This is a genomic window from Nocardioides sp. GCM10028917 (genome assembly GCF_042666175.1).
Taxonomy (GTDB): Bacteria; Actinomycetota; Actinomycetes; order Propionibacteriales; family Nocardioidaceae; genus Nocardioides.
On the sequence record NZ_JBHTFL010000007.1, the window covers coordinates 802,949 to 918,291 of the forward strand.

Genomic DNA, 115,343 nt, shown 5'->3' on the forward strand with positions numbered 1-115,343 from the left:
CCCTGCCGGCTCCTCGACGACTGGCTCGGCCCCGGCGCCATGCAGGCGCTGCGCTCGCCACGCGGCGGCACGGTGTTCCGGCTGCTGGGCTCGGGCACGATCCGCGTGGGCGACGAGGCGGAGGCGGGCCGCGTCGCGGGCTAGGGGTTCTGCACGAGTCGGAGCAGGTTGCCGTCGGCGTCCACGAGGTAGCCGATCCTCATCCCGGAGTCCTCGACGCGCGGCGGGTGGAGCCGCGGCCACCCGACGTGGGTCTCGGGCAGGCCGGCCGCCACGCACACGTCGTACAGCGCATCGACGTCGTCGACCCGCAGGCAGCAGCTCGAGGCGGTCGAGGCCGGGTCCATGCCGGGGTCCGGGAAGAACTCGAGCACCAGCGTGCCGCGTTCGAGGATCAGCCAGCCCGGGTCGTGGTACGCCGTCGCGAACCCGAGCGCGGCGTAGAAGGCAGCCGTCGCGTCGAGGTCGCGCGAGGGGAGGTTGGGCGTGGCGTGGTCGACCATCCGCCCACGGTAGTGCCGGATCCGGACGTCAGAGCGGGCCGAGCACGTCGGCGACCTCGGCGCGCAGGTCGAGCCGGTCGAGGATGCCCAGCAGGGTCCGCTCCTCGAAGCGGAAGTGCGACTCCATGATCGCGCCGATGCCGTCGAGATGCCGCCCCAGCACGTCGGGGTCGGCGGAGGCGGTGACGTCGGCCTGCAGCGCCCCGACGAGGTGGCCGATCATCGCGTGGTCCTGCTCGAGCTTGCGCAGCGGCTCGGCGAGGTCGGGGTGCTCGGCCGCGACCGCCGGGAACAGGAGCGCGTCCTCGCCGCGGTGGTGGCGGTCGAGCGCGGTGCAGAAGCCGTGGCAGAAGAGCAGCAGGTCCCGGCTCGCGGACGGCGTCCGCCCTGCGGCAGCCTCGTCCAGCGCCACGCGGTGGGCGGCGCGCAACCGGTCGTGGACCTCGCGCATCTCCCGACCCCAGGCCACCAGCCGGGTCTTCTCCCGCTCGCTCACGTCGCGCCCACCCTAGCCGCCACGAGCAGCGGCCCGGACCCCCCGCGAGGGGAGTCCGGGCCGCCGGCCGAGCAGGGTCAGCGCAGGATCAGCGCAGGTCGAACCGGTCGTTGTCCATGACCTTCACCCAGGCGTCGACGAAGTCCCGCACGAACTTCTCGCGGGCGTCCTCGCTGGCGTAGACCTCGGCCAGGGCCCGCAGCTGCGAGTTGGAGCCGAAGATCAGGTCGACGGCGGTGGCCGTCCACCTCAGGTCGCCGGTGGCGGCGTCGCGGATCTCGTAGACGTTCTCCTCCGACTCCGAGGCCTTCCACTGCGCGCCGGGGGCCAGCAGGTTGGCGAAGAAGTCGTTGGTGAGCACGCCCGGGCGGTCGGTGAGGACCCCGTGCTCGGAGCCGCCGACGTTGCCGCCGAGGGCCCGCATGCCGCCGACGAGGGCCGTCATCTGCGGCGCGGTCAGGCCGAGCAGGTAGGACCGCTCCACCAGCAGGGTCTCCGGCTGGAGCTTCTCGCCCTGTCGCAGGTAGTTGCGGAAGCCGTCGGCACGGGGCTCGAGGACGCGGAAGGAGTCGACGTCGGTCTGCTCCTGGGTGGCGTCGGTGCGTCCGGCGTGGAACGGCACCGTGACCTCGACGCCCGCGTCGCGGGCGGCCTTCTCGACCGCGGCCGACCCGGCGAGCACGATGAGGTCTGCGAGCGACACCTGCGCACCACCGCGGCCGTTGAACTCGCTGCGCACGGCCTCGAGCTTGTCGAGCACCGTCGCGAGCTGCTCGGGCTGGTTGACCGCCCAGCCGCGCTGCGGCTCGAGGCGGATGCGCGCTCCGTTGGCGCCGCCGCGCTTGTCGGTCGAGCGGAACGACGCGGCCGAGGCCCACGCCGTCGAGACGAGCTCGGCGACGCTGAGGCCGGAGTCGAGGACCGCGGTCTTGAGCGCGGCGACGTCGGCGTCGCCGATGAGCTCGCCCTCGTGGGCCGGCACCGGGTCCTGCCAGATCTGGGTCTCCGGCACCCACGGCCCGAGGTAGCGCGCCACCGGTCCCATGTCACGGTGCAGCAGCTTGTACCAGGCCTTGGCGAAGGCCTTCGCGAACTCGTTGGGGTTCTCCAGGAAGCGGCGCGAGATCTTCTCGTAGGCCGGGTCGAAGCGCAGCGCGAGGTCGGAGGTCAGCATCGTGGGTCGGCGCGGCGGCGAGTCCGGCGTCGGACCGGGGACGATCGCCTCGGCGTCCTTGGCGACCCACTGGTGGGCGCCCGCCGGGCTCTTCTCCAGCTCCCACTCGTAGGCGAAGAGGAACTTGAAGTAGTCGTTGCTCCATCGCGTCGGCGTGGAGGTCCAGGTGACCTCGAGGCCCGAGGTGATGGCGTCCTTGCCCTTGCCCGAGCCCCACGAGCTCTTCCAGCCCAGGCCCTGCTCCTCCAGCGGAGCGGCCTCCGGCTCGGGGCCCACCAGGTCGGCGTCGCCCGCGCCGTGGGTCTTGCCGAAGGTGTGGCCACCGGCGATGAGGGCGACCGTCTCCTCGTCGTTCATCGCCATCCGCGCGAACGTGTCGCGGATGTCGCGAGCGGACGCGACCGGGTCGGGGTTGCCGTTGGGCCCCTCGGGGTTGACGTAGATCAGGCCCATCTGGACCGCGCCGAGCGTCTCCTCGAGCTCGCGCTCGCCGCCGTACCGCTCGTCGCCGAGCCAGGTGTCCTCCGGGCCCCAGATGATCTCCTCGGGCTCCCAGATGTCCTCACGCCCGAAGCCGAAGCCGAAGGTCTGGAAGCCCATGTCCTCCATCGCCACGGTGCCGGCGTACACCAGCAGGTCGGCCCACGAGATCTTCTGGCCGTGCTTCTGCTTGACCGGCCAGAGCAGGCGGCGGGCCTTGTCGAGGTTGGCGTTGTCGGGCCAGCTGTTGAGCGGGGCGAAGCGCTGCGAGCCCTCGCCCGCGCCACCGCGGCCGTCGAAGATCCGGTAGGTGCCGGCCGCGTGCCAGCTCATCCGGATGAACAGGCCGCCGTAGTGGCCGAAGTCCGCGGGCCACCAGTCCTGGGAGGTGTTGAGGACCTCGACGACGTCGCGGCGCAGCTCGGCGAGGTCGAGCTTCTTGAACTCCTCGGAGTAGTCGAAGTCCGGCCCGAGCGGGTTGGTCTTGGAGGAGTGCGTGCGCAGCGGCGACAGGTCGAGGCTGTTGGGCCACCAGTCCTGGTTGGTGTGCGGGCGGCGGTTCGTCGCCGGCTGCGGCGAGTCGATGACGGGGTTCTCGCTCTCGCTGCCCTGGGCGGTGGCGGAGTCGTGCATGACCGGGCAGCCGGCCTCGGCCTTGCGGTCGACCCCCTGGGGGCTCTCGGGGGTGGTGTCCTGGCTGTCGGTCATGGCGAACCTTTCATCGATGCGGTCGGTCTCACGAGATGCGGGTCGGGAGGTGGAGCGGGTCACGGGGTGACGGCGGAGCTGGTGGAGCAGGCGGGGCACAGGCCCCAGTAGGTGACCTCGGCCTCGTCGATGATGAAGCCGTGGGTGTCGGAGGCGTGGAGGCACGGGCGTACGCCGACGGCGCAGTCGACGTCGGCGACGACGCCGCACGAGCGGCAGACCGCGTGGTGGTGGTTGTCGCCGACGCGCAGCTCGTAGCGCGCGACCGAGCCGGCAGGCTGGATCCGGCGGACCAGCCCGGAGTCGGTGAGCGCGCCGAGGACGTCGTAGACCGCCTGGTGGGAGACGGTCGGCTCCTCGGTGCGCACCGCGGCGAGGACGCTGCCAGTGTCGGCGTGCGGCTGGCGGCGTACGGCCCTCAGCACGGCGAGCCGCGGCCGGGTGACCCGCAGGTCAGCGCTGCGGAGCAGGTGCTCGAAGTCGTGGTCCTCCATCACGGACCACCCTGCCCCCTATTCTTGAACCAGTCAAGTCTTTGCCCCGGGCCGGACCACTCGCGGGCCAGCAGCGACCAGACCTCGAGGTCCTGCCGCTCCTCGCGGACGGGGAACACCTCGCGCAGCGTGCCCTCGTGGGTGAAGCCGAGCCGCTCGGCGACGCGCCGGCTCGGGTGGTTGCCCGGAGCACAGCGCCACTCGACGCGGTGCAGCCCGCGCTCGACGAACGCCCAGTCGAGCATCGCGGCCACGGCCCGGGTGACGATGCCGCGCCCGCGGGCGGAGGCCGCGAGGAAGACGCCCACCTCCGCGGTCCGCGAGCGGGCGTTGATGCTCGGGAAGAGCGTGCCGCCGACCAGCTCGTCGTCGATCCAGATGCCGTAGAGCCGCCGGCTTCCCTCTCCGCGGCCCTTGGCGAAGGACTCCAGGAAGCCGCGTGCTCCCTCGACGTCCTCGAAGCCCTCCCACGGCAGCCAGTCGTAGAAGTCGGAGCCGTGCGCCCGGAAGAGGCCGGCGAGCTGCTCGGCGTGCCAGGGTTCGAGGTCGGACAGGCGGGCGTCGTCGATCTGCAGGCTCAGCACCCGCGCCACCCTAGGGTGCGGCGGCGTCCAGCCCGGCCGCCTCGCGGAGCCAGTCCCACGCGCGGGCCCGGTCGCGGTCGCTCCCGCGGGTCGTCGGCAGCAGGTGGGTCGGGCGCTCGACCCGGTCGTGCCAGAAGCGACCTGTCGGCGGAGCGGGCTCCACCGCCGCCAGCCACACGCTCGTGTCGGCACCCTGCGCGTCGTCGCGCAGCACCGGCCGGGTGATCCGGCGGAAGGTCGGCAGCGACTCCCGCACGCCGGGGGTGTCGGCCCAGCCGGGGTGCATGGTCGCGACGGTGGTGCCGTCGGCGCCCCACCGGTCGGCGAGCAGCGGGGCGAGCTCGACCTGCCAGCGCTTCGAGCGGGCGTACGACGTCGTGGGCGAGTAGTCGCCGGTGGTGCAGCCCGGGTCGTCCGCGTGGAGCGGCTGGGCGTACATGCCCCCGCTGCTGACCAGCACCACGCGACCGCCGGCTGCGCCGCTGGAGAGGGGACCGCGCAGCGCCTCGGTCATCACCACCGGCCCGACGAGGTGCACCGCCATGCTGAGCTCGAGGCCCTGCGGCGACTCGGTGCGCTCGGGCGGCATCACGCCCGCGTTGTGCACCACCGCGTGGAGGTGGGGGACCTCGGCGGCGAAGCCGGTCGCGAACCGTCGTACGTCGTCGAGGTCGGCGACGTCGCACCGCCACAGCCGCAGCTCCGCGCCGGGGTGCGTGGCGCGGATCCGGTCGGCGACCAGGGTCCCCTTGGCCTCGTCGCGCACGAGGAGGTGCACGACCGCGCCGAGGCCGGACACCCCCGCGACCGTCGCCGCGCCCAGCCCGGAGCTCGCTCCGGTCACGAGGACGTGACGTCCCTCCAGCGCCTGCGGCAGCGGGTCGGCCGGCCAGCCCGGCATCGCCCGCCGCACCGCGAGCCCGATCGTCGTGTAGCCGAGGACCACCGAGCGGTCCATCACCGTGTCGACCGCGCGGGCGAGGGTCGGGCGGGGCATCGCGGAGGTCCTGGGCTCAGCTCGCGTCGAGGCGCGCCAGCTCGTCGGCGGTGAGCTCGATCTCGGCAGCCGCGGCCGAGTCGGTGATCGAGGTGGGCCGCTTGGCGCCCGGGATCGGGATGACGACCGGCGACTGGGCCAGCTCCCAGGCCAGCGCCACCTGCTGTGCGCTGACGCCGCGATCCTGGGCGATCTCGGCGAAGGCGGGGTGCTTGTCGGCGAGCTCCTTGGCGTCGGAGAGGCCGCCGAGCGGGCTCCACGGCAGGAAGGCCAGGCCGAGCTCCTCGCACACGTCGATCTCGGGCCGGCTCGAGCGGAACTTGGGGCTGAACTGGTTCTGCACGCTGACGAGCGCCTCGCCGAGGACGGCGTGAGCGTCGCGGATCTGCTGCGGGTCGGCGTTGGAGAGCCCGACGTGGGCGACCTTGCCGCTGTCGGCGATCTCCTTCAGCGTGCCGATGACGTCGTCGTAGGGGACCTTCGGGTCGGGCCGGTGGTGCTGCCAGAGCGCGATCTGCTCCACGCCGAGGCGCTGCAGGCTGGCGTCGACGGCCTCCCGGAGGTGGGCGGCCGAGCTGTCGGTGTCCCAGCCACCGCCGTCGGTGCGGACGTGGCCGCCCTTGGTGGCGAGCACGACCCGGTCACGGGCGCCGAGCTCGTCGAGGATCGAGGCGATGAGCCGCTCGTTCTCGCCCTGCGCGCCGGCACCCTTCTCGTCGCCGGGGCCGTAGGCGTCGGCGGTGTCGAAGAGCGTGACGCCGGCGTCGAGGGCCGCCGACACGGTGTCGAGGAGCTGCTGGCGGGGCTGGCTGCCGGTTTGGTCGAAGGTCATGAGGCCGAGGCCGATGGCGCCGACCTGGTGCTGTCCGAGAGTGCGCGTCTGCATGTCCTCGACACTACGGCCCGGGAGGTCAGGCGTTCAGCCCCCGAAGGGCGAGGACGTCGTCGGGACCTCCGAGGTCGGGGGTCGCGATGAAGATCGTCGACACCCCCAGCCCCGCGAGCCGGGCCCACCGGTCGCGGTGACCGGCGACGGTCGCGGCGTGCGTGCGGGCGGCGTACGTCGCTGCCGGCGTGCGCCCGCGGAGCGTCTCGACGCGCGCCCACACGTCGTCACGGTCGGCACCCACGACCGGCAGGTCGAGCACGGTCACGGCCACCTCGGACCTGTCCCGACCGACCTCGTCGCAGTGGGCGTGGAGGACGCCCACCAGCCGCGCGAGCTCGGCCTCGTCGGTCGTGCGGAGGTTGCAGGCGTCGCCGTGCTCCGCCGCGACGCGCAGGGTGCGGCGCTCACCCGAGCCGCCGACCACCACCGGGATCGGCCGCGACGGACGGGGGTAGGAGGTCGTCTCGGGCAGCACGACGCCGTGGTCGTCGTACGCCTTGGTGCCGGCCGCCCAGAGCGCCTTCATCGTCACCACGGCCCGCTCGAGGTCGTCGAGGCGCTCGCGGGCCGGCGGGAACGGGATGCCGTAGGCCGCGTGCTCGCGCTCGAACCACCCGGCGCCGACGCCGACGAAGGCGCGGCCCCCGGTCAGCGCCGACAGCGTTGCGGCGGCCTTCGCCGTGACGCCCGCCGGACGGAAGGTCACGGGCGTGCAGAGGGTGCCGAGCTCGAGCCCGGTGCCGGCGGCGGCGATGGCGCCGAGGGCGACCCACGGCTCGGGGACCGGGTCCCAGGCCCGACCGACCTGGGGCACCTGGATGAGGTGGTCCATCAGCGCCAGTCCGGCGAAGCCCGCCTCGTCCGCGGCGCGGGCGACGTCGGTCAGCCAGGCCAGCGGGTCCTCGCCCCACGGGAAGCGGGACACCTGCAGGACGGACCGCAGGCCGAGGCTCGACGTCCGGTCGGCGCGGGACCGGGGAGCAGCCTCGGGGACGGGTGGGGCGGTCACGTCGCCCGCAGCGACCGCGACCACGAGGTCCCATCCCTCGGCGTCGAGCAGGGGGCGTACGTCGCGCACCGAGCGCAGCTGGCCGGCGAGCACCGGCGCCGGGACCGGACGGTCGCGGGTGGCGTTGCGGCGCCGACACTCCGCGTCCGGGGTGTCGAGGAGGACGGCGACGGCCGGCAGGCCGCACGCACGGGCCGCGTCCAGCCAGGCGCGTCGCTTCGTCGCGTCGATCCCGAGGGTGTCGACCACGGTGGTCAGACGACGGCCGAGCCGCGCGGCGACGATGGTCTCGAGGACGGCGAACGCGTCGGTCGAGGCGTCGAGGTCGTGCGGACCGCTGCCCAGGACGCCGCGGAGGGCGTCGGAGGAGACGACCTCCTCGGCGCGGTAGCGGGCCGCTGCCCAGGTCGACTTGCCGGCCCCCGAGGCGCCGACGAGCACCACAAGGGCTGGATCGGGAAGTCGCACCCGCCCAGTCTGGCCCAGCGGTGGCCTCAGTCCAGGTCGATCGTGCCGACCCAGCGCTCGCCGGGGTCACCGCCCCAGGCGTCCCACGCGACGCGGCCCGGGGACGGGAAACCGTCCCCGCCCCGCGTGAAGCCCTCGGCGTCCTTGTCGACGGTGTGCCGGGCGAAGTACGCCTGCATCTTCTTCACGTCGCCGTCGCTCACGTCCTTGCCGTCGGCGAGCTGGTGGGCGCGGTGGCGCCCCACGTCGGTGAAGCCCTTGCCCGCCCTGCCCTCCTCGATCCAGCGGACGGCACGCTGGGCCGCCTCCTGCACGTCCTTCGGTGGCTGGTGTCCCATGCCCTCGACGCTAGGCAGGTCGTGGCGCTGCCGCCTCACCCCGTCGACGGGTCCGCCGAGGATCGATACTGGCGGCATGGCCGTGGTCGACGACGTGCTCCCGTTGGGGTCCAGCCTGGACCGGTCCTACGTGGTGACCGTCCGGGGTCGTCTGAAGTTCCGGGTGGGCGCGATCGTCTACACGGCGTTCTCCCAGGACGAGTCGGTGATGGGGTTCGCCTTCCCCAGGGAGGAACGGGCCGCCCTCGTGGACAGCGATCCACGCTTCCACCTGCCGAGCGAGGCGGACATGCGGTTCAGCTGGGTCCATGCGACGCTCGCCGACCTCGACCCCGCGGAGGCACGCGAGCTGGTCGTCGACGCCTGGCGGATGGTCGTCCCGCAGAAGGTGACGCGCGCCTGGGACGACGCCCACCCCGACGGACCCGGCTGACCGAGCCGTCGCGGCAGGCGCCGACGCCGGGTCAGGTCGGGTCAGGCCGGGGCGCGCAGGGTCCGCGCGACGACCGGGACCACCACCGCGGCGGCGAGCAGGTGGAGCGCGACGAGCGTCGCCGCCGTGGCTGCGTCGGCCGCGGCCAGGAAGGGCGGCACGAGAGACAGCGCCGTCAGCACCGCGGTCGTCCGCAGCCACCACTGCACCGGGCTGCCGCTCCACCGCGACAGGGCCGCGGCGATGAGCACCCCGAGGACCGAGAAGACCACGGTGACGAAGGCGATGCCGGCCACCGGGATCGCCTCGCCCCCCGTGACCTCGAGGTCGACGCCGGCAGCCCGGGCGAGGGCCGCGACGACGGCGTTGAGCGCCGCAGCCGCGGCCGCGGCACCCAGCCCGGTGGCCGCGAGGCGCCGGCCGCGGCTCATCGCTCGCCGCCCTCGGCCGGCAGGCGTTCGGGCAGGCCCAGCGAGTCGAACCGTTCGGCGCCGAAGATGGTGACCTCGGTGACCTGGTCGCCGGTGACCCGCAGCACGTCGATCGTGAGGGGGAGGTGCGCCCCCTGCTCGTCGTTCCAGAGGTAGTAGGCGACCGCGGGCTGGCGGTTGACCGACGTCGGGACCGCCCGCAGGCCGGTCATCTCCGGGTAGCCGTTGGCGGTCCAGTCCGCGACGACCGCGTCCCGGCCGACGAGGAGGCCCTCCCACGGCGGCATCGAGTAGCGCACGTCGTGCCGCAGCATGGTGGCCACCGTGTCGATGTCGGCGGAGACGCTGGCGTCGGTGAAGCGGCGCACGAGGTCGCGGTTCTCCACGTCACCGTCGTCACCGGTCCACTCCTGCCGCTCGTGGGGCAGGTGCTCGCGCATCCCCGCGCGGGCCCGCTGGAGCGCGCTGTTGACCGAGTTCACCGAGTCGCCGAGCAGGGCCGCGACCTCCTTGGCCGGCCAGCCCATCACGTCGCGCAGGATCAGCGCGGCGCGCGGACGTGGGGCGAGGTGCTGCACCGCGACGACGTACGCGAGCTCGATGGTCTCCCGCGCGAGCGCCTTGCTCTCCGGGCCGTCGGCACCGTCGGCGGGCAGCTCGTCGAGGAGGCTGTCGGGGTAGGGCTGCAGCCACCTCACCTCACCGCCGCGCGCCGGCTCGGGCCGCCGCTGCGCGATCAGGTCGAGGCACGTGTTGGTGGCGATGCGGTAGAGCCACGCCCGCACCGTCGAGCGCCCCTCGTACGTCTCCCGGGCGCGCCAGGCCTTGAGGAACGTCTCCTGAACCGCGTCCTCGGCGTCCTGGAACGACCCGAGCATCCGGTAGCAGTGGACGTGCAGCTCCCGCCGGTGCCGCTCGGTCAGCTCCGCGAACGCGCTCTCGTCCATGTCCGCCAGGTCGCTCACGTGGACCTCCTCCACCCTCATCTCGACCGTCATGGCCCATCCTCCTCGTCGTGGTGTCCTGTCACACGTATGACGGAGGCGGGCGCCGGAACTCATCAGTCAGGACCCGGACGCCTCGGTTCTCCGGTTGAACGGCCCGCGCCGGGGGGCGCACATCACCCCCCTGGGGGTAATCCCCCCACTCCCCGGTTCGGCTTACGGTCGAGCCCCGTCCAGCCGTGAGATCAGAGGCACGCATGTCCCGTCCGCTGCGCTACCTGTCCCTGCTCGTCTCCGCCGTCGTCGCCCTCGCGGGCCTGCAGGCACTGGCGCTGTCCGGCACGGCCGCCCCACCCGACGACGGCTACTGGACGGCCACCGACCAACGGCCCGGCGGCGACCGGGGTGCCAACGAGCGACGGGTGGAGCCGCGGCGCTACGCGGCCTTCACCCTTGACCGCGCCGGTCTCCGCGCGGCCCTGGACCGGGCTCCCGCAGAGGACGCCGCCCGCGACGGGGGTGCGGTCGTGACCGTGCCCGCACCCAACGGCGACCTCATCGACTTCCGGGTCGTAGAGGTGGCCGTGATGGAGCAGGGCCTCGCCGCGCGCCACCCGGAGCTGACGACGTACGCCGGCCGCGCAGTCGCCGACCCCACCGCCACCATCAGGCTCGACCTCACGCCGATGGGCTTCCACGCCTCTGTCCGCGGTGACGGCAACCGCGCCGCGTGGTACGTCGACCCGGCGTGGAACGGCGATGACAGCATCTACCTCTCCTACCGGCACGGTGACCTGCCGCGCAGCGACCGCGGCCTGGTCGAGCCCGAGATCGACGCGGACACCGTCAAGCACCTCGGCACCAGCCTGGCCGAGACACCCGGCACCGAGGTGAGCCTGCGGACCTACCGCCTCGCGCTCGTGACCGACCCGTCCTACGCCGGCCACTTCGGCACGCAGAACGTGCTCGCGGAGAAGGTCACCCTGATGAACAGGGTCAACCACATCTACAACGACGACCTCGCGGTCCGGATGCTCCTGATCGACGACACCGACAAGCTCAACCTCGACACTGCCGCGAAGGCCACCGAGGCGAACGGTCCGTGCGGCTCGGCCCCCTGCTTCCCTCCGGCCACGCTGAGCGGAGGCTGCACCGGTGCCTTGCTCAACCGCAACCGCATCGTGCTCGGCCAGCTCGTCGGGGCATCGAACTACGACGTGGGCCACATCGGGCTCGGCATCAACGGGGGCGGCGTCGCCGGCTTGGGCGTGATCGGTGGCGACGGGAAGGCCCGCGGCTGCACCGGCCTCCCCAACCCCGAGGGCGACTACTTCGCGGTCGACTACGTCGCGCACGAGATCGGCCACCAGTTCGGCGGCCCGCACACCTTCAACGGCACCGAGTACAACTGCTCCGGCAACCGTGGCGGCTCGCCGTACGAGCCCGGCTCGGGCAGCTCCATCATGGCCTACGCCGGCATCTGCCAGCAGGACAACCTGCAGCCGCACAGCGACCCGTACTTCTCGCAGCGGAGCATCACCGACATCAGCAACACCGTGACCGCTTCTCGTGCGCCGATCAATGACGTCCAGACGGTGTCGCTGCGTGACTTCGACACCGACGGCGAGTCGTTCACGCTGAGCTTCAACGGCACGCAGACCGCGCCGATCGTGCGTGGCACCAGCTACTCCCTCGCCGGCATCGACGCGGCCATCGAGGCCGTGACGGGCGTCGGGAGCGTGGAGGTGCGCGGGTTCGGTGACCTGAGGGTGACCGCGCCTCCGCCCGGCAACGTCCCGACGCTGGATGACACCGGTTTCGAGGTGCGCTTCACCGGCGCGCCGTACGCCGGCACCGACGTCGCCGCGCTCGGCTTCACGACGGCCTCGGGCGACGTCACGGGCTTCGTGGGCGAGACGGCCCAAGGCGGTCCGCAGCGCAACGGCGGCTACACCGTCACCCCCACGCGCAACCGCGCCCCCGTCGCCACCGCGCCGGTGACGAAGACGATCCCGATCCGGACACCGTTCGCCCTCACCGGTCAGGCGACCGACCCTGACGGTGACGCGCTCGTCTACATCTGGGAGCAGAACGACCGCGGCGGCGCCGCTGGCACGACGCTCGGCAGCCAGACCAAGATCAACGGCCCTCTGTTCCGGATCTTCGGACAGTACGCCCCGGTGACTCCCGCCGGCACGCTGCAGATCGAGTCCCCGGGCGAGAACCTCGCGACGTCCGACCCGACGCGCGTCTTCCCGGACATGGCGCAGATCCTGGCCAACAACACCAACGCCAACACGGGCACCTGCCCACCGATGCCGCCCAAGCCGGCCACCGGCGGCGCCACCAACGTGCCGGTCCCGGTGGTCGAGTGCTTCGCGGAGTGGCTGCCGACGGCCGACTACGTCGGGGCCCCCGCGAACCCGGCCGTCGGGTGGGCCGGCAACACCGAGCCGTCGCTCAACTTCCGGTTCACCGCCCGTGACCTCGCTCCCGAGGGCGGTGGCTACGCCTACGGCGACGTCAAGCTGCTGCTCGACACGAACAGGGACAGGAGCGCGTTCCGGGTGACGTCGAAGGACGCCACGCCGGCAACTGCGGTCGGCGGCCGCACCGAGACGATCTCCTGGACCGCCGGCTTCGCGGACCTGTCGCCCCACGTGAGGATCAGCCTGTCGACGGACGGCGGGCTGACCTACCCGCGGGTCCTCGTGGCGAGCACCCCGAACGACGGCACCGCCGAGGTCACCTGGCCGGACGTGGCCACGACGACCGCCCGGATCAAGGTCGAGGCGGTGGAGAACTACTTCTTCGACGTCAACGACGCCGACATCACGATCGTGCCCGACGGGACCACCCCCGCCCCGACCCCGGCCACCACCCCGACCACCACCCCGACCCCTACCCCGACCACGCCGCCGGCCGCCAAGGTCGCGCCGCGCATCTCGACCAAGATGGTCAAGCCGGTCGAGGTCGACACCCGCGTCAAGCTGCGGGTGACCGTGCGTGCCAAGGGCGTCGTGCCGTCCGGCAAGGTCAAGATCGCGATGAAGGGCGCAGGGAAGTCACGGTCGTGGACCAAGATGCTCAGCGTCCGCGGTCGCACGAGCGTCCTGCTCCCGCGCTTCGCCCGCACCGGAAAGGCCAAGGTCGTGGTCCGCTACCGCGGTGACGACCGGGTCCAGGCCGGCAAGAAGAGGATCAGGTTCGCGGTGGTCGACCGCCGCACCGTGCGCTGAGCGGCACGAGCCGGGTGAGGGGCCGTCGGTGGCGACACCGGCGGCCCCTCGTACGTCACGAGCCGTCACCGCGTCCTTCCGGGACGTGTCGCCCGGTCCGGGTGATCCACTCGGCCCGCCCGACCGCGACGATCGCTCGATGGAAGCACCGGTGCTGGTCATCGTCGGGGTGGTGCTGGCGGTCGGAGGCATCTGGTCGGCCCGCCTGGTGCTGGTGTGCGCAGGGGCGGGGGCAGCCTGGCTGGTGGCAGACGCCTTCGGGGCGAGTCTGGGCACGTCGGCGCTGGTCGCGGCCGCCAGCGGCCTGCTCGCCCTGCTCGTCGGAGTGCTCGCCTCGCGCGTGCTGTTCTTCGTCGTCGGGCTGGTGGGGGGCACGTCTCTTCACCATCCTCGACACCGGTGATGCGAGCATCCTGCTCGCCGTCGTCTTCGTGCCCGCTGTCGCCGTCGTAGGCGGGGTGGCGCTCGAACGCTGGCGGGACCGGTTGATCGGATGGGCGACCGCGATCGGTGGCTCCGCCCTCGTGCTGGCCGGACTCGGCCGCACCGACTCCGGCGCCCGGGTCGTCGGCGATCCGGGGGACTACGGGGAGCAGGCGATCTCCGTCGCGGCCTGGGTCCTCCTGGCGGTCCTGGCCCGCGTCGTCCAGCGACGGGTCGCCGGGTCACGTGGCGGCCGGTCGTCGTGACCCCGGACGGGTCGACGGCCGGCAGGGCGTCACCCGGTGCACACGCCGGCGATCACGAGCGACCCCGCCCGCCGTGGCTCCGGCCGCTGGTCATCGTGGTCATCGTCCTGGTGTGCGGGTGGCTGGCGACGACGTTCCTGGGCGCCATCGACTGGTCGTCCGTCGGGGAGGCGCTCAGCAGGCTGACCGCGTGGCAGGTGCTGGTGCTGCTGCTGGTGCTACTCGTCCGGCAGACGCTCAACGCGCTCCCGCTCTCCCTGTTCATCCGCGGTCTCAGCGCGGCGCGCGCGTTGCTCAACGACCTCGTGGCGTCCCTGACGGCCGTCGTCGCCCCTCCTCCGGGCGACCTCGTCGCACGGGTGGCGATGTTCCGCGCCTGGGGGATCGACCCCGTGCGCGGGCTCGCCGGGGCCACGATGAACATGGTCGTCTTCTACGTGAACCGCTTCGCCGCCCCGCTCGTCGGCCTTCCGGTCCTCATGGTCCTGGGCAGCGGCACCCCGCCGGTGGCCGGCGCCGTGGTGAGCATCGCGATCGCGGTCGCGCTCGCCGTTCTCGTCTCGCTGGCGGTCCGTCGTGAGGAGCACGCCGCCCGGCTGGGGAGGACGGCCGCTGGCATCGTGGGGCGGGTGCGCTCCTCGGTGGACCCGGACGCGTGGGTCCGCTCGTCGACCGGGTTCCAGCAGCACATCGTGGCCGACTACCGCCGCGCCTTCCCACGGTCGCTGCTCGCGCTGAGCGCCATGGTCCTCGCGGATGCCTGCATCCTGCTGCTGGCCATCCGGTTCGTGGGCGTCACCGCGGAGGCGGTGCCGGCGTACGAGGTGATCGGCATCTTCTTCCTCGCCTACCCCCTGACCCTGCCGCCGATGATGGGACTGGGCATCTACGACGTCGTCCTGCTCGCGGCGTTCATGGAGGTCGGCGGCGACGCGCTCGAGCCCGAGCTGGTGGCGGCGCTCACGGTGTGGCGAGCCGTGACGATCCTCGGCCCGGTCATGCTCGGTGGGGTCGTGGCCCTCGTGTGGCGACGACGCCTGGGCGAGGCGAGCGGGGACACACCGTGACCGGGTCAGCGAACCTCGAAGAAGAGCCCCTCGCCGCCCCGGGTGACGACCAGGAGGTGGTCGTGGAGCTCGGCGTTGTCGCTCGCGCCGTCGAGCAGCGCCAGCACGGCCCGCTCGGTCTGACCGGCCGGACCGGTGCAGCGCCCTCGCTGGAGCGTCACGTTGGAGAAGACCAGTGCCTGATCCTCGACCTGCACGGTGACGCGTCCACTCCGGCACCCGGTGAAGAGGCGGGACAGTCCGTCCGCTCCGACGTCGAGCCGCGGGCGTCTGGTGTCGACCGGCAGTCGGGACACGGCGCCGTCGGACACGGTGCCGATGGCGGTCCAGGTGCGCCCGAGCAGGCTGTCGAGGTCGTCGGAGGTGTCGGTCTCCAGCTCGATCGTGACCCCGTCGGCCTGCAGCGTCAGGGCGTCGCCCTCGACCGTCGCGTCGACGCCGGACCGGAACAGGTCGGTGAGCCAGCGGTCCTGCTCGAGGAAGTCGGGATCGCACATCATCATCGTGGCGGCCGGCTCGGACGTCCACGCGAGGGTCGTGCCGTCGACCTCGAACGGTCCGAACGCGGTGTTGCACCCTGTCCAGACCGACATGGTGTCGCCGTCGAACCCGACCTCGATGGTCGTCCCCTCCGCCAGCTCGGCGCCCTCGACGGACGTCGAGGCGTACGACCGTCCGTCCAACGCAGCCGGATCGAGGGTGGAGGTCGAGGCGTCCGTCGTGGACGGGGACGGCGAGGAGGACGAGTCGGAGCTGTCGGCGCACGCTGCGGTCAGCGTGACGACGAGCAGCGCGGCCGCAGCACCACGTCCGCCCATGCGCGTCCCCGTTCCCCGGCTCGGACGCACCAGTCTGGTGAGGTCCCGGCGTGGGGTCCTCCCCCGTCCCGGGTGAGCCCTCCAGCCGCGCCGGGCCAACACGATGGGCCCATGCGTCCAGGCAACGCGGTGCCGCGGCAGCCGTCGTTGAGCGATGCCCTGATCCCGCTGGCGACCCTGGCGCTGCTCATCGGCGGGTCGCTCGCGCTGTTCGGCCTCGACGCCCTGGACGGCCCCATCCAGGTGGCACTCGTGCTGTGCGCGGGCGTCGCGGCGCTCGTCGCCGTCAAGAACGGTCATGAGTGGGCGGAGGTCCAGACGGCCGGGCAGGGGGCGATGGCGTCGGTCACCAGTGCTGTGTTCATCCTGCTGGCGGTGGGTGCGCTCATCGGGACCTGGAACCTGTCGGGCACGATCCCCACGCTCGTCTACTACGGGATCCAGGTGCTCGCGCCGGGTTGGTACTACGCCGCGACCGCGCTCATCTGTGCCGTCGTGGCACTGAGCATCGGCAGCTCGTGGACGACGGCCGGCACGATCGGCGTCGGCCTCGTCGGCATCGCGACGATGCTCGGCGTCTCGCCGGCGATCACCGCCGGTGCAGTCATCTCGGGTGCGTACCTGGGCGACAAGACGTCCCCACTGTCGGAGACCACGATCCTGACCGCGCAGATGGTGAAGGTGGACGTCTATGCCCACATCCGGCGTCAGGTCTGGACGTCCGTGCCGGCGTTCCTCGTCGCGCTCGCCGTGTTCTTCGTGCTGGGGCTCGCCCACGTCGGCGAGACTGAGGACACCGTGTCGACGACGACCGAGCTCGACGCACTGTCCGACGTCTTCTGGATCAGCCCGGTCAACCTGCTGCCGCTGGTCCTGCTCGCCTACCTGTCGATCCGGAAGGTGCCGGCGTCGCTCGCGCTGATCGCCTCTGCCCTGTTCGCGGGCGCGCTCGCCGCGTTCACCCAGCCCGAGGTGGTGGCCGCCTTCGTCAGCGGCACCGGGAACGTCGTGGTGGAGTCGATCAAGGCCGTGTGGCAGGCGATGGCGACGGGGTTCGACATCGACACCGGACTCACCGAGGTGGACCAGCTGGTGTCCCGCGGTGGCATGGACTCCATGCTGCTCACCCTCTGGCTGATCTTCGGGGCAGTGACCTTCGGCGCCTTGCTGGAGCACTTCGGCCTGATCGCGCGCCTGGTCGACCCGATGATCGCCTCGGCCACCAGCACCGGGCGGCTGTTCCTGACGGTCTTCGCGTGCGGGTTCGGCCTCAACGTCGTCGCCGGGGACCAGTACATCGCGCTGGTGCTCCCGTCCCGCGTGTTCCGCCTCGAGTTCGCCCAGCGGGGCCTCGCCCCGACCAACCTGTCGCGGCTGGCCGCCGACAGCGGCACCGTCACCTCGCCCCTCGTGCCGTGGAACTCGTGCGGGGCCTTCATGGGAGCCACCCTCGGCGTCTCCACCCTCCTCTACGCCCCCTACGCCATCTTCTGCTACGCCAGTCCGCTGCTGAGCGTCGTGTACGGCTACACGGGGTTCCGCATCGAGAAGACCGAGCCGCTCGACGCGGCGAAGGAGCGCACATGACCGCAAGCGAGCAGAGGACCGCGGCGGAGCCGCACGCAGTCCAGAAGATGACGCTGCCGACCCTCACCGCCATGGTCATCGGCGGCATGGTGGGTGCGGGGGTGTTCTCGCTGCCGGCCCGGTTCGGCGTCGCCACCGGGATCCTCGGCTCGCTGATCGCCTGGGCGATCGCCGGCGCCGGCATGCTCATGCTGGCCTTCGTCTTCCAGAACCTCGCGCTCCGCAAGCCCGAGCTGGACTCGGGTGTCTTCATCTACGCCAAGGCAGGCTTCGGTGACTACGCCGGCTTCAACTCCGCCATCGGCTTCTGGGCGAGCACCGTGGCGGGCAACGCCTTCTACTGGGTGTTCATCACCGCGACGCTGGGCGCCTTCTTCGACAGCTTCGGGGACGGTGACACCGTCCTGGCGCTCGTGCTCTCGACGGTGGGGGTCTGGTCCTTCCACGTCCTCATCGCCCGCGGGGTGAGGGACGCGGCGGTGATCAACCGCATCGTCACGATCTTCAAGATCATCCCGATCCTCGTGTTCATCGTGGTGCTGCTCGTGAACCTCGACGCCGGCGTGTTCGCCGACAACTGGACCGCCTACGGCTACGGCGACCTCGGCTCGCTGGACGAGCAGGTGCGCAACACGATGATCATCACGACGTTCGTGTTCATCGGGATCGAAGGGGCGAGCGTGTACTCGCGCTACGCCCAGAAGCGCGAGGACGTCGGCCGCGCCACCGTGATGGGTTTCCTCAGCGTGCTGTCGATCTTCTCGCTCGTGACGCTCTCGAGCTATGCCGTCCTTCCCCAGCCCGAGATCGCCGACACCCGGCAGCCGTCGATGGTCGGCCTGTTCGCGTACGTCGTCGGCGACTGGGGCGAGACGTTCATCAGCATCGCGGTGATCGTCTCGGTGCTGGGTGCCTACCTCGCCTGGACGCTGATGGCGGCCGAGGTGATGTACATCCCCGCGCGCAACGACGACCTTCCCGCGTTCCTGGGCCGCGAGAACGACCACGGCACCCCGATCACGGCCCTCGTCGTCACCTCGATCGCCGTGCAGTCCGTGCTGCTGCTGACCCTGGTGGTGACCGACGCGCTCAACTTCCTCCTCGACCTGTCCACCAGCCTGGCCCTGCTGCCCTACCTGCTCGCTGCCGCCTACTCGCTGAAGCTCGCCCTGACCGGGGAGTCGTACGAGGACGAGACGCCCCGCGTCAAGCTCCGGGAGGGGATCGTCGCCGGAGCAGCCACGGTCTACACGCTGTTCCTCTTCGATGCCGCCGGCCTGAAGTTCCTGCTGCTGTCCGCGGTGCTCCTGGCACCGGCGTCGCTCCTCTACGTCAAGGCGCGCAGCGAGCGCGGGCGTCGCATCTTCACCCCGACCGAGGTCGGGCTCTTCCTCATCATCGTGGCCGCCGGCGTCGTCGGCGTCGTCGGCCTGTGGACCGGCCGGATCACCCTGTGACCAACCGCACGGAAGGAACGACACATGACCAGTGACCAGAACCCGGGACCCGAGGACGCCGGCGGCGGCGCCGTGTCGACGTACGGCGTGCACTCCGAGGTCGGCCGGTTGCGCAAGGTCCTGGTGTGCTCACCCGGCCTCGCGCACCGCCGGCTCACGCCGACGAACTCCGACTCGCTGCTCTTCGACGACGTGATGTGGGTCGACAACGCCGAGAAGGACCATGCGGCCTTCGTGTCGGCGCTCGAGGAGCGCGGGGTGGAGGTGGTCGAGCTCCACGACGTCCTGGCGCAGACGATGGCCGTGCCGGGGGCCAAGGACTGGCTGCTGGAGCGGAAGATCAACCTCAACCAGGTGGGCTACGGGCTCGTGGACGAGACCCGGTCGTTCCTGCGCACGCTGGACGACACCAGGTTGGCCGAGCTGCTGATCGGCGGGATGGCCACCAACGACCTCCCGGACGACTTCCGGTCCGGCTTCGTCGCCCTGGCCAGGGAGTCCACCGGCGCGCGGGACTACCTCATGCAGCCGCTGCCCAACACGCTCTACACCCGCGACACCACGTGCTGGCTCTACGGCGGCCTCACCATGAACCCGCTCTACTGGCCGGCCCGCCACGACGAGACGCTGCTCTACAAGGCGATCTACGAGTTCCATCCCGACTACGCCGGGTCGACCGTGTGGTGGGGCGACCCCGAGCTCGACTGGGGGCTCGCCACGATCGAGGGTGGGGACGTGATGCCGATCGGCAACGCCACGGTCCTGATCGGGATGAGCGAGCGGACGTCACGCCAGGCCATCACCCAGGTCGCTCGGGCCCTCTTCGAGCAAGGAGCCGCCGAGCGCGTGGTCGTCGCGGGAATGCCCAAGCTGCGCGCAGCGATGCACCTCGACACCGTGTTCACCTTCGCCGACCGCGACGTCGTCACCTACTTCCCCACCATCGTGGACGGCATCCACTCGTTCTCCCTGCGTCCCGGGGACAACGTGCACGGGATCGACGTCACCGACGAGGGCGACCGCGCGTTCGTCGACGTCGTGGCCGAGTCCCTGGGCCTCTCCGAGCTGCGCGCGCTGGAGACGGGTGGCGACGTCTATGCGTCCGAGCGCCAGCAGTGGGACAGCGGGAACAACGCCGTCGCGGTGGAGCCCGGAGTGGTGTTCACCTACGACCGCAACACCTACACCAACGCGCTGCTGTGCGACGCAGGCGTCGAGGTGATCCCGATCGTCGGCGCCGAGCTCGGCCGCGGCCGAGGCGGCGGGCACTGCATGACCTGCCCCATCGCCCGCGACCCGGTCGACTACTGAGCTCGGGAGGCGGTGCGGTGCCCGGGTGGCTCGAGCGAGCGGTGGAGCTGGTCCGGCGCTCCCGCCTGCTCCCGGCCGGGCTGGCGTTCGCGATCGGCTTCGCCTGCCTCTCCCTGACCCCGTCGCTGCTGCCCCGGTCCCCGCTGGCCCAGGGCGTGGTGAGCGGTGCCGCAGCAGCCTCGGGGTACGGCGCCGGGGTCTTCCTCGCGTGGTGCTGGCGCGGGCTGCGCGACCGGCCCCGCGAACCCTGGCCCGACCTGGCTCGATCGGTCCTCCTCGTGGGAGGGGTCGCGGCACTGCTCACGAGCCTCGCCGTGGGCGTGAGGTGGCAGGCCGAGGCCCACGACCTGGCCGGGACGGAGGCGACGCCCGTCGCGTTCCTGCTCCTCGTGCCACCGGTGGCGATCCTCGTCGCCGCGCTCTTCCTCGGCCTGGCGCGCGGCGCACGAGCCGCCTCGCGACGGGTGGCGCGACTGCTCGAGCGTCGCCTCAGGCCCTCGGTGGCACGGGTCCTGGGAGTCGTGTCGGTGGGCTTCGTGGCATGGGCGCTGCTCAGCGGGGTGGCCGCTGACGCCGGGTTGCGCGCGCTCGACGCGTCGTTCGCCCTCGGCGACCTCGAGACGCCGGAAGGGGTCCGACGACCGTCGACGCCGCTGCGCTCGGGCAGCGTCGAGTCGCTGGTCGACTGGGACGGCCTGGGCGTGGAAGGGCGCACCTTCGTGGGCACCGGTCCGACGGCCGAGGAGATCGGCGCGCTGACGGATCGCCCCTCGATCGAGCCGATCCGCGTCTTCGCGGGGCTGGGCAACGCCGACGACACGGAGCAGCAGGCCGCGCTCGCGGTGGCCGACCTCGAGCGGGCCGGCGGCTTCGAGCGGCAGCACCTGCTGGTGGTCACCACCACCGGGACGGGCTGGGTGGAGCCGAGCGCGGCGAGCGGCTTCGAGTACGTCACCGGCGGGGACTCCGCGATCGTCGGCATGCAGTACTCGCACCTCCCCTCGTGGCTGTCCTTCGTCGTCGACTCGGCCCGGGCCCGCGACGCCGGGAGGGCGTTGTTCGACGCCGTCTACGCGCGCTGGTCCAGCCTTCCTCTCGACGAGCGGCCGGAGCTCCACGTCTTCGGCGAGAGCCTCGGGTCGTTCGGCGCCGAGGCCGCCTTCAGCGGCGAGTTCGACCTCGACAACCGGACGTCGGGGGCACTCCTCGTGGGGCCGCCCAACTTCAACCCGCTCTACCGCAGCTTCATCGAGGACCGCGACGCCGGGTCGCGCGAGGTCGAGCCGGTCTACCGGGAGGGCCGGATCATCCGCTTCACCACGAAGGCCGAGCGCCCCCAGCCCGAGGACGAGCCCTGGCCGGGGAGCCGGGTGCTGTACCTGCAGCACGCGTCCGACCCGGTCACCTGGTGGAGCCCCGACCTGCTGCTGACCCGACCCGACTGGCTCGAGGAGAGGCACGGCGACGACGTGCCTGGCGCCATGGTGTGGATCCCCTGGATCACCTTCCTGCAGGTGTCGGCGGACCTCGCCGCGGCCTTCTCCACCCAACCGGCCCACGGGCACAACTTCTCGGGCGAGCACGCCGCCGGCTGGGTCAACGTGCTGCAGCCGGAGGGCTGGACGCCGGACATCACCGAGCGGCTGCGGCAGGAGCTCGCGCGCTACCCGTGAACCGCTCGAGAGCTGGCGGTGCCCGGTCGGGCACCACCAGCTCCTCACCGATCGGCTGTCGCCGGACCTAGGCGGCCCGGGCCAGCTCGCGCTCGCGCACGTCCACCGTGGCCGGTCGGGTCCGCCACACCCTGGCCCGGGCCAGGAAGATCGCCCCCACCAGGGCCACGGCTGCGAAGGTCGCGACACCGCTCTCGCCGGCGACGTAGGCCAGGTCGGCCTCCGACGTCGCCACCACGGCCGCCGCGCCGATGGTGAACGCGGTGTTGACCGCACCGTGCGCCATCGCGACGGGCCAGACGCTGTGGGTCCGGTCCCACACGTAGGCATAGAAGACACCGCCCATGGTGATCGTGGCGACCACGGCGGGCGCGACCAGCCACCGGCTGCCGTGCTGGTCGTACGTCGTGGCGACGAGGATCAGCGGCAGGTGGAAGCAGCCGTGGATGAAGCCGGTCACAAGGGCAGCCCGGCGTCGGCTGGTGAGCTGCTGGATCCTCGGCAGGAGGTAGCCCCGCCAGCCGATCTCCTCGGCTAGGAAGAGGACGGTCATGAACGCCAGCGTGACCACCAGGTTCAGGCTCCAGGACGCGACACCCGTCGAGGTCAGGTCGATCGGGCGCAGGTCCGCGACGTCGAGCGCCAGCGCAGCGCCGTACGCACTGCCGGCCAGGAGCATGGGCACGAGCACCGCGAACGGCCAGAGCCGCTTGCCCGAGCGGTTCAGCCCGAACTCGCCCCACAGAGCGCGGCGCCTGCCGCGGGGGATGACGGTGAACGTCATGATGACCAGCGCCGCGATGGGGGCGAAGGCACTGAGCAGCACGTTGATGCCGGCGTGGGGCAGCGCGATGGCGATGCCGATGGCCAGGGAGAAGGCGAGCACGAGGTAGGTCGTGGCCTCGCGAAGTGGTCGTGACATGTGGACCTCCGGTGACTGGGCCGGCCTGTCTGGCCGCTCCACCAATCTCGCCGCCGGGGAGGGTGCCGCACATCTGTCCGAGGTCCTTCCGGGTCGAGACCCGAGGCAGACGTCAGCTGCTCCCGGGGACGGTGAGCCCCGACTCGTACGCGTGCATCACCAGCTGCGCCCGGTCGCGGCACGCAAGCTTGGTGAGGAGGTGGCTCACGTGGGTCTTCACGGTGCCGTAGCCCATGTGCAGCGTGTCGGCGATCTCCTGGTTGGACAAGCCACGCGAGACAGCGACCAGCACCTCGCGCTCACGATCGGTCAGGCCGTCGTCGGCGCGGGAAACCGGTCGGGTCGGCAGGGTCGCGAACTGCTCGATCAGCCGACGGGTGACTGACGGTGCGAGCAACGCGTCGCCGGCGGCCACCACGGAGATGGCGTCCAGCAGGTGGGTCGGCCTGGTGTCCTTGAGCAGGAACCCGCTCGCGCCGGCGCGCAGGGCCCCGTGGACGAGCTCGTCGTCGTCGAACGTGGTCAGCACGAGCACGTGCGTGCCGGCACATCGCGGGTCGGCGATGATCCGGCGCGTGGCCTCCAGCCCGTCCATCCGGGGCATCCGGACGTCCATCAGGACCACGTCGGGGTTGGCGCGGCGGCAGAGCTCCCAGGCCTCGGCGCCGTCACCCGCCTGGCCGACGACCTCGATGTCGGGGCTGGAGCCCAGCAGCACGACGAACCCGGAGCGGACCAGCTCCTCGTCGTCCACGACCGCCACCCGGATCACGACGCCACCGCCATCGACGAGGGCAGGTGTGCCGCCACCCTGAACCCGGCTCCGTCGAGCGAGCCGTACTCGAGGGTGCCTCCCAGCAGTCGCGCGCGCTCGCGCAGGCCCACGAGCCCGTGCCCGCCGGGGATCCCGACCTGCGCCGGAGCCCGCGACCCACCACGCCCGTGGTCCGTGACCTCGACGTCGACGCCGTCGCGCACATAGGTCACCGTCACCTGCGCCTGCCTCGCGCCGGAGTGCTTGAGCACGTTGGTCAGCGACTCCTGGACGATGCGGTAGGCGGTGAGCTCGATCGCGGTGTCGAGCGTCTGCACGGGCCCGGAGACGGTCAGGGAGACCTCGATGCCGGCGGCCTCGCGCATCCCGTGGACGAGGTCGCCCAGGTCATCGATGCTCTGCAGCGGGGAGCCTGCCGGGTCCGCGTCTTCGGCCCGCAGCAGTCCCAGCATCGAGCGGGTCTGGGTCAGCGCCCTGCGGCTGGTCTCGGCGATGATCTCGAGGGCGCGCTCGGCAGCAGCGACGTCGGTGCGGATGACGTGCCCGCCGACGCCGGCCTGCACGGCGATCAGCGACATGCTGTGGGCGACGACGTCGTGCAGCTCCCGTGCGATCCGCAGCCGCTCCTCGACGACGGCGCGCGCCGCCAGCTCCCGGGCCGCGGCCGCCTCCTGCTCGGCGATCCGCAGCCGCTCCGCCTGGTGCATGCGTCGCGAGCGGATCGCATCGCCGAGGGCCCATGCGGTGAGCAGGAGGGCGCAGGCCTGCAGCAGGTCGGAGGTGCCCAGGTCGGGGACGTCGAGCACTGCGAGGCCGATGAAGACGAGCAGGCAGAGGACCAGGCCGGCCACGCCGTTCCGTCGTCGGCTGTGCGCCGCAAGGGAGTAGAGGCTGAGCAGCAGCAGCACCGAGAGCAGGCCGATGTAGTGATCGGTCAGGGTCACGAGGAGGCAGCACGTGACGAACACGGCGAACGCTGCCACGGGACGGCGACGACGCCAGACGAGGGACAGGCCCGCCACGATCGTGGCGGCCACCGACAACGGGTCGGCGGGCTCGAGCCGGGGGTCGATGCCGGACACGTCGGTGCTCAGCAACGACGCCACGGAGGCGGCTGCTGCGGCGAGCCCGATCGCAAGGTCCAGGTAGGGCGACAGCCGTCGGGCCAGCATCGCCCATGCTTCGTGGTCGTGCGCCTGCTCGGCCTCGCGACCCGTCATCCCCGCAGGCTACGCCCGACCGACGACCCTGACCTCTGTCTGCAGACGCACCCGCCTCTGTCCTCCGGCAGAGGGCGCGGTGCGGCGTCGCTTGCCGATCAGCCCTGCGCCATGTCCACGAAGCGGGAGTAGTGGCCCTGGAAGGCGACGGTGAGGTCGCGGGTGGGGCCGTTGCGGTGCTTGGCGACGATGAGGTCGGCCTCGCCGGGGCGGGTCGACTCCTTCTCGTAGACGTCGTCGCGGTGGAGCAGGATCACCATGTCGGCGTCCTGCTCGAGCGAGCCGGACTCACGCAGGTCGCTCATCATCGGGCGCTTGTCGCCACGCTGCTCGGGACCACGGTTGAGCTGGGAGAGCGCGATGATCGGGCACTCGAGCTCCTTGGCGAGCAGCTTGATGTTGCGGGAGAACTCCGAGACCTCGAGCTGGCGGGACTCGACCTTCTTGCCCGAGCTCATCAGCTGCATGTAGTCGATGACGATGAGCTTGAGGTCGTGGCGCTGCTTGAGCCGACGGGCCTTGGCGCGGATCTCCATCATCGTCATGTTGGGACTGTCGTCGATGAACATCGGCGCTCCCGAGACCTGCCCCATCTTGCGGGCGAGCTTCTCCCAGTCGTCGTCGCGCATCGTGCCGTTGCGGATGTGGTTGAGCGGCACCTTCGCCTCTGCGGAGAGCAGACGCATCATGATCTCCGAGCGCGTCATCTCGAGGCTGAAGAAGACGCTGGTGAGGTTGTTGTGGATCGACGCCGCGCGGCAGAAGTCGAGGGCGAGCGTCGACTTCCCCATGGCAGGACGCGCCGCCACGATGATCATCTGGCCCGAGTGGAGCCCGTTGGTCAGGTCGTCGAGGTCGGCGAAGCCCGTCGGCACGCCGTAGAGGCCGGCCTCGCGGTTGCCGATCGCCTCGATCTCGTCGAGGACGCCGCTCATGATGTCGCTCAGCGGCGCGTAGTCGACGGCCGCGCGACGGTCGGTGACCTTGTAGACCTCGGCCTGCGCGTGGTCGACGACGTCGTCGATCTCGCCCTCACCGGCGTAGCCGAGGGCGGCGATGCGGGTGCCGGCCTCGACCAGGCGCCGCAGGATCGCCTTGTCGCGCACGATCTCGGCGTAGTAGCCGGCGTTGGCCGCGATGGGCACGTTGGCCGAGAGGGTGTGGAGGTAGGGAGCGCCACCGATGCGCACCAGCTCGCCGCGCTTCTGCAGCTCGGCGGCCACCGTGATCGGGTCGGCCGGCTCGCCGCGGCCGTAGAGGTCGATGATCGCGTCGTGGATGACCTCGTGAGCCGGGCGGTAGTAGTCGACGCCCTTGATCACGTCGACGACGTCGGCGATCGCGTCCTTCGACAGCAGCATCGAGCCGAGCACGCTCTGCTCCGCCGCGTTGTCCTGCGGAGGCGTGCGGTCACCCGGGGATCGGGGCGAGCTGCCGGGCTCGTAGGCCGCCGGTCCGTCGCCCCAGGCCTCGTCGGTGTCCCCCTCGAAGGTGACGCTCACCGGTGCTCCCTCCATCTCGCTCGGGTCCACTGACCACGACGTTAGGGACGACCACTGACATCAAGCCGACATCGCTGCCGGCTTCGCTCGCACCCGAGTCCACCAGCCATTTCCATCACTGGTTCGCGCAGGACCGTACGTGCTCACGAGCCCTCCTGGGAAGCCAGCGTGGCCGAGTTGTCCACAGGGTCTGTGGAGAAGCTGGGCACTCAGGTGGACGACACGCTGGCGCCGGTGCACATGCCGTGGACGAGCCTGTGGAAGGAGCGGGATCATCTGCGCCGATCACGCCGCTGACCTGCACAAACACATCCCACACCCTGTGGACGAAAAATACTCAGCCCGGCGGTCCGTTCACCTGTCCGCCATCTGGCGGATGCCCGCCGCTCGCCGCCTCCGCTGCCTCGACCGGCGCTCGCGGCGCGTCATCCACACGGCCATGCACAGGTAGTCCCATCGGGCTATGTACGTCGAGGCACAAGCGTCGCTATGTCGCCCCGGAATCGACGAAGACTGCGGGGTTCCTAGGGTGAACCTGTGAAGGCCGACCACCATGGGACAGACCGCGGGACAGACCGTGAGACAGACCGCGAGATCCTGCGCCTGGCCGTCCCGGCCTTCCTCGCGCTCGTCGCCGAGCCGCTCTTCCTGCTGTCCGACGCCGCCATCGTCGGCCACCTCGGCACGCCCGAGCTCGCCGGGCTCGGCGTCGCCGCCGTCGTGCTCCAGACGGTCGTCGGGCTGTGCGTCTTCCTCGCCTACGGCACCACCGCCAGCGTCGCCCGGCACCTCGGCGCGGGCGACCTGCGGGCCGCTCTCGCCCAAGGGGTCGACGGCGTGTGGCTCGCCGTCATCATCGGGGTGGTCGCCACCCTCGGTGGCATCGCCCTCACCCCGGCGCTGGTCGGGGTCTTCGACACCGGGGCCGAGGTCGCCGACCACGCCGAGACCTATCTCGGCATCGCCTTCCTCGGCACCACCCCGCTGCTGGTGATGATGGCGGCGACCGGGGTGCTGCGCGGGCTGCAGGACACGCGTACGCCGCTGCTGGTCGCGGTCGTCGGCAACGGCCTCAACATCCTCTTCAACGTCGTGCTCGTGTACGGCCTCGACCTCGGGATCGCCGGGTCCGCCATCGGCTCGGTCCTCGCCCAGGTGATCAGCGCGGTGTGGTTCCTCGTCGTCGTGGTGCGCGCCGCCCGCGAGCACGACGCTCCGCTGAGCCCCGACCGCGCGGGCATCACGGCGGCCGCGCACGCCGCCGTCGCGCTCGTCGTCCGCACCCTCGCGCTGCGGGCCTGCCTGCTCGTCGGGACGTACGCCGTGACGCGCGTGGGCACCGGAGCCAGCGACGTCAACGTGGCCACCCACCAGATCGCGATCACCCTCTGGAGCTTCCTCGCCTTCGCGCTCGACGCGATCGCGATCGCGGCCCAGGCCCTCACCGGACGGGCGCTGGGCAGCAGCGACGTCGAGGGCACCCGTCGCCTCACCCGCCGGATGGTGCGCTGGGGGTGGGGCAGCGGGATCGTCGCCGGGCTCGTCCTGGCCGCGGTGTCGCCGTTCATCGGCGCGCTCTTCACCACCGACCCCGCGGTGCGTGACCTGCTCGTGCCGGTGCTGCTCGTCGCCGCGATCGGGCAACCGGTCGCCGGGATGGTCTTCGTCCTCGACGGCGTGCTGATCGGCGCCGGCGACGGCGCCTACCTTGCGTGGGCCGGCCTGGTCGTGCTGGCGGCGTACGCGCCGGCCGCGCTCTGGGCGGCCACGCTCCCCCACGGGCTGGTCGCGGTCTGGGTCGCGATGACCGTCGTGTTCATGGGTGCCCGCGGCGTCCTGCTCTCGTGGCGCGCACGCGGCGACCGGTGGCTCGTGACCGGAGCCGCCGCCGCTCGTTGAGCCCCGTGAGGACGCCCGGGAGCGCCGGACACGAGGGAGGACCCATGCTTCGACACCGCACCGCGAGCCGGCTGGCCGTGCTGGTACTGCTGGGCAGCGGCCTCGTGCCGCTGGCCGCGGCACCGGCGGGCGCCACCCCGGGCTGCGTCGACGAGACCGCCCCGAGCGTCCTGCAGAACGGCTGCGACGACAGCACGCCGCCCGAGACCACGCTCACGGCATCGACCGCGCCGAACCCCGCCGGGCTGGTGACCGTGTCCTCGATGACCTTCACCCTCGGGTGGCAGGTCGTCGACGGCGACCAGGGGCCCTTCGGCCTCGAGTGCCGGCTGACCGGCGGGCCGCAGGCCCACGACTGGCGCGCCTGCACCAGCCCGGTGACGTACGCCGACCTGCCCGACGCCGCAGCCGGCAGCTACGTCCTCGAGGCGCGCGCCGTCGACGCCGGCGACCGCGCCACCACCCCTGACACCGCCCCGCTGCTGCCCCCCACCGTGGCGGACACCCCCGACGAGGACCCCACGCCGGCGACCTTCACGTGGGGACAGGACACCCGCGCGCCGTTCGTCTTCGTCACCGGCACCTCCTACGACGAGATCACCCCGACCCAGCCGGTCGTCACCGGCGCGGGCGCGCCGATCCGGCTCAACAGCAGCGAGCCCGGCTCGGGCTTCGAGTGCACCGACAACGACCAGCCCGTCGCGTGCACGGGCGGTCGGTGGGAGCTGCCCGACCCCGCCGCCGGCCGGCACCGCTTCTCCGCACGCACCATCGACGCCGCCGGCAACGCGAGCGCCTGGTCCGAGCCGATCGAGTTCTTCGTGCCGCGCAACCTCACCCGGCAGCGCGGGTGGGCGAAGGTGACCGACCCCGGCTACTTCCGCGGCGACGCGATCAAGGCCTCCCGCCGCGGCGCCCGCCTCGTGCTGCCCCGGACGACGGTCGGCGAGCTCCGGCTGCTCGCCGCCACCGGCCGTGGCCACGGCAAGGTGCGGGTGCGGGTCGGCAGGCGTGACTGGCACGTCGTGGACCTCGCCGGCCCCAGGACCTCGATGAAGCAGCTCGTCGTCATCGACCGCTACTCCGGCATCCGCGCCGGACGGATCGTCATCGAGTCGCTGAGTGCCAGGCCGGTCGTCCTCGACGCCGTGGTCGCACGGCCCAACCGGTTCCCCGCCGCGAGCCGCGCCAGTCGACGCTGACCCTCGGAGACGTGCCGTCACACTTGCCATGATGACCATGAGCCGTCGCCTCGCCCTGCTGCTCGCCTCGAGCACCCTGCTCGCGTCGTGCGGCGCACCGGACGAGGGTGCCGACCGGCCGACGACCGACCCGCCAATCGCCGAGGAGACGACCGTGGACCCCACCCCCAGCCCGTCGGGCGCCCCCGCCCCTCGCGACGTCGTACGCGCGGTCGACGACCTGGCTGCCAGCCTCGGCGTCGACGCCGGCGAGGTCGAGGTCGTCTCCGTCGAGGAGGTCACCTGGCGCGACGGCAGCCGCGGCTGCGCCGAGCCCGGGATGGCCTACACGCAGGCGCTGGTCGACGGATCGCGGATCACCCTGCGTGCCGCGGGGCGGACCTACGAGTACCACTCCGGCGGGAGCCGACCACCCGCTCGCTGCGACGAGCCGACCCAGTAGACGCACCACGGCCCGCCACCCCTCAGGGGCGGCGGGCCGTGGTGTCGTACGTCGGGTTGCGTCAGGCGGGGACGACGTTGAGGGCCACCGTGGCGGACACCTCGTCGTGCAGCTTGACGGCCACCTCGTGGGAGCCGAGCGACTTGATCGGGTTGACCACCACGATGGTGCGGCGGTCGACCTTCTCGCCGGAGACGGCCGTGATCGCGTCGGCGATCTCGGTGGTGGTGACGGCGCCGAACAGGCGACCGCCCTCACCGGCACGGACCTTCACGTTGACCGCGTTGGCCTCGAGCTTGGCCTTGACGTCCTTGGCGTGGTCCTCGTCGCGCACCGCGCGAGCGGTGCGGGCGGCCTTGATCGACTCGATGGTCTTCTCGCCGCCGCGGCTCCAGCGGATGCCGAGGCCACGCGGGACGAGGTAGTTGCGGCCGTAGCCGTCCTTGACCTCGACCACGTCACCGGGGGCACCGAGGCCGTCGACCTCCTGAGTGAGGATGAGCTTCATGTCCCGTGCTCCTCTCAGCGACCGGTGGACGTGTAGGGCAGCAGGGCGAGCTCGCGCGCGTTCTTGACGGCGATGGCCACGTCGCGCTGGTGCTGGACGCAGTTGCCGGTCACGCGACGGGCGCGGATCTTGCCGCGGTCGGAGATGAACTTGCGGAGCAGGGTGGTGTCCTTGTAGTCGACACCGGTCGCCTTCTCCTTGCAGAACTGGCAGACCTTCTTCTTGGGCTTGCGCAGAATTGCCTTGGCCATTGTGGTGCTCCCTTTCAGTGAGCCCGGCCCTGAAGGCAATCAGGGACGGAATGGAATGAGTGGTACTTGTCTGATCTCCCGGATCAGGTGGTCTCGATACGCCCGGTCACGGCTTCGCGAGCTCAGCCGTGAGAGCAGCTCGACCTGGCGACCCGTCACTGCCTCGCTTCGCTCGGCAGTGGGTCGCTCATCAGAACGGAGGCTCGTCGTTCCCGCCGTTGACCCCGGGCGTGGCCCACGGGTCGTTGGCCGGCGCGGACTGACCGCCACCCTGGGGCTGGCCGCCCTGGGACTGACCGCCCCAGGCGCCGCCGGCCTGGCCACCCTGAGAGGGAGCCGGGCTGGCCCACGGGTCGTCGGCCGGCGCGGACTGCTGCCCGCCACCGCCCGAGTAGCCGCCGCCACCGCTGCCACCGGAGTAGCCGCCACCGCCGCCGGACCGGGTCGTCTTGGTGACCTTGGCCGATGCGGAGCGCAGCGACGGGCCGACCTCCTCGACGTCGATCTCGAAGACGGTGCGCTTCTCACCCTCGCGGGTCTCGTACTGGCGGGACTTCAGGCGACCCTGGACGATCACGCGCATGCCCCGCTGGAGGGACTCGGCGACGTTCTCCGCGGCCTGGCGCCAGACAGCGCAGGAGAGGAACAGCGTGTCGCCGTCCTTCCACTCGTTGCTCTGGCGGTCGAAGGTGCGCGGCGTCGACGCGATCCGGAAGTTGGCCACGGGGGCCCCCGAGGGGGTGAACCGCAGCTCCGGGTCGTCGACGAGGTTGCCGATCACGGTGATGGTGGTCTCGCCTGCCATGAGGTCTCCTCAGAAAGTCCTGCTGCTGTGCCGGTTGATCCGGGGTGCTCCCGGTGATGCGCCCATCAAACAGGCACTCACCGACAGCGGGAAGGGTGTTTCCACAGATGCCCGGGAGGGCGATCAGTGGGCGTCGGGACGCATGACCTTCGTGCGCAGGATCGACTCGTTCAGCGTGAGCTGGCGGTCGAACTCCTTGACCGTCGCGGGCTCGGCCGTCAGCGTGATGACGGCGTAGATGCCCTCGGCGTTCTTCTTGATCTCGTACGCCATCCGGCGACGACCCCACACGTCGAGCGACTCGATCGAGCCACCGTCCTTGCGGATCACGTTGAGGTACTTGTCGAGCGACGGCTCGATGGTGCGCTCGTCGAGACTGGGGTCGAGGATGACCATCACTTCATAGGCACGCATAGCGGTCTCCACCTCCTCTGGGCTAGAGCGGCCACGGGCTTTCCGTGGCAGGAGGGACTGTGCGTTCGCGGCGCGTGTACGACGTGGGTCGTGCACCGCGGTCACCCGGGGGCAACCGCAGAAGATTATCAGCGGCGGCCCCCGCGGCTGGAATCGTCGTGGTCCGCCTGTGGAGGAGCGTCCCGCGACCGCCCGGGCCGGTCTAGCGTCGAGGGGTGCGAACCACCTCCTCGCGCACCTCCTCGCGCACCTCCGCCCGGACCGCCGCCGGGGCCGACCTGGTGGTGGCGGGCCGCTACCGGCTGCTCGACCAGGTCGGCTCCGGCGGGATGGGTTCGGTGTGGCGCGCGCACGACCTGCGCACCGGTCAGGACGTCGCGCTCAAGGTGCTCGGGCGCCACAGCTCGAGGCTGCTGGCCCGGTTCGTGCGCGAGCAGGCCGTCCGGGTGAGGCACCCGCACGTGGTCGCGCCGCACGGCTGGGCCGCGGAGGACGACCTCGTCGTGCTCGCCATGGAGCTCGTGGCCGGCGGGTCGGTGGCCGACCTGCTGCGCGAGCACGGGCCGCTCGACGCCGGCACCTGCGCCCTGCTGGTCGAGCAGCTGCTGCTGGGCCTCGCGGCCGTCCACGGCGCCGGGCTGGTGCACCGCGACGTCAAGCCGGCCAACCTCCTGCTCGAGGCGACGGGAGACGGCCCGCCCCACCTGCGCCTCGGCGACTTCGGGGTGGCGGCCCCGGTCGCCGACCGCCGCTTCACCACGGTGCCCGGCGCGATCGGCACCGACGGCTACATGGCGCCCGAGCAGGCGCGGGGTGCGCCGCCGCAGCCGACCCAGGACCTCTACGCGGTGGGTCGGGTGGCGCTCGAGCTCGTCACCGGTCGGCCGCCTGCCCGCCAGGGCGTCGTCGTCCCGTCCCACCCGCTGCGCCCGCTCGTCGAGCGGCTGCTGGTCGCCGACCCCGAGCAGCGCATCGCGACAGCCGAGGCGGCGCTGCGACTGCTCCGTCGGTTGCCGGTGCCCGCACCTGCGGGGCCAGCGGTGCCCGACCGGCTGGGGCCGCGCCCGCGTGGACGGCGTACGACGGCGGGGACGGACATCGACTGGCTGGGCTGGGCAGCGGTCGCAGGCCTGGCCGGCGTGGTCGTCGGGTGTCTGTGGGTGCTCCTAGGCTGGACGGCATGAGCACCCTCTCCATCGGCGCACACGTCGAGCAGACCGACCCGATCGCCGAAGCGGTGGCGCGGGAGACGTCGCTCGTGCAGTTCTTCCTCGGTGACCCGCAGGGCTACAAGGGACCGGAGATCCGCTTCGCCGGCGGGGCGGAGGCGCTACGGGCCGCGGCCGAGGACGCCGGGGTCGATCTCTACGTCCACGCTCCCTACGTGGTCAACGTCGCCACCACCAACAACCGCATCCGGATCCCGAGCCGCAAGCTGCTCCAGCAGCACATGGACGCCGCGGCGGAGATCGGGGCGAAGGGTCTCATCGTGCACGGCGGCCACGTCAACAAGACCGACGACCCGACCGTCGGGTTCGACAACTGGCGCAAGGCCGTCGAGGCGACGGACATCAAGATCCCGCTGCTCATCGAGAACACGGCGGGCGGTGACAACGCCATGGCGCGTCACCTTGACCGCATCGCCGGGGTGTGGGACGCGATCTCCGCCGCCGAGGGCGCCGACGACATCGGGTTCTGCCTCGACACCTGCCACGCCTGGGCCGGTGGCATCGAGCTCGGCGACGCGGTGGAGAAGGTCCGGGGCATCACCGGCCGCATCGACCTCGTCCACGCCAACGACTCCCGCGACACGTTCGGTTCCGGCGCCGACCGCCACGCCAACTTCGGGCAGGGCCACCTGCCCGCCGACGAGTTCGCCGGCGTGGTGCGCGAGGCCGGCGCCCCCGTCATCTGCGAGACGCCGGGCGGTGCGACGGAGCACCAGGCCGACTTCGCCTGGCTCCGCGAGCACCTGTGATCAGTCGACCGGCTCGGCCGTGACCACCACGTTGCTGCGGTAGGCGGTGCCGTCCCAGTCCTCGCAGGTGATGAGGACGAGACGCGGGGTCCCGGTCCGTCCGAACAGGTCCGCACTGCGACGGGCGAGCTCGTCGCGGCTCAGCACCTCGGCCGACGCGACCCGGTAGGCCAGGTCGTCGGACGGCGAGCGCACCAGCACGCGGTCACCGGGAGCCAGCGTCTCGAGGTCGTCGAACGCCCCGCCCCCGGTGTGCACGGTGTGCCCCGTGACGACCGCGGCACCCGCCGCGGCGCCGGGTCGCGCGCCGCCCGACCACCAGCCGACCTGCTGAGGGTCCGACGGCGGGGTCAGTGCCCCGTCCTCGGTGCGGATGGGCGTCACCGTCGCCTGCACCCCGAGAGCCGGTACGACGAGCACCTCGGGTCTCACGCCGGGTGCGGGTGCCGCCGCGGTGGATGGAGCGTCCGACGGGGTCGGGGACGAGGTGCGCGACGCGGTCCCGGACGGTCCGGCCACCCGGATCGCCGGCGGGGGCGCGGCCTGCGCCCCCGTCTCCGGCGAGGGCGACGACGCCTCGAGGCCGCCGCCCGCCAGGAACAGCCCACCCGCGACCAGCGCGGACGCGACTGCTCCCAGCAGGAGCGTCGTCAGGCGACGACTGCGGGGCTCAGCCACGGAGGCGGTGCCACCCCAGCCGGGCAGCCGCCCCACCGATCAGGACCATCAGCAGGCCGAGCAGCACCTGCAGGGAGTCGGGGCCGATGGGCGTCGCGCCCTCGACTCCCGCGTTGACCGCCGTCGGGAGCTGCTGCGACTGCGGAGCCGAGGAGGCCGGGCCGCTCCCGCCCTGGTTGGCGCCGGGACCCGCGTTGTTCCCGCCGGATGCCTGCACCCCCAGCACCTCGGGCGACTCCGTGTCGTCCGACTCCTGCGGCTGCTGCGTCGGCGAAGTCGTCGGCGAAGTCGTGGGCGAGGTCGTGGAGGTCGTCGGCGACGTCGTCGGCGACGTGGTCGGCGACGTGGTCGGCGACGTGGTCGGCGACGTGCTCGGCGGGCTCGTCGGCGGGCTTGTCGGCGTGGTGGTCGTCGTCGGCGGCGGCGGCGGGGTGCTCGTCGTCGGCGGCGGCGGCGGCGGGGGCGGCGGCGGGGTGCTCGTCGTCGGCGGCGGCGGCGGCGGGGGCGGCGGCGGGGTGCCGCAGCCCTGGACCCAGAAGACCTTGTGCTTCACGGTCGCGCCGTTGGACTCAGGCGTGTTGATGGTGAGCTTCACGTGGTAGCCCTGCTGCGGGTGCGGCGCACCGGTGAAGGACAGGGTGTAGGCCTGCGACCCGTCGATCCCGCCGTTGCCGGCCCCGGCACCGGGGTCGTTGTCGAGCTGGACGGTGGTGTCCCCCGCGACGGTCATGCCGACGCCGGTGGTCGGTGCCTGCTCCTCGAAGAGGACCGTCGAGATGACGTTGGCGTCGAAGCCGTACCACTCGAGCTGGAAGGTGCAGCCGACGTGCGGGTGGTTGTTGGGGATGCTGTCGATGTCGCCGTAGGGGGCGACCTTCACGGTGCCGTTGTTGCCCTGTGGGCCGGCGGCCGTGGCGAGGGGGGAGCCGGCGACGGCTCCCAGGCAGACGAGGGCGGCCAGCCCTAGTCGTGGAGCGAGGAGGTGACGTTCGGTCGTGTCCATGTGGTGTCCCCCAAGGGTGAGTGCGGCGCGCGTTGCGCCGTCGTAGAGCGGGGAACGCGGCGGCCTCGTCCCCACGGGCCGCTCGACTCCCCTACTTGTGCAACGTCCTCGGGTACCCGCCTGGTACGGCTGACTAGCACAATTGGCCCAACCTTGCGTCGGCCTTGACGGACTTCTGACGAACTGCGGGGTATCTCCCACCACCGCCCACCCGGGCGGGTGAGACCCCTCGAAGCCACCTCGACGCACGTCCGCAGAAACTTCCGGCTCCGCGCAACCAAAGCTGCGTGCTCCACGTCTCTACCGGTGGAGGGACCAGACACGTACGGGGGTCGTGTCTGGTCCCTTGTAGCGTGTCCGGGGTGACGACCCCCCTGACGCTGCGACCGATCTCCGCCCAGCAGCACCGCGACCTGATCGCGAGCCGGTCGTCCGCCAGCTTCCTCCAGACCCCCGGCTGGGCCAGCGTGAAGGCCGAATGGCGGGCCGAATCAATCGGCTGGTTCCGCGGCGACGAGATCGTCGGCGCGGGCCTCGTCCTCTACCGCCAGCTGCCAAAGGTCCGGCGCTACCTCGCCTACCTCCCCGAGGGGCCGGTCATCGACTGGTCCGACGACGACCTCGGCTCGTGGCTCGCACCGATGGTCGCCCACCTCAAGCAGCAGGGCGCCTTCGCCGTGCGGATGGGCCCCCCGGTGGTCACCCGGCGATGGTCCGCCGAGCAGGTCAAGGCCGGCATCGCCGACGAGTCGGTGCGCCGGCTCGGCGACGTGCCTCCCCTCGACCGGACCCAGGACGGCGCCTGCGTCATCGCGCAGCTGCACGAGCTGGGGTGGCAGCAGCAGTCGGCGGAGGGCGGCTTCACCGCCGGGCAGCCGCAGTTCAACTTCCAGGTCCCGCTGCTCGACGAGGAGGGCCGGCCCCGCTCGGAGGCCGACGTGCTCGCCGGGATGAACCAGCTCTGGCGGCGCAACATCAAGAAGGCCGACAAGGCGGGCGTCGAGGTCACCCTCGGCGAGCGCACCGACCTCAAGGCGTTCCACGACCTCTACGTCCACACCGCCGAGCGCGACCACTTCACCCCGCGCCCGCTGTCCTACTTCGAGACGATGTACGACGCCCTCTCCGCCGAGGACCCCGACCGCATCCAGGTCTGGTTCGCCCGCCACGAGGGTGACATCGTCGCGGCCACCATCGGGATCCGCGTCGGCACGCACGCCTGGTACTCCTACGGCGCGTCGTCCACCGAGAAGCGCGAGGTCCGCGGCTCCAACGCCGTGCAGTGGGCGATGATGCGCCACGCGCTCGACGCCGGGGCGCACGTCTACGACCTGCGCGGCATCACCGAGACCCTCGACTCCGAGGACTCGCACGTCGGGCTCATCCAGTTCAAGGTCGGCACCGGCGGGCAGGCCGTCGAGTACGCCGGCGAGTGGGACCTGCCGGTCAATCGCGCCATCTACAAGGCGTTCCAGCTCTACCTCGCGAGGCGCGGATGAGCCTCAGCCTCACGGTGGACGGCGAGCGCTGGCGCTCGCACCTGCTCCGGACCGTCCGCGCCCATCCCGGGATCGTGCCCGTCGCCAAGGGCAACGGCTACGGCCTGTCGGTCGCCCGCCTCGCCCGGCGGGCGCAGTGGCTCGCCGACCACGTCGACGACACCGGGGCGGCGGTCGACATGATCGCGGTGGGCACGTACGACGAGGTGGAGGAGGCCGCGAGCCGCTATGCGGGTGACCTGCTCGTGCTCACCCCGTGGCGCCCGTTCGGGGCGGCGCTCGACCTCGACGCCCGCCTCTCGTCCCGGGTCGTGCACACCGTCAGCCGCCCCGACGACCTGACCGCACTCCGCGAGCGCGACCCCGACGCCCGGTTCGTGCTCGAGCAGCTCACCTCGATGCTGCGCCACGGGATGACGCGCCGCGACCTCGCCGCCGCGGCCACCGCGCTCGGGTCCGGACGCAGCGGCCTGCGCGGCGTGGCGATGCACCTCCCGCTCAACACCACCTCGCACCTCGGCGAGGTGAGCCGGCTGATCAACGACGTCGTGGCGTCCGGCCTGCCGACCCGCACGGTCTTCGTCTCGCACCTCACCGAGGCCGAGCTGGGCCGGCTCGCGACCACCTACCCGGACTTCACCGTCCGCCCCCGCATCGGGACCGACCTGTGGCTCGGCGACCGCGGAGCCCTGTCGGTGACCGCGACGGTCCTCGACGTGCACGAGGTGGAGCGCGGCGACACCTTCGGCTACCGCGGTCGCAGTGCTCCCAAGCAGGGCCACATCGTCGTGGTCAGCGGCGGCACGGCCCACGGCATCGGTCTCGAGGCACCGACCGGCGACCAGTCGCTCAAGGCGCGCGCGGCGACGCTGGCCCGAGGTGGTCTGGACGCCGTCGGCTTCGTGCGCTCGCCGTTCTCGATCGACGGCAAGCAGCGGCTCTTCGCCGAGCCGCCCCACATGCAGGCCTCGATGCTGTTCGTCCCCTCAGGGGCGCGGGTCCCGTGCGTCGGCGAGGACATCGAGGTGCGGGTCCGCTTCACGGCGACCGACTTCGACCGGGTCGTCATCGCCTGACCCGGCGTCCCGCAGCACGGCCACCACCAGCCAGAGCAGCCCGGCGACCCGCAGCAGGACCGCCAGCCAGTAGGCGCGCGAGTCGTCGGCGACGGTCGGCACGATCGCCTGACCGACGTACCACCCGGTGAGCACCCAGCTGAGCAGGTGCATCGCCTGCCACACCAGCAGGTCGCGCCAGCGGCGTACGGCCATCGCGGCGAGCGGCAGCACGAGCAGCGCCGTCTCGGGCGGCGCCGACGGCGCCACGACGAGTGCCGCGGCCAGCAGGACCAGGCCCGCCCGTGCGGTCGTGATCGAGGTGGGACGACCGGCCCGCCGGACCAGCCACCACACCGCGCCCGCCGCCAGGGCGAGGACCACGACCTGGACGACGGTGCGTGTCGTGGTCGACGCGCCGGGACCCGTCCGGGCGAGCAGGAACCAGATCGACCCGATGTCGGGGGTCTCGGCGGTCGCGCGGCCGGGCAGCGTGACGACGACGTAGGCCGCCGCGGCGGCGAGCAGCGCGTCGATGCGGTTGCGGAGGCCACCGCCCACGGCGACCAGTCCGACGAAGGCGGCGGCGACCGGCAGCGCGAAGGCCGCCCCCACCCCGGCTCCGACGCCGGCGAGCCACGCGCGGCCCGTGGTCCAGCCCCACAGCAGCACGGCCACGCCCACGGCCGCCACCAGCTCCCACGACAACCAGTGGACGAGGAGGACGGGGGCGATCGCCCACCCGGCCGCCGCCCAGGGCCGACGGGCGTCGACGCGGACGAGCAGCGCGGTGGCCAGCAGCGCGAGGGCGGCGAGGACGACGGCGAGGACTGCCGTGGTCGCCACCGCGCCGGTGCCGGGCAGCCACTCGGCCGCGCGCTCCAGCCACGTCGCCACCCGCGGAGGAGCCCCGGCGTCGACCGACGTGCCGGCGAGGTCGGTCCAGCACAGCTCGGCGTAGGGCTGGTCCTGGTTGCCCCACCCCGTCGGCACGCACGCCGTCTTGCTCACCATGCCGGCGGCAAGGGTGAGCGCCGTCGCGCCGGTCAGCACGCGAGCGGCGCTCCACCACCGGTGGCCGCCCGCGTGGTCACCCAGGGGGCCGCCGACGACCTCCGACATCGCCGCGGCGACCGGGTCGGAGCGGGTGGGCGCGTCGTGGTCGCCGGGGACGACCTCGGGCGAGGGGCGGTCGGGGCGGTCCACCGACGGGCTCAGCGGCGGACGTCGGCCAGCGGCTGGCGCGGCTGCGATCGCCCGCTCGGCGGCGGGGTGGTCGGGGCCGGGGGCGTCGCCGTCGGCGTCGGGGGAGGCGGCGGGGGCGGCGGCGTCGTGGGGACCGGCGTCGTCGGGACCGGCGTCGGGACGGGCGTCTCGGTCGGGACGGGGGTCTCGGTCGGCACCGGCGTCTCCGTCGGGGTCTCCGTGGGAGTCTCCGACGGCGTCTCGGTGGGCGGGCCCGCGGTCTCCGTCGGCGTGTTCGAGGGCTGCGGCGCGGACGAGGACGGCGACGGGGGCGGCGGGGGCGGGGTGTAGTCGTGGCCCTCGTCCGGCGCGTCACCGTCGACGTAGACGGGCTCGGGGAAGTCCTCGACGTCCTTGCCCTCCATCACCCGTCCCATGATCGAGGTCCAGGTCTTGGCGGGGTAGTTGCCGCCGAAGTAGCCGGACTTGCCGTCGGAGCTGGTGGGGAGCCACAGGTCGGCGCCGTCGGGGCGCGGGACGTCGAGTCCCTCGCGACCCTTGCCACGGACGTACATGACCGCGGTCGAGACCTGCGGCGTCATGCCGACGAACCACGAGGAGGAGACCTCGTCGTCGTCGTTGGTGGCCGTGCCGGTCTTCCCGGCGGCGGGCCGGCCGAGGGCCAGCGCCTCCGTGCCGGACCCGGACGCGACGACCTGCTGCAGCGCGTAGGTCACGTCGGCGGCGATGTCGGGGTCGACGGTCTCCTTGCTGCGCTTCTTGGCCTCGTAGAGGACCTCGCCGCTCTTGTCGACGACCTTCTGCAGGACGTGGACCTCGTTGCGGACGCCGTTGTTGGCGAGGGTGGCGTAGGCGTTGGCCATGTTGATCGGGCTGACCTGGGCGGTGCCGAGGGTGACGCCGACGTTCTCCTGGAAGTCGATCGAGCGGCGCGGGATGCCCCACCGCTCCGTCTCGTTGCCGGGGATGCCGAGGTCCTCGGCGGCCTGGATGACCTTCTGCGGCCCGTCGTCCATCGAGTCGACCATGTCGACGAAGGCGGTGTTGACCGAGTTCTCGGTGGCGGAGAGCATCGAGACGGCCGAGCCGTAGTCGGTGTCGCCCTGGTTGCCGAACTCGGTGCCGGCGATGTCGATGGGGCTGTTGCCCTCGAAGGTGTCGTTGAGCGAGAAGCCGTCGCGGATGGCCGCGACGTCGGTGGCCGCCTTCATCGTCGAGCCGGCCATGCCGCCCGAGACCGCCCAGTTGATCTGGGACTCCAGGTAGTCCTGGCCGCCGTAGAAGCCGAGCAGCTCGCCGGTCGCGGTGTCGACGGTGGCGGCACCGACGTGCAGGTCCTTGTTGCCAGCCGCGCCGGGCATGCCGGCGTCGGGGCGCTGCTCGTTGACGGCCTCCTCGACGTCGGTCATCACCTGCGGGTCGAACGTGGTGGTGATGCGCAGACCACCGCCGTCGATCTCCTCCTCGCTGGCGATGCCGCGGGAAAGGATCTCCTCCTTGACGAGCGCGAGCATGTGGCCCCGCTGGCCGCCGAACTGGCTCTGCGCGGCGATCTTGGGGAACTTGGGCAGCTTCTTCAGCGCCTTGTCACGCTGCTCGGGCGTGATCGTCTCCATCTCGGCCATGCTCTCGAGCACGTAGGCGTAGCGGCCCTTGAGGTCGTCCTTGGCCTCCTTGCCGTTGGCCGGGTCGTACGCCGAGGGGTTGTTGAGCACGGTGGCGAGCACGGCGGACTCGCGCAGGCTGAGGTCCTTGGCCGGGTGGTCGAAGTAGGCCTCGGAGGCGGCCTCGATGCCGTAGGCGCCGCGACCGAAGTAGATGGTGTTGAGGTAGCCCTCGAGCACCTGCTCCTTGCTCAGCTCCTGCTGGATCTTCAGCGACACGACCGCCTCGCGGATCTTGCGCTTGTAGCTCTGCTCGCTGGTCAGGTAGAGGATCTTGACGTACTGCTGGGTGATCGTGGACGCACCCTGACGTGAGTTGCCGCGGGCGTTGGAGAAGAGCGCGCGCGCGATGCCCTTGGGGTCGATGCCCTTGTCGGTCCAGAAGGTCTGGTTCTCCGCGGCGACCACCGCGTCCTGCATGGTCTCGGGCATGTCGGCCAGCGGGATCGAGACCCGGTTCTGGTCCTCGTAGTAGGTGCCGAGCTGCTGCTCGCCGTCGTTGTAGTAGACGAACGTGGTCTGCGCCTCGAAGTCCTCGTTGGGCTCCGGGATGCTGATCGCCTGGTAGAGGACGACGACGACACCGCCGAGGACGAGGGCACCGACGACGCCCACGATCGCCAGGATCTTGGCGACCTGGGCCGCCCGCTGCTTGCCCGTACGCCTCGTCTTGGGCCGCCGTGTCTGGGCCTTGCCGTCGGCCCGCCGCTTCTTAGCACTCACCGGCCAAAGGGTACGGGGAGGGGTCCGCGAACCCAGATTCGTCGTGGGCGGATATATCGGTACGATAGGTCACATGGCACGCCGTGGTGACACCATCGAGCTCGCAGTCCTCGGGCTGCTGCACGAGGGACCCATGCACGGCTACGAGCTGCGCAAGCGGCTCAACCTCATGCTCGGATGGGGTCGCGTGCTGTCCTACGGCTCGCTCTACCCCGCCCTGAAGAAGATGCTCCGCGCCAACCTCATCACCGAGGTCGCGGCCCCCGCCACGGCGTCGACCCGACGCCCGCGCATCACGTACGAGGTCACGCAGGCCGGCACCGAGCACTTCCAGCGACTCATGTCCGAGGTCGGCCCCACCGCGTGGGAGGACGACAACTTCGACATCCGGTTCGCGTTCTTCTCCTCCACCGACATGGAGATCCGGCTCCGTGTCCTGGAGGGACGCCGCTCGCGGCTGCAGGAGCGGCTCGCCCGCGTGCAGGGCGAGCTCGAGCGCACCCAGGCCGAGGTCAACCGCTACGCCGCCGAGCTCCAGCGCCACGGGGTCGAGTCGGTGGAGCGCGAGGTGCGCTGGCTCTCGGACCTGATCCAGGCCGAGCGCGGCGGCGACGTACGTCCGACACCGGCACCGGCACCAGCACCGACCACGAACGACTGAACACCTTTCACCAGCCACAACCAGCCATCACGACCAGCGATGAGAAGGAGAGCCCCATGGGTTCGGTACGAGTAGGGATCGTGGGAGTCGGCAACTGCGCCACCTCCCTCATCCAGGGCGTTGAGTACTACAAGGACGCGGACCCGGCCGGGACCGTCCCCGGGCTCATGCACGTCGTCTTCGGTGACTACCACGTCAAGGACGTCGAGTTCGTCGTTGCCTTCGACGTCGACGACAAGAAGGTCGGCAAGGACCTGTCCGAGGCCATCAACGCCTCGGAGAACAACACCATCAAGATCGCCGACGTCCCGACGCTCGGCGTCGAGGTCAAGCGCGGCCCCACGCTCGATGGCCTCGGCAAGTACTACCGCCAGACCATCGAGGAGTCCGGCGCCGAGCCGGTCGACGTGGTCCAGGCGCTCAAGGACGCCGAGGTCGACGTCCTCGTCTCCTACCTCCCCGTGGGGTCCGAGGAGGCCGACAAGTTCTACGCCCAGTGCGCGATCGACGCCGGCGTGGGCTTCGTCAACGCCCTGCCCGTCTTCATCGCCTCCGACCCCGAGTGGGCCAAGAAGTTCGAGGACGCCGGCGTCCCGATCGTCGGTGACGACATCAAGAGCCAGGTCGGTGCCACCATCACCCACCGCGTGATGGCGAAGCTGTTCGAGGACCGCGGCGTCGCGCTGGACCGCACCTACCAGCTCAATGTCGGCGGCAACATGGACTTCAAGAACATGCTCGAGCGCGAGCGCCTCGAGTCCAAGAAGGTCTCCAAGACGCAGGCGGTGACCTCGAACCTCACCGGCGAGCTCGCCGACAAGGTCAGCGACCGCAACGTCCACATCGGTCCCTCCGACTACGTGGCGTGGCTCGACGACCGCAAGTGGGCCTACGTCCGCCTCGAGGGTCGCGCGTTCGGTGACGTCCCCCTCAACCTCGAGTACAAGCTCGAGGTGTGGGACTCTCCCAACTCGGCCGGCATCATCATCGACGCCGTCCGTGCGGCCAAGATCGCCAAGGACCGCGGCATCGGCGGCCCGATCCTCCCTGCCTCGGCCTACCTGATGAAGTCCCCGCCGGTGCAGATGGCCGACGAGATCGGGCGTGCCGAGCTCGAGAAGTTCATCAGGGGCGAGTGACCCCGGCGTCGTACGACGCCAGCACGACCCTCAGCGGCCCCGCTGCTCCACACGCCATGGAGCTGCGGGGCCGCTGCGTTGCCCACCTCAAAGGGTGAAGAGGATAGAAGCGCTTCTCGCCGGGTACCGATTCTCCAGCCGGAACCAGCCGGCCGATGAGGAGGGACCACATGCGACTCGCGCGTACGACGGGGACGCTGGCGGCAGCCTGCCTGCTGGCCGCCTGCGCCCAGGGGACCGGGGACTCCGAGGAGACGTCCGACGCCTCCTTCGACTCCGAGGCGAACCTCTCGGGCACCGTGCAGGTGATGGGGTTCGGCGCCGGGGACGAGATCGCCACCGTCCGGCTCGAGCGGGCCAAGGAGGAGCTGGGAGAGGCGCAGGTCAAGCTGATCGAGGGCGACCTCGACATCCAGCAGTTCCTGTCCTCCGTGGCCTCCGGCGAGCCGCCGTCGCTGGTCTACGCCGAGCGCAGCCAGATCGGCACGTTCGCCTCGCGCGGCGCCGTCGTGCCCCTGACTGACTGCATCGAGGGCGAGGGCATCGACACCTCCCTCTTCCGGGAGTCCGCGCTGGCTGAGGTGACCTTCGAGGACGAGGTCTACGGCATCCCGGAGTTCAACGTCGTCCAGCTCACCCAGGCGAACGCCGACCTGCTCGAGGAGTCCGGGCACACGATCGACGACGTCAACGGCTCCGACTGGGACGCGATCCTGGCCGCCAACAAGGACCTGATGAAGATGCAGGGCGGCGACCTCGCCACCATCGGCTACGACAGCAAGCTCCCCGAGTTCCTGCCGCTGTGGGCCAAGGCCAACGGCGTCGACCTGATCTCCGAGGACGGCCGCACCGCTCAGCTCGACGACCCGGCGGTCGTCGAGGCGCTCGAGTTCGCGGTCTCGGTGTACGACGCCCAGGGTGGCTTCGGGGAGGTCAAGGCGCTGCGCGACTCGGCCGACTTCTTCGGCGACGGCAACCAGTTCGCCAGCGGCTCCCTCGGCGCCATGCCGATGGAGCAGTGGTACGTCAACGTGCTCAACGACGTCTCGCCGGACGCGCCGATGGCCTTCGACACCGTGCGCGACCTGCAGGGCGAGCCGATCGCCTGGGCCTCCGGCTCCGCGTGGGCCATCCCCAAGGGCAGCCCGGACCCCGAGGCGGCGTGCCGCATGGCGCGGGTCATGACCGAGACCGACTCGTGGATGGCCGCGGCGGAGGAGCGGGCCTCCCTGCGCGAGAAGGAGGGCGGTCTCTTCACCGGCATCCTCACCGCCAACGAGGAGGCCGACGACGCCATCCGGGAGATGGCGCCCACCGACGGCGACTCGGCCTGGTCGCAGGCCGTGGCCGCGATGTACGAGGCCAACGACCACACCTTCGCCATGCCGGCCAACCCGGCCGGCGACGAGTTCGAGCAGGCCTGGCAGGACGAGGTCAACAAGGTGCTGACCGGTGACAAGGAGCCGGCCGACGCCCTGGCCGACGCCCAGCAGGCCGCCCAGGACGCGCTCGACGAGGCATGGGCGACCTGGGACGAGAAGTGAGCGTCGCCGCCCCCGCCGGCACCCCCGCCACCGGCCGCCGCCAGCCGCGGGGGCGGGGTCGGCACGAGGGTCGGATCGCGCTGCTGTTCATCAGCCCGTGGATCGTCGGGTTCCTGGTGTTCATGGCCTACCCGGTCATCTACACCGCGTACCTCTCCCTCACCGACTACGACGTCATCAACGACCCGTCGTTCGTCGGACTGGAGAACTACCGCGAGCTGCTGAGCGACGAGAAGGTCACCCTCGCGTTGCGAAACACCTTCGTCTACACCGCGATGTCGGTGCCCACGCAGCTGGTGTTCTCCCTCGGCCTCGCCCTGCTGCTGCAACGGGCCGGGCGGGCGGCGGGCTTCTTCCGCACTGCGTTCTTCCTGCCCAAGATGACCCCGCCGGTCGCGGTCGGCGTGCTGCTCCTGCTGCTGCTCAACGGCCAGAGCGGGCTGGTCAACGAGTTCCTCGGGTGGTTCGGGATCAACGGTCCCAACTGGACCACGGACCCCGAGTGGGTCAAGCCCGGCCTGGTGATCATGTCGCTGTGGACCGTCGGCGCCTCGGTGATCATCCTGCTGGCCGCGTTGCAGGAGGTCCCCGAGGAGCTGCTCGACGCCGCCCGGGTCGACGGCGCCGGCTGGTGGCACCGGCTGTGGCACGTCACGCTGCCGATCATCAGCCCGGCCATCTACTTCATCGTCGTGGTCGACACCATCGCCGCGTTGCAGTCCTTCACCGAGGCGTACACCGCCTTCTTCGGCGCCGGCAACACGACGTACAGCAACGACGCTGCCCTGTTCTACGCGATCTACCTGTTCCAGCAGGCCTTCGAGTTCCTGCACATGGGGTACGCCTCGGCGCTGGCGATGCTGCTCTTCCTCATCGTCATGCTGGTCACCGCCGTGCAGGTCTGGCTCAGTCGGCGCTACGTCCACTACACCGGCGGTGCAAGATGAGCTCACCCCGCGACGTTCTGCGGCTCCCCCGCTTCGCTCCTCCGTCCCACAACGCCGCAGGGACCCCGAGATGAGCACCCTCGACCGGGCCGCCGCCCCGTCCGGCCGCCCCGACCGCGTCCCCGCAGACCTGGCCCCCGACGACACCGTCGCACCGCCGCGTCGCCGGGAGCCGTCCCGCCCGCGCGGACGGGTCTCGCGGATCGTGGTCGGTGCCCTGCTGGTCGTGGTGACGATCGCCTTCGTCTACCCGTTCGTCTGGCTGGTCAGCGCCTCGCTCAAGCCGCGCAGCGACGTCTTCGACAACCGGCTCATCCCCGAGACGCTGACCTTCGACAACTACATCGAGGTCTGGAACGCCGCGCCCATGGGAGCGTGGCTGCTCAACACGGCGTTCGTCACCGTGATGGCGACGATCACCGTCACGATCTCCAGCGCACTGGTGGCGTGGGGTTTCGCCCGCTACCGCTTCCGCGGGCGCAACGCGCTCTTCGGCCTGGTGCTCGCCTCGATGATGGTGCCCGGCGCGGCGACGATGATCCCGACCTACCTGATCTGGAACTCGCTCGGGATGGTCGGGACGCTGACGCCCCTGTGGGCCGGCAACCTGTTCGGCACCGCGTTCTACATCTTCCTGCTGCGGCAGTTCTTCCTCGGCCTGCCGACCGAGCTCTTCGACGCCGCCGAGATGGACGGTGCCGGGCACTGGGGCGTGTTCTGGCACGTCGCGCTGCCCCTCACCCGGCCCGCGCTCGTCGTGGTCGCGCTCTTCGAGTTCCAGGCGGCGTGGACCGACCTGATGCGCGGCCTGATCTACCTGCGCGACCGCGAGGACTTCACCGTCCCCCGGGGCCTGAAGTCGATGCTCGACCAGTTCGGGTTCGGCGGGGAGTGGCACTGGGAGCTGATCGTGGCCGCGAGCGTCATCACGACCGTCCCGATGATCATCGTGTTCTTCCTCGGCCAGAAGCAGATCATCCAGGGCGTCGCCACCACCGGCACGAAGGGCTGACCTGCTCCGGCCTCGAGGAACTGCGGCCGCGCGACCGGTCGTAGCCCCCGGAACTGCCGCGCGGCCGCAGTTCTTCGGGATGCAACGGCGGACGACGCCGTCACGGGCTTCATCGAGACCTCATGGCCCGTCAGGCCACCCGGCGCCGGCCGCCGTGACGGCGGCTCAGCTCGGACCGTCCGGCCGCGGTCCAGCTCGACTCGCGGTACAGCGTCGTCCACGCCCGGATCCGCCCCGGGTCGTGCGCGCGCCCGACCGCGTCGTCCGCCTCACGCAGGATGGTGATCGGTCGGTGGAGCAGGTCGTCGTCGGTGTAGGCCCGCCCGACCCAGTCCGCGTCAGCGATCCGACGATCACGCCGACGGTCGACCCGCTGCCGGCGCCGGTCGGCATGCACCGCACCGTCGTAGTCCGCCAGGGTTCGCGTGCCGCGCAGCCACACATCGCCACGCGCCACGAACCCGCCGTCCGCGTCGCGCACCGTGTGCTGGGTCTCCACGTCCAAGCCGCACACGACGTAGAGGACCCGCAGCAGCGTCTCCATCACCGAGTCGGTCTGCGCGTCGGCCAGGGCCACGGCCTGCCGCAGCCGCCCGACTCCCCTGCGGTGCTGCCGGCAGGTCAGGAACAGCTCGAGCAGGTCGATGTCGCGGGCCCGCAGCGCGCTGTCCACCAGCACCACGAGGTCGAGCAGGCTGAGCAGCGGCGCACAGGTCAGCAGGGTCTCGGCCGCGGTCGTCACCCGGACCCCTCGACGTACGTCGTGCGGCGGAGGCACACGGTGGCGGGTCACCCGCAGCTGTCCTGGCCGCACGGGTGCCGTCACGCCGTAGGGCATAGCCGCGCACACCGGCAGGTCCTCAGGCAGGGGCGTCAGGTCCCAGCCCCGGAGCCACGCCGCGGTCAATGCCGAGAAGGCCGCCTCCGCGGGCAGCAGCATCTGCCAGGCCACCAGGTCGGCGACCCTGGGATCGGTGACGCCAGCGCGACGGTGCAGCCCGCGGGTGACTCGTACCCAGGACGCGCCGCGACGGCGGCCGACCACCACGTCCGGGTCGCGGCCGGCCTCCGCCCCGCCCAACGCCTCCCCGCGCACCTCCATGCCGTGACGGTGTCGCGACGGCGGCCCCGACGCACGGACAGCGTGCGCGTCCTGTGGAGATCGGCCGCCGACGACGGGTTGGGGACGGGACGAGGTCCCCGAACCGTGCCGAGGAACTGCGGCCGAGCGACCGGTCACAGCCCCCGGAGCTGCCGCGCGGCCGCAGTTCTTCGGGGCCGGGCCGGGCCAGCCGGACCGGGGGTCAGGAGCGGGCGGCCCACCAGGCGCGCAGCGCGGCCTCGGCCTGCTCGGGGGTCTGCGGGCCCTCGTCCATCCGGAGCTCGAGGAGGAAGGCGTAGGCCTCGCCCACCTCGCGACCGGGGCCGATGTCGAGGACCTTCATGATCTGGTTGCCGTCGAGGTCGGGACGGATCGAGGCCAGCTCCTCCTCCTCCGACAGCCGGGCGATCCGCTCCTCGAGCGAGTCGTACGTCCGGCGCAGCCGGTCGGCCTTCCGCTGGTTGCGGGTGGTGCAGTCGGCGCGGGTGAGGATGTGCAGCCGCTCGAGCTGGTCGCCGGCATCCCGGACGTAGCGGCGTACGGCACTGTCGGTCCACTCCCCCGAGCCGTAGCCGTGGAAGCGGAGGTGCAGCTCGACCAGGCGCGAGACCGCCTCGATGTCGTGGTTGGAGAACCGGAGCGCCTTCATCCGCTTGCGCGTCAGCTTGGCCCCGACGACGTCGTGGTGGTGGAACGTCACGACGCCGCCGGTCTCGAAGCGGCGGGTCCTCGGCTTGCCGACGTCGTGCATCAGCGCCGCGAAGCGGGCGACGAAGTCGGGCCCGCCGCCCAGGCGGTGCTCGAGGTCGATCGACTGCTCGAGCACCGTGAGGGTGTGCTCGTAGACGTCCTTGTGGCGGTGGTGCTCGTCCCGCTCGAGGGCGAGGGCGGGCAGCTCCGGCAGGACGTACGACGCCAGGCCGGTCTCGACGAGCAGCGTGAGCCCGAGCCGCGGGTGGGGGGCGCACACCAGCTTGACCAGCTCGTCGCGGACCCGCTCGGCCGAGATGATCTCGATCCGGCCCGCCATCGCGGTCATCGCCGCGACCACCTCGGGCGCCACGGCGAAGCCCAGCTGGGCGGCGAAGCGGGCGGCGCGCATCATCCGGAGCGGGTCGTCGGAGAACGAGTCCTCGGGGGCGCCGGGGGTGCGCAGCACCCGCTCGGCCAGGTCGACGATGCCGCCGAAGGGGTCGACGAACTCGCGACGCGGCACCCGTACGGCCATCGAGTTGACGCTGAAGTCGCGGCGACCGAGGTCGCCCTCCAGCGAGTCGCCGAAGTCGACGTCGGGCTTGCGGGACGAGGGGTCGTAGCTCTCGGAGCGGTACGTGGTGATCTCGACCTGCCACGGCCCCTTGCGGCAGCCGATCGTGCCGAAGTCGCGACCCATGTCCCACACGGCGTCGGCCCAGTCGGAGACGAGGCGCTCGGTGACGTCCGGCCGCGCGGAGGTGGTGAAGTCGAGGTCGTTCTGCAGGCGGCCGATCATCGCGTCGCGGACCGGCCCGCCGACCAGCGCCAGCTCCTCGCCGGCGTCGGTGAACAGGGTGCCGAGCTCGTCGATGACCGACCCGATGCGGTCCAGCTCCTCGCCGACCCGGCGCTGGATCTCGACGATCGTGAGGGGTTGCAGTGCGGCGTCGGACACGACAGGCCACTCTACGTGCCGGTCTGCTGGTGCCGAACAACTAGCATCGGTCCGTGCCCCGCTCGTCGTCGTTCCGTGCTGCCCTGGCGGGGCTCCTGACCTCCGGCGTCGCGAGCGCGGGTCTCCTCGCGCCCGGCGCGGCCGCCCTCGCACCCAGGACCGCCCCCGCCCCCGCCCCCACCAAGGACGGCGACCCGCTCCTCGTCCACATCGACGCCATGACCCCCGTCCTGCCGCCCAGCGGCGACGTGGAGATCGCCGGGACCGTCACCAACGTCAGCGACGAGACCTTCACGCGGGTCAACCTGCACGCCTTCTCCTCCGAGCAGCCGATCTCCGACTCGCTCAGCCTCTCGCAGTCCGCCCTGACCGACCCCGCCCTCTTCGTCGGCGACCGGGTGACGGTGCCCGGCACCTTCGACACGATCGACGAGCTGGCCCCGGGCGAGTCCGCCACCTTCCTCGACTCGGTGCCCGTCGAGCTCCTGGCCACCTCCGGAGAGCCGGGCGTCTACTGGATCGGCATCCACGCGCTCGGCGACAGCTCGGTGCCGCGTGACCTCGTCGCCGACGGCCGGGCCCGCACGTTCATCCCTCGCGAGCCGTCCGGCGGCGGCCAGGCGCGGGAGGCCTCGGTGATCCTCCCCATCCGCAGCCGCGTGTGGTTCGACGGGGACGGCGCCGTCGCCGGCACCGAGCGATGGGCCCGCCGGCTCGCGGAGGGAGGCAGCCTCGACGGCGTGCTCGACATGGCCGACTCGGCCGGCTCCGCGCCGTACAGCTGGCTGGTCGACCCCGCCGTCCTCCACGCGCTGGTGCACCTGGCGCAGGGCAACGCTCCGCGCACCCTCGCTCCTGACACCACCGTGCCCGGCCAGGAACCCGCACCCGTCGAACCCCCGGAGGACGGCGACGAGACGCCGGCCACGCCGGGCGAGACGCTCACCCCGCCCCAGCCGGTCCCCACCGAGGAGCCGACGGAGGAGGAGGCGCAGCTGGCCGCCGCCGCCACGGCGTGGCTGGAGCGGTTCAGGCTGCTCGTGGGCGCGACACCGGTGCTCACGTTGCCCTACGGCGACATCGACGTCTCCGCGGCGGTCCGCAACGACCGCACGCGCTTCGACCAGGCGGTCGCGCGCGGCGCCGAGGTGATGGCCGCGCTGACGCTGCCGTCGCAGCCGGCCGTGGCTCCGGAGAGCGACCTGCTCAGCCCCGAGGCCATCACCGCCGTGCCGCAGGGCACGACGATCCTGCTGGGTGACAACGCCTTCGCCATCCCGCCCACCAGCCCGACCTCGGTCGTCAAGCTGCTCGGGCACGAGGTCGTGGTCACGAGCACCGGCGCCGAGGCGGGCGGTCCCGGCCCGACGGCGTCCAACGACCCCCTCGCCCTGCGCCAGCGACTGCTCAGCGAGGCGGCCCTGCGGCTCGAGGCGGACGACACCGCGCCGCTGGTGGTGACCCTGCCGACGGTGTGGCGCGGCGAGGACGCCGCGTCGTTCTTCACCGACCTCGAGCAGTCGTGGCTCGACCTGGTGCCCTTCGGGGACGTCGCCGCCCGTACGCCCAAGGGCGTCCCGGCCGCGACCCTCACCTACACCGACGACGACATCGCCGAGGAGCTCCCCCGCGAGTCCTTCTCCGCGGCCAACCGCGCCGGCGAGGCTGCCACCCTGCTGGAGCAGGTGATCATCCCGGTGACGACCGTCGAGGCGCAGGTGCGCGACGAGGTGCTGGTCACCCTGTCCGAGCAGCACCGCGAACGACCCGGGCTGGCCGTCGCCGCGGCCGAGCGGGTCGAGGACTCGATCCGCGCCGACCTCGGCAAGGTCGAGATCGAGGCACCCCCCGCGGTCACCCTGTCCAGCGACTCCGGTCCCTTGGGTGTCACGCTCGTCAACGGCCTCGACCAGCCGGTGGAGGTGCAGGTCCAGGTTCGGACCGACGGCGAGCTGACGCTCAGCGGTGGTGGCGTACGACGTCTCGGTCCCGGTGCGCGCAGCGTCGTCCGGTTCGAGGCCACCACCGGCCGGGCGGGCGTGCACAACGTGCGCCTCGCGGTCACCAGCCTCGACGGCGTGCCGCTCGGGTCCTTCGACTCGCTGCCCATCCGGGCCGCCCGGGTGAGCGCGCTCATCTGGGTGGTGATGGCCCTCGGTGCGCTCGTGCTGTTCGGGATGATCGGCTACCGCCTGCCGGGCCAGATCAGGGCCCGTCGCGCCGAGCTCGCCGCCGCCGACCGCGAGCCGGGTCCCGACTCCGACACGGACCCGGATCTCAACACGGACCCGGCGACCGACCCGGCGACCGACCCCGCGGCCGACCGTTCGACCCAGCCGACCCCGGTCGACGGGCCCGCGGCGGGGACCCCCATGGTGGAGCGCTCGTGAGCGACCAGAAGGTCCTGGCCTCGTCGGCCGTCATGGCGGCGGGGACCATCCTGTCTCGCGCGTCGGGCTACGTGCGCGCCGCGCTGCTGGTGGTCGCGCTCGGCTCCGGCCTGCGGGGCGACCTCTTCGCGATCGCCAACACGCTGCCCAACATGGTCTACATCCTCCTGGCGGGGGGCATCTTCAACGCGGTGCTGGTGCCGCAGCTGGTCCGGCGGATCAAGGAGGACGCCGACGACGGCGACGCCTACGCCAGCCGGGTGATCACCCTCTCGGCGCTGTTCCTGGGGATCGTGACGATCGTCCTCATCGTCGCCGCACCCCTGTTGCTGCGCCTCTACCTCGACAGTCGCTACCTCGACCCGGACCGGGTCACCCAGCTGGAGTCGATCGTCGCCCTGACCCGCTGGTGCCTGCCGCAGGTCTTCTTCTACGGCATGTACGTCCTTGTCGGGCAGATCCTCAACGCCCGCGAGCGGTTCGGTCCGATGATGTGGGCGCCGATCGCCAACAACCTGCTGTCCGTCCTGATGCTGGTCACCTACCTGGTCTTCTTCGGACCGACCGGGGACGGCGCGGCCCGGTCGGAGGCGCTCAGCACCAGCCAGGAGGTCCTGCTCGGGCTCGGCTCGACGCTGGGGATCGTCGTCCAGTTCCTCGTCCTCCTGCCCTACCTGCGCGCCTCGGGGTTCACCTACCGGCCCCGCTTCGACTTCCGCGACCCCGAGCTGGCGAGGACGCTGTCCCTGGGCAGCTGGACGGTCCTGTTCGTCGTGGTCACCCAGGCGGCGTACCTCGTCGTGGTCAAGCTCGCGTCGGGCGGCACGGTCGAGGGCGGCGACGGCACCGGCTACCTCGTCTACTCCAACAGCCTGCTGATCATGATGGTGCCGCACGCCATCGTCACCGTCTCGCTGGCGACCGCGATCCTGCCGCAGATCTCGTCGTACGCCCACGAGGGTCGCCTGCCCGAGCTGGGCCGCACCGTCGGGTCGACGCTCCGCACGGCGCTCGCCCTGGTGCTGCCGTTCGCCTTGCTGCTGCCGATCACGGCCGGCGACGTCGCCGGCTTCGCCTTCGGCTGGGAGAACCCGGAGGAGGCGGCCGCCTTCGCCCCGACCCTGGCGGTCTTCGGACCCGCGCTGGTCGTCTTCACCGTGCACTACTTCATGCTCCGCGGCTTCTACGCCATGGAGATGACGCGGCTGGTCTTCTTCATCCAGCTCGCGGTGTCGGCGACCAATGTCGTCGTCGCGCTGCTCCTGGTGCCCGCCCGGCCGCCGGAGGACACGGCGCCCATGCTCGTCGTCGCCTACCTCGCGTCGTACTCCGTCGGCGCGGTCGTCAGCTTCGTCCTCCTCCGCCGCACGGTCGGCGGCCTGGAGACCCCGCAGCTGCTCCGGTTCCTCGTGCGGATGGCCCTGGTGCTCGCGTTCACCGGCGCTGCCGCCTGGGGCGTGGAGCGCGCCCTCGCCGGCATGGGCGAGTATCCCGGCCCGTTCCCGTCGCTGCTGCGCGGCGGCCTGAGCGCGGCCGCCGGGATGCTGATCTTCCTCGCCGGGGCCCGCCTGCTGCGGGTGCGGGAGGTCACCAGCCTGGTGGACACCGTCGCGGCGCGCCTCCGGCGCGGGTGAGACTCCTTAGAGTGACCTCAGCAGTGGGACAGGCGAGGAAGGTGGGGTGAGCGGTGCCGATGTCGATGCAGGCGGGTGACGTGCTCGCCGGGCGCTACCGTCTCGACGACCTGCTCGCCGAGTCCGGTGCCGGCCGGTTCTGGCGTGCGCACGACCTCGTCCTCCACCGCCCCGTGGCCGTGCACATCCTCGCCGCGGACGACGACCGCGCCCAGCCGCTCCTCGAGGCGGCGCGTCGCACCGGGCCCGTCATCGACCGACGGCTGCTGCGGGTCCTCGACGCCGAGGCGGCCGACGGGCGCTGCTTCGTCGTCAACGAGTGGGGCCAGGGCGACTCCCTCGACATCCTGCTCACGCGCGAGGGACCGCTCGCCCCCCGACGTGCGGCCTGGCTGGTGGCCGAGGTCGCCGACAGCCTCGTCGAGGCGCATGACGCCGGCCTCGCGCACGGCTGCCTGACGCCCGAGCACGTGCTGATCGACCAGCACGGGCAGGTGCGGATCATCGGCTTCGGCGTCGAGGCGGCGCTCCGCGGACTGCCGGCGGGCCGGGTCAACGTCGACGAGATCGACCTCGCCGGCCTCCTCTACTGCGCGCTCACCGGCAAGTGGGCCGGCGTCTCGCCGTCGGCGTTGCCGCCGGCCCCCGAGGTGCACGGCGAGGTGCTGCGCCCGCGTCGGGTCCGGGCCGGCATCCCGCGCGTGCTCGACGCCCTGTGCGACCAGGTGCTCAACCCGCAGCGCGAGTCCGACCGCCCGCACCCGTCCGCGCGCAGCATCCGCGACCTCCTCCTCGGCCACGTCGGCGAGATGACCGGCACCCACGTCGTCGTCCCGGGCACGCGGCCGACTCCCCAGGTGTCCGCCTCCCTCTCCACCCCACCGCCCACCTCGGCCGTCGCCCCCACCACGGTGGTGCCGGTCGTGCCGGCGGCCGACCTCGAGCCGGGTGCCGACGCGGAGGTGCCGGACCTGCCGGCCGACCCGCCGGGCGAGCCCGAACCCGAGGTGACGACCGCCGTCCGGGCCGAGGATCCACCCGCCGACGAGCCGGCACCGCCCAGCACCGACCTGCCCACGCAGGCCGGGATGCCGGTCTTCCACGACGACGACGAGGTCGACTGGCTCCGCGCGCGCAGCGAGAAGCCCGCCCCGCCGCCGCCCTTCGCCGACCCGACACCCAAGCCGCTGTTCGCGCCCGACCCGCCGGAGGGCGAGCCCGTACGCCGTCCCCGCCCGGGCAGCCGCGCCGTCACCGATCCGGCGTACTGGCCCTGGGACTCCAGCCAGGACTCCGGGGTCGACCCAGGTCGCGACTCCGGAGTGCGCCCGGTGGGCAGGGACACCGGGGCGTGGTCCTCCGGCTCGTGGTCGGAGGACCGGTGGGACACCGGCGACGGGTTCACCGACACCGGCGACCAGGTGCCGGGCCGCACGTGGATCCGGCTGGCGGTCATCGTGGGGATCTGCCTCCTCGTGGGCGTGGCCGCGGTCGCGGCCTACCAGCTCGGCCTGAAGCCACCGACGCCCGGCTCCAGCGACGAGCCGACGGCCACCACCACCCCGAGCGCCGCCGCGCCGACACCGTTCGCCGACCTGGTCGCCGACGACTTCGACCCGCAGGGAGCGGTTCCGCGGGAGGAGAACCCGGACACGGTGCCCAACGTCCTCGACGGCGACCCCGCGACCTCGTGGTCCACCTCGACCTACGAGCAGAACTTCGGCCCCGCCGGGCTCAAGACCGGAGTCGGACTCGTCGTCGACCTCGGCGCGACGAAGGCCGTCCGCCGGGTCCTGGTCACCACGGAGGGCGGGCAGACCTCACTGGCGGCGTACGTCACCTCCGAGCCGCCCACGGGCGTGTCCGGGCTGACCCCCGTCGGGACCGCGTCGGGCGACGGGGAGCTGACGATCGACCTCACCGAGCCGGTGTCGGGCCAGTACGTCACCGTCTGGTTGACGCTGCTGCCGCAGGTCAGCGACGGCTTCCGCGGCACGATCACCGAGGTGCAGGTGCTCGGATGACCGCCCCGACGGGCGACGAACGCTCCGACCGGGTCCTCCTCCAGGCCCACGTCGACGGTGACGCCGACGCCTTCGGCGAGCTGTTCGCGCGCCACCGCGACCGGTTGTGGGCCGTCGCGCTCCGCACGATGGGCAACCCCGAGGACGCCGCCGACGGGCTCCAGGACGGCATGATCGCCGCCTTCCGGCGGGCGGGCTCCTTCCGCGGCGACTCCGCCGTCACCACGTGGCTGCACCGCGTCGTGGTCAACGCCTGCCTCGACCGCCTCCGGGCCGCGAAGATCCGGCGCTTCGAGTCCATGCCGGACGACGTCGAGGACCGCGGCACCGTGGTGGCGACCGCCGTGCACGACGACCAGCCCGAGGCGGTCGCGGAGGACGTCGAGCAGCGCCGGCGGGTGCTCGACGCGCTCGCCACGCTGCCCGCCGAGCAACGCGCGGCGCTCGTGCTCGTCGACATGGAGGGCTACCCCGTCGCCGAGGTGGCCGAGATGCTGGGCTGCGCGGAGGGCACCGTGAAGTCGCGCTGCTCCCGCGGCCGCACCAAGCTCGCCGCACTGCTCGCCGACCTCCGCCCCCCTGCCGGTGACGCGCCTCACGGGAACCCGCCCTCCGACGGTCCCGTCCAACCCACCGTGCGGCCACGCGGTCCTCCCGCGCCCTGAGCAGCCCCACCCGCACCCCGTTCCCGCACGAGCCCCGCACGAGTCCCCGCACCGTGGCCCCCGAGGAGGTGACCCCCGATGTCCGAGTCCTCCGGACTCCCCCCCGAGCAGGACACCGTACGCCGCCTGCTCGCGGACGCCCGTCATGACGGGCCCCCGCCTCCTGACGTCGTCGCCCGCCTCGACGAGACCCTTGCCTCCCTCGTGTCCGAGCGCGCGTCCGAGTCCGTGTCCGAGACCACCGCGGGGCGCACGACCGGGAACGACGACCGCTCGCCGGGACGCGTCGTCGACCTCGGCTCCCGCCGACGCCGTGTGGCAAGCATCGGCCTGCTGGCCGCCGCCTCCGTCGTCGTCGCGGGCGTCGCGCTCGGCCAGGCCCTCCCCCGCGGCGGCGACGACGCCGGGAAGTCGAGTGCCGGCTCTGCCTCGGACAGCTCGTTGGCGGAGCCACGCGACGAAGGAGGCGACTCGAGCGCCGACGCGGGCGGATCGGGCCCGGACAACCTCGCCGACAGCGAGGCGCGGCAGCCCGAGGAAAGCTTCCTGCAGCCTGGACTGACGGGACCCACGCTGTTCTCCGACGACGACGAGGACATCGTCCCCCAGCTGGTCGCGCTGCGGCCTGACGTGACGGACGGTTCGCAGCGCCTGAAGACGCTCCAGGCGCTGCGGGGCTGTGACGGCGTCGAACCGGGTCCATCGGCCGCCGTGGTGTCGGCCCAGGTCGACGGCGAGTCGGGCCTGGTCGTGTTCCGGCGGCCCGCCGGGGAGTTCCAGGACGTCGAGCTCTATGCCTGCGGCAACCCCGTCCCGCTGCGTACGATCACGCTGCCCGCGCCCTGACCGGTGCGGGCCGGCTGCGGAACAACGGTCGCCTACGATCGGTTGAGGACGACGTACCCGCACCAGACCCGATCCAGCCAGCAGGAGTCACTGACCCACATGAGCACCAGCACCGAGACCCGCAACGTCATCATCATCGGCTCGGGGCCCTCGGGCTACACGGCCGCTGTCTACGCGGCGCGTGCCTCGCTCAACCCGCTCGTCTTCGAGGGCTCGGTCACCGCCGGTGGCGCGCTGATGAACACCACCGAGGTGGAGAACTTCCCCGGCTTCCGCGACGGCATCATGGGCCCGGCCCTGATGGACGAGATGCGCGCCCAGGCCGAGCGGTTCGGCGCCGAGCTGGTCTCCGACGACGTCGTCGAGGTCGACCTGACCGGCGACGTGAAGGTCGTGAAGACCGCCACCGACACCTACACCGCGCGCTCGGTGATCCTGTCCACCGGCTCGGGCTACCGCAAGCTCGGCCTGGCGCGCGAGGACGAGCTCTCCGGTCGCGGCGTGTCGTGGTGTGCCACCTGTGACGGCTTCTTCTTCCGCGAGCAGGCCATCGCCGTCGTCGGTGGTGGCGACTCCGCCGTCGAGGAGGCCACGTTCCTCACCCGCTTCGGCTCGAAGGTCTACCTGATCCACCGCCGCGAGGAGCTGCGCGCCTCCAAGATCATGCAGGAGCGCGCCTTCGCCGACCCCAAGCTCGAGATGGTGTGGAACTCCGAGGTCGCCGCCATCAACGGCGCCGACAAGCTCGAGTCGATCACGCTCCGCGACACCCGGACCGGGGAGGAGCGTGACCTGCCCGTCACGGGGCTCTTCATCGCGATCGGGCACGACCCGCGCTCGGAGCTGCTCACCGGCCAGGTCGACCTCGACGACGACGGCTACGTGCTCGTCGACCACCCGTCCACGAAGACCAACCTCCCCGGAGTCTTCGCCGCCGGTGACCTCGTCGACCACCACTACCGCCAGGCCATCACGGCTGCCGGCACCGGCTGCGCCGCCGCCCTCGACGCGGAGCGCTTCATCGCCGCGCTCGACCACGAGGCGTCCACCGCAGGTGACGCAGCGGCGACCGTGCAGGCCATCGAGGAGCAGGTGCAGACCGCCGGCGCCTGACCCTCCGCTCCCCCCACCCGCAGCCGGGAACATCTGTCGGTGGGGTGGTGTTCAGTAGACATCGCCGCACGACAACCAGACCTTTTCGAAAGGGGCACTTCCGTGGCCAACATCGCCGCCGTGACCGACGCCGAGTTCGAGGCGCAGGTCCTCAAGTCCGACAAGCCCGTCCTGGTGGACTTCTGGGCAGAGTGGTGCGGTCCCTGCCGCCAGGTCGCCCCGATCCTCGACGAGCTCAACGCCGAGCACGGTGACAAGCTCACGTTCCTCAAGATGAACGTCGACGAGAACCCGGTGACCCCCTCGTCCTACCGCGTCACCGGCATCCCGACGATCAACGTCTACCAGGGTGGCGAGGTCGTGAAGTCCATCGTGGGCGCCAAGCCCAAGGCCGCGCTCCTCAAGGAGCTCGACGGCATCATCTGAGCCACGCAGTGACGAGCGCTTGCGCTCGGCACGTGGGCGTGGCCAGATCGAGTGGCCACGCGACTGAGGTACGAAGTCGCGACAGGGCCGTATCGAGATCTCACCACGTCTAGTCGCGAGAGGCGACCCGCACCGATCCGATCGGGCGGGTCGCCTTCTGCGTGGGGCGAACGACCCCCCACACCTTCTCCAGGGCGAGCTCGACCTCGTCCTTCCAGCTCAGCGCCGTCCGCAGCTCCATCCGCATCCGCGGGGTGGTGGGATGCGCGCGCTGGGTCTTGAAGCCCACGCCGCCGAGGAACTCGGCCGGCAGCACGCATCCGGTCGTCTGCCCCCGCGTGTCGCCGTACGCCTCGATCGCGGAGTGACCGCGCTCGACGAGGTCGGCGGCCATCGCCTGCACGAGCAGCCGGCCCAGGCCGCCCCTCCGCAGGCCCGGCTCGATCCACGCGGTCGCCGCGATGACGGCGTCCGGCGAGCCGGGCGCCGTGGGCAGGGTCGCCGCCCCGGGCAGCCACGCCGCCGGCGCGTAGACGATGTGCCCGACGGTGCGCCCGTCGAGGCGTACGACCCGACCGCACGAGCCCCACTCGCGCAGCACGATCGAGAGCCAGTTCTCCTTCTCGGCGATCCGCTCCTCGTGGTCGAGCCGCGCCCGGTCGACGGGCGAGAGCTCCCAGAACAGGCACGACCGCACCGGGTCGGCCAGCTCCGCGAGGTGGTCGACCGTCAGGTGTGCGGTCTTGCGGGACACGCTCCCGATGCTAGGTCATGTCTCGCGCTCAGGGGCGCGCAGCAGCCCGAGTGCGCGAGACATGACCCGTGCGCCGGATCGGGCCTGAGAGGATGGAGCGTGCGCCCGATCCGACAGAGCAAGAAGCTGCAAGGTGTCCGCTACGACGTGCGCGGGCCGATCCTGGTCGAGGCGCAGCGGCTCGAGGCCGAGGGGCACCGCATCCTCAAGCTCAACATCGGCAACACGGCGCCGTTCGGCTTCGAGGCCCCCGAGCAGATCCTCGCCGACATGATCCACCACCTGCCGCAGTCGCAGGGGTACGCCGACAGCCAGGGCATCTGGTCCGCCCGCACCGCGGTCATGCACTACTACCAGTCGCACGGCCTGCGCGACGTCGGCGTCGAGGACGTCTTCATCGGCAACGGCGTCTCCGAGCTGATCTCGATGGTGCTGCAGGCCTTCGTCGACGACGGGAACGAGATCCTGGTGCCGGCCCCCGACTACCCGCTCTGGACGGGCGCCGTGACGCTCGCGGGCGGGATCCCCGTGCACTACCGGTGCGACGAGGAGGCCGACTGGGACCCCGACCTCGCCGACATCGAGTCGAAGATCACCGAGAACACGCACGCCATCGTCATCATCAACCCCAACAACCCCACGGGCGCGGTCTACAGCGCGGAGACGGTCAAGGGTCTCGTCGACATCGCCCGTCGCCACCACCTCGTCGTCATGGCCGACGAGATCTACGAGAAGATTTTGTTCGAGGACGCGCAGCACCACCACGCGGCGACGTACGCCGGCAACGACGTGCTGTGCCTGACGTTCTCCGGCCTCTCGAAGGCCTACCGAGTCTGCGGCTACCGCGCCGGCTGGGTGATGATCTCCGGGCCGAAGGAGATCGCCACCGACTTCCTCGAGGGCCTCACCCTGATCGCCAACATGCGGATGTGCGCCAACGTGCCGGCCCAGCACGCCATCCAGACGGCGCTGGGCGGCTACCAGTCCATCGAGGAGCTGATCGGCCCCGGCGGCCGCTTCTACGAGCAGTCGATGCTGGCCCACCGGCTCCTCAACGAGATCCCCGGCGTCAGCAACGTCAAGCCGCGCGGCGCCCTCTACTGCTTCCCGCGCCTCGACCCGGACGTCTACGCCATCGACGACGACCAGGACTTCGTCATCGAGCTCCTGCGCGCGAAGAAGATCCTCGTCACGCACGGCACGGGCTTCAACTGGCCTGAGACGGACCACTTCAGGCTCGTCACGCTTCCCGAGGCGTCGGTCCTCGAGGAGGCGATCGGGCGGATCGCCGACTTCCTCGCCACGCGACGCTGATCACGAAGAGTCGCCGCCACCGGTCGGCTGACCCTAGGCTCCTCGCCATGCGCGATGTGACCTACCCACCGATCATCGTGACCGCCAAGGCGGCCTTCAGGCTCCTCGGCCAGCGTTTCCGGTTGTCCGGCACCGAGCACGTGCCGCGCGAGGGTGGCGTGCTGCTTGTCTACAACCACGTCAGCTACCTCGACTTCATCTACGGCGGCCTCGCCGCCAACCCGTCGGGTCGCCTGGTCCGGTTCATGGCCAAGCGAGAGATCTTCGACCACGCTGTCGGCGGCCCGGTGATGCGGTCCATGCACCACATCGAGGTGGACCGGGGCGAGGGGATTGCAAGCTTCCACGCCGCGGTCGAGCACCTACGCCGGGGCGAGGCCGTCGGCATCTTCCCCGAGGCCACCATCTCCCGCGCCATGGAGCTCAAGGAGTTCAAGACCGGTGCCGTGCGCATCGCCGCGGAGGCCGGCGTACCCGTCGTGCCGGTCATCCTGTGGGGCACGCAGCGGATGATGACCAAGGACCACCCCCGCGACTTCTCCCGCGGCAAGACCATCGCCATCACGGTCGGCGAGCCGATGCACCCGACCGGCGACAACCCCGTCGGCGACACCGCCCGCCTCCACGCCCAGATGTCGCAGATGCTCCGCGACACCGTCGCCGCCTACCCGGCTGACGAGCAGCCCCCCGGCTCGTGGTGGGTGCCCGCCTCGATGGGCGGCTCCGCCCCCACGCTCGAGGAGGCCGCTCGCCTCGACGCCGAGGAGAAGCGGGAGCGCGCTCGCAGGCGTGCGGAGAAGCGGGCTAAGAAGACAAGGCGCTAGATCGACAGGTCGCTTCGTCGACAGGTCGATGTGTTGCTTTGTCGACAAACCGCCTGATGGTTTCCCCGCTCGAGCGGGGAAACCGACTCCTGGAGGGGGTTGCAACCGCCTCCAGGAGTCAGACTCGCCCTTCCAGTCGACCGCCTCACGACACCCAAGGGTTTCGACGCGCTCGTACGGCTTCGCTGCGCTCAGTCGTGTCGCTTGTTAACCCGGCCGAGCCAGTGCCCAGCACTCGTGCCTCGTGCCCGGCTGCTCGTCTCAGATCGGCCGGTCGTCGCGGTTGCGCGGGTCCATGATGTCGACGATCCGGCGCAGGTCGTCGAGGCTGGCGAACTCGACCGTGATCTTGCCCTTGGCCTTGCCGAGGTCGACCTTGACGCGGGTCTCGAGGCGGTCGGAGAGACGTTCTCCCAGCTCATGGAGACCGGGGGCGACGGGCTTCCGGCGGAGGATACGCGGAGCCGGCTCCTCCTCGGCGCCCAGCGAGACGATCTCCTCGAGTCCGCGCACGGAGATGCCCTCCGCCGTGACCCGCGCAGCCAGCTTGTCCTGGAGGCCGGCGTCGTCGACGGACAGGAGGGCGCGGGCGTGCCCGGCCGAGAGGACGCCGGCCGCGACCCGACGCTGGACGGCGGGCGACAGCTTCAGCAGCCGCAGCGTGTTGGAGATCTGCGGACGCGAGCGGCCGATGCGCTGGGCGAGCTCCTCGTGCGTGCAGCCGAAGTCCTCCAGCAGCTGGCCGTAGGCGGCCGCCTCCTCGAGCGGGTTGAGCTGCGAGCGGTGGAGGTTCTCCAGGAGCGCGTCGCGGAGCATGTCGTCGTCGTCGGTCTCGCGGACGATCGCGGGGATCGTGTCGCGGCCCGCCTGCTGGGAGGCGCGCCAGCGGCGTTCGCCCATGATGAGCTCGTACGCGTCCTCGCCGGTGCGGCGTACGACGACCGGCTGCAGGAGGCCGACCTCGCGGATCGAGTGGACCAGCTCGGCGAGCGCCTCCTCCTCGAAGACCTGCCGAGGCTGACGCGCGTTGGGACGGACCTGCGCGATGGGCAGCTCCGCGAAGTAGGCGCCGGCGACCGTGCCTTCCGCGGTCTGCGAGCCACGCGATCCGTCGGCGACGGGCGCGACCGGATCGTCCGGGACATCCGCCGAGGAGGCGCCGTCAGCCGTGGCCGGCGGCAAGGTCTGGCTGGGAGCGGTCGGGATCAGCGACCCGAGGCCACGCCCCAGTCCGCGCCGCGGTGCGTTGCTGCTCATGCCGTGACCTCGTTCATGCGGGCGCTCCCTTGCTGGCGATCTCGCGGGCGGCCTCCAGGTAGGAGAGCGCTCCCGCCGACGCCGGATCGTAGGTCATCACGGTCTGGCCGTACGACGGCGCCTCCGAGACCCGGACCGACCGTGGCACCGCGGTCTTGAGCACCTGGTCGCCGAAGTGGCCACGCACCTCCTCGGCCACGCCCGCGGCGAGGCGGGTGCGCGCGTCGTACATCGTGAGCAGGATCGTGGAGATGACCAACCGGGGGTTGAGGTGCTGACGCACCATCTCGACGGTCTCGAGGAGCATGCCGAGGCCCTCGAGGGCGTAGTACTCCGCCTGGATCGGGATGAACATCTCGCGACCGGCGACCAGTGCGTTCAGCGTGAGGAGGCCGAGCGACGGCGGGCAGTCGACCAGGACGTAGTCGAAGCGGTCCTCACCGATCTCGGCCGCGCCGCCGACCAGCGGGTGGGCGGCGATGGCACGGTCGAGCCGCTGCTCCCGCGCGACCACGCTGACGAGCTCGATCTCGGCGCCGGCCAGGTCGATCGTCGCTGGGACCACCCACAGGCCGGGGAGGTCGGCGGACTCGGTCATCACGTCGGCGAGGGGAGCACCGTCGACCAGCATGTCGTAGGTCGACGGGATCCCGCGGTGGTGCTCGATCCCGAGGGCGGTCGAGGCGTTGCCCTGCGGATCGAGGTCGATGACGAGGACCTTCTGGCCGAGCTGCGCCAGGCCGGCGGCCACGTTGACCGTCGAGGTGGTCTTGCCTACGCCGCCCTTCTGGTTCGCGACGACGAGGATGCGTGTCTTCTCCGGTCGAGGGACGCCCTGTCGCCGCAGCCCGCCGGTGCGGGCCAGGACCGAGTGCTGTGCGGCCTGTGCCAGAGGGGTGGCCTGGTCGGCGAAGTCGTGGTCCTGACCGGCGAGGTCGCCGGCAGTTCGCACCTGCCAGGCGGGTCGTGTTTCACGTGAAACGTCACTCGAACCCGTTTCACGTGAAACGGCGGTGGTTTCCTCGTTCTGTGGATGAACGGGTCCATCCTGTGGATATCCCCGCTCAGGGGTGGTCCCCGAACCGGTGGAAAACGGGTACGGGTCCTCACCCGTGCTGCGCCAATCCCTGTCGTCACTCGGGCCGTGGCTCAACTCAGCTCACCTCTCGCTCGACCGCAGAACGGTCACGACGCCGGCGACGTCGCTCGGGATTCCGGGCAAGGGGCCAACCTATCCGGGAAGGGTCGGCCCATGGCACCCGCACCAGGGTGGTGGGGGGATCGACAAGACCGGCGCCCACCTCGAACACCTCCGGATCGCCGCAGCGCCACCTGGCCAGGAACTGGCGCGCCTCCACGATCTCGTCGTGCACCGAGCGCCCCTTCATGGCCACCGTCGCACCGGTGGGGGACACGAGTGGCATCGACCAGCCGAGCAGACGCTCGAGCGGGGCGACGGCCCGTGAGGTGACGACGTCGAACGTCCTCGTGCCGTGGAGGTCCTCCGCACGACCGCGCACGACCGTCACGTGGCCGAGCTCCAGCTCCGCCACGACCTCGTCGAGGAACGTCGTACGCCGCAGCAGCGGCTCGACCAGCGTCACCGCCAGGTCCGGTCGAGCGATCGCCAGCACCAGCCCCGGTAGACCGGCTCCGGTGCCGATGTCGCAGACCGAGGCACCGTCCGGCACGGCCTCACCGAGCACGGCAGAGTTGAGGACGTGGCGCTCCCACAGCCGCGGGGCCTCCCGCGGGCCGATCAGGCCTCGGAGGACGCCCTCGGTGGCGAGCAGCTCGGTGTAGCGCTCGGCCAGCGCGAGGCGGTCGGACGCGAACACCCTCCGCGCCTCGGGCGGCACGGAGGGTGGTCTCGACACGGCCCCGGGGGGCCTGCTCGACCCCCCGGTTTCACGTGAAACGTCGTCGCTCACGCGGGAAGGATCACCACGTGCCGCTGGGGCTCGGCGCCCTCGGACTCCGACGTGAGACCGGCGGCGGCCACCGCGTCGTGGACGACCTTGCGCTCGAAGGCGCTCATCGGCTCCAGCGACACGGACTCCCCGGACTCCTTCACCTCGGCGATGGACGTCTCGGCCAGGGCGACCAGCCGTTCGCGCTGCTGGGCCCGGTGGCCGTCGACGTCGAGCATCAGGCGCGACCGCTCGCCGGTCTCGCGGTACACCGCGAGGCGGGTGAGCTCCTGGAGCGCCTCCAGCACCTCGCCGTTGCGACCCACGAGCTGGCTCAGGTCGGCGCCCCCGATCTGCACGCTCGCGCGGTCACCCTCCACGTCCATGTCGAGGTCGCCGTCCAGGTCCGCGATGTCGAGGAGCTCCTCGAGGTAGTCCGCCGCGATGTCGCCCTCGTGCTCGAGGCGCTGCACCTTCGAGGGTCGCGCCGCGCCGGTGGCCTCGCCCGTCGGCTCGTTGTCGGTCGTCTCGGCGGCGGTCTCGCCGTCGGTCAGCTGCTCACTCACGTGTGTCTCCTGGTGTCTCGGTCAGGTACGACGACACCCTCGCGAGCGTCGTCAGGGAGGTCTGGGTCAGCGCTTCTTCTTGCCGCGCTGGGACTTGCTCTGGCGCTGGGGCTGCTGGCGGGTCTGCGACTTCTCCGCACGGCGGGCCTCCGCCTCCGCGGCGAGCCGCTCCTCCTCGAGCTGCGCGGGCGTCTTCTGTCCCTTGCGAGCGGCCTTCGCCCGGTCGCGCTCCTCCTTGGCAGCGGCCGCGGGGGTGCCGGGGGCCGGGTTGTTGCGGATGACGTAGAACTGCTGGCCCATGGTCCAGAGGTTCGACGTGGTCCAGTAGAAGAGGACACCGATCGGGAAGGCGATGCCACCGACGGCGAACACGACCGGGAGGACGTAGAGCAGCATCTTCTGCTGCTGGGCGTACGGACCGGAGAGGGCATCGGCCGGCATGTTCTTGCTCATCAGCTGGCGCTGGGTGAGGAACGTCGTCGCCGTCATCGCGAGCACGAGGACTGCCGCCAGCACGCGTACGCCGAGGTCGTCGGTGTTGAGGAACGTGTCGGAGATCTTGGCACCGAGGAAGACCGCGTCGCCGAACTGCTCGTTCAGCGTGACCGTCATGAGCCCCTTGGGATCCTGCGGGTTCTTCGCTGCCTGGTCGATCAGGCGGAACAGCGCCAGGAAGATCGGCATCTGCAACAGGATCGGGAGGCAGGAGGCGAACGGGTTGGTGCCCGAGTCCTTGTAGAGCTTCATCGTCTCCTGCGCGAGACGCTCACGGTCGTGCCCGTACTTCTTCTGCAGCTCGCGCACCTTGGGCTGGATGAGCTGCATGTTGCGGCTGGACTTGATCTGCTTGACGAACAGCGGGATCAACGCCATCCGGATCACGAGCGTCAGCCCGATGATCGACAGCACCCACGCGATCCCGGTCTCCGGGCCGAAGACCGAACCGAACAGCTTGTGGAAGCCGACCAGCACCGCCGAGATGACGTAGTAGAGCGGGGCCATGATCGCGCCGCCGATGGTGCCGAAGAAGTCGAGCACTCATGCTCCTCGAGTTGCAGTGGACGTGGATGAGGACTGGCCGGCCGATCCGGCGCGGGAGGGAACGGGGTCGTATCCGCCGGCGGCCCACGGGTGGCAGCGGGCGAGGCGGCGTACGGAGAGCCAGGTGCCGCGGACCGAGCCGTGGACGGTGACGGCCTCGAGGGCGTACGCCGAGCAGCTCGGGTGGTAGCGGCAGACCTGGCCGTAGAGCGGGCTGATCGCGAACCGCCACGCGCGGATGAAGCCGATGAGGAGGTGCTTCATGACGAGCTCACCCTGCTCAGGGTACGGGCGAGGTCGGCACCGAGGGAGGCGTACGACGCGTCGGCCGCAGCCGGCAGGGCGCGGACCACGAGCGCAGCACGACCCGGGAGCTCCTCGAGCGCTGCGAGGTGCTCCCGGGTCAGGTGCCGGAGTCGTCTCTTCACACGGTTGCGCGTGGCGGCGTTGCCCACGGCCTTGCCGACCGTGAATCCCACCTGCGTCGGGGCCGGTGGGGCGTCCGGGTCCACCCACAGGTGGACCACGAGGGTCGCCGATCCGGCGCGTCGCCCCTGGCGCACCGTGCGGCGAAAACCGTCAGCGGTGGTGAGGCGGTGGACAGCGGAGAGCAACGGCGTGTGCCGCGAGCTCTGGCCGTCAGACGGCCAGGCTCTTGCGGCCCTTGCGGCGACGGCCCGAGAGGATGGCGCGACCGGCACGGGTCCGCATGCGCAGGCGGAAGCCGTGCACCTTGTGACGGCGACGGTTGTTCGGCTGGTACGTACGCTTGCTCACGGCTATTTCTCCGAAGGTTTCGAGGGATGTCCACTCCGCACGGCGTCGGTGCTGGCCCGTGTTCAGGTACTTCAACCGGCACCGCCCGCCCGCGCGGCCGCCAGGTGGCGGATCGTGGACATGCGGCACCCGTCGACGGGGAGCGACCGGCCAACGGTACGCGGCCGGTGAAGTGAGGGTCAAACCCACGAGCCGCCCATGCCGGTCTGCCTGTGGATGACGTCTTGCTCCGCGCGTCCACCCGTTGTTACGTTCGAGACCTCCGCGGTCCGTCCCGACCACGGTCCGACCAGGGTCCAGCATGCGATGTGATCCGGGTCACAGACCGCTCGAATCGGTCTCTGACCTGCGGAAACGCTGGAAGGATCACCAGCCGTTGCGGCCGTGGGGGTTCGGTCCCACGGATCGGGCCCGGCAGTTCACAGCTTGTGGACAACTCTGTGGAAGCCACACCGGCCACATCGGTGTCGCCGCCGCTGCGAGGCCGGATCCAGAGCAACACACACGCACGACGACATGGTGGAAGCGAAGGCGGTCCGGGTGGACGACCAGCAGGTAGATCTCGGAACGGCGTGGCAGCAGATCGTCGAGGACCTCCAGCCCAACCAGCGGGCCTGGCTGCGACCGAGCGTGCCGATGACGCTCCACGAGAACACGGCGATCATCGCCGTGCCCAACGACTTCACCCGCAACCAGCTCGAGGGCCGGTTGCGCAACCACATCGAGGACGCGCTGACCGAGGCCTTCGGTCGTGAGATCCGGATGCTCGTGACGGTCAACCCGGCACTCGAGGCGGAGGCGCAACCACAGATCGACGAATCGACAGATGGATCTGTCGCTTTGTCGACAAACATCCAGCCGGCGTACGAGCCTCCCGCTCCGGTCACGATCGAACCGCACGAGCCGGTCGGCGCCGGCGGCGAGCGCCGTCCCTCCGCCCTGGAGACCCGCCTCAACCCGAAGTACACCTTCGAGACCTTCGTCATCGGCTCGTCGAACCGGTTCCCGCACGCCGCTGCCGTGGCCGTCGCCGAGGCACCGGGCAAGGCCTACAACCCGCTGCTGGTCTACGGGGAGTCGGGTCTGGGCAAGACCCACCTCCTGCACGCGATCGGCCACTACGTGCGCAGCCTCTACAGCAATGCCAAGGTGCGCTACGTCTCCAGCGAGGAGTTCACCAACGAGTTCATCAACGCGATCCGCGACGACCGGCAGGACCGGTTCAAGCGGCGCTACCGCGATGTCGACGTCCTGCTGATCGACGACATCCAGTTCCTCGAGGGCAAGACGCAGACCCAGGAGGAGTTCTTCCACACGTTCAACACCCTCCACAACGCCAACAAGCAGATCGTGCTGACCTCCGACCGCGCGCCCAAGCGGCTCGAGGCACTGGAGGACCGGCTGCGCAACCGGTTCGAGTGGGGCCTGATCACCGACGTCCAGCCGCCCGACCTCGAGACCCGGATCGCGATCCTGCGCAAGAAGGCCGCGATGGACCGGCTCACGGCGCCGCCGGACGTGCTGGAGTTCATCGCGTCCAAGATCCAGACCAACATCCGTGAGCTCGAGGGCGCGCTGATCCGGGTGACGGCGTTCGCCAACCTCAACCGCCAGGAGGTCGACATGACCCTGGCGGAGATCGTGCTCAAGGACCTGATCCCCGAGGGCGGCGAGCCCGAGATCACGCACGCGCTGATCATCGCCCAGACCGCCGCCTACTTCGGCGTCTCGCTCGAGGACCTCACCGGCCCCTCCCGCGGGCGGCACCTCGTGATGGCGCGCCAGATCGGCATGTACCTGTGCCGCGAGCTCACGTCGATGTCGCTGCCGCAGATCGGACGTGAGTTCGGCGGCCGCGACCACACGACGGTGATGTACGCCGACCGAAAGATCCGCCAGCTCCTCGCCGAGCGCCGCGCGGTCTTCAACCAGGTCAGCGAGCTCACCAACCGGGTCAAGATGCAGGCCCGCCAGGCCTGACGTCCCGGACGGCCGGCGAGGCCCTCGATGTGTGGAGAAGTTGTGGTTCGGTCCGCCGCGTCGTCCCCAGCCCCTGTGGACTCCTCGGGACGAACCACACGAACCGCGCCGCCGTCCACACCTCCCGCCGGTGTCGTCCGGCGGTGTCCACACCCGTCATCCACAGGGTTTCATCCCGCTGACCTGCGCAAACGTTCCTTGTCCACACTTTCCACGGACCCTACGACGACTATGAACCTCAACACTGGTCCGATCTCCCGCCAACACCTCACCGCCCTCCCTCTGGGGAGAACCCTGCCGCCGCCCCGACCGCGCGTGGCAGGATGCACTTCCCACGTGCACGCGTGTGGTTCCCGCCTGCGTGCAGCCGCTCGTTGCCCGCACCACCTCTCGTCGAGGAGACCCTTGTGAAGTTCCGCGTCGAACGCGACGTCTTCGCCGATGCCGTTGCCTGGGCTGCGCGCAGCCTGCCGGTCCGCCCCAGCTCGCCGGTCCTGGCAGGTCTGCTGATCGAGGCGAGCGACGCCGGACTGGTGCTCTCGACGTTCGACTACGAGACCTCGGCCCGCGCCACCCTCTCCGCCGAGGTCAACGACGAGGGCAAGGCGCTGGTGAGCGGACGCCTCCTCGCCGACATCTGCCGCAGCCTGCCGGCCAAGCCGGTCGAGCTGACCCTCGACGGTCCCCGCGTCTCGCTCACCTGCGGGTCCGCGCGCTTCAGCCTGCAGACGATGCCGGTCTCCGACTACCCGACGCTGCCGGAGATGCCCTCGGCCACCGGCACCGTCTCGAGCGCCGACTTCGCCCACGCCGTCGCGCAGGCCGTGACCGCGGCCGGTCGCGACGACATGCTGCCGGTGCTCACCGGCGTACGCATCGAGATCGACGGGTCCACCATGGCGCTCCTCGCCACCGACCGCTTCCGCCTCTCGCACCGTGAGCTCACCTGGAACCCCCAGTCCCCCGACGAGTCGGTGGCCGCGCTCGTGCCGGCCAAGGTGCTCGGCGACACCGCCAAGTCGCTCACCTCCGGCGCCGAGGTGACGATCGCGCTGAGCTCGAGCGGCGCCGGCGAGGGCCTGATCGGCTTCGAGGGCAGCGGCCTGGGCGGCGTACGTCGCACCACCACGCGCCTGCTCGACGGCGAGTTCCCCAAGGTCCGGTCACTCTTCCCGGCCGAGCACCTCACCGTGGCGAAGGTCAGCAAGGCCGACCTGATCGAGACCGTCAAGCGCGTCGCGCTGGTGGCCGAGCGCAACACCGCGGTGCAGATGAAGTTCGGCGACAACCAGATCGTCCTCGACGCCGGCTCCGGCGACGAGGCGATGGCGACCGAGGCCGTCGACGCCGACATCGACGGCGACGACCTGACGACCGGCTTCAACCCCCAGTTCCTGCTCGACGGCCTCACCGCCATCGACGGGGAGATGGTCGACCTCGCCTTCACCCAGGCCACCAAGCCCGTGGTCATCTCCGGTACCGACGCCGACGACACCACCGGCTCCTTCCGCTACCTGCTGATGCCGCGGAGGCTGCTGAGCTGAGCAGTCGTGCGCGCTCGCGCGCACGACGTTGCTCAGCCAGATCGAGTAGGACGCAGGAGTGAGCTCGCGAACTCCTGGTCGTCCGTATCGAGATCCACCTGAACGGTGAGGTCTCGATACGCCCTCGCTCGTTCCTCGCTCGGCTACTCGACCACCGAAGGTTGGAGGCTAGTCTCGTGACCATGGACATCGGACTCATCGGACTCGGCAAGATGGGCGGCAACATGCGCGAGCGCATGCGCCGCGCGGGACTCACGGTCGTGGGCTACGACCGCAACCCCGACGTCAGCGACGTCGACTCGCTCGAGGCGCTCGTCGAGGCGCTGCCGAGCCCCAAGGTCGTGTGGGTCATGGTGCCCGCGGGCGACCCGACCCGCGCGACGGTCCAGGAGCTCGCTGGACTGCTGGGCGAGGGCGACGTGGTGGTCGACGGCGGCAACTCGCGCTGGACCGATGACATCGCCAACGCCGAGCTGCTCGCCGAGAAGAAGATCGGCTACGTCGACTGCGGCGTCTCCGGCGGGGTCTGGGGCCTGGAGAACGGCTACGCGCTGATGTACGGCGGCGAGGCCGACGACATCGAGAAGGTGCAGCCGGCCTTCGACGCGCTGGCGCCCGAGGGTGACTTCGGGTCGGTCCACGCCGGCAAGGTCGGCGCCGGGCACTTCTCCAAGATGGTCCACAACGGCATCGAGTACGCGATCATGCAGTCCTACGCCGAGGGCTGGGAGCTGCTCGAGAAGGTCGACATGGTCGAGAACGTGACCGAGGTGTTCCGGTCCTGGCGAGAAGGCACCGTCATCCGCTCGTGGCTGCTCGACCTCATGGTCGCTGCGCTCGACGACGACCCGGGCCTGTCGAAGGTCGCCGGCTACGCCGAGGACTCCGGCGAGGGTCGCTGGACCGTCGAGGCTGGCATCGAGCACGCCGTCGCCACGCCGGCGATCACCGCGGCCCTGTACGCGCGCTTCGTCTCCCGCCAGGACGACAGCCCGGCGATGCAGGCGGTCGCCGCGATGCGCAACCAGTTCGGTGGGCATGCGGTGCGCACCCCGGCGCCCAAGGGTGGCGACGTCGAGGACGGCGGCCCCGCCGACCAGACCGAGACGGCGAAGAAGGCCGGTGCCGGCAGCGGCCAGGAGCCCGGCGAGAGCTGATGTCCCTGTGCACGTCGCGCACCTGACCCTGCACGACTTCCGCTCCTACGCCGACATCGAAGTCGCGCTGGAGCCGGGGGCGACGGCGTTCATCGGCCGCAACGGCCAGGGCAAGACCAACCTGGTCGAGGCGATCGACTACCTCTCGCGGCTCTCCTCGCACCGCGTCGCGACCGACGCGCCGCTGGTCCGGGCCGGCGCCGACCAGGCGATCGTCCGCGCGTCCGTGGTGAAGGAGGGACGGCCGGCGCTGATCGAGGTCGAGCTCAACCCCGGGCGGGCCAACCGTGCCCGGATCAACCGCTCACCCCTGCCGCGGCCCCGGGAGATCGTCGGCCTCGTGCGCACGGTGGTCTTCTCCCCCGACGACCTGACGCTCGTCAAGGGCGACCCGTCGGACCGGCGCAAGTTCCTGGACGACCTGCTGATCCTCCGCTCGCCGCGGCTGGCAGGCGTACGGTCGGACTACGACCGGGTGCTCAAGCAGCGCAACAGCCTCCTCAAGACGGCCGGCGTCGCCCGTGGCTCGTCACGCGACGCCGCGATGTCGACGCTCGAGATCTGGGACGACAACCTCGCCCGCGTCGGCGCGGAGATCCTCGGCGCCCGCCTGCGGCTGGTCGAAGACCTGCGCCCCTACCTCGGCAAGGCGTACGAGGCCGTCGCCCGCGGCGCGAGCCGGGACGACGCCGACCTCGACTACCGCGCCAGCGTGGAGGTCGGCGACGACCTCCCGCAGGCGCTGCTGGACGCGATCGCCGCGCGGCGCAAGGAGGAGCTCGACCGCGGCATCTCCCTGGTCGGCCCGCACCGCGACGAGCTGCTGCTCTCCCTCGGCGACCCGAACCTGCGGCTGCCGGTCAAGGGCTACGCCTCCCACGGGGAGTCGTGGTCATTCGCGCTCGCGCTGCGCCTGGCGTCGTACGACCTGCTGCGCGCCGACGGCGACGACCCGATCCTGGTCCTCGACGACGTCTTCGCCGAGCTCGACTCCGACCGTCGCCAGCAGCTGGCGGAGCTCGTCGCCGGGGCCGAGCAGGTGCTGGTCACGGCCGCGGTCGCCGCGGACGTGCCCGCGTCCCTGCAGGGTGCCCGTTTCCTCGTCGCCGACGGGACCGTGACCCGTGACGACTGACGACCCCGATGAGGCGTCCGAGGAGCCCACGCCGGTGGACGCCGCGGCGGAGCACCAGCCCGACGGGCTCGACCTGGCGCGCTCGGCGGCCCGAGCGGCGGCTGCCACCCCGGGTGGCAAGCCACGGAAGACGTCCTCGACCTTCCGCCGTCGTACGTTCACGAAGTCCTCGGGTGCGCGACCCGACGACCGCGACCCGCAGCTGCTCGAGCAGGCGATGGGGCGGCTGATCGCCAACCACGGCTGGGAGCTCGACCTCAAGGTCCAGGGCGTCTTCGGACGGTGGGCCGAGCTGGTCGGCGACGAGGTGGCCGATCACTGCACGCCGGAGTCGTTCGACGACGGCCGGCTGGTGGTGCGCACCGACTCGACGGCCTGGGCCACGCAGCTCAAGCTGCTCGCGCCCACCGTCGTACGGCGTCTCAACGAGGAGCTCGGGCACGGCACCGTCACCGTGATCGAGGTGCTCGGACCCCACCTGCCGAGCTGGACCAAGGGGCGGCTGTCGAGCCGCGACGGTCGCGGTCCGCGCGACACCTACGGCTGAGCAGGGCCCGATCGCCAGAGCCCCGATCTGCCGATCTGGCAGGCTCCGGACCATATGGGGGCCCACCGACCCCCCTGTTCGACCGGCTGACAGGCCCTCATGGGCCCGCTGGGGCCATCTTTTCGTCCAGATCCATCCCCAACCGGGGGTCGATGCTTCGGTTGAGGCGTCCTGACGGGTATTGTGGCGCTACGAGTCGCACGCTGTGTTGCCACCGCAACCGCCGCGACTCGACTCATGTCGAACGCCCCCGGGCCAGCTCCGGGGCGATGAGCAGAAGGCCGTGCCTTGAGCGAACAGAACCACGAGTCCACCCCGGCCACCCCCGACGCCACTCCCGGTTCCGCTCCCGATCCACAGTCCGCCGACAGTCCCACCGAGGCCGAGCGCGCCCAGGCGCTGGCCGCTGCCGTCGAGGAGACGGGCGAGGAGAGGCGCTCCAACACCGCCGTCGACGGCAGCGTCGAGTACGACGCGTCGGCGATCCAGGTGCTCGAGGGCCTCGAGGCCGTGCGCAAGCGCCCGGGCATGTACATCGGCTCCACCGGCGAGCGCGGGCTCCACCACCTCATCTGGGAGATCGTCGACAACGGCGTCGACGAGGCCCTCGCGGGCTACGCGACCCGGATCGTGCTGACGCTCCAGGCCGACGGCGGCGTCCGGGTCGAGGACAACGGTCGCGGCATCCCGACCGACACGGCCCCGGGGCAGGACATGCCCGCGCTGACGATGGCCCTGACGATGCTCCACGCCGGCGGCAAGTTCGGCGGCGGCGGCTACAAGGTCTCCGGCGGCCTCCACGGCGTCGGCGTCTCGGTGGTCAACGCGCTCTCCTCGCGCCTGGTCGCGGAGGTCAAGAACCGCGGCCACCTGTGGCGCCAGTCCTTCCAGCTCGGAACGCCCGACGCCGACCTCGAGCAGGTCCGCCCGCTCGACGCGGGGGAGGGCACCGGCACGACGGTGACCTGGTACGCCTCGAAGGAGATCTTCGAGCACACCGACTACAACCTCGAGACGATCACCTCCCGCCTGCGCGAGATGGCGTTCCTCAACAAGGGCGTCGAGTTCGTCGTCCGCGACGAGCGCGCCCGGGCAGAGGCGATCGTCGACGCCGTCGAGGACGACACGATCGCCGGCGACATCGACAGTGCCGGACACGACGGGATCAAGCGGGCCGAGGCGGGCGGCCTCGAGCAGGTCTTCAAGTACGACCGCGGCCTCGTCGACTACGTCGAGCACCTCAACCGCCGCAAGGACAAGGCCAACGCCACGGTCATCTCCTTCGAGGCCGAGACGGCCGAGGGGGCCTCGGGCCAGCACATGAGCCTCGAGGTCGCGATGCAGTGGAACACCACCTACACCGAGTCGGTCCACACCTTCGCCAACAACATCAACACCCACGAGGGCGGCACGCACGAGGAGGGCTTCCGAGCGTCGCTGACCTCCCTGGTCAACAACTGGGGAGAGGAGTGGGGCCTGATCAAGAAGAAGGAGGACCGCGTCTCGGGTGACGACATCCGCGAGGGACTCACCGCGATCATCTCCATCAAGCTCGGCGAGCCGCAGTTCGAGGGCCAGACCAAGACCAAGCTCGGCAACACGGAGGCCAAGGGCTTCACCCAGCGGATCATGAACGACCAGCTCGGTGCCTGGTTCGAGCAGAACCCGGCCGAGGGCCGCGACATCGTGCGCAAGTCGCAGGCCGCCGCCAACGCCCGGATCGCTGCCCGCAAGGCGCGCGAGCTCGCGCGCGGCCGCAAGGGCCTCCTCGGCGGTGGCGGCCTTCCCGGCAAGCTCAGCGACTGCCAGTCGACCAACCCAGCCGAGTGCGAGGTCTTCATCGTCGAGGGCGACTCGGCCGGCGGCTCCGCCCGCCAGGGCCGCGACCCCCGCATCCAGGCGATCCTGCCGATCCGCGGCAAGATCCTCAACGTCGAGAAGGCCCGCATCGACAAGGTGCTCGCCAACACCGAGGTCCAGGCGATCATCTCGGCCCTCGGCACCGGCATCCACGAGGAGTTCAGCCTCGAGAAGCTGCGCTACCACAAGGTCGTGATGATGGCCGACGCCGACGTCGACGGCCACCACATCAACACCCTGCTGCTGACGCTGCTGTTCCGGTTCATGAAGCCGCTCATCGAGCACGGCTACGTCTACATGGCGCAGCCGCCGCTCTACCGCCTCCGCTGGAACAAGCCGGCCGAGCACGAGTTCGTCTACTCCGACGCCGAGCGCGACGCGCTGATGGCCGACGGCCTCGCGCAGGGCAAGAAGCTCCCCAAGGAGAACCCGGTCCAGCGCTACAAGGGTCTCGGGGAGATGAACGCCGACGAGCTGTGGGAGACCACGATGGACCCCGACGCCCGCCTCATGAAGCAGGTGACGCTCGAGGATGCCGCGCAGGCCGACGAGATCTTCTCGATCCTCATGGGCGAGGACGTCGAGCAGCGCCGTTCCTTCATCCAGCGCAACGCCAAGGACGTCCGTTTCCTCGATATCTAGGTCGCTAGTCCGATCTACGACCAGCCCTAGACATCGATAGAACGCAGGAGAGAACCAGAGATGACCGAGACCCCCACCGGCACCGGCGGCGGAGCAGACGGCTTCGGCTTCGGCGACGACCGCATCCAGCCGATCGAGCTGCAGACGCTGATGCAGCAGTCCTACATCGACTACGCGATGACCGTGATCGTCGGGCGCGCGCTGCCCGACGTACGCGACGGGCTCAAGCCGGTGCACCGCCGGATCCTCTACGCGATGTACGACGGTGGCTACCGCCCCGACCGCGGCTTCTCCAAGTGCTCGCGCGTCGTCGGTGACGTGATGGGTCAGTACCACCCCCACGGCGACTCCGCGATCTACGACACCATGGTGCGCCTCGCGCAGCCGTGGGTGCTGCGCTACCCGCTCATCAACGGCCAGGGCAACTTCGGCTCGCCGGGCAACGACTCCGCCGCCGCCATGCGGTACACCGAGTGCCGGATGGCGCCGCTGGCCATGGAGATGGTCCGCGACATCGACGAGGACACCGTCGACTTCCAGCCCAACTACGACGGTCGCTCCCAGGAGCCGACCATCCTCCCGAGCCGGTTCCCGAACCTCCTGGTCAACGGCTCGGCCGGCATCGCGGTCGGCATGGCGACCAACATCCCGCCGCACAACCTCATCGAGGTCGCCGACGGCGCGAAGTGGGCGCTCGAGCACCCCGACGCCAGCCGCGAGGAGCTGCAGGACGCGCTCGTCGAGCGGATCAAGGGCCCGGACTTCCCCAACGGCGCGCTGATCGTCGGCCGTCAGGGCATCGAGCAGGCCTACCGCACCGGTCGCGGCTCGATCGCCCAGCGCGCGGTGGTCGAGATCGACGAGGACGCCAAGGGTCGCGTGATGCTCGTCATCAGCGAGCTCCCCTACATGGTCAACCCGGACAACCTGGCGCTCAAGATCGCCGAGCTCGCCGACTCCGGGCGGATCCAGGGCATCTCCGACGTCCGTGACGACACCAGCTCGCGCACCGGCCAGCGCCTGGTGATCATCCTCAAGCGCGACGCTGTCGCCCGCGTCGTGCTCAACAACCTGTTCAAGCACACCGAGCTGCAGTCCAACTTCTCGGCCAACATGCTGGCCCTGGTCGACGGGGTGCCCCGCACGCTGCCGATCGACCAGTTCATCTCCAACTGGGTCACCCACCAGATCGAGGTCATCCAGCGGCGTACGCGCTTCCGGCTCGCCGAGGCCGAGCGCCAGGCCCACATCTACCGCGGGCTCGCCAAGGCGCTCGACGCGCTCGACGAGGTCATCGCCCTGATCCGTCGCAGCCCCGACGTCGACGAGGCCCGCCAGGGACTCATCGCGCTGCTCGAGATCGACGAGATCCAGGCCAACGCGATCCTCGAGATGCAGCTGCGCCGCCTGGCCGCCCTCGAGCGCCAGAAGATCATGGACCGCCTCGCCGAGCTCGAGCGCGTCATCGCCGACCTCGAGGACATCCTGGCCAACGAGGCGCGCCAGCGGCAGATCGTCTCCGACGAGCTGACCGAGATCGTCGACAAGTACGGCAACGAGCGGCGTACGCAGATCATCGCCGCCGACGGCGACCTGTCGATGGAGGACCTGATCCCCGACGAGGACCTCGTCGTCTCCATCACCCGCGGGGGCTACGCCAAGCGCACCCGCGCCGACCAGTATCGCCTGCAGAAGCGCGGCGGCAAGGGCGTCCGTGGTGCGACGCTGCGCGGCGACGACGTCGTCCAGCACTTCATCGCCACGACCAACCACCACTGGCTGCTGTTCTTCACGACCGCCGGTCGCGTCTACCGCACGAAGGCCTACAACCTGCCCGAGGCCGCGCGCGACGCCAAGGGCGGTCACGTCGCCGGCCTGCTGAGCTTCCAGCCCGACGAGGACATCGCTCAGGTGCTGGCGATCCGCGACTATGAGCAGGCCCCCTACCTCGTGCTCGCCACCCGCACCGGCCTGGTCAAGAAGACCAAGCTCGGCGACTACAACAGCCCGCGCCAGGCAGGCGTCATCGCGATCAACTTCCGCGAGGACGACGACGAGCTGATCGGCGCCGAGCTGGTCAACGCCGACGACGACATCCTCCTGGTGTCCCGCAAGGGCCAGGCGATCCGCTTCCAGGCCAGCGACGAGCAGCTGCGCCCGATGGGCCGTGCCACCGGCGGCGTGCGCGGCATGAAGTTCAAGCACGACGACGACGCGGTGCTCTCCCTCTCCGTGATCCGCGCGGCCCAGGTCGCGGCCGAGGAGGCCATCGAGGAGGCCGGTGCGTCTGTCGAGGACAGCGAGGTGAAGGAGCAGTACGTCTTCACCATCACCGACGGCGGCTACGCCAAGCGCTCGCGCATCACCGACTACCGCACCACCAACCGTGGCGGCGTCGGCATCCGCGCGGTCAAGCTCACCAACGAGGACCGCGGCGGCCTGGTCGGCGCGTTCATCGTGGAGGAGGGCGACGAGGTCCTCTCGATCACCAGCGGCGGGCAGGTCGTCCGCAGCCCTATCGACGCCAACTTCCGCGCCACCGGGCGCGACAGCCAGGGCGTGAAGTTCGTGACGCCCAAGAAGGGCGACACGGTCGCCGTGGTGGCCCGCTCGGTCGAGGCCCGTGAGGACGAGGAGGTCGAGGAGCTGGTCGCCGAGGCCGCCTCCGAGGTCGAGGAAGGTGCCCGTGAGGCCGCCGCCGAATCGCCCGACGTGGTCGACGATGCAACAATCGATGGTCAGGACGCTGTCGAAGCACCTGCCGATGCCCCCGCCGACGACACCGAGGAGTGAGTGACCCATGTCGGAGCGCACCGCGACTCCCCGCCGTACCTCCGGGGGCGAGCCCGCCAAGCGGTCCCTGACCGGGCGGCTCCAGGACACGCTGTCCAGCGCCGCTGAGGAGCACCGCGCCAACGCCGGACCGGCTGAGTCGCGGGGCAACCGCGCCCGTCGTACGGCCGGCCGCCAGCCGCGTCGGGCCCGGCTGCGTCTGACCCGGGTGGACCCGTGGTCGGTGATGAAGACGTCGTTCCTGCTCTCCGTCGCGTTCGGTGTCGTCACCTTCGTCGCCATCTTCATGGTGTGGTCGGTGCTCGGCGCGGCCGGCGTGTGGGACTCGATCAACTCGGCCGTGGCGAGCATCGTCGAGGGGGACAGCGGCAACTCCACCTTCGACGTCACCAACTACGTCGGCATGTCGCGGGTGCTCGGTTTCACGCTCCTCGTCTCGGTCGTCGACGTCATCCTGATCACCGCGATCGCGACCCTGACGGCGTTCCTCTACAACCTCGCGGCCGCCCTCCTCGGCGGCATCGAGGTGACCCTCGCCGAGGACGAGAAGTGAGCCGATCCCCGATTGGCACCGCCTGACCGTGGTCAGGTAACCTTCGGCGTCGCCGCTTGCGGCGCACGGGCCTATAGCTCAGACGGTTAGAGCGCTTCCCTGATAAGGAAGAGGTCGGAGGTTCAAGTCCTCCTAGGCCCACTCCATCCCTTCGCGTCACCCCCTTCGCTCCGATCCCGAGGAGAGTCCATGAAGAAGCTCCTGCTGATCGCAATCGCCGCCGCCGGCGCGGTCGTCGCGAAGAAGAAGATGGACGAGGGCAAGAACGAGCAGGCCCTCTGGGCCGAGGCCACCGACACCGTCGAGAAGGCCTGAGCTCTCACCACCTGTTGTTGGCGGTCGCGCAGCGACCGTTAGCCACCACCACGGGGCCTTGGCGCAATTGGTAGCGCACCTGCTTTGCAAGCAGGGGGTTGCGAGTTCGAGTCTCGTAGGCTCCACCGGCGAAACCCCAGGTCAGCCTGGGGTTTCGTTCTCTTCTGTAGTGGTCTAGTCGACTTCGACATGGCCGTGTAGGGGGACTGGTGGGGGAAGGTCATGCTGCCAAGGGCGCCCGAAGCCGGCACAGCGGTTGACTGCTCGATCTGCGCGACATGCGCCCAGGGACGGGCCAGCCAAGGCAGGATTGCCGGGTGGAGACCTTCAAACGGACGCCGCTGCAGCTGTTCAACCTGCCGCACCACTTCGTCATACCGCTATCCCAGCGTCCGTACGTCTGGAAGGTGGACCTCCAGTGGGAGCCACTCCGGAAGGCCATCCGCAGGGTCATCACCAAACTGGAGCCTTACCTGCTCAGAACCGTCACCGGCCTCACGGTGGATGCCTTCAACCTCCTCGTCCCGCTCAACGTCTTCAACAGGTCACATACAAATCAGGCTGTGTTCGCGCTCCGCCGCTACGAGGACGCGTCGCTGTCCTGCACCGGTATTGAAAGCCATGAAGGGCTGCGGCATTTCGGCCATTACGACACCGTGATCGCGAAGGAAGCTTGATGGCCACGAACATGCGCGAGAATCTCGCGACGCTGGCTGCTCTCCTGCGCCGGATCCTCGGCCGCGAGCTCGCATCCCTAGGCCCGGACTGGTGGAACCAAGGCGTTCTCTCAAAGCTGTCGTATCAGCAGCGAACACAGGCCGAAGAGCAGCAATGGTCGACCCTGGACGATCTTGATGTAGCAGCGACTCTGCGGGTCGTCGACCAAAACTGGGATCTGTTCCGACGCCGTGGACTCGTGAAGTGGGACGACCGAAACTGGCTCAAGGAAGCGGCGAGTGTGCGCAACCGCCACTCGCACGATGCTCCTGGGCGAGAGCCAAGCGCCGAACGCATCTACCGGGACATCGACACGCTGGCTCTCCTGGCTGAAGCGATTGAACGCGACAGCGTCGAAGCCCAGCGGCTTTCGGTGGCACGGACCGAGGCACTCGCAGTGCTCGCGCCGTCGCAGACCGCAGAATCGTCGGCAACGCCTCCCGCGACATCGACCTCGGCACAAGCGGCCAGCCCCTTTGCGCCCGGCCTAATGGTTCGTTTGAAGGCGAGACCCGAGCTCACGGGCGTGGTCATGCAGGTGGACGACTCCGGTTCGCAGACCCGCCTCACGGTGTTCCATGGGAGCACGCCTCAGACCTACTACGAGAGCCAGGTCGAACTGGTCGACGCGAAGGCGGCCGAGCACCTGTCAGCGGAGGAGATGAAGTCTCGCCTGTCGGCCGCCCATGTCTTGCACCCGTCAGTGAATCGCCTGTACTCGCTGAACAGCGGGCGCATCGACTACGAGCCCTATCAGTACCGGCCCGTCATGAAGTTGATCGGCGCCGATCGCCCGCGGCTTCTCATCGCCGACGACGTTGGTGTCGGAAAGACCATCGAGGCCGGCCTCATCATCAAGGAACTGCAAGCCCGCCAGAAGCTCGACTCGATCCTGGTGATCTGTCCCAAGCCGCTCGTGGTCGAAAGCAAGTGGCGGTCAGAGCTCAAGCGATTCGACGAGGACTTTGCTCATCTCGACAGCGCGACCCTGCGCCACTGCATCGACGAGACCCGGGCCGAGGGTAGATGGCCCTCGCGGTACCGCAAGGCGATCCTGCCGTACTCGCTGCTCGATGAGCGGCTGCTTCTTGGCGACAACTCGGGGAGGCGGCCGCGGCCCGGACTAGTGTCGCTGCTCCCGCCGGTCAAGTTCGATCTCGTCATCGTCGACGAGGCCCACCACATCCGCAACAGCGACACGTGGAGCCACCGGGTAGTCAAGCACCTGGTGGACTCGGCGGAGGCCGCCGTCCTGATCTCGGCCACCCCGATCCAGACCCGCAGCGAGGACCTGCGCACACTCCTTCGACTCCTCCGGCCCGACACGTTCGTCGACAATCAGGCATTCGAGCTGATGCGGGAACCGAATGCTTTCCTCGCCAACGTCGAGAGCTCGGTTCGAATCGCAAGCGAGGGATGGCAGAAGGAGTCCGCCGCGGAGCTGGATGCTGCCCTCGCAACGACTTGGGGCAGCCGCGTCCTCAGCGCGGACCCGCGCGCGCAAGAACTTCGCGACATCTTTGATCAGGACGAAGTGGGCGATCGCGAGCGTGTCAAGGCGCTCCGTCTAACGCAGTCGCTCAACACCTTCTCTGGACTCATCAACCGTACGAGGAGACGGGACATCGGGTCGTTCACCACGAGGAAGCCCGAGACCTTCGAAGTTGACTTCACCCCAGAACAGCAGGTGGTCCACGATCTTCTCCTTGACCTAGCCGGACGCATCTCGACGTCGAGGGGTCATGGCCACTCGCTCGACTTCATCCTCTCCACGCTCCAGCGCCAAGCCGCGAGTTGCCTTAACGGACTCGCCCCCTTCGTCGAGGACCTGCTGCGGCGCAAGCTGTCCTCTGAGGAGCTGAGCGAAGCCGACGTCGAGGTGGATCAACTCGACACGTCTGATCTTGAGGGGTTTATCGATGAGATCCAGGAGGTTGGTCGGGAAGCCGCTGCGCTGACCGAGGACCCCAAGCTCGACCGCCTTGTTGCTTACATCGACGAGAAGCAAGGACTCGCCAACAACAAGTTGTTGGTCTTCAGCACCTTCCGACACACGCTCCGCTATCTGTTCGACCACCTGACGGTTACAGGTGTTCGGGTCGGTCTGGTCCACGGTGGCGTACCAGACGACGAGCGGCGCGACCTTCGGGCGCGCTTCGCCAAGAACCGGACGGAGCCGGAAGCCCTGGATGTACTTCTCTCATCCGAGGTCGGTACGGAGGGCCTCGACTACCAGTTCTGTGACGCTCTGGTGAACTACGACCTGCCTTGGAACCCGATGCGAATCGAGCAACGGATCGGACGAATTGACCGTCGCGGTCAGGCAAGCGAAACCGTCGCGATCAAGAACCTCGTCGTCAGCGGCACAGTCGATGCGGTCATCTTCGAGCGATGCCTTGAGCGAATTGGCGTCTTCAAGCGCGCACTCGGTGGAAGCGAGGCGATACTAGGGGACCTGACGCGCGAGATCCGGAAGATCGCGGAAGACCTGACCCTCAGCGTCGCTGAGCGTGACGCCCGGCTCCGGCAACTCGCGGACAACAGAATCGGACGCATCCAGGAGCAGCAGGAACTCGAAGAGCGCGAGAGCGCGCTGTTCGGGCTTCCGTTGAAAAAGCTCGACGAGGAGGGGGTTGAGCAGGCGGCGAGCCCCTGGCTCGCTCCCGAGCAGTTGACTCGGCTCGTCCAGCGATACCTCGCCAGCCGGGGATACGAGCGGGCTGACACGCTGTTTGAACGCCCACTGGCGCTCTTCCGGCCGACGAAGGAAGTTCGCTCAGCCCTACGGGAAGACCTGCTCGACGCCGCATCCGACAGCACCTCCCAGTGGCGGCGCTGGCTTGAATCTGGTGCGGACCAGTCCCGGCGGCTCACCTTCGATCCGGCGTTGGCATCAACCGGTGATGTCGAACTGCTTTCGCCCGTCCACGACTTGGTGCGGGCAGCAGCAGCACACGAAGATCAGTTCGTCGCAGAAAGCACGGTCTCGCTTCTAGTGAAGTCGACATCCGTGCCCGAGGGCACCTACCCGCTCGCCGTCCACTCGTGGACGTACCTGGGTCCCCGCGACGACTTCGAGGTCGTAGTGACAACCACCGCCGCCGGGTTGGCCGACGAACTGGAACGCACGCTCGCGGAAGCGGCCGACTCGGATGCGTTCGCCGAGAAGCCAAGCGAGTTGCTGGATGACCAGCACTATTCGGAGTGGTCGGACGCGCGCGGGACCCACCTCGACCGGACTCGCACCCATGTCGAGAGTCAGCTTGCTTCACTGTCCATCACCCACCAGGCTCGGATGCAGTTGCTTGAGGACCAGGTTCTGTCGGCTACGCATGACAACATCCGTCGCATGCGCGAATCGGAGTTGCGGTCCCTCGAAGAGGACTTCGAGGCACGTCGTCAGCGCCTCGAGGAGAGCATCCAGCGAAGTGACATCACCACCGCGCTCCTTTTCACTGGAACAGTCGAGGTTGTCGATGGCCACTGAGCTCACGTTCGACACCATCGCAGCTGCCGGGCGCGCCATCGTCGAGGCTCACAAGCAGAAGCGGGGGTTCGAGGAGGGCATCCGGAGACTGCTCTCGGAGCTCTATCCCGACAACGCGCACTTCATCTATGAGTTGTTGCAGAACGCCGAGGATGCCAAAGCATCCGTCGTGGAGTTCGAGCTCCGGCTCGGTGGCCTGGAGGTTCGTCACAACGGGTCGCGTTCGTTCACTCTTGAGGATATCGACTCAATCGCCAACATTGGCGACTCGACCAAGAAGGATGATCCGACCCAGATCGGCAAGTTCGGAGTCGGCTTCAAGGCGGTGTACTCCTATACGACGCGTCCAGAGATCCGTTCCGGTGACTACTCGTTCGCCATTCAAGACCTCTTTGTGCCAGAGCACATTGAGGGCCGAGCGGCTGGTAGCTGGACCACGTTCTATTTCCCCTTCGACCGAAGCGACAAGTCCGCTGACACGGCCTGCGCTGAGATCGAGCGACGACTGACGGAACTCGACGAGAAGACGCTGTTGTTTCTCAACCACATCAGCACAATCACATACGAGTTGCGTGATGGGACCGTCGGGATCATCGAGCGCAGACCAGTCGACTCACGGATCATCGCGATCAAGCGATCCGAGGGCGGCGACTTCGTTGAGTCGCACTGGCTCAGGCTGATGGGCAACGCGAGCGTCGATGGCCCCAGCGCCAGCCCGCTCACTGTGGCGGCGGCGTTCAAGGTCGAGGCAGCTGATGGTCCGCGAAGCAAAAAGGCGAAGAATGGCGAGGCTCAAGACCTCGCCCCGCGTCGCTCAATCGTCCCCGTCGACGACGGCGACGTGTCGATCTACTTTCCGGCGGTCAAAGAATTCTCAGGACTGCGTTTTCACATCCACGCTCCGTTCGCGTCGACGGTGGCCCGAGACAGCGTGCGCGACGACCCGGGGAATGTGCGACTGGTTGGAGACCTCGCGACACTCATCGCCAATGCTCTCCCGGGAATGTGTGCTGATGGCCTCATCGACGACAGCTTCCTCGCGACGCTGCCGAACGAGGACGACCAGATCGGTCACCCCTACAGCCTGATCAGGGATGGAATCACCGAGGCGTTCAACGAACTGGAGATCACACCGGTTCGAGGCACGGCAGCCGGCTTCGCGCCTGCCCGGACGCTGGTTGCCAGCCCGAGCGAGTTCCGCAACTGGCTGGATCCAGGGGAGCTCCCGAACCTCTTCGAGTTCGCTGGGAACGAGACGTCAGCCACCCCTCGATGGATCCGCGATCGCGACGGGCGTGCCGGCAAGTTCCTCGCCGGTCTGGACACCATGGAGTTTGGGTGGGAGGAGCTGATCAAGGCACTCAGTTCCGCCGACTGCGCCGACGACATCCTCGCGGATATCGACGATGACTACGACGAGGATGACAAGGCCGCCGCGCGGGCTTGGTTCTCCTGGCTTGCGGCCAAGTCAGACGACGACCTCCTTCGTCTCTACCAGCTCATTGGATTCGGCAGCCGGGAACACAAGTCGTTTCGTTTCTACTCTTCTTGGCTTGATGACGTCCCCATCGTGCGCCTGGTGAGGCGCAACACAGTCACCCACGTACGGGGCTCTGCCACCTTCCTGCCGTCGGGCCGCAGCGACACAGTCCAGTCGCGGGTGCCTATCAACCTCGCCTACTTTGAAGACGACGAGGACGCCACACGAGCGGCCAACCTGAAGGCGTTCTATCGGGCAGTCGGGACGAAGCGATGGGACGAGTCGGCACGGGCCGAACGGCGACTCGCGGCCTACAGCACCCAGGACCGCCCGATTCCCGAGGGCGATGACCTCACGCAGCATCTCCAGGACATCCGCGCCTTCGTGCGCTACGCGGCCAGGGATGTCAACGCTCGCAGGGCGCTTTCGTCGGCCTATCTGCTGATGGCGGACCAGTCTGAGGGTGGGCCCCGCTGGGTCACTGCGCGACAGACATTCGTCGACCTTCCATTTCGTGACTCAGGGCTGTCAGCGCTCTACCCGCGCAAGAAGCTCTTCTGGAAGAACGGCGGGGGGTATGCGTACGACCAGGAGCCCTATCCGCTAGCCGGGGTGTACCTCGATGTTGATGGGATCGATGATTTCCTCGGGTCGCTTGGCGCCAAAACCGGGATTGAGATCACGAAGGCTCCCGTCGCGAGGAACGCAGAGTTTTCCTACTCATGGCGCGCAAACAATCGTGAGACGGCCCAGGGTCACCGGTCTGACTGGGGCATCGAGCGCCTGAACGACATCATCGGGACGGGCGATCACGATCTGCTCCGCGCGTTGTGGCGCACCGTTGTTGAAGCACCGGCCACCAAGGCGATTGCTGTCTATCAAGCCAATGCCAGCGTTCAGCGGCATCAGATGGTGTCGCAGCTGGCTCGGACCTTGACCTCGAGGCCGTGGGTCCTTAACCGCGACGGTGATCTGAAACTCCCGCGCGAGGTGTGCATCGACGAGCTTCCCGACGACTGGCCGGCCCCTCAACAGTCCTCGCTCGTCTACAAACTGGACTTTGGTGCAGACGCCGTCCGGCGGCGGCAGAAGCGGGAGGGGGTCACGGACTATCTCCGCGAGGAGGGTCTCGACGAGGATGCGCTGGATCTCCTGCGGGAGGTCAAGGAGCAAGGATTAGACCTGCGAGCCATCCTCCGTGAGCACGCCGCCATGGCTCAGTTCCCCGAGGGCCCGTCTGAAGATCCTGTTCGCCGAGCTGGGATCACTGCGCTCGATGCGGCCTCGGCGCCCGAGTTCAGCACTTCCATTCGCGACCGCAGCGTCGTTGATGGACAGGCCCAGGCATCAGCTGAGTCGAGGGCGTACCTCCGAGGCCAATACACGACTGCCTCTGGTGACATGCACTGTCAGGCCTGCCGGAAGCAGCTCCCATTTAAGATCAAAGACGGCTCCTGGTACTTCGAAGCGGTACGCCTCGTGAACGCACGCAAGCAGGTTCACACGGCGAACGCCCTCGCGCTGTGCCCTCTCTGCGCCGCGCTCTACAAGTACGCCCGTGGAACCAATAACGGGGCGATCCTCGATCACCTGGTCGGGACGATCATCGACGCTGGCGTGGGTCTGGTCGAGATCCCGGTGGTTCTTAACGGCAAGCGTGTCAAGCTCGCCTTTACTGGCAAACATGCGATTGACGTCAAGACGGCTCTCGGCGTGGCGGGGGACGGACGCCGCGACGACTGACGCGGCATGCGCGGGCTGCGGCCTGTGGGGCCCGACGATCACCTCAGGCTCACCACCACATTGAGCGGGTTCGCGTGGTTCGACACGGCGTACAAGCCCTTGGCTTGCTTTGGAGCAGATGCAATCAGGGGTTTGCGACTTCGAGTCTCGTTGGCTCGACCAACAAACACCAGGTGAGCCTGGGGTTTTGGTCTTTCCGGAGTGTTCCGGTCGACTTCGAGATCGGCCTCTAGGAGGACTGGTGGGGGAAGCGTGTTCCGAGGGCCTGCAGAGCGGTGTGAGGCGGTGGCGTGTTTCAACAACTCGATCCGAAGTCTTGAATGACTGCCCAAAGGCAAGATGTCGTGCGCATCGCACGCGCGTCCGGTGTAGTTTGAAGAGCCGACGCTGAGGACACACCGGGGGTTCGATGGCCGCTACGCGCGCACGCGCCAGCAACGATTTTGTAGTAGACATCCGCCCCGACGCCGCCGCACTCAGGATGTTTCGCAGCCTGTCTTTCACGCCCTGGTACGCGCTCGGAGAGTTCGTCGACAATTCGATCTCGAGCTACTTCCAAAATGTGAGGCGCTTGGAGGCCAAGTATGGACCCGACTACGTGTGTGACGTCCGGATCGCCTTCGACGACCGGGTCGGGCGATTAGTCGTCGAGGACAACGCAGCTGGAATCGCTCGGGCGGACCTCCCGCGTGCCCTTCGCACCGGCGAGCCTCCCGAAGACACCTCCGTCGGTCTCAATCTTCACGGGGTCGGGATGAAAGCCGCCGCATTCTGGTGGGGTCGGCGCCTGACGATCGAGACCTGGCCGCTTGGTGAGCGCCGCGGCTGGAAGGTCGAGATCGACCTCGGCGAATCAGGCACACAGCCGCAGGGAACGGCCGAGGTGCACGCCATTCCGACCAGGTCTCACTCCGGGACCCGGATCACGGTGGACGGGCTCTGGCAGAACGCCCCGGTTGCGGGCAAGACGCGGGCGACGGTCGCGGCGTACCTTCCGTCGATCTACCGAAAGTTCCTGTCCGTGAGCGAACTGGCAGAGGTGGGAGATTCATCTGCGCACCCGGTCCGTCTGTTCGTCGATAAGAAGCAGTTGTCGTTCGACCCGCCCAAGCTTCTGAGCGAGCCGTTCTGGCCGAGCCCCGATGGACCGGCCAAGGGGGCACGGACTCGCCTGTGGCGGAAGAAGATCCGCGTGAAGCTCAGTACGGGGAAGGTGATCGAGGGTTGGGTCGGGATTCTCGAGACGATGAGCCGTGAATTGAGTGGATTCACGCTGCATTATCGCGGGAAGGGCATTGGCGGAGTGACGCCACTGGACGGACCGCGCGACGGCAACTCGGGCTTCCGGCCGCGACAGGTATTCGGCCAGGCCGGTAGCTACCGAGCGCAGAGCTACATCGGCGAGTTCGACGTCACGGCCCTAGGCAAGTCGATCACAACCGACTCAACGCTCTGGACGCCGGAGGAGGAGGCAGAGTTCGTCGAGCATGTCCTGAAGCAGATGAAGGACGCGCGCCTGGACCTTTGGAACATGGCCGTCAACTTCAAGCGTCGCAAGCGAAATCAGGTCGATAAGAAGAACCTGGTGGCTGCGTCAACTACGGCCACGAAGAACCTGAAAAGGGCGGTCGATGGCGAGATCAGCCACGATCCAGCACCGGAGGAGGGTGGCCCGCCCGAGGATGACCTGCCGGCATACAAGTTCGCGATTACGGACCGCGAGGTTCACACCCACGCATTTGCACTTCGCTTCTCGTCAAATCGGAATCGACCGTTTCTCTCTGTTTCGGAGGATGCCCGTCGTCGACAGCACGACATCATCGTTAACGAAGCGCATCCGCTTTTCGACGACCTGCCTCCCATGGACGTCGCGATGAGGACTTTGCTGACACGGATTGCCCTGTCATTGGGTGCCGCTGAGGTCTTCGTCGAGAGTTCGGAGCGAAGGCTTGTGAGGACCAAGATGAATCAGATCCTGCAGTTGGTGCATCCCCAGCCGGACGACCTACCGGAGTAGCCAGTGAATATCTTCCGCGAATCAATGCCAGGAACGTCGGCGCTCGACGACTACCTGAAGGAAAAGAGACGCGAGTTCGTCGGAGTGGCTGGGGAAGAAATCGGGGCGAGCGACGCTGTGCGGCTCGGCGAGGATCTTGCCAGATTGAGCGGCCGGGCGGAGATCCAACTGGTCGACCGAGAGAAGACCGGTGTCTGTTACCTCGTCATGGGCAAGGTGCAGTCCGGCAAGACAGGCAGTCAATTGGGGATGCTCGCCTGGGCTGCTGACCGATGCGACGTCGCCGTCATCTTCACCGGAGTCACCGAAGCGCTCAACGGACAGACGACTGACAGGATCAGCAGCGATCTCAGCGGGCTTCCATCTAGCCCGGTCATTGCGATGCCAGTGCCGACACGCAGTCAAGCCGAACGCAACGCGTCGTTTCTCGAGAACGTCCTGCGTCGTACTCAGCAACGGCGAGACTGGCGAGAGGGCGAAGGCATGTGGCCAGAGCGGCTTCCAGTGCTTGTCGCGATGAAGACGAAACCTCGCGTCGATGCGTTGAAGTGGCTCTTCGGGGAGGTGGCGGCTCAACTAGGCGAGGGTGTGACCGCACTCTTCATCGACGACGAGGCTGATCAAGCATCCCCGAATGCGGCGACCAGAAAGGGGGAGGAGGCGGCCACCTACTCCGAGTTGAAGGCTCTTCGCGAGGCGGCGAAGCACCATGTCTGGCTGTCGTACACCGCCACACCGCAGGCAATCTTCCTAACTGAGCTGGACGGTGCCCTGCGGCCTGACTACTGCGCCGTGAGCAAGCCAGGGACCGGTTATTTCGGCGTCGCCGAGCTCATGGATCCTGCGCAGCGTCTCGGACGCGTAGTGGTTGATGACTGGTCTTCAGCCAACCGATCGGCGACGCACCCCCCAGCCAGCTTGAAACGGGCTGTTTGCGATGTCCTTTGCGCTGGCTGGCTGCGTGCGCACCATCCGGAGGCGTTCTATCGGCGTGGAGATTCTCCTGCTGGCGAGGGCATGCGTTCGATACAGATGCTGGTGCACACGAGTGTCAAGACCCAGGATCACGTCCTCGACTACAACAGCGTTCAGCTAATCCTCGCGACGCTGCGGCAGGAGTTGGAGGATTCACTTCGCGGTGAGGACCCAGCCGGGGCGCCCGTGGAACTGACTCATGCCTGGAACACAATGGCCGCGCGCGTGCTGGCGACCACGGGCTCGACAGTCGAACTGCCATCGCTCGGGCTCGAGCAGCTGTATCAGGTAGGTCGCCTGATCGGGCAGGTCGAGGTCCGGGTCGTCAACTCAGACACGAGTCGACCAACCGCTGAGGCTGGCCCGCTACCGATCAAGCGGGCGGCCTGGGAAGCTCACCCCATCTGGATCGTGGTTGGTGGCGACATCCTCGGCCGCGGGCTCACGTTCCCACAGTTGACCACTACGTACTTCACTCGGATAGCGCAGTCGTCGAACGAGGACACGGTCTCCCAACAGATGCGATTCTGTGGATACCGGGCAACGTACTCGCATGTTGTTACGGTCCATGCTCTTCAGGACATCTTTGACTTGTTCACCTACCTCGCCCAGGTCGAACGCGCCTTGATGGGGACTGCGGAAGATTGGGATGAGCAAGACAAGGACCTGCGACTGGATACGCCGGCCCTTTGGTACGTCTCCCGCCCGACAAACAGGTCGCGTCCCACGCGACTCGCCGTACGAACACGAGACCTTGTTGACGAGGCCCGGCAGCGGGTCGTTCTCTCATTGCGTCAGTTCGTTCAACCGCAGAGCTTCCAGCACAACGCGCGAACTCTTGTCGACTGGCTTGACAGCGGCAATGTCACCCGAGAGCTGCTTGACGAATGGGAGCTAGTCGAATGCGGTGTTGAGGAGGTGCGAGACCTTCTTGGTGCCTTCAGGCTCTCGGGAACGGACGACGCAGAACGGGACGTCGCGATAGAGCTGATGAGTCCGAGACTGCGCGACCTGGGCCTTGCGAACCTCCCCTTTGCAGTGATCTTTCGGGAGCTCGATGTGATACGAGCTGCCGCAAACGGTCGACACCCTGCCCTCGCTGATCTCCCCGTTCGACGCCTTCAGCAGCCATCGCCTCCGGAGGGTTTGGCCTCGTGGAAATCCGCATGGTTGAACGACTCTCCGCTCCGACAACTCGAGTGGTTCGATGACGCGCGGCTCGCGGTGCCGCACGTCGGTGACGCTCAGAGGCGGCCGATTGATGCGCTCGGTTACGACGCGGTGACGGTGCTCATTGAACCGATGTCCGTTCACGGTGGTGACGAATCGGTGCGGGTCGCCGCCGGCCTCGCCATGACGATCCAGACCCCGGACGGCTTCGAGCTCAGGATGATCGGCGTAAAGCAGACGTGACCAGCTTCTCCTATGAGCAGATCGCCCAAGCAGTGGGCGACGATCGGGTCCCCCAGCATCCCGACGACGTGCAGCTCGTGTTGCTGGACCGAAACGCGCGCATGGGTATCGGTCGGTCTGGCTCCGGGGCATTCATCTTCGTCGGACCCCAGCAGCCTGCGGTCGCCTCCATGGTCGGCACCCGAGTTGATTTCAAGCCAGCAACCGACTTGCGCCCGGTCGGATCTGCCGAGCGCCTCGATGACGTCTGCATTCTGAGGTTCACGCCCGGTGATACATGGGAGGGGTTGCAGCCGGCGGTAGCGGCGGTCTTCTCTGGCCTAGCAAGTACCGGGCTAGTCTCGCCGCAGGACCTCGGTCCCGCGATTCACGCACTCAGAGTTCTCTTCGAGGCTGACCTTCGAAGTCAGGTGGCCCGCGAGACCGAGATTGGTCTTGCTGGAGAGCTGTTGGCGATCTCCGCCGCAGCAGATCGTGAGGCGTTGGCGGAGCGTTGGCATTCCGCCGTTGACGACACCTACGACTTCAGTGCGGATGGCGAGCGGCTGGAGGTCAAGACGACCAGCGGCCTCGAGCGCCTTCACTGGGTTACGTCGAGTCAGGTCGCTGGCATCCCTGGAGTGTGCACATCGTTTCTATCTGTCGTACTACCCGTCATCGCGCACGGCACCACAGTCAACGACTTGTTTCGATCGCTAACGGACTTGCCGGTCGCGGCTGTTGCTCGGATCCGCAGCCTGATCGTCGACACGGCGGGCGAGCCACCCGAACTCCTGGTCAATATTCAATTCGATGTGACGGCGGCTCGCCTGGCCCTCCGGCACGTCCCAGCTGGACTTGTGCCCGCACCGCTGCCGAGCCCGGGTGTTCGACGGATGCGCTGGGAGGCAGTGTTTCCCGAGACCTCGGAGCCACCGGCGACATGCTCGTTCGCCACCCTGCTAGGTCTCTAGCATTCACTGCTGGCGGCTCTTGCGAGTCCGCCCCGACGTGAATGCGGCTCCTCGGTCAAGGTCAAGACGTCACCGATGCGTGCAGCAAACCAAGATCAGGGCGAGGTGAGCACGCGCCGCTGCCGAGCGACGTCGCGCCTGCGACGCCGAGCGATGAACTGAGCGGGCACTTGAGGGCGCCAGGGCACCGTTGGAGACGGCAAGCACTCAGGAGACCGCTCGGACCACATGCGCGATGCGCTCGGCAGCCTCAAGCGCATCCTCATGCTCCCAGATGCGCACACTCATCCACCCGGCCTCAACCAACAGGCGGTCGGTCTCGCCGTCGCGATCACGATTGCGTCTGATCTTTGGACCCCAATAGGCGGCGTTCTTCTTCGCTGTCGTTCCGTGCTCCGGGCAACCGTGCCAGTAGCAGCCATCGACGAAGACAGCGACCTTCGCGCGCGTGAACACAAGGTCAGCCCGGCGATTGAGGTGGGGGAGTGGTCGTGTATCGACCCGGTAGCGGAGGCCGCGTGCATGGACGGCTCGGCGCACCGCCATCTCAGGCTTGGTGTCCCGCCGCCGGTTGCCCTGCATCGTTGCCCGGCTCGCCGCCGAGGACGCCCAAGGCACGTATGACCTTCCGCTCACGTCCCCACCCTGTCACCAGCCCACGAGAGCGAGGCGATCCGAAACCGCACTCACCGTGTAGCGCCGTTCATCAGACGCACTTCTGGATTGGTGTCTGGCCGCTTGATCGAGGCCATGACGCGAAAGCCCACGGGGCTCACATCCCAGCTTGTCGGGCACTCGCAGGTTACGCACCCAGCGTGCGTCAGAACTTGAGGCGATACCCGGTAATTATCCGCTCCGCGGTGGCCAGGTCCTTGCGGGTGAGGAAGTGCAGTTCATAGGCCGTGGGGGACAGCACGTTCGTCACTGCGATGACCGCGAAATCCTCATCCGTCTCTACTCGCCACGCCTCCTTCGGGGTGAGATTGAAGGCGAGCGTCCCGCTGATGATGCCCTTCACCTCGGCATGAAGCCGGCGGTTGTCCTTCTGGAAGAGCAGGTCGTAGCCCACGCCGAACCTCTGGTAGTCCATGACCCTCGTCCAGCCCTGTGCCTCGAGTGCCTGGGTGACGAGCTCGACGGCTCGAGTCTCAGCCAGCTTGTTCCGCTCGGCGTTCCTAGGCGTCGGCAGATCGCCGGTAGTGACAGTCTGGCGTGCCTCCGACTCCGTGTAGACGGGCTCGCGCGCCGGCCGAAGGACCACGTCCTCCAAGGGGAGGAAGGGGGGGACCGCCAAGGCAGGGGCAGTCTCTGAGAGAGGCAGTTCCTCAAGCACCCGCTGAGCAACGACCTCGCCGCCCGGATCCCTGAGCACGTCCTCTGACAGGGCAGTCTCCAGGCTGTCGCCAGCGGTCAGTAGGTCGAGGTACGTCCCGTAGCTGATCTCGGTGATGGAGATCTGGCGGTTCCAGCCTTCCATCTCGAACTCGCCCACTGGCACCGGCCGGTTGAACTCCGTGTAGTTGGCGATGGTCGCCTCCCATGGACCCGTCCAACCTGGCCCGATGTAGAACACCTCCGCGTGGGCGATGAAGTGCATCGGGTTCTTCTTGTGGCTGCTGGTCGCGTAGTAGATGACCCGCGAACCGGGGCCAGCATCGGTAAAGTTGGCTCGCCCGCTGACCGTGGAGTCGTAGGCGTAGCGAAACTCATGATCGGTCTCCCAGCGCGCGCCGACCTCTGCGTCGTTCACGTTGATGAGGAAGCAACGCGGCACGTGGGCTACTGCGGCGAGGATGCGGGAGTAGGCGCGGTTCGTGACGGTCGACCCGCCCGTGTCGCCCGCCGACTCGCTCGTGTCCCAGAACGGGTCGTAGGTCAGGCCCACGTCTTGCAACACGCGTTCCGCCTTGCGGTAGGCATCCGTCTGCGTGCTCGTGTCGCCGGTGAGCGCAGTATGCACGCGGTCGAGGAAAGTGCTGTCGACCGATGAGCCCCTTGATTGAAGCGGCCGGTCGATCTTGAGCGCGTCGGCGATGGCCTGCGCCAGCTGCAGTTTTGTCGGGTTCGCCATTTTCCGGCCAACAAGCTTCTTGGGCTCCACTCTCCGCACGCTCACGGGCTGAAGTGTGCTGGTCATGTGTCGCCACTGCGGCCGAATTGCGAGATGTTGCGAGCAAATCGAACACAAGCTCGACGACACGCCGACGCCAATGCTTGCTTGGGGTTGTCGGCCGCATAAGCTGTGAGCGTGAACGCCGCAGAGCCCTCCTTCCGTTTCATCGACCTGTTCGCCGGCGTGGGAGGGTTCCACGCGGCGCTCAAGGCGTATGGCGGCGAGTGCGTGTACGCGGTCGAGATCGACAAGGCAGCGGCGGCCGTCTACGAGCGAAACTGGGGTCACGCGCCGAACGGTGCCGCTCAGACGGGCCCGAAAGGCGAGACCCAATCGTGGGGCGACATCTCGGAGGACGCCGACAAGGACAAGGGCCTTATGAACGTACCGGCGCACGACGTGCTCGCCGCCGGCTTCCCCTGCCAGCCGTTCAGCAAGTCAGGCGCGCAACGCGGCATGGACGAGACCCGCGGCACGCTTTTCTTCAACATCGCCTCCATCGTCGAAAAGCACCACCCGACCGTGGTTCTCCTGGAGAACGTGCGCAACCTTGCCGGCCCGCGCCACATGCACGAGTGGCAGGTCATCATCGAAACGCTTAAAGAGGAGGGTTACCGCGTCTCTGAGACGCCAGCAATCTTCTCGCCGCACCTCCTCCCGCCAGAGCGTGGTGGCCGGCCGCAGGTACGGGAGCGCGTGTTCATCACTGCTACGTACAACCCTGACGGCGTGGACCTGCCCTTCCCTGTGCACCCCGTGGCCACCAACGGCGACACCATCGACGGATGGGAACCGAAGGAGGAGTGGCACCTCGAAGACCTGCTGGACGACACCCACAACATCCCTGGTTGCAACCTCACCGACGCTGAGCGCCTGTGGATCGACGCTTGGGATGAGTTCGTGCAGATCATGTGGGAACGCCGCGAGGGCCGTCGGCTGCCGGGCTTCCCCCTATGGGCCGATTCGTGGAGGGACTACCGGAAGCCTGTCCCGGCCGGTACGCCGAACTGGAAGCAGTCGCACCTGGAGAAGAACCACGCCTTCTATGCGGCCCACAAGGAAGTGCTGGACGGTTGGGCCAAGAAGTGGGGCGTGTTCACTGACGCCTTCCCTGCTTCGCGGCGCAAGCTCGAATGGCAGGCTCAGGACACTCCGCGGCTGTGGGACACGGTCATGCACTTCCGCCCGTCTGGCATCCGCGCAAAGAAGCCCAACTACCTGCCTGCCCTCGTGGCCATCACGCAGACCTCAATTGTCGGTCCGCGCGGGCGGCGCCTTTCCCCACGAGAGACTGCGCGCCTGCAAGGCCTGCCGGACTGGTACGACTTTGGAGACCAGAAACCCTCTGCCACCTACAAGCAGATGGGCAATGGCGTGAACGTGGGTGCTGTATGGCACGTCCTTCGCGAGCACGTGAAGCGCGACGAAGATGTCCTCAAGCGCACGCCAGAGGGGCAGAAGCTCCTTGGAGCGGTGCTCAGTGCCCCGCCGTCACCGGACGAACGCCTTGAGGCTATGAACCCCCACGCCGAGTAGGGTTTACCAGCTCCCGACCCAGTTGAAGCGGCTGCCAGTCATGCCGCCCTGATAGAAGTTCGCGTTGAGCGCCGATGCCGCGCCGTCGATCAGGCTGGCTGCAAGCAGGGGATCGTCCTTTGCTACTCCGCCCTTTGGGCCCGCGCTCGTGTAATAGACGAGCCCGCTCGCTGAGGGCGGAAGCATCACCCACTGGTCCAGGGCAGGGATGCCGCCTCGTACCGGATCGCGCCACCCGGTGAGGTCCGTGAGCCATGTCAGGGTGTGCTGAAGGACCGTCAAAGAGGGCGTCGTGCCGCCCATGAGGTTCCACTTGTCGTTGAGGAACTGAGGCACGCTGGCTGGCCTCTCACGGTCGAGGCGGTGAACTGCGTCGAGGAAATCATGGGGACGCGACGTGTCGACCAGTTCGAAGATTTGCTCGGTGAGACTTCCGGGACCGATGGCGCCGGCCATCACCGGCCACCAGACACGAGCATTGGCGGCGTACCTCGCATAGGTCGAGACGCCTCCATCGCAGTTGGCGACAAGCCACGGCAGATAGGTGCGGTCGAAGAACTTCGGTGCATGGCCCGATGCCTCAAGCATCGCCAGGAGGATCTGCGCAGTGCCGAAGGGGTATTTGTAGGTGGAGGAGTCAGGTCGACCAGCCTGCTCGCGGCCACCCTGCGTGTTGGCCCACAGGGCGGGGACCGCCAGCAGCTTGGACTTGCTCATCGTGTCTACGAGCAAGTCCCACCGCGCGAACGCCTCACGAACGGGGAGGAGTTGCGCCTTCTTGTCGCCCCACTTGATGACGTGATTGCTCACGTTGTCGTGGTTGGCGGAGAACACGTCAACACCAAACATGTCGCTGGGCGCGCCACTGCTCACGCTTGGGTGCACGAGCCACGCGGCGGAGCCTACGGAGAGAGCCGCTATCTCGAAGTTGGGGGCGACGGATCCGAGCATGGTGGCAGAGACGAGCCCATCGATGTCAGCGCTCACCACCATGGGCCGCGCTTCGCCGAGCATGCTGCCCAGCCGCGTGGATGCCGAGGTGGGGTCGTTCGAGAGCTCGCGGCCGAGTGCCTCGATGGCGATGCGGCGGCGGGCTTGTGCGGTGGAGTGTGCGTCGTCAGCCACGACCCGAGATTAGTGCGTACCGCGGTCCCGCCACTTGACGGGCGATTGCAGGCCCACTACGCCACCTGGCGGGAGGCGCAGGTCACAGGCAAGTCCGAACCCAGACGCACCGCCATCAAGCGGGCAATTTCCATACCGTCCTGAACGCCGTCTCGGCGAGCAGTTTGGTCCGCGCCTCGATCTCAGCGCTCGTCCAGTCTGACGCATCGAGCACGCCGCCGAGGTCGTATGCTGCTCCGGCTTTCGACGCCAGAATGAGCTTCTTCTTGGGGAATGATTTGCTCCCCAACTTCCCGTTCAGCTTCGTATCGACGAGCAGAAGATTGCCTATAGACCCAACCGTCTCAATCGTCTGCCCCGACTTCATCTCTTCCTGGTTCATAAGGTGCTCGATAGTGAGATCCTCTAGCGATGTGGTGGGGTGGGCGTTGCGAAGAAGTTCGCGCAGCACATAGCGCACTAAATTCGACTCGCTCGTATAGCTACTTGTGAAGTAGAACCTCTCCATGAAGGCCGAGGTGAATACCGCCTGGTCCGGCGCGCGCGAAACTAGTTTACCGCGAATCTCATCGAGAACGTCCGCCTGTCTTTGCGGGTCGCCCGTAGTCTTGGTGAGGTCTTTCGCCGCCTTGGCGTACATCTCAGATACGCCGCCGCTGCTGCTAAGCCCGGAAACCACCGTATATTGGAAGTGGAACCGCTCGATCGTCTGTAGAGTTCTTCTGAACTGAGCGGCGCTCAACTTCTTGGTGCCAGACAGCCTAGATCGCACGAGCGCCAGAAGTAATGGGGCTGGCTGCGTGATTCCAAAGAGTCCGAGCGCGGCGAGACTTCGACGCGCTTCCTGCTCCTCTGCGGACCATTTGCGCGAGTCAGGCTGAAGTGCGGCCCGGTAGAATTTGACGTCCGTTGACAGACTAGTAAGGCGAGCCGTTGCGGCTGTCTTCGACTTGGTCTTGTCGCGAATCGCCTGGAACAACTTCCGGCGAGCCACGTAATCCTCCTGCGACAACCACCAGTGCAGGATGAACTGGTTGACGTCGATGGCATTACGGCCGCCGGAGGCTTCAAGTTGCGATCGCATGGTCGTCCATTTGATCCGCACGGAATCTGTTGCAGCGTTCCCCCCGCCCCGCAGTTTGTTGAGGATGTGGTTCTTGAGTAAGTCCGCGACCTCTAGGTCTTTGCCGCGACTGTTCAGGGTTTCGAAAATGACATACGCGTCGTCCTCATTACTGTTCTCGACCCAGATGACTCGTAAGCTCAAGAGCTTATCGCGCACGTTGGTTAGCCAGCCTACAGCGTCACGACGGTCCGCAACCTCACTCGTTACACGCTTCCGTATTTGGTTCCGCGCGCTATTGAGAGCTCTCTCCTCGTCGCCCGTGGGTTTAACCGAATCGTCGGGAGGGAACTTTAGAATCGCTTGGTTCAAGAAGGGAGCGTCAACCTCAGGTTGTAGCGTGAACCGGAGTTCGTTATCGCGGTTACGCTTTTGGATGTACCGGTCGATCCCTTCAGCGAGTCTATCCTCGCCCAGGTTGGCGAAAGCATCTCTAAGAACACAGAAGATGATCGTGATTGTGGTTAAACGCTGTTGGCCGTCAACGATTCTTCGCACTGAACTAGACGGTTCAGTCCACGAAACCATGGGTCCAATGAAGTAGCCAGCAGGGTTGTCTACGACGACGTCGCGCCAGAAGTCTTCGAGATTCTCAGGCTCCCAACTGTAAGGCCGTTGAAACCGGGGGATTACGTAAAAGTCGGGGCTTACAAATAGATCTTCAATCGTTCGCTTTTCAGGCTGGAAGTCAATTTGTGACACGTCTGTTCCTTAAGCGAAGGGCCAGTGCAGCGACAGTATCGTCTGCCTGGAGTTGAGTCCTGAGCGCGACACGCGGTAGACAGTTCGGTCACGCCGAGTTCATCGACCAATTCGTTTGCGACGCAGGTGCCCCGTTCGCCAACCGCAAGACTGGTCGAGCGAGTCAGGGTAAGTAACTCGGGGAAGCACTCGTCTCACCCATGGCAGGCCGGACCTCGGTTCTGGCTCGCGCACCCCGGCCTGCCGGTGGTCTGCGCGTGTCGACGTCTGGCTGGTGGACCTCAGTAGTACTGGATGAACACCACGCGCATCGGACCGCCGCGCGCGGCGTAATTGTTGTACTGAACCTGGACCCGTCTCTTGCCAGTTGCCTGCGCCCAAGCAGCGCACGCCGGGTACTCGCGGGCGCCGTTTCCGACGGAGGCGCCATTCTGGAACAGCACTTTGCCCGAAGTGCCAAAGGTGGCGTGGGCGGTACTGAGGAGCGTGCCCTTACGGACCTTGGAGTACTCACTAGCGGATACGCACGGAGCGTTGCCCGAGGCGTCGGCTGCCCCGGGTGTGCCGAGTCCACCGGCGAAAGCTAGTAGGGCTCCGGCGGCAAGGCGAGCGAAAGGTCTGGCTTCAAGCACGGCGGCAGAGTATCTCCGACTCCGCGTGCGTGGCATGCGAACGCTGAGTCGGAACGCACGTCGGTCTGGTCTATATCGTCAGCCTCGCACCAGGCTCTGGAGCAGGGCGTTAGTCTCCTGGTCCGTCGAGAACACGGATGTGCCGCGCATAGACCTGGTCAGAAGCACCTTGTATGTGTTGAGGATCGCTCGCTCCAGCCCGGCAGGATCGCCGCGCTTCAGCTGCGTGTCGTGGTTGAACTCCGGCCGCACGACCCAATGGTCCGTACGCCAAACGAGATCGGGTCCGATGATGACGCCGCCGTAGTCGTACTCGAAACCCTGGGCGGTGTAGACGCAACCGACCTGGCCGAATCCCGCCGGATCGATCGCCCAGTACGGGGTGCCCGGAGCCCCGGCGAACGAGGTGTCCCGCTTGTTGTTCCACGGCTTTTTCCAGTCGCCGATGACGACGTCGTTCGGCAACGTGTCGGAGCCCTTCTCTGGGTCACGCCACTTCCAGCAGTAGCCGGCTGCCATCCGAGCCGAGTAGCCGTCGTCCAGCAGTTTCGCCAAGCGCATCTCCATGGTCGACGGAGTGGAGGCGGCTGAGAGCTCGAACCCGTCGTCGCCCTCCCATTTGATTGGTCCTCCTGGTTCGAGCCCGAGGAGACGCAACACCCACATCTCGTAGACACGAGATCCACCACAGCGAAACTGGCCGTCGAGGTCGACGTGCGTCACCTTGCAGCCCATCCTCAGAGCGGCGCCCTCGATCTCCGCGACCGTTCCGCGCTCGGACGGGCGAACGACCTGGTGCTCATCCAGCAGGAAGACCGGCACGCGGGCGGCGTCGATAAGCTCCTCAACCTGCGGGCGGCCGGTGCGCAAGGAGGCGCGCGTGTACCGGTTCGTCGAGGTCTCCTTGATGCGGTGTGCCTCGTCGAGGATGAGGACGTCGAGGCCATTCTTGTCGGCATCGATGAACTGGTTGTAGTACTTGAACATCTGTCGAACTCGAGGGGCGCGGCTGCCAGCGATGCGGCGAAGCGACTGGGTGAAGGCCGAGGAACCGGTGGCGTGGAGGACCGGGCGACCTTGTCGGGAGAACTCGCCGAGCAGGCTCAAGGCGATGACGCTCTTGCCAGACCCCGGGCCTCCAGTCACCACGATGACTTCCTTGGTGTTGGCGCGGCGCGACGTCTCGACCGCACGAAGCACTTCCGAGTAGGCGACCTGCTGCTCGTCCAGGAGGTTGAACATCTCGCGCTGCTGCACCTCCTCGGCTGCCAGAGCCATCAACTGCTTGCTCGGCCTGACGGCCGAACTCAGGAGCTCGTCCGCAGCGGATGCTCCACTCGCCGGCGCGAGCTTTGCCCTGAGGAAGTCGGCAAATGTGCCGCGGCTCTGTCCTGTGAAGAGCCTGCTCTGGTCTGTGGCCGGCAGCCCGAACAGTCCATCCACGCCGAGATCGGTTGCGTTGTGGAGGTAGGCAGCCCCAGTCACGCGGTGCGGCTCATCGGCGAGGGTCGCGATGAAGTCCGTGAGGTGAACGCAGTACCTACGGACCTGTTCGCCGGGATGCAGGTGGTCGCCGTAGCCCGCAAGCGAGACGACGTCATCGGTGCCGTCCTTTGGTATCGCGTCGGTCCACTGCTTGAGCTCGAGCACGACGTACGACGAGTCTCCCGTCCGCGGGTGAGTCCCGCAGAGCACCACATCGGCCCGCTTGCTCGTGAGCGGGAGCTGATACTCGAGCAGCATCTCAACGTCGTGGAGTCCGGCGTCGTGGAGGTCGTTGACCACGACGCCGATGCTCCGATCCCAGGAGCGGATCTCTCCAGGTGACGGGGAGTGCCCTCGACGAAATCGGAACTGTTCTGTCAAAGAATCGACCAACCGGCCGCTCTCAATGAGCGTCCGGACGCCCGATGCGGACGCGCGAAGCAGGGGCACGACGACTCCAGGAAGGCACGTATGTCTTCCCGCACGGGTGGGAGGCTTGTCGTCATGACGCGCACTGTCGGGCCGAAGCGGATTACCCTGCGACCCTAACCCGCAGGGTTCTTCTGTGCGTACCGTTCATCCATGCCTGACTCACCCAGCCGGCTTCTTCGCGAGTTCCACGAATACGTCGGTGCGTCCATCCGTTCGACCCCGACGGTTCCGGCCGAAGGAGCCAAGCTCCGGTGCGACTTCATCGAAGAGGAAGCCGCGGAACTGCGATCCGCTGTGGAGCGCGGGGACGTAACCGGAGTTGCCGACGCCCTCGGTGACTTGGCCTATGTGGTCTACGGCGCAGCCCTGCACTTCGGCATTGACCTCGACGCGGTAGTTGCTGAGGTGCATCGGTCCAACATGACGAAGACTCCCGCGGGGAATGGGAAAGCCGTCAAGGGACCGGGATACCGCTCACCGGAGCTACGTGAACTCGTGACCCGCCATTGTCCCGAAACGGAGGTACTGACTTCTCCGACATCGCCAACCTTGAACGACGAGTGACGAGGTCGGCTTCTACTCACCCGTCGGGGCCACGTGCGACTTCAAATCGAGCGGCACGCATGCTACGAAGGTTCGTAGGTCGGTCCGCCCCTCGGGGCGGGCCGAGCGTGATTTCAAGGCTAGATGACGAGTGCTGACGGGCGGTGACGAGGCCGATGCATGGTGGAGTGAAGTTCTATCGCGGCTCCGCCTCGGCGGCGCGCTCGTACGTGGAGGCGGACCGCTCGCGCGTCGACGACTACTACCTCGCCGAGGGCACCGGGGTAGCCGAGCGATACGTCGCCACGACTCTCCCGGAGGTGGGGGGACGCGGTGTTTCCGCAGTTCAGGACGGGGGGACGCTGGACGGGGACGCTTACGAGCGGTGGGTCGCCGGCTGCGACGTCGTGACGGGGATGCCGAAGGGTCGTCTGCGGGACGACACCCGTGCGCTGCGGTTCGTCGAGGTGGTGGTGAACGGGCCGAAGTCGTGGTCGCTGGCCGCCGCACTCCACCCCGACATCGCGACGGCGTACGACGCGGCGATGGATCGGGCCGCTGGTGAGGTGATCGGTTGGGTGGCCGGGCACGCCACTACGCGGGTCGGGCCACGTGGCCGACAGGTGCAGGTCCCGGTTGAGAGGCTTGAGGCGGCTGTCGTGCGTCACTACACCTCGCGCGCCGGCGACCCGCACCGCCACCTGCACGTGCAGATCAACGCCCGCGTCTTTGCGCGCGGGGCGTGGCGTGGACTGCACTCAGTCGGTGTCGTCGACAGCATCGAGGCGCTCAACGGGATCGGGCACGCGGCGGTGATGTGCGACCCGGAATTCCGGGCCGCGCTCGCTGGGCGGGGTTACACGCTCGACGAGGCCGGTGAGATCGAGCAGCTCGCGCCGTACGCGGGTGGGTTCAGCCAGCGCGCCGCGCAGATCAACCGCAACGTCGACCGGTACGAAGCCGCATGGCGAGCCGAGCACCCCGTCCAAGAGCCCGGGCCGCGACTGCGCCGGACTTGGGACAGACGCGCGTGGGCCGACGCTCGTCCCGACAAGGTGGTGCCCCGCAGCGGCGCCGACCTCGTCGCCGCGTGGAACAACGAGCTGCACGACCTCGGCTTCACCCCACCGGCCACCCCGGCGACACAGCCGGGTCTGCAGATCGGTCGGCTCAACCGCGACGTCGCCGCCGACATCGTGATCACTCGGCTCGGCGCCAAGCGGTCTGCGTGGAACGCACCCGACATCCATGGCGAGGTCGAACGGCTCATTGCCTCCGTCGGCGTGGTCGCCGAACGACCCGTCCGTCACGAGCTGGTCGAAGACGTCGCCGAGCGTGCCCGGACGCGGTCTGTCCCGTTGCTGGACCGAGGTGACGTCCCCGAGCACGTCCGCAGCCTGACCTCAGAACGGGTCCTCGCCGTCGAAGCGGACCTGGTCAATACCCTCGCCGCGCGCGCCTCGCAGCCTGTGACGACTGCGGGCCGGCTCCGCGGCAGCCGGCACCTCGACCCGGCGCAGCAGCGCGTCGTCGCGGTGCTGGCCGGCGGCGCTAGTCTGCTCGTGATCGAGGGCGCCGCGGGAACGGGCAAGACCGCGACGCTGGCCGCGGCACGCGCCGTACTCGAGGCATCGGACCGTCGGCTCGTGGTCGTCACTCCTACCCTGAAGGCTGCCCATGCGGCGCGGCAGGAGGTCGGCGCGGACGCGTTCTCCGCGGCCTGGCTCGTCCACCAGCACGGCTACCGCTGGGACGAAGACGGCCACTGGACACGAGTCGACACGGGGCCCGATGCCGCGCCCGATGCCCGTGCACGCCTGCTCCCTGGCGATGTGCTCCTTGTTGACGAGGCGGGCATGCTCGACCAGGACACCGCACGCGCGCTGTTCGCCATCGCCGACCGGGCGCACGCGACCGTCGCTCTCCTCGGCGACCGCCACCAACTCCCAGCCGTCGGTCGCGGGGGCGTCCTCGACCTCGCCGCACGCTGGGTGCGACCCGGAGCACACCACGAGCTCGACTCGGTCCACCGGTTCAGCGACCCCGCGTACGCCGAGCTCAGCCTACGCATGCGCTCTGGTGAGCGGTCTGGTGAGGTCTTCGACGAGCTTCACGCACGTGGCCAGATCGTCCTGCATTCCAGCGAGGTCGAATGCACGGCAGCCCTTGCCGCGATCGGCGCCGCCTCTGCTGATGATGGCGACCAGCTCGTCATCGCGGACACCCGTGACCAGGTCGGCGCGCTCAATGCAGCGATCCGTGACCGACGCCACGGTGCTCGGGTCCCCCACAGGGAGCATTCTGGTGAGCGGGCTGGTGAGCCGATCACGCGTCGTGGTGAGCGGATCGGTCTCGGTGACCGTGTCGCCACCCGGCGCAACGACCGCGACCTCGCTGTCGCCAACCGTGACACCTGGACCGTGGCCGGGATCGGCGAGGACGGCAGCCTGCTCGTCACCGGTCGCGCCGGCCGACGCGCGCTCCCCGCCGAGTACGTCCGCGAGCACGTCGAGCTCGCGTTCACCATCACCGCCTACGGAGCCCAAGGCGAGACGGTCGACTCCGCGCACTTTGTGCTCGGCGACACGACCGGCGCCGCCTCGGCGTATGTCGGCATGACGCGGGGCCGCCGCCACAACACCGCTCACCTCGTCGCCGAGTCCATTGACGACGCGCGCAGCCAATGGGTCGAGGTCTTCAGCCGGCACCGCGCCGACCTCGGACCACGGCACGCCGCACAGAGAGCGGCAGACGACATCGACCGGTACGGACCGAACGACCGCCGGGTCTCGGTGGCGTTGCAGGCGGCTGCGCTACGCGACAGCCCACGTCGCCCACCCCAGCCGATCCCGACCTCCTCGGCGACTTCCCACGGGATCGGTCGCTGACCACCTTGCTCGCGTCGAGTGATCGCCTGGAGCGGCCCGTGCGACGTAGGTGACCAGGAGAGGCTCCGGTCTCGACAGCAACGGCCACAGACGTCCGAACCGCCAAGCACGAGGTTGCTTCTCCAGATCGGTTGCCGAACCCGTCGGCGGCCACGACGAGAGGCGACGTGATGGTGACACCCATCGGCATCCCGGACGACTGGGACGACAACAACCTGATCCTGTTCGAGGAGTTCTGTGACCTCATCCGCACACCTCAGCGCACCGTCCGCGACTGGCGACAGCGCGGTGTCGGCCCACGGTGGACCCGCTTCCAAGGTGTCGGCCGGCTCTACATCACCGTCGCTGAGGCGCGACGCTTCCTCGCCTCAGCCACCGTCACGCGGGAGGAGGTGCGTTCCGATGACTGAGCGACGGGCTATCCCGGTCTACCTCAGCCTTGAGGAGGCCGCCGAAGCCATGTCCGTCTCGGTGAAGACCATCCGACGCTGGATCGCGGCAGGCACCCTCCCCGCCTACCGATGCGGCAAACGCGCCATCCGGATCAAGCTCGAAGACCTAGAAGCTGCACCTCGACAGATTCCGTCATCACGGTGGTGATGTGGCAGGAGCGCCGGGACAGTCGTCTGAGTACTGGGGTCACGACCCGCTGGGCGACATCACCAAGGACGCGAACGACGAGGTGATGAACGTCCCGGCCCATGAGGTACTGGCCGCCAGCTTCCCATGCCAGCCGTTCTCCAAGTCCGGTGCGCAGATGGGCATGGATGAGGCGCGGGGAACCCTCTACTGGCACATCTTGAAGATCATCGAGAAGCGAAAGCCGAAGGTCGTTCTCCTGGACAACGTCCGCAACCTCGCTGGACCGCGTCACCTACACGAGTGGCAGGTCATCGTCGAGACCTTGCAGGAGCAGGGCTACCGCGTGCCCGAGACCCCGGCGATCTTCTCCCCTCCGTCCGTGGATCGACCGGTGGGCTGAGAGGCACGGCGTGTACACGGACGCTTTCCCGCCGTCACGTCGCAAGTTGGAGTGGCAGGCGCAGGACACTCCTTCGCTCTGGGAGACCGTGATGCACCTGCGCCCCTCGGGCATCCGCGCCAAGCGACCCACCTACCTCCCAGCGCTGGTGGCGATAACGCAGACGAGCATCATCGGGCTTCGGGAGCGACGGGCTGTCGCCCCGCGAGACTTTCGGCTGAAAGGCCTGCGGGACTGGTACGACTTCGGTGACCAGCGCCCCGCTGCGACCTACAAGCAGATGGGCAAAGGCGTGAACGTCGGTGCCGTCTGGCACGTCCTGCGGGAACACATTGTCCGAGACGCGGACGTGCTTAAGCGCACGACCGCTGGTCGGCGAATCCTCCAGGCCGTGCTCACGGCGCCGATGTCGCCTGATGACCGCCTCGAGGCGACGGGGACCGCCTAAGCTGTAGCGCGCTCCTCGATCGACTTCTTGTAGATCAAGAAGTTGTCGATGTCCGCCTTCTTGATCATGACCTTGGGCTTACGTGGGTTGCCTTGGCCAAGGTACTGGCCGAAGTCCTTCTGGAACTCTTTCAAGACAATGCCGACGTTGGCTTGGTTGATTTCAAGGACCTTCACGCCCACGAAGCGCACGGCCTCCTTGAACTTCCCGGCGTACGAGAGCGGGTCGTACCCCTTGCGCCCGACATGGCCGACCGACTTGCGCCACTCGTTCCAAGCGATCGTGGCGAGGTGCCTGCTGTCGCGGCCGTGCCAAGTCTCGTGCTCGTAAATCACGTACCAGAACCGGCCGTACTCATCAAGGCATTGGAAGAACTTCTCGGCAGCGTTGCCCGGTGAGTCGTCAACGACGATGTTGCTGGCTTTGAGGTCGCCGAAGTGCTCGGTCACACCGCCACGTAGGAGTCGCAGGTCGTAGTCGTACTCCGACTTGCGCTTCTCCTTCTGGACGATCAGCAGGTGTTCAAGGCCATGCCGCTTCACGAAGCCGCTGAGACGGTACTCGAGGTAGAAGCCCTGCCACTCGTTCTGGAACTTGTCTGGCCAGTTGGCGGCGTGCATCTCCTGGACGGCCGCGAGCCCTTCGATCTTGCTCCCATTCAGAAACTCGGTGGAGAAGCGATCGAGGACATCGATGTGCGGGTTCTTCTCCTCGTAACCAACGCGCGTGTAGGACCTGAACTGATCCGCCCGAACACTGGTTAGCCGGTTGTCGTTCTGGTCAACACGCGAGAACTGTCCGAGGGTTTGGGCCTGGAAGAGATCGTTCGTCGCGACGTGGGCGGAGGAGTTGTTAAGCCCATGCTGGATGTAGGTCGTCGGTTCGAAGTCAACGAAGATCGTGGTGCCCTCGTAGTGGTAGACGCCGACGAAGCGCGGCGTAAGTCCCCTGTGTTGCGCATCGGCGTAGGTGGCGGCCCACTCCTTCGGCATCTGGATGCGCTTCTTGTAGACCTCCCAAGGGTTTCCGAGGTACGTGACCTGCTTGCTGAGGATCGCATTGTCCCCGTACATCACGACCTTGGTGCCAGCGATCCGTTCGAGCGTCGCGCCAGGAAGTGCATCGAGGATCAAGCCAAGCCGACGCTTCTGCGAGAGCGTTCTGTCGACATCATGAACCAGCGTTCCATCAGGTGCGATCTGATCGACGACGGTGTTGCCCATGGACGTATTCGTACCAGCCGAGAGCTCGATACCGGGTCCGATTCGGTCGCGTGCGCCCTAAGGTCGGGTGTCATGGCAGCGCGCAATCCGAACTGGGCTCGAGATGAACTAATCATTGCCCTCGATCTGTACCTCCGGAACGGACAACTGTCCGACACGCACCCGGAGGTTCAGAAGGTCAGCGCACTGTTGAACGCGCTCCCGATCCACACCACCCGGCCCGACATCGAGAAGTTCCGGAATCCGTCGGGCGTGGCGTTGAAACTCGCGAACTACGCGGCGCTCGATCCGAAGTACGGCGGTGTCGGCATGAGCCGAGGAGGTCGCGGCGACGCGGCCGTCTGGGACGAGCTGAGCGGCGACCCTGTCCTGGTCCGTCGGCTCGCCGTCGCCATCCAGGAGGGAGCCGCTGTGGCGCCCGAGGCCGCTGCGCTGCCCGAGGAGGACGAAGACGAGGTCGGTGAGGGTCGCGTGCTCTACCGCCTCCACAGAGCCCGAGAGCGCAACCGGTCCATCGTCAAGAAGAAGAAGGCGGCGGTCCTGAAGGCCGGTGGCACGCTCCGGTGCGAGGCCTGTGACCTGGTGTTCGCGGACATGTACGGGGCGGTCGGCGGCGACTACATCGAGGTCCACCATCGGGTGCCTCTGCACGTCTCAGGGCCGACCAAGACTCGGCTCGCGGACCTCGCGCTGATCTGTGCCAACTGTCATCGCATGATCCACCAGTCCAAGCCGTGGCTCACCGTCGAGGAACTCGCGAAGATCGTGCAGGACAATCGCGACTGACTACCGCTCGCGGCGGCCCACAGCGCCGGTCGTACCCTCGAGTCCGGCCTACTCGATGAGGGCCGCGCGGACCACATCTGCGACCGTCTCGCCGTTCTCGGCGGCCTTCTCAAGGGGGGCCTCCCCGACGTCATCGGACACTCGCACGGCGCGCACCTTCGTCGCCGATCGGTCGCCCTTGCGAGTGTCTGGCTTCGTCATGCCGCCATCATCCCGCGTCGTAGTGGTCAGCGAGGTCGCCCAGTACGACGGCGCTCCCAAGCCGGTCGCCGAGGCCCTGCAGGTGGGCCGGGATGCTCTCGGGGCCGTCCGGGTCGCCTACGACGAGGGCGCTCAGCCGGACAACCGTCGCTTCGCTCGTGACCAGGACACCAAGGACGACGTCACGATCAAGGTCGCCGAGGCCACTCGGGTCGTCGCCGCGCTCGAAATCGTGGCCCGCAACGAGGCCGTGCAGGAACAGTGGTTCGAGGGTCTGACCTCCGGCATCAAGGAGAACTGGCCGCCGCGCTCGACGTCCTCCAGGGTGCTGCTGAACTCCAACCCTCACAAGCCCAAGAGCGACGACATCGCGGGCGGCCGGGGATACTGACTCCCGCACAAGCAGAGACCCCCGAGCAATCGCGAGTTGCTCGGGCGTCTCGTGTCTTGCGCGCATCAGTCGTCGCTCGCCGCCTCAGCGCTCTCGCGGACGGCCTTGAAGAACGCCGCCCGCTTCTCGGACATCCAGTAGTAGCTGTCGAGCGTCTCCGGGTCCTCGCGCCAGGCCGAGGGCAGGCCGCGCTTGAGCTTCGCGCCGTGGCGGCCCGGCCAGGCGAGCACCCCGGCCACGCCGTGGGCGCCGTTCGGGATGTTGCAGGCCTCGGCGATGTCGGCCCCAGTGAACTCCTTGCCGGGGTTGTCGATCAGCAGGCTGAACATGGCGCGGGCACGAGGGGAGTACTTCTGCCAGAGCGTCACCGCGTCGGCGAAGTCCGCGTCCTCCTCGCCCCAGGGCACGAGCCTCAGGGGCTCAGAGGTCTCAGTGAGGGTTGTAGAGCCCTCTGGAGCCTCGAGCGAGGTCGGGTTGAGGCTCAGCGAACCAGCCAGCCAGAGCCCGAAGAACTGGTAGAACTCAGCCGTGCGCTCGTCCGGCACGGGAACGGTGATGTCGGTCATGATGGTCTCCTCGGTTTGGTGGAGACCGCTCTGGCCTCCCCTGTAACAAGTATGACCTACCTCCTAGGGATAAGCAATAGGCCCTGAGAGATATCTAGGAGGTCGTCTGCTCCTCTTGCGCGGCGCGACGATGACCTGCCTCGTCGGGTCGATCCACTGGCCCTTCCCTACCGGGTGGATAGTGATCTCGAAGCCACCCTTTAGGAGCTCGCGCTTCCCCTCGACGCTCGCGGACGTGTAGAGCTCGAACGCCTCCCCAGCCGACAACTCCCTAGCGTTCATCGAGCCGCTGCCGAGGGCCTGCTCTGCTGCTTCGATCTTGTCCCGCAAAGCTTTGGTCGCGTTCGTGAACTGACTGAGGGTGATCGCGCCCTCGGCGTACGGCTCAGCCAGCGCGTCCAGGCGCTCTCGGAGGCGGTCCAGTTCGCCGGTGTCGACCTCGCCGGGCTCGTCCACCTTCCCAGACGACGCCACCGTCGCGATGTCTCGAGCGACTTCGGCCAGCACGAACATGTCGACCTTGTGCACCGGGACGCTCAAGTGCCTCGCCGCTGGCGTCCCAGAAGGCGAGCGCGTCGTGAGTGCCGAGAGGTGTTCGAGTGCGCTCGGGGATCCTCCCCACCTTCGGGGCTTCGACGACCACCGAATCCGCCGAGCGAGGCCTGCTCGAGGCGCTCGCCAATCTGCACGAGTTGGCTCGGGCGTGACGCGTTACGAAGTCGGCGCCGCGGGTAGCTCTTCCACATACAGAGTTATGGTCGCTGTAAACGGGGGCGGTTCCGATCCGCCTGCAGTGCGAAGACACCCAGCCACGGCTTGAATGGGATGCGGGCCGACGGTCATCAGCGGTACGACCGTGCCTTGCTCTTGGTCTTTCGCGGCTTCCACGGCGTTCGGTCCACGAATGGACTTGCTTGCCAGACCCACGGACGTCCCACCTAGCGTAGGCGGCACCGACATGCTGATCCGGAAAAGGTTGTTGCAGGGCGACAGATCCCCCGTGACGTCGATGCTGATCGGTGTGATTCGGCTGCGTCCGGGCAGACTGATCGAGCTGTCATTCGGTATTCGCCAGTCAGCGGGGGTGGTGGCCGGCGTGGCGCCACTGCCGCTGTAGGAAACCGTCCAGACCACGACCTCACCGACGAGGCCCCCTTCGCCTGCGGGTCCAGCTGGTCCAGTGGGACCAGTGGCGCCGGTCTCCCCCTTGGGTCCCTGTGGGCCAGCAGAACCAGCGGGACCAGTGGCGCCGGTCTCCCCCTTGGGTCCCTGGGGGCCTGCAGAACCAGCGGGACCAGTGGCGCCGGTCGATCCGGAAGGGCCGCTTGCACCCGCTGGTCCATTGGCACCGGTTGCCCCTGGCGCACCCCGAAGAGCATCACGCGCCACCGGTGAGAGATCCTTGATTACGAGCGTGCTGTCCTTGATATCCGCGGAAGTCAACGTGCCGTCTTTGACTTGCTTCCCGGTGATCATGGATCCCGCGACGGCCCCACCCGCGCTAGCGATGAGTAGAAGCGCGGCGATGACGATGAGCGAAGGCAAACCACGGAAATCTCGCATCCGCGGACGATACGAACAGGACACACCGCCCATAGCCGTTTTGGCTCGCCAACCCGCAAATAGGGGATGGGAACCCCGGTCGTCGCGCGTATCTTCGGTAAGCGTCAACGCCTGTGTCCGAGTGCATCACCGTGCGCGACGCAGCCGAGATCCTTGGCGTGCACATGTCCCCGAGAGTGTTTGCTGACACACACCCGATCACAACGTAGCGTTCTCCTTGTGCGCACAACGACCCTCGGTGCCGCAGTCGCTGCCCTGGCACTGCCGCTGACCACAATGACCCCCGCCCATGCTGCCAACGAGGTCGTCGTGACCATGGCAGGCGGGGTCATCTACGACTCATGCGGCGACTACGACTTTTCATACTCAGCAAGCCTGCCGGCCGGATACGGCCCGTACTGGAACATGGACTTGGAGCTTGTCGGGCCTGACGGAAACGTGACGTCGAGCAACTATCTGTTCGGCGAGGTTACGACCGGAACGGATTCGTTCTTTCTGTGCGACTCTCCGAACCTCGCAGGGACCTACACAATTCGCGGAACTGGCACGACCCGCGATTCCAACTACAACGCGGCGACGATCTCGGTTGCCCCCACCAGCGTCACGTTCCGACTGCCGATGACGCGGACGCTTCTCAAGGCAAAGCCCTCGCGCCCCACCAAGAATCAGGTCGTCCGCTTCACCATCACGGCTCAGGACGAGCGCCCAGCCGGGTACTTCGAAACCTCCTACGCTTCGGTCAAGCTGCAATCGAAGCGAAACGGAGATTGGCGCACGATCAAGTCGACAACCACCAGCGAATCAGGCAAGGCCGTCGTGAAAGCTCGATATGGGGGCGGCCGCGCGCAAGTCCGAGCTGTCACGCTAAACCACAGCGACCGCACCGGCTCTACATCGCGCGTCGTGAAGTTCAAGTAGGTGCAACTAGCGGCGTTCTGACCGGGGATGCAGTGAAGCTCTGCTCAGATCGCCGACAGCATCCCTGGTCGACCCATATCTTTACGCTGGCTCGACCCACGGGCGCGGCCGCTAAAGGCCGCTCAAAGTGGGAACCTCTTCGCATGAACGAGTGGGTGACGCACCGCCAGGCCGCAGAACTCCTCGGCGTGCACGTAAGCCTCATCCCGAAGATGCTGCGCCGCGGCGATCTGACCACGCGAGGTGCGTGGCCGTCGTTGTCGCGAGCCGAGGTGGGCGAGCTTGCGGCCGTCAGGGAGGCACGCGCCGCCGAGCGCGCCGCCAAGCGTCAGCAACGGCGTCCGGCGACACAGCCACAACCGGCGTCGCCCCCAGATGACGGGCACGAATGGCTACCGCTGGCAGCCGCTGCAGCCGTGCTGGGGTGCTCGGAGGGCGCGCTCAAGATGCGAGCGACACGCGGCCGGGTGCCCTACATGGTGCACGACGGTCGCCGGTGGTTCCGCCTGGACCATCTCGAGCTGTGGTTGCGTGCTCGAGCAGCCCGAAGCACCGTGAACGCATGAGCCAGGCGGAATCCGAGCAGGACGACTCTGAGGCGTGGCGCGACCTTCAGGCGGTGCTCGAGGAGCGCGACCGGGAGTGGTGGGCCGAGCCCGAGGAGCCCGACGAAGGCTGATCTCAGAACGTCACATGTCGGAGTGTTACCGGGGATAGAGGCGCCGCATGATCGCGTCCACCGCAGCCGCGAGGGCCTCCGGGTTGTCGGCCGGCCCCTCGACGACCAGTGCCGCCGCTCCGTTGAGGCCGGGCACCTCGACACGGATCAGCCTGGCCGCACCCTTGACGGGCGCGACGTCCTCGACGAGCGGCTGCTCGTAAGGTGGCAGCCCGGCGTCGTCCTCCATGCGGGTCAGGGTGTCGGCGACCAGGCGGCGCGACTTCGCGCTGGAGTTGTCGTGCTCGACGGCCGACACGGTGTCCCGGTTCATTCCGGCTTGGTCGGCGACGTCCTCTTGGCTGGCTCCAAGACGTTCGCGGCGTGCGCGAGCAAGGGTCCCGTCCGTCACGGGCGTTGATTCTGTCGGATCGGGGGTCGGTCATGTCGGGTTTTCGGTTCGTCCGCTGACGCTGCTTGACGCCTCAAGCGGGAGACAACATCCCCGCACTAACCCACATCTCCACGATGCCCCACCCAACTCCGGGCTCCTGAGCGGCCACTGCGATGCGACCGTCATAGTGGCCGCTGAGGTTGCGCCACTCGAGCAGCAGGGCCGCCTGCCGCCCGTTTGGACCGTCGTACCAGCAATGCCGCATGGGCGGAGGTTGCGACCCCGTACCGGGCTCCCGGAGCACATCAGCCCAGTCGGCGGGCCTCGTGCCATGGGCGCCTGCCGTGCCGTGTGCAGCCTGCCGAGCGCGCGTAGTGGCGACCCGCTCGGCGAGTGTCTCGCGCCCTCCCGGAGTCATGCCGCCTGCCATACCCACATGCTACGACTTAGATCGAACATGTGTGCGAAAGACTCTTCGATGCTCTCACCGGGAACGAGATGGGCTATTTTCGCCCGTCGAAACCACCTCGATCCCGGGTCCTCCATGGAAGGCGACACCTTGCGCGACTACACCTTGACCACATTTTCGTCGCCAGGAGACATCGACGAGGTGTCCGCCCGGTGGCGTGCGGCTGCCGGCGAGGAGGCCTACGAGGTGGAGCTCGTACTGCTCTTCGACTTCTGCCGCGAGAACCGAGCACCACGGCCTGGTCACGGACTCGTACGCGGGCTCAAGAACGAGTCGACCGGAAGCATCGATGCGATTCTCGAGACCGTTCCCTCGCCTCAGCGAGGCATGACGAAACTCCTCAAGATTTTCGTGAGCCCTGAGTTCTGGCCGATCGATGAGAGCAACACCGACGAGATCAGCGAGGAGCTCTTCGAGATTCACTTGAGCTCCTACTTTTGCATCCTGGAGGAGGCCACGCGTGAGAACCTCGACGAGGTCAAGATGTACGGCCGCAGCAACGTCAGCCTTCACCTGCTGAAGCTCATCGAGAAGCATTGGAACAGCGACACGACGAATGGCGTTGAGACTGGGTGGAGGGCTACGATGGCAGGGCGCTGGCTGGTTTTGACCAACGACCGTTGACCATCTGCTACCTTCCAGCACACAACCTCAACGTGGGAGTATGCGCCATGACCGACCAGATGAGTGCCATCAAGGGCATCCTCAGCGCCGCCCTCTCGGACTTGACCCCCGAACAGCTCGCGGCCCTGACGATGGAGCCGTTCAAGGAACTTCGCGAAGACGCTGTACGCACCGCAGCCTGACGTCCTTCAACCAAGACCCGCCCCGATCAACCCGGGGCGGGTCTTGTGCGTTGAAAGCGAACCACCCCCAGCCGATGCGTAGCCGGGGGTGGTTTTGCTGTGCAGTAGGGGCGGGTGGGACTGACCGTGCATCAGTCGGCCGCGCACGGCGGGCCGGGGGCGGGCTCAGCGAACCGATGCGCGCCCGAGCTCGACGGCGTTGCGCTCGCGCTGTGCGGGCGTCCTGTAGTCCCGCGTACGGGCATGCGCGTTATCCATGTAGCCGACCGCCTCGAGTGCCCCTCCGCAGCACTCCAGGGCAGCCCAGCCCTACCGATGAGCTCGAGCCGCGCGGCCTGATCGATCAGGGTGGAACCACACGGTGCCGATCGTCACGTCCTCCGGGTCGGTCCCGAGGGAGCACGGGAAGCGGTCGTGGGCATTGTCGCCACGCTTGTCTATGAAGTGACTGAGGGACTGGAGTCCATGGGGTGCGGACACACGCGGTGGCTCGATTGTGTGCGACCTCCGACGATGCTGGGTTTAGGTCTGTAGTTCGCAGTTGTTTGTGCTGCGCTTCTCCCGCCCCGACTGGGTCGCGATGCAGACGCGCCAGGCAGGTCTCGGGCAGACCGGCGAGATCGTGCTGCGCGACCTGGTGAAGGAGGCGCTCCGCATGCGCCCGAGCCGGATCCTGGTCGGGGAGGTCCGTGCGGCCGAGTGCCTCGACCTGCTGCTCGCGCTCAACTCGGGCCTGCCGGGCATGTGCACGCTCCACGCCAACAGCGCGCGGGAGGCGCTGGTCAAGACGTGCACGCTGCCGCTGCTGGCGGGCGACAACTTCTCGGCCGCTTCGTCGTGCCGACGGTGGCGACCAGCGTGGACCTGGTGCTGCAGCCGACACGGTCCACCACTAGGGCTGATTCTCGTCGTATGT

Annotated in this window: 106 protein-coding genes and 2 tRNA genes (3 of these 108 only partly in view); 62 read left to right on the plus strand and 46 right to left on the minus strand. The window is 69.0% G+C overall.

Features of this window, described 5'->3' with window-relative positions; all coding sequences use genetic code 11:
- Positions 1–144 carry the final stretch of an MOSC domain-containing protein gene (locus tag ACFQW6_RS13255; RefSeq protein ID WP_378545810.1) on the plus strand. The gene continues 306 nt to the left of window position 1, outside the view, so the window shows 144 of its 450 coding nt (coding positions 307–450); its start codon lies off the left edge, out of view; it ends in the stop codon at positions 142–144.
- Here ACFQW6_RS13255 and ACFQW6_RS13260 read toward each other — a convergent pair.
- The 9 genes from ACFQW6_RS13260 to ACFQW6_RS13300 form a co-directional block, all read right to left on the minus strand.
- The gene (locus tag ACFQW6_RS13260; protein WP_378545813.1) at positions 141–503 is read right to left on the minus strand and encodes a bleomycin resistance protein; all 363 of its coding nucleotides are present in this window, start codon (positions 501–503) and stop codon (positions 141–143) included. The genes ACFQW6_RS13255 and ACFQW6_RS13260 overlap by 4 nt on opposite strands.
- Before the next feature lie 28 nt (positions 504–531).
- On the minus strand, positions 532–999 hold the full coding sequence (locus tag ACFQW6_RS13265; RefSeq protein ID WP_378545816.1) for a hemerythrin domain-containing protein: 468 nt from the start codon (positions 997–999) through the stop codon (positions 532–534).
- Between the two features lie 88 nt (positions 1,000–1,087).
- Positions 1,088–3,361: a catalase/peroxidase HPI gene (gene katG, locus ACFQW6_RS13270; protein WP_378545819.1), complete on the minus strand. Its 2,274-nt coding sequence runs from the start codon at positions 3,359–3,361 to the stop codon at positions 1,088–1,090.
- Positions 3,362–3,420: 59 nt separating this feature from the next.
- Positions 3,421–3,855, minus strand: coding sequence for a Fur family transcriptional regulator (locus ACFQW6_RS13275; protein ID WP_378545822.1), 435 nt, complete (start codon positions 3,853–3,855; stop codon positions 3,421–3,423).
- Positions 3,855–4,439 (minus strand): GNAT family N-acetyltransferase, encoded by a 585-nt coding sequence (locus ACFQW6_RS13280; RefSeq protein WP_378545825.1) that lies wholly within the window; start codon positions 4,437–4,439, stop codon positions 3,855–3,857. The genes ACFQW6_RS13275 and ACFQW6_RS13280 overlap by 1 nt, the downstream gene beginning before the upstream one ends.
- 10 nt (positions 4,440–4,449) lie before the next feature.
- A complete protein-coding gene (locus tag ACFQW6_RS13285; RefSeq protein ID WP_378545828.1) occupies positions 4,450–5,436 on the minus strand; it encodes an SDR family NAD(P)-dependent oxidoreductase in 987 nt (328 codons plus the stop codon).
- 16 nt (positions 5,437–5,452) lie between these two features.
- The gene (locus ACFQW6_RS13290) at positions 5,453–6,322 is read right to left on the minus strand and encodes an aldo/keto reductase (RefSeq protein ID WP_378545831.1); all 870 of its coding nucleotides are present in this window, start codon (positions 6,320–6,322) and stop codon (positions 5,453–5,455) included.
- 25 nt (positions 6,323–6,347) lie between these two features.
- Positions 6,348–7,802, minus strand: coding sequence for an LLM class flavin-dependent oxidoreductase (locus tag ACFQW6_RS13295; protein ID WP_378545834.1), 1,455 nt, complete (start codon positions 7,800–7,802; stop codon positions 6,348–6,350).
- Between the two features lie 26 nt (positions 7,803–7,828).
- Positions 7,829–8,140, minus strand: a complete 312-nt coding sequence (locus ACFQW6_RS13300) for a hypothetical protein (protein WP_378545837.1) — start codon at positions 8,138–8,140, stop codon at positions 7,829–7,831.
- A gap of 76 nt (positions 8,141–8,216) precedes the next feature.
- On the opposite strand from ACFQW6_RS13300, the gene ACFQW6_RS13305 reads away from it, so the two are divergent.
- The gene (locus ACFQW6_RS13305; protein WP_378545840.1) at positions 8,217–8,573 is read left to right on the plus strand and encodes an MmcQ/YjbR family DNA-binding protein; all 357 of its coding nucleotides are present in this window, start codon (positions 8,217–8,219) and stop codon (positions 8,571–8,573) included.
- A gap of 41 nt (positions 8,574–8,614) precedes the next feature.
- On the opposite strand, the gene ACFQW6_RS13310 is transcribed toward ACFQW6_RS13305, so the two are convergent.
- The gene (locus ACFQW6_RS13310) at positions 8,615–9,004 is read right to left on the minus strand and encodes a DUF6069 family protein (RefSeq protein WP_378545843.1); all 390 of its coding nucleotides are present in this window, start codon (positions 9,002–9,004) and stop codon (positions 8,615–8,617) included.
- The gene (locus ACFQW6_RS13315) at positions 9,001–10,002 is read right to left on the minus strand and encodes an RNA polymerase subunit sigma-70 (RefSeq protein ID WP_378545846.1); all 1,002 of its coding nucleotides are present in this window, start codon (positions 10,000–10,002) and stop codon (positions 9,001–9,003) included. Before ACFQW6_RS13315 ends, ACFQW6_RS13310 begins: the two co-directional genes overlap by 4 nt.
- A gap of 203 nt (positions 10,003–10,205) precedes the next feature.
- Between ACFQW6_RS13315 and ACFQW6_RS13320 the strand changes: the two genes are divergently transcribed.
- From ACFQW6_RS13320 to ACFQW6_RS13335, 4 genes are all read left to right on the plus strand, one after another.
- The gene (locus ACFQW6_RS13320) at positions 10,206–13,187 is read left to right on the plus strand and encodes a M12 family metallo-peptidase (RefSeq protein ID WP_378545849.1); all 2,982 of its coding nucleotides are present in this window, start codon (positions 10,206–10,208) and stop codon (positions 13,185–13,187) included.
- A 139-nt stretch (positions 13,188–13,326) separates the two neighbouring features.
- Positions 13,327–13,590, plus strand: a complete 264-nt coding sequence (locus tag ACFQW6_RS13325) for a hypothetical protein (protein WP_378545852.1) — start codon at positions 13,327–13,329, stop codon at positions 13,588–13,590.
- 28 nt (positions 13,591–13,618) lie between these two features.
- Positions 13,619–13,876: a hypothetical protein gene (locus tag ACFQW6_RS13330; RefSeq protein WP_378545855.1), complete on the plus strand. Its 258-nt coding sequence runs from the start codon at positions 13,619–13,621 to the stop codon at positions 13,874–13,876.
- A gap of 95 nt (positions 13,877–13,971) precedes the next feature.
- The gene (locus tag ACFQW6_RS13335) at positions 13,972–14,943 is read left to right on the plus strand and encodes a lysylphosphatidylglycerol synthase domain-containing protein (RefSeq protein WP_378545858.1); all 972 of its coding nucleotides are present in this window, start codon (positions 13,972–13,974) and stop codon (positions 14,941–14,943) included.
- Positions 14,944–14,948: 5 nt separating this feature from the next.
- On the opposite strand, the gene ACFQW6_RS13340 is transcribed toward ACFQW6_RS13335, so the two are convergent.
- The gene (locus ACFQW6_RS13340; protein WP_378545861.1) at positions 14,949–15,761 is read right to left on the minus strand and encodes an META domain-containing protein; all 813 of its coding nucleotides are present in this window, start codon (positions 15,759–15,761) and stop codon (positions 14,949–14,951) included.
- A 111-nt stretch (positions 15,762–15,872) separates the two neighbouring features.
- On the opposite strand from ACFQW6_RS13340, the gene nhaC reads away from it, so the two are divergent.
- From nhaC to ACFQW6_RS13360, 4 genes are read left to right on the plus strand one after another with little or no spacing between them, the layout of a single operon-like run.
- Positions 15,873–17,348 carry a Na+/H+ antiporter NhaC gene (gene nhaC, locus ACFQW6_RS13345; RefSeq protein WP_378545864.1) on the plus strand — a complete coding sequence of 492 codons (1,476 nt, stop codon included), beginning with the start codon at positions 15,873–15,875 and terminating at the stop codon, positions 17,346–17,348.
- Positions 17,345–18,805: a basic amino acid/polyamine antiporter gene (locus ACFQW6_RS13350; protein ID WP_378545867.1), complete on the plus strand. Its 1,461-nt coding sequence runs from the start codon at positions 17,345–17,347 to the stop codon at positions 18,803–18,805. Before nhaC ends, ACFQW6_RS13350 begins: the two co-directional genes overlap by 4 nt.
- Before the next feature lie 24 nt (positions 18,806–18,829).
- Positions 18,830–20,116, plus strand: a complete 1,287-nt coding sequence (locus ACFQW6_RS13355) for an arginine deiminase (RefSeq protein WP_378545870.1) — start codon at positions 18,830–18,832, stop codon at positions 20,114–20,116.
- A 17-nt stretch (positions 20,117–20,133) separates the two neighbouring features.
- The gene (locus ACFQW6_RS13360) at positions 20,134–21,789 is read left to right on the plus strand and encodes an alpha/beta hydrolase (protein ID WP_378545873.1); all 1,656 of its coding nucleotides are present in this window, start codon (positions 20,134–20,136) and stop codon (positions 21,787–21,789) included.
- A gap of 67 nt (positions 21,790–21,856) precedes the next feature.
- Here ACFQW6_RS13360 and ACFQW6_RS13365 read toward each other — a convergent pair whose 3' ends face one another.
- The 4 genes from ACFQW6_RS13365 to dnaB all read right to left on the minus strand — a co-directional run bounded on the left by ACFQW6_RS13365 (position 21,857) and on the right by dnaB (position 26,208).
- The gene (locus ACFQW6_RS13365) at positions 21,857–22,711 is read right to left on the minus strand and encodes a CPBP family intramembrane glutamic endopeptidase (RefSeq protein WP_378545876.1); all 855 of its coding nucleotides are present in this window, start codon (positions 22,709–22,711) and stop codon (positions 21,857–21,859) included.
- A gap of 112 nt (positions 22,712–22,823) precedes the next feature.
- Entirely contained in the window at positions 22,824–23,483 is a 660-nt protein-coding gene (locus ACFQW6_RS13370; RefSeq protein ID WP_378545879.1) for a response regulator, read from the minus strand.
- The gene (locus ACFQW6_RS13375) at positions 23,480–24,706 is read right to left on the minus strand and encodes a sensor histidine kinase (protein ID WP_378545882.1); all 1,227 of its coding nucleotides are present in this window, start codon (positions 24,704–24,706) and stop codon (positions 23,480–23,482) included. The genes ACFQW6_RS13370 and ACFQW6_RS13375 overlap by 4 nt, the downstream gene beginning before the upstream one ends.
- A 98-nt stretch (positions 24,707–24,804) precedes the next feature.
- On the minus strand, positions 24,805–26,208 hold the full coding sequence (gene dnaB, locus ACFQW6_RS13380; RefSeq protein ID WP_378545885.1) for a replicative DNA helicase: 1,404 nt from the start codon (positions 26,206–26,208) through the stop codon (positions 24,805–24,807).
- 537 nt (positions 26,209–26,745) lie between these two features.
- Between dnaB and ACFQW6_RS13385 the strand changes: the two genes are divergently transcribed.
- Genes ACFQW6_RS13385 through ACFQW6_RS13395 form a run of 3 tightly spaced genes read left to right on the plus strand, consistent with a single transcriptional unit; the run spans position 26,746 to position 29,751 of the window.
- On the plus strand, positions 26,746–28,107 hold the full coding sequence (locus tag ACFQW6_RS13385; RefSeq protein ID WP_378545888.1) for an MATE family efflux transporter: 1,362 nt from the start codon (positions 26,746–26,748) through the stop codon (positions 28,105–28,107).
- A 44-nt stretch (positions 28,108–28,151) separates the two neighbouring features.
- The gene (locus tag ACFQW6_RS13390; protein ID WP_378545891.1) at positions 28,152–29,309 is read left to right on the plus strand and encodes a hypothetical protein; all 1,158 of its coding nucleotides are present in this window, start codon (positions 28,152–28,154) and stop codon (positions 29,307–29,309) included.
- Positions 29,310–29,340: 31 nt separating this feature from the next.
- A complete protein-coding gene (locus tag ACFQW6_RS13395; RefSeq protein WP_378545894.1) occupies positions 29,341–29,751 on the plus strand; it encodes a hypothetical protein in 411 nt (136 codons plus the stop codon).
- Between the two features lie 61 nt (positions 29,752–29,812).
- Here ACFQW6_RS13395 and rplI read toward each other — a convergent pair whose 3' ends face one another.
- The 4 genes from rplI to rpsF form a co-directional block, all read right to left on the minus strand.
- The gene (gene rplI, locus ACFQW6_RS13400) at positions 29,813–30,259 is read right to left on the minus strand and encodes a 50S ribosomal protein L9 (RefSeq protein WP_378545897.1); all 447 of its coding nucleotides are present in this window, start codon (positions 30,257–30,259) and stop codon (positions 29,813–29,815) included.
- Positions 30,260–30,273: 14 nt separating this feature from the next.
- Positions 30,274–30,510, minus strand: a complete 237-nt coding sequence (gene rpsR, locus ACFQW6_RS13405; RefSeq protein WP_056603689.1) for a 30S ribosomal protein S18 — start codon at positions 30,508–30,510, stop codon at positions 30,274–30,276.
- Positions 30,511–30,700: 190 nt separating this feature from the next.
- Positions 30,701–31,315 (minus strand): single-stranded DNA-binding protein, encoded by a 615-nt coding sequence (locus ACFQW6_RS13410; protein ID WP_378545900.1) that lies wholly within the window; start codon positions 31,313–31,315, stop codon positions 30,701–30,703.
- Between the two features lie 123 nt (positions 31,316–31,438).
- Positions 31,439–31,729 (minus strand): 30S ribosomal protein S6, encoded by a 291-nt coding sequence (rpsF, locus tag ACFQW6_RS13415; RefSeq protein ID WP_186339658.1) that lies wholly within the window; start codon positions 31,727–31,729, stop codon positions 31,439–31,441.
- A gap of 215 nt (positions 31,730–31,944) precedes the next feature.
- On the opposite strand from rpsF, the gene ACFQW6_RS13420 reads away from it, so the two are divergent.
- Positions 31,945–32,913 (plus strand): serine/threonine-protein kinase, encoded by a 969-nt coding sequence (locus tag ACFQW6_RS13420; RefSeq protein WP_378545904.1) that lies wholly within the window; start codon positions 31,945–31,947, stop codon positions 32,911–32,913.
- The gene (locus tag ACFQW6_RS13425; RefSeq protein ID WP_378545907.1) at positions 32,910–33,707 is read left to right on the plus strand and encodes a deoxyribonuclease IV; all 798 of its coding nucleotides are present in this window, start codon (positions 32,910–32,912) and stop codon (positions 33,705–33,707) included. Before ACFQW6_RS13420 ends, ACFQW6_RS13425 begins: the two co-directional genes overlap by 4 nt.
- Here ACFQW6_RS13425 and ACFQW6_RS13430 read toward each other — a convergent pair whose 3' ends face one another.
- Complete coding sequence (locus tag ACFQW6_RS13430; RefSeq protein WP_378545910.1) at positions 33,708–34,385, minus strand: class F sortase; 678 nt, start codon at positions 34,383–34,385, stop codon at positions 33,708–33,710. It abuts the gene before it with no gap.
- Positions 34,378–35,388, minus strand: coding sequence for a hypothetical protein (locus tag ACFQW6_RS13435; protein ID WP_378545913.1), 1,011 nt, complete (start codon positions 35,386–35,388; stop codon positions 34,378–34,380). Before ACFQW6_RS13435 ends, ACFQW6_RS13430 begins: the two co-directional genes overlap by 8 nt.
- A gap of 362 nt (positions 35,389–35,750) precedes the next feature.
- Between ACFQW6_RS13435 and ACFQW6_RS13440 the strand changes: the two genes are divergently transcribed.
- Both ACFQW6_RS13440 and ACFQW6_RS13445 read left to right on the plus strand, forming a co-directional pair.
- Positions 35,751–36,887 carry a lipid II:glycine glycyltransferase FemX gene (locus ACFQW6_RS13440; RefSeq protein WP_378545916.1) on the plus strand — a complete coding sequence of 379 codons (1,137 nt, stop codon included), beginning with the start codon at positions 35,751–35,753 and terminating at the stop codon, positions 36,885–36,887.
- Positions 36,884–37,963 carry an alanine racemase gene (locus ACFQW6_RS13445; RefSeq protein WP_378545918.1) on the plus strand — a complete coding sequence of 360 codons (1,080 nt, stop codon included), beginning with the start codon at positions 36,884–36,886 and terminating at the stop codon, positions 37,961–37,963. The genes ACFQW6_RS13440 and ACFQW6_RS13445 overlap by 4 nt, the downstream gene beginning before the upstream one ends.
- On the opposite strand, the gene ACFQW6_RS13450 is transcribed toward ACFQW6_RS13445, so the two are convergent.
- Positions 37,874–39,148 (minus strand): hypothetical protein, encoded by a 1,275-nt coding sequence (locus tag ACFQW6_RS13450; RefSeq protein ID WP_378545920.1) that lies wholly within the window; start codon positions 39,146–39,148, stop codon positions 37,874–37,876. The two genes, ACFQW6_RS13445 and ACFQW6_RS13450, sit on opposite strands and share 90 nt — an antisense overlap.
- An 8-nt stretch (positions 39,149–39,156) precedes the next feature.
- Positions 39,157–41,535 carry a transglycosylase domain-containing protein gene (locus ACFQW6_RS13455; RefSeq protein ID WP_378545923.1) on the minus strand — a complete coding sequence of 793 codons (2,379 nt, stop codon included), beginning with the start codon at positions 41,533–41,535 and terminating at the stop codon, positions 39,157–39,159.
- A 73-nt stretch (positions 41,536–41,608) separates the two neighbouring features.
- Here ACFQW6_RS13455 and ACFQW6_RS13460 point away from each other — a divergent pair, with 73 nt between their 5' ends.
- The 5 genes from ACFQW6_RS13460 (at position 41,609) to ACFQW6_RS13480 (ending at position 46,838) form a co-directional block, all read left to right on the plus strand.
- Positions 41,609–42,196 carry a PadR family transcriptional regulator gene (locus ACFQW6_RS13460; protein WP_378545926.1) on the plus strand — a complete coding sequence of 196 codons (588 nt, stop codon included), beginning with the start codon at positions 41,609–41,611 and terminating at the stop codon, positions 42,194–42,196.
- A 56-nt stretch (positions 42,197–42,252) separates the two neighbouring features.
- A complete protein-coding gene (locus ACFQW6_RS13465) occupies positions 42,253–43,335 on the plus strand; it encodes an inositol-3-phosphate synthase (RefSeq protein ID WP_378545929.1) in 1,083 nt (360 codons plus the stop codon).
- 170 nt (positions 43,336–43,505) lie between these two features.
- Positions 43,506–44,879 carry a hypothetical protein gene (locus ACFQW6_RS13470; protein WP_378545932.1) on the plus strand — a complete coding sequence of 458 codons (1,374 nt, stop codon included), beginning with the start codon at positions 43,506–43,508 and terminating at the stop codon, positions 44,877–44,879.
- Positions 44,876–45,826, plus strand: a complete 951-nt coding sequence (locus tag ACFQW6_RS13475) for a carbohydrate ABC transporter permease (protein ID WP_378545935.1) — start codon at positions 44,876–44,878, stop codon at positions 45,824–45,826. The genes ACFQW6_RS13470 and ACFQW6_RS13475 overlap by 4 nt, the downstream gene beginning before the upstream one ends.
- Before the next feature lie 70 nt (positions 45,827–45,896).
- Entirely contained in the window at positions 45,897–46,838 is a 942-nt protein-coding gene (locus ACFQW6_RS13480; RefSeq protein WP_378545938.1) for a carbohydrate ABC transporter permease, read from the plus strand.
- 130 nt (positions 46,839–46,968) lie between these two features.
- On the opposite strand, the gene ACFQW6_RS13485 is transcribed toward ACFQW6_RS13480, so the two are convergent.
- Both ACFQW6_RS13485 and ACFQW6_RS13490 read right to left on the minus strand, forming a co-directional pair.
- On the minus strand, positions 46,969–47,940 hold the full coding sequence (locus ACFQW6_RS13485) for a hypothetical protein (protein WP_378545941.1): 972 nt from the start codon (positions 47,938–47,940) through the stop codon (positions 46,969–46,971).
- A 202-nt stretch (positions 47,941–48,142) separates the two neighbouring features.
- The gene (locus ACFQW6_RS13490; RefSeq protein ID WP_378545944.1) at positions 48,143–49,591 is read right to left on the minus strand and encodes a CCA tRNA nucleotidyltransferase; all 1,449 of its coding nucleotides are present in this window, start codon (positions 49,589–49,591) and stop codon (positions 48,143–48,145) included.
- A gap of 53 nt (positions 49,592–49,644) precedes the next feature.
- On the opposite strand from ACFQW6_RS13490, the gene ACFQW6_RS13495 reads away from it, so the two are divergent.
- The 7 genes from ACFQW6_RS13495 (at position 49,645) to trxA (ending at position 58,689) form a co-directional block, all read left to right on the plus strand.
- The gene (locus ACFQW6_RS13495) at positions 49,645–51,981 is read left to right on the plus strand and encodes a DUF6049 family protein (protein WP_378545947.1); all 2,337 of its coding nucleotides are present in this window, start codon (positions 49,645–49,647) and stop codon (positions 51,979–51,981) included.
- Positions 51,978–53,615 (plus strand): murein biosynthesis integral membrane protein MurJ, encoded by a 1,638-nt coding sequence (gene murJ, locus ACFQW6_RS13500; protein WP_378545950.1) that lies wholly within the window; start codon positions 51,978–51,980, stop codon positions 53,613–53,615. Before ACFQW6_RS13495 ends, murJ begins: the two co-directional genes overlap by 4 nt.
- A 59-nt stretch (positions 53,616–53,674) precedes the next feature.
- Positions 53,675–55,639, plus strand: a complete 1,965-nt coding sequence (locus ACFQW6_RS13505; RefSeq protein ID WP_378545953.1) for a protein kinase family protein — start codon at positions 53,675–53,677, stop codon at positions 55,637–55,639.
- Complete coding sequence (gene sigM / locus ACFQW6_RS13510; RefSeq protein WP_378545956.1) at positions 55,636–56,304, plus strand: RNA polymerase sigma factor SigM; 669 nt, start codon at positions 55,636–55,638, stop codon at positions 56,302–56,304. The genes ACFQW6_RS13505 and sigM overlap by 4 nt, the downstream gene beginning before the upstream one ends.
- Before the next feature lie 78 nt (positions 56,305–56,382).
- Positions 56,383–57,150 (plus strand): hypothetical protein, encoded by a 768-nt coding sequence (locus ACFQW6_RS13515; RefSeq protein WP_378545959.1) that lies wholly within the window; start codon positions 56,383–56,385, stop codon positions 57,148–57,150.
- A gap of 99 nt (positions 57,151–57,249) precedes the next feature.
- Entirely contained in the window at positions 57,250–58,263 is a 1,014-nt protein-coding gene (gene trxB / locus ACFQW6_RS13520; RefSeq protein WP_378545962.1) for a thioredoxin-disulfide reductase, read from the plus strand.
- Between the two features lie 102 nt (positions 58,264–58,365).
- The gene (gene trxA / locus ACFQW6_RS13525) at positions 58,366–58,689 is read left to right on the plus strand and encodes a thioredoxin (RefSeq protein ID WP_308213175.1); all 324 of its coding nucleotides are present in this window, start codon (positions 58,366–58,368) and stop codon (positions 58,687–58,689) included.
- Between the two features lie 109 nt (positions 58,690–58,798).
- Here the strand turns inward: trxA and ACFQW6_RS13530 are convergent, their stop codons facing one another.
- Positions 58,799–59,443: a GNAT family N-acetyltransferase gene (locus ACFQW6_RS13530; protein WP_378545967.1), complete on the minus strand. Its 645-nt coding sequence runs from the start codon at positions 59,441–59,443 to the stop codon at positions 58,799–58,801.
- Positions 59,444–59,542: 99 nt separating this feature from the next.
- Between ACFQW6_RS13530 and ACFQW6_RS13535 the strand changes: the two genes are divergently transcribed.
- On the plus strand, positions 59,543–60,757 hold the full coding sequence (locus tag ACFQW6_RS13535) for a pyridoxal phosphate-dependent aminotransferase (RefSeq protein WP_378545970.1): 1,215 nt from the start codon (positions 59,543–59,545) through the stop codon (positions 60,755–60,757).
- Between the two features lie 47 nt (positions 60,758–60,804).
- Positions 60,805–61,581 carry a lysophospholipid acyltransferase family protein gene (locus tag ACFQW6_RS13540; protein WP_378545973.1) on the plus strand — a complete coding sequence of 259 codons (777 nt, stop codon included), beginning with the start codon at positions 60,805–60,807 and terminating at the stop codon, positions 61,579–61,581.
- A gap of 261 nt (positions 61,582–61,842) precedes the next feature.
- On the opposite strand, the gene ACFQW6_RS13545 is transcribed toward ACFQW6_RS13540, so the two are convergent.
- From ACFQW6_RS13545 to rpmH, 8 genes are all read right to left on the minus strand, one after another.
- Positions 61,843–62,838: a ParB/RepB/Spo0J family partition protein gene (locus tag ACFQW6_RS13545; protein ID WP_378545975.1), complete on the minus strand. Its 996-nt coding sequence runs from the start codon at positions 62,836–62,838 to the stop codon at positions 61,843–61,845.
- 13 nt (positions 62,839–62,851) lie between these two features.
- Positions 62,852–63,790 carry a ParA family protein gene (locus ACFQW6_RS13550; RefSeq protein WP_378545978.1) on the minus strand — a complete coding sequence of 313 codons (939 nt, stop codon included), beginning with the start codon at positions 63,788–63,790 and terminating at the stop codon, positions 62,852–62,854.
- 202 nt (positions 63,791–63,992) lie between these two features.
- Positions 63,993–64,676 (minus strand): 16S rRNA (guanine(527)-N(7))-methyltransferase RsmG, encoded by a 684-nt coding sequence (gene rsmG, locus ACFQW6_RS13555; RefSeq protein WP_378545981.1) that lies wholly within the window; start codon positions 64,674–64,676, stop codon positions 63,993–63,995.
- Positions 64,677–64,765: 89 nt separating this feature from the next.
- The gene (locus ACFQW6_RS13560) at positions 64,766–65,314 is read right to left on the minus strand and encodes a protein jag (RefSeq protein ID WP_378545984.1); all 549 of its coding nucleotides are present in this window, start codon (positions 65,312–65,314) and stop codon (positions 64,766–64,768) included.
- Between the two features lie 66 nt (positions 65,315–65,380).
- The gene (yidC, locus tag ACFQW6_RS13565; protein ID WP_378547556.1) at positions 65,381–66,316 is read right to left on the minus strand and encodes a membrane protein insertase YidC; all 936 of its coding nucleotides are present in this window, start codon (positions 66,314–66,316) and stop codon (positions 65,381–65,383) included.
- Positions 66,317–66,352: 36 nt separating this feature from the next.
- Entirely contained in the window at positions 66,353–66,619 is a 267-nt protein-coding gene (yidD, locus tag ACFQW6_RS13570) for a membrane protein insertion efficiency factor YidD (protein WP_378545987.1), read from the minus strand.
- Positions 66,616–67,056, minus strand: a complete 441-nt coding sequence (rnpA, locus tag ACFQW6_RS13575) for a ribonuclease P protein component (RefSeq protein ID WP_378545989.1) — start codon at positions 67,054–67,056, stop codon at positions 66,616–66,618. Before rnpA ends, yidD begins: the two co-directional genes overlap by 4 nt.
- Complete coding sequence (rpmH, locus tag ACFQW6_RS13580; RefSeq protein WP_300048438.1) at positions 66,995–67,132, minus strand: 50S ribosomal protein L34; 138 nt, start codon at positions 67,130–67,132, stop codon at positions 66,995–66,997. Before rpmH ends, rnpA begins: the two co-directional genes overlap by 62 nt.
- Before the next feature lie 516 nt (positions 67,133–67,648).
- Between rpmH and dnaA the strand changes: the two genes are divergently transcribed.
- From dnaA to ACFQW6_RS13665, 17 genes are all read left to right on the plus strand, one after another.
- Entirely contained in the window at positions 67,649–69,112 is a 1,464-nt protein-coding gene (gene dnaA / locus ACFQW6_RS13585) for a chromosomal replication initiator protein DnaA (RefSeq protein ID WP_378545991.1), read from the plus strand.
- Between the two features lie 407 nt (positions 69,113–69,519).
- Positions 69,520–70,656 (plus strand): DNA polymerase III subunit beta, encoded by a 1,137-nt coding sequence (dnaN, locus tag ACFQW6_RS13590; protein ID WP_378545993.1) that lies wholly within the window; start codon positions 69,520–69,522, stop codon positions 70,654–70,656.
- 161 nt (positions 70,657–70,817) lie between these two features.
- Positions 70,818–71,813 carry a phosphogluconate dehydrogenase (NAD(+)-dependent, decarboxylating) gene (gene gnd, locus ACFQW6_RS13595; RefSeq protein WP_378545995.1) on the plus strand — a complete coding sequence of 332 codons (996 nt, stop codon included), beginning with the start codon at positions 70,818–70,820 and terminating at the stop codon, positions 71,811–71,813.
- Positions 71,814–71,820: 7 nt separating this feature from the next.
- Positions 71,821–72,948 carry a DNA replication/repair protein RecF gene (gene recF, locus ACFQW6_RS13600; protein ID WP_378545997.1) on the plus strand — a complete coding sequence of 376 codons (1,128 nt, stop codon included), beginning with the start codon at positions 71,821–71,823 and terminating at the stop codon, positions 72,946–72,948.
- A complete protein-coding gene (locus ACFQW6_RS13605) occupies positions 72,938–73,495 on the plus strand; it encodes a DUF721 domain-containing protein (protein WP_378546000.1) in 558 nt (185 codons plus the stop codon). Before recF ends, ACFQW6_RS13605 begins: the two co-directional genes overlap by 11 nt.
- Before the next feature lie 399 nt (positions 73,496–73,894).
- A complete protein-coding gene (gene gyrB, locus ACFQW6_RS13610; RefSeq protein WP_378547559.1) occupies positions 73,895–75,997 on the plus strand; it encodes a DNA topoisomerase (ATP-hydrolyzing) subunit B in 2,103 nt (700 codons plus the stop codon).
- Between the two features lie 60 nt (positions 75,998–76,057).
- Entirely contained in the window at positions 76,058–78,790 is a 2,733-nt protein-coding gene (gyrA, locus tag ACFQW6_RS13615) for a DNA gyrase subunit A (protein WP_378546003.1), read from the plus strand.
- A 7-nt stretch (positions 78,791–78,797) separates the two neighbouring features.
- Positions 78,798–79,343: a DUF3566 domain-containing protein gene (locus ACFQW6_RS13620; protein ID WP_378546006.1), complete on the plus strand. Its 546-nt coding sequence runs from the start codon at positions 78,798–78,800 to the stop codon at positions 79,341–79,343.
- Between the two features lie 67 nt (positions 79,344–79,410).
- Positions 79,411–79,484: transfer RNA gene (locus ACFQW6_RS13625), tRNA-Ile, on the plus strand.
- Positions 79,485–79,532: 48 nt separating this feature from the next.
- Positions 79,533–79,658, plus strand: coding sequence for a DLW-39 family protein (locus ACFQW6_RS13630; protein WP_378546010.1), 126 nt, complete (start codon positions 79,533–79,535; stop codon positions 79,656–79,658).
- Between the two features lie 52 nt (positions 79,659–79,710).
- A tRNA-Ala gene (locus ACFQW6_RS13635) sits at positions 79,711–79,783 on the plus strand.
- 192 nt (positions 79,784–79,975) lie between these two features.
- The gene (locus ACFQW6_RS13640; protein ID WP_378546013.1) at positions 79,976–80,335 is read left to right on the plus strand and encodes a hypothetical protein; all 360 of its coding nucleotides are present in this window, start codon (positions 79,976–79,978) and stop codon (positions 80,333–80,335) included.
- Positions 80,335–83,862 carry a DEAD/DEAH box helicase gene (locus ACFQW6_RS13645; RefSeq protein WP_378546016.1) on the plus strand — a complete coding sequence of 1,176 codons (3,528 nt, stop codon included), beginning with the start codon at positions 80,335–80,337 and terminating at the stop codon, positions 83,860–83,862. The genes ACFQW6_RS13640 and ACFQW6_RS13645 overlap by 1 nt, the downstream gene beginning before the upstream one ends.
- Positions 83,852–87,085, plus strand: a complete 3,234-nt coding sequence (locus tag ACFQW6_RS13650) for a sacsin N-terminal ATP-binding-like domain-containing protein (protein WP_378546019.1) — start codon at positions 83,852–83,854, stop codon at positions 87,083–87,085. The genes ACFQW6_RS13645 and ACFQW6_RS13650 overlap by 11 nt, the downstream gene beginning before the upstream one ends.
- Before the next feature lie 409 nt (positions 87,086–87,494).
- The gene (locus tag ACFQW6_RS13655; protein ID WP_378546022.1) at positions 87,495–89,102 is read left to right on the plus strand and encodes an ATP-binding protein; all 1,608 of its coding nucleotides are present in this window, start codon (positions 87,495–87,497) and stop codon (positions 89,100–89,102) included.
- Positions 89,103–89,105: 3 nt separating this feature from the next.
- A complete protein-coding gene (locus ACFQW6_RS13660) occupies positions 89,106–91,490 on the plus strand; it encodes a Z1 domain-containing protein (protein ID WP_378546025.1) in 2,385 nt (794 codons plus the stop codon).
- Positions 91,487–92,443, plus strand: a complete 957-nt coding sequence (locus ACFQW6_RS13665) for a PD-(D/E)XK motif protein (RefSeq protein ID WP_378546028.1) — start codon at positions 91,487–91,489, stop codon at positions 92,441–92,443. Before ACFQW6_RS13660 ends, ACFQW6_RS13665 begins: the two co-directional genes overlap by 4 nt.
- A 207-nt stretch (positions 92,444–92,650) precedes the next feature.
- Here ACFQW6_RS13665 and ACFQW6_RS13670 read toward each other — a convergent pair whose 3' ends face one another.
- Together ACFQW6_RS13670 and ACFQW6_RS13675 are read right to left on the minus strand one after the other, a co-directional pair.
- Positions 92,651–93,079 carry a very short patch repair endonuclease gene (locus tag ACFQW6_RS13670; RefSeq protein WP_378546031.1) on the minus strand — a complete coding sequence of 143 codons (429 nt, stop codon included), beginning with the start codon at positions 93,077–93,079 and terminating at the stop codon, positions 92,651–92,653.
- 184 nt (positions 93,080–93,263) lie between these two features.
- A complete protein-coding gene (locus ACFQW6_RS13675) occupies positions 93,264–94,559 on the minus strand; it encodes a DUF3883 domain-containing protein (protein WP_378546034.1) in 1,296 nt (431 codons plus the stop codon).
- 132 nt (positions 94,560–94,691) lie between these two features.
- Between ACFQW6_RS13675 and ACFQW6_RS13680 the strand changes: the two genes are divergently transcribed.
- Positions 94,692–96,092: a DNA cytosine methyltransferase gene (locus ACFQW6_RS13680; protein ID WP_378546037.1), complete on the plus strand. Its 1,401-nt coding sequence runs from the start codon at positions 94,692–94,694 to the stop codon at positions 96,090–96,092.
- A gap of 3 nt (positions 96,093–96,095) precedes the next feature.
- On the opposite strand, the gene ACFQW6_RS13685 is transcribed toward ACFQW6_RS13680, so the two are convergent.
- From ACFQW6_RS13685 to ACFQW6_RS13695, 3 genes are all read right to left on the minus strand, one after another.
- Complete coding sequence (locus tag ACFQW6_RS13685; protein WP_378546040.1) at positions 96,096–97,217, minus strand: hypothetical protein; 1,122 nt, start codon at positions 97,215–97,217, stop codon at positions 96,096–96,098.
- Positions 97,218–97,332: 115 nt separating this feature from the next.
- On the minus strand, positions 97,333–99,042 hold the full coding sequence (locus ACFQW6_RS13690) for a DUF262 domain-containing protein (protein ID WP_378546043.1): 1,710 nt from the start codon (positions 99,040–99,042) through the stop codon (positions 97,333–97,335).
- Positions 99,043–99,752: 710 nt separating this feature from the next.
- Positions 99,753–101,459 (minus strand): DNA/RNA helicase domain-containing protein, encoded by a 1,707-nt coding sequence (locus tag ACFQW6_RS13695; RefSeq protein ID WP_378546046.1) that lies wholly within the window; start codon positions 101,457–101,459, stop codon positions 99,753–99,755.
- Positions 101,460–101,741: 282 nt separating this feature from the next.
- On the opposite strand from ACFQW6_RS13695, the gene ACFQW6_RS13700 reads away from it, so the two are divergent.
- The 6 genes from ACFQW6_RS13700 to ACFQW6_RS13725 all read left to right on the plus strand — a co-directional run bounded on the left by ACFQW6_RS13700 (position 101,742) and on the right by ACFQW6_RS13725 (position 106,452).
- Entirely contained in the window at positions 101,742–102,155 is a 414-nt protein-coding gene (locus tag ACFQW6_RS13700; RefSeq protein ID WP_378546049.1) for a hypothetical protein, read from the plus strand.
- Between the two features lie 167 nt (positions 102,156–102,322).
- The gene (gene mobF, locus ACFQW6_RS13705; protein WP_378546052.1) at positions 102,323–105,022 is read left to right on the plus strand and encodes a MobF family relaxase; all 2,700 of its coding nucleotides are present in this window, start codon (positions 102,323–102,325) and stop codon (positions 105,020–105,022) included.
- A gap of 167 nt (positions 105,023–105,189) precedes the next feature.
- The gene (locus tag ACFQW6_RS13710; protein ID WP_378546055.1) at positions 105,190–105,432 is read left to right on the plus strand and encodes a hypothetical protein; all 243 of its coding nucleotides are present in this window, start codon (positions 105,190–105,192) and stop codon (positions 105,430–105,432) included.
- Positions 105,425–105,622, plus strand: coding sequence for a helix-turn-helix domain-containing protein (locus tag ACFQW6_RS13715; RefSeq protein ID WP_378546058.1), 198 nt, complete (start codon positions 105,425–105,427; stop codon positions 105,620–105,622). The genes ACFQW6_RS13710 and ACFQW6_RS13715 overlap by 8 nt, the downstream gene beginning before the upstream one ends.
- A 1-nt stretch (position 105,623) precedes the next feature.
- Positions 105,624–106,004 carry a DNA cytosine methyltransferase gene (locus ACFQW6_RS13720; protein ID WP_378546061.1) on the plus strand — a complete coding sequence of 127 codons (381 nt, stop codon included), beginning with the start codon at positions 105,624–105,626 and terminating at the stop codon, positions 106,002–106,004.
- A 10-nt stretch (positions 106,005–106,014) separates the two neighbouring features.
- Entirely contained in the window at positions 106,015–106,452 is a 438-nt protein-coding gene (locus ACFQW6_RS13725; RefSeq protein ID WP_378546064.1) for a hypothetical protein, read from the plus strand.
- Here ACFQW6_RS13725 and ACFQW6_RS13730 read toward each other — a convergent pair.
- Positions 106,449–107,675, minus strand: a complete 1,227-nt coding sequence (locus ACFQW6_RS13730; RefSeq protein WP_378546067.1) for a hypothetical protein — start codon at positions 107,673–107,675, stop codon at positions 106,449–106,451. The genes ACFQW6_RS13725 and ACFQW6_RS13730 overlap by 4 nt on opposite strands.
- 72 nt (positions 107,676–107,747) lie before the next feature.
- Here ACFQW6_RS13730 and ACFQW6_RS13735 point away from each other — a divergent pair, with 72 nt between their 5' ends.
- Entirely contained in the window at positions 107,748–108,461 is a 714-nt protein-coding gene (locus ACFQW6_RS13735) for an HNH endonuclease (protein WP_378546069.1), read from the plus strand.
- A gap of 48 nt (positions 108,462–108,509) precedes the next feature.
- Here ACFQW6_RS13735 and ACFQW6_RS13740 read toward each other — a convergent pair whose 3' ends face one another.
- Positions 108,510–108,662 (minus strand): hypothetical protein, encoded by a 153-nt coding sequence (locus ACFQW6_RS13740; protein ID WP_378546072.1) that lies wholly within the window; start codon positions 108,660–108,662, stop codon positions 108,510–108,512.
- On the opposite strand from ACFQW6_RS13740, the gene ACFQW6_RS13745 reads away from it, so the two are divergent.
- Positions 108,661–109,053, plus strand: coding sequence for a hypothetical protein (locus ACFQW6_RS13745; RefSeq protein ID WP_378546075.1), 393 nt, complete (start codon positions 108,661–108,663; stop codon positions 109,051–109,053). The two genes, ACFQW6_RS13740 and ACFQW6_RS13745, sit on opposite strands and share 2 nt — an antisense overlap.
- Positions 109,054–109,118: 65 nt before the next feature.
- Here ACFQW6_RS13745 and ACFQW6_RS13750 read toward each other — a convergent pair whose 3' ends face one another.
- Together ACFQW6_RS13750 and ACFQW6_RS13755 are read right to left on the minus strand one after the other, a co-directional pair.
- Complete coding sequence (locus ACFQW6_RS13750; protein ID WP_378546078.1) at positions 109,119–109,619, minus strand: DUF6416 domain-containing protein; 501 nt, start codon at positions 109,617–109,619, stop codon at positions 109,119–109,121.
- 63 nt (positions 109,620–109,682) lie between these two features.
- Positions 109,683–110,147 (minus strand): hypothetical protein, encoded by a 465-nt coding sequence (locus tag ACFQW6_RS13755; RefSeq protein ID WP_378546081.1) that lies wholly within the window; start codon positions 110,145–110,147, stop codon positions 109,683–109,685.
- Positions 110,148–111,401: 1,254 nt separating this feature from the next.
- Between ACFQW6_RS13755 and ACFQW6_RS13760 the strand changes: the two genes are divergently transcribed.
- Both ACFQW6_RS13760 and ACFQW6_RS13765 read left to right on the plus strand, forming a co-directional pair.
- On the plus strand, positions 111,402–112,100 hold the full coding sequence (locus tag ACFQW6_RS13760; protein ID WP_378546084.1) for a hypothetical protein: 699 nt from the start codon (positions 111,402–111,404) through the stop codon (positions 112,098–112,100).
- Between the two features lie 143 nt (positions 112,101–112,243).
- On the plus strand, positions 112,244–112,666 hold the full coding sequence (locus ACFQW6_RS13765; RefSeq protein WP_378546087.1) for a hypothetical protein: 423 nt from the start codon (positions 112,244–112,246) through the stop codon (positions 112,664–112,666).
- Positions 112,667–112,804: 138 nt separating this feature from the next.
- Here the strand turns inward: ACFQW6_RS13765 and ACFQW6_RS13770 are convergent, their stop codons facing one another.
- Positions 112,805–113,170, minus strand: a complete 366-nt coding sequence (locus tag ACFQW6_RS13770) for a helix-turn-helix domain-containing protein (protein WP_378546090.1) — start codon at positions 113,168–113,170, stop codon at positions 112,805–112,807.
- Positions 113,171–113,696: 526 nt separating this feature from the next.
- On the opposite strand from ACFQW6_RS13770, the gene ACFQW6_RS13775 reads away from it, so the two are divergent.
- The 3 genes from ACFQW6_RS13775 to ACFQW6_RS13785 form a co-directional block, all read left to right on the plus strand.
- Entirely contained in the window at positions 113,697–114,245 is a 549-nt protein-coding gene (locus ACFQW6_RS13775; RefSeq protein ID WP_378546092.1) for a hypothetical protein, read from the plus strand.
- Between the two features lie 47 nt (positions 114,246–114,292).
- Entirely contained in the window at positions 114,293–114,427 is a 135-nt protein-coding gene (locus tag ACFQW6_RS13780; RefSeq protein ID WP_378546095.1) for a hypothetical protein, read from the plus strand.
- Positions 114,428–114,974: 547 nt separating this feature from the next.
- A protein-coding gene (locus ACFQW6_RS13785; RefSeq protein ID WP_378546098.1) for an ATPase, T2SS/T4P/T4SS family crosses the window boundary here: on the plus strand, positions 114,975–115,343 show its 5' portion. It continues 24 nt past the right edge of the window; 369 of the gene's 393 nt are visible here — the first part of the coding sequence; its start codon is at positions 114,975–114,977; its stop codon lies beyond the right edge, outside the window.
- Positions 115,320–115,343, minus strand: the 3' end of a protein-coding gene (locus ACFQW6_RS13790) for a tyrosine-type recombinase/integrase (protein ID WP_378546101.1). 1,062 nt of this gene lie beyond the right edge of the window; only the last 24 of its 1,086 coding nucleotides appear in the window; the start codon falls outside the window, past its right edge — the gene reads right to left on this strand; its stop codon occupies positions 115,320–115,322. The genes ACFQW6_RS13785 and ACFQW6_RS13790 overlap by 48 nt on opposite strands.

Excerpts from the sequence above, each read along its gene's own strand:
- ACFQW6_RS13260 (WP_378545813.1), bottom strand. The coding sequence starts at position 503 with ATGGTCGACCACGCCACGCCCAACCTCCCCTCGCGCGACCTCGACGCG.
- katG (WP_378545819.1), bottom strand. The coding sequence starts at position 3,361 with ATGACCGACAGCCAGGACACCACCCCCGAGAGCCCCCAGGGGGTCGAC.
- ACFQW6_RS13275 (WP_378545822.1), bottom strand. The coding sequence starts at position 3,855 with ATGGAGGACCACGACTTCGAGCACCTGCTCCGCAGCGCTGACCTGCGG.
- ACFQW6_RS13285 (WP_378545828.1), bottom strand. The coding sequence starts at position 5,436 with ATGCCCCGCCCGACCCTCGCCCGCGCGGTCGACACGGTGATGGACCGC.
- ACFQW6_RS13290 (WP_378545831.1), bottom strand. The coding sequence starts at position 6,322 with ATGCAGACGCGCACTCTCGGACAGCACCAGGTCGGCGCCATCGGCCTC.
- ACFQW6_RS13300 (WP_378545837.1), bottom strand. The coding sequence starts at position 8,140 with ATGGGACACCAGCCACCGAAGGACGTGCAGGAGGCGGCCCAGCGTGCC.
- ACFQW6_RS13305 (WP_378545840.1), top strand. The coding sequence starts at position 8,217 with ATGGCCGTGGTCGACGACGTGCTCCCGTTGGGGTCCAGCCTGGACCGG.
- ACFQW6_RS13310 (WP_378545843.1), bottom strand. The coding sequence starts at position 9,004 with ATGAGCCGCGGCCGGCGCCTCGCGGCCACCGGGCTGGGTGCCGCGGCC.
- ACFQW6_RS13315 (WP_378545846.1), bottom strand. The coding sequence starts at position 10,002 with ATGACGGTCGAGATGAGGGTGGAGGAGGTCCACGTGAGCGACCTGGCG.
- ACFQW6_RS13320 (WP_378545849.1), top strand. The coding sequence starts at position 10,206 with ATGTCCCGTCCGCTGCGCTACCTGTCCCTGCTCGTCTCCGCCGTCGTC.
- ACFQW6_RS13325 (WP_378545852.1), top strand. The coding sequence starts at position 13,327 with ATGGAAGCACCGGTGCTGGTCATCGTCGGGGTGGTGCTGGCGGTCGGA.
- ACFQW6_RS13340 (WP_378545861.1), bottom strand. The coding sequence starts at position 15,761 with ATGGGCGGACGTGGTGCTGCGGCCGCGCTGCTCGTCGTCACGCTGACC.
- nhaC (WP_378545864.1), top strand. The coding sequence starts at position 15,873 with ATGCGTCCAGGCAACGCGGTGCCGCGGCAGCCGTCGTTGAGCGATGCC.
- ACFQW6_RS13350 (WP_378545867.1), top strand. The coding sequence starts at position 17,345 with ATGACCGCAAGCGAGCAGAGGACCGCGGCGGAGCCGCACGCAGTCCAG.
- ACFQW6_RS13355 (WP_378545870.1), top strand. The coding sequence starts at position 18,830 with ATGACCAGTGACCAGAACCCGGGACCCGAGGACGCCGGCGGCGGCGCC.
- ACFQW6_RS13365 (WP_378545876.1), bottom strand. The coding sequence starts at position 22,711 with ATGTCACGACCACTTCGCGAGGCCACGACCTACCTCGTGCTCGCCTTC.
- ACFQW6_RS13375 (WP_378545882.1), bottom strand. The coding sequence starts at position 24,706 with ATGACGGGTCGCGAGGCCGAGCAGGCGCACGACCACGAAGCATGGGCG.
- ACFQW6_RS13390 (WP_378545891.1), top strand. The coding sequence starts at position 28,152 with ATGCTTCGACACCGCACCGCGAGCCGGCTGGCCGTGCTGGTACTGCTG.
- ACFQW6_RS13395 (WP_378545894.1), top strand. The coding sequence starts at position 29,341 with ATGACCATGAGCCGTCGCCTCGCCCTGCTGCTCGCCTCGAGCACCCTG.
- rplI (WP_378545897.1), bottom strand. The coding sequence starts at position 30,259 with ATGAAGCTCATCCTCACTCAGGAGGTCGACGGCCTCGGTGCCCCCGGT.
- rpsR (WP_056603689.1), bottom strand. The coding sequence starts at position 30,510 with ATGGCCAAGGCAATTCTGCGCAAGCCCAAGAAGAAGGTCTGCCAGTTC.
- ACFQW6_RS13410 (WP_378545900.1), bottom strand. The coding sequence starts at position 31,315 with ATGGCAGGCGAGACCACCATCACCGTGATCGGCAACCTCGTCGACGAC.
- rpsF (WP_186339658.1), bottom strand. The coding sequence starts at position 31,729 with ATGCGTGCCTATGAAGTGATGGTCATCCTCGACCCCAGTCTCGACGAG.
- ACFQW6_RS13425 (WP_378545907.1), top strand. The coding sequence starts at position 32,910 with ATGAGCACCCTCTCCATCGGCGCACACGTCGAGCAGACCGACCCGATC.
- ACFQW6_RS13435 (WP_378545913.1), bottom strand. The coding sequence starts at position 35,388 with ATGGACACGACCGAACGTCACCTCCTCGCTCCACGACTAGGGCTGGCC.
- ACFQW6_RS13445 (WP_378545918.1), top strand. The coding sequence starts at position 36,884 with ATGAGCCTCAGCCTCACGGTGGACGGCGAGCGCTGGCGCTCGCACCTG.
- ACFQW6_RS13460 (WP_378545926.1), top strand. The coding sequence starts at position 41,609 with ATGGCACGCCGTGGTGACACCATCGAGCTCGCAGTCCTCGGGCTGCTG.
- ACFQW6_RS13465 (WP_378545929.1), top strand. The coding sequence starts at position 42,253 with ATGGGTTCGGTACGAGTAGGGATCGTGGGAGTCGGCAACTGCGCCACC.
- ACFQW6_RS13470 (WP_378545932.1), top strand. The coding sequence starts at position 43,506 with ATGCGACTCGCGCGTACGACGGGGACGCTGGCGGCAGCCTGCCTGCTG.
- ACFQW6_RS13480 (WP_378545938.1), top strand. The coding sequence starts at position 45,897 with ATGAGCACCCTCGACCGGGCCGCCGCCCCGTCCGGCCGCCCCGACCGC.
- ACFQW6_RS13485 (WP_378545941.1), bottom strand. The coding sequence starts at position 47,940 with ATGGAGGTGCGCGGGGAGGCGTTGGGCGGGGCGGAGGCCGGCCGCGAC.
- ACFQW6_RS13505 (WP_378545953.1), top strand. The coding sequence starts at position 53,675 with ATGTCGATGCAGGCGGGTGACGTGCTCGCCGGGCGCTACCGTCTCGAC.
- sigM (WP_378545956.1), top strand. The coding sequence starts at position 55,636 with ATGACCGCCCCGACGGGCGACGAACGCTCCGACCGGGTCCTCCTCCAG.
- ACFQW6_RS13515 (WP_378545959.1), top strand. The coding sequence starts at position 56,383 with ATGTCCGAGTCCTCCGGACTCCCCCCCGAGCAGGACACCGTACGCCGC.
- trxB (WP_378545962.1), top strand. The coding sequence starts at position 57,250 with ATGAGCACCAGCACCGAGACCCGCAACGTCATCATCATCGGCTCGGGG.
- ACFQW6_RS13540 (WP_378545973.1), top strand. The coding sequence starts at position 60,805 with ATGCGCGATGTGACCTACCCACCGATCATCGTGACCGCCAAGGCGGCC.
- ACFQW6_RS13545 (WP_378545975.1), bottom strand. The coding sequence starts at position 62,838 with ATGAGCAGCAACGCACCGCGGCGCGGACTGGGGCGTGGCCTCGGGTCG.
- yidC (WP_378547556.1), bottom strand. The coding sequence starts at position 66,316 with ATGGCCCCGCTCTACTACGTCATCTCGGCGGTGCTGGTCGGCTTCCAC.
- yidD (WP_378545987.1), bottom strand. The coding sequence starts at position 66,619 with ATGAAGCACCTCCTCATCGGCTTCATCCGCGCGTGGCGGTTCGCGATC.
- dnaA (WP_378545991.1), top strand. The coding sequence starts at position 67,649 with ATGGTGGAAGCGAAGGCGGTCCGGGTGGACGACCAGCAGGTAGATCTC.
- gyrA (WP_378546003.1), top strand. The coding sequence starts at position 76,058 with ATGACCGAGACCCCCACCGGCACCGGCGGCGGAGCAGACGGCTTCGGC.
- ACFQW6_RS13620 (WP_378546006.1), top strand. The coding sequence starts at position 78,798 with ATGTCGGAGCGCACCGCGACTCCCCGCCGTACCTCCGGGGGCGAGCCC.
- ACFQW6_RS13630 (WP_378546010.1), top strand. The coding sequence starts at position 79,533 with ATGAAGAAGCTCCTGCTGATCGCAATCGCCGCCGCCGGCGCGGTCGTC.
- ACFQW6_RS13645 (WP_378546016.1), top strand. The coding sequence starts at position 80,335 with ATGGCCACGAACATGCGCGAGAATCTCGCGACGCTGGCTGCTCTCCTG.
- ACFQW6_RS13650 (WP_378546019.1), top strand. The coding sequence starts at position 83,852 with ATGGCCACTGAGCTCACGTTCGACACCATCGCAGCTGCCGGGCGCGCC.
- ACFQW6_RS13655 (WP_378546022.1), top strand. The coding sequence starts at position 87,495 with ATGGCCGCTACGCGCGCACGCGCCAGCAACGATTTTGTAGTAGACATC.
- ACFQW6_RS13700 (WP_378546049.1), top strand. The coding sequence starts at position 101,742 with ATGCCTGACTCACCCAGCCGGCTTCTTCGCGAGTTCCACGAATACGTC.
- ACFQW6_RS13715 (WP_378546058.1), top strand. The coding sequence starts at position 105,425 with ATGACTGAGCGACGGGCTATCCCGGTCTACCTCAGCCTTGAGGAGGCC.
- ACFQW6_RS13730 (WP_378546067.1), bottom strand. The coding sequence starts at position 107,675 with ATGGGCAACACCGTCGTCGATCAGATCGCACCTGATGGAACGCTGGTT.
- ACFQW6_RS13735 (WP_378546069.1), top strand. The coding sequence starts at position 107,748 with ATGGCAGCGCGCAATCCGAACTGGGCTCGAGATGAACTAATCATTGCC.
- ACFQW6_RS13745 (WP_378546075.1), top strand. The coding sequence starts at position 108,661 with ATGCCGCCATCATCCCGCGTCGTAGTGGTCAGCGAGGTCGCCCAGTAC.
- ACFQW6_RS13740 (WP_378546072.1), bottom strand. The coding sequence starts at position 108,662 with ATGACGAAGCCAGACACTCGCAAGGGCGACCGATCGGCGACGAAGGTG.
- ACFQW6_RS13750 (WP_378546078.1), bottom strand. The coding sequence starts at position 109,619 with ATGACCGACATCACCGTTCCCGTGCCGGACGAGCGCACGGCTGAGTTC.
- ACFQW6_RS13765 (WP_378546087.1), top strand. The coding sequence starts at position 112,244 with ATGAACGAGTGGGTGACGCACCGCCAGGCCGCAGAACTCCTCGGCGTG.
- ACFQW6_RS13775 (WP_378546092.1), top strand. The coding sequence starts at position 113,697 with ATGGAAGGCGACACCTTGCGCGACTACACCTTGACCACATTTTCGTCG.
- ACFQW6_RS13780 (WP_378546095.1), top strand. The coding sequence starts at position 114,293 with ATGACCGACCAGATGAGTGCCATCAAGGGCATCCTCAGCGCCGCCCTC.